This is a genomic window from Pseudoblastomonas marina (assembly GCF_034374265.1).
In the GTDB taxonomy this organism is placed as follows: domain Bacteria; phylum Pseudomonadota; class Alphaproteobacteria; order Sphingomonadales; family Sphingomonadaceae; genus Alteriqipengyuania_A; species Alteriqipengyuania_A marina.
The window spans coordinates 57672-167584 of the sequence record NZ_CP139718.1 but is presented as its reverse complement, the minus strand read 5'-3'; the positions used below and the strand labels follow the sequence as shown (position 1 = coordinate 167584).

The 109913-nt window shown below is 66.2% G+C and carries 111 protein-coding genes, 2 tRNA genes and 1 other RNA gene (2 of these 114 cut by a window edge); 46 read left to right on the top strand and 68 right to left on the bottom strand.

Going from position 1 to position 109913, the window contains the following annotated elements:
• From T8S45_RS00785 to T8S45_RS00770, 4 genes are all read right to left on the bottom strand, one after another.
• On the bottom strand, positions 1-454 hold the 5' portion of the coding sequence (locus T8S45_RS00785; protein WP_322294303.1) for a TIGR02186 family protein. It extends 299 nt beyond the left edge of the window; 454 of the gene's 753 nt are visible here — the first part of the coding sequence; it begins with the start codon at positions 452-454; its stop codon lies off the left edge, out of view.
• Positions 451-1365: a sulfite exporter TauE/SafE family protein gene (locus T8S45_RS00780; protein WP_188641216.1), complete on the bottom strand. Its 915-nt coding sequence runs from the start codon at positions 1363-1365 to the stop codon at positions 451-453. The genes T8S45_RS00785 and T8S45_RS00780 overlap by 4 nt, the downstream gene beginning before the upstream one ends.
• 81 nt (positions 1366-1446) lie before the next feature.
• Positions 1447-2553, bottom strand: coding sequence for a hypothetical protein (locus tag T8S45_RS00775; RefSeq protein WP_322294302.1), 1107 nt, complete (start codon positions 2551-2553; stop codon positions 1447-1449).
• Positions 2550-3950: a glycosyl transferase family protein gene (locus tag T8S45_RS00770; RefSeq protein ID WP_322294301.1), complete on the bottom strand. Its 1401-nt coding sequence runs from the start codon at positions 3948-3950 to the stop codon at positions 2550-2552. Before T8S45_RS00770 ends, T8S45_RS00775 begins: the two co-directional genes overlap by 4 nt.
• A gap of 128 nt (positions 3951-4078) precedes the next feature.
• On the opposite strand from T8S45_RS00770, the gene nhaA reads away from it, so the two are divergent.
• The gene (gene nhaA, locus T8S45_RS00765) at positions 4079-5308 is read left to right on the top strand and encodes a Na+/H+ antiporter NhaA (protein ID WP_322294300.1); all 1230 of its coding nucleotides are present in this window, start codon (positions 4079-4081) and stop codon (positions 5306-5308) included.
• 6 nt (positions 5309-5314) lie between these two features.
• On the opposite strand, the gene T8S45_RS00760 is transcribed toward nhaA, so the two are convergent.
• On the bottom strand, positions 5315-5752 hold the full coding sequence (locus T8S45_RS00760) for a VOC family protein (protein WP_322294299.1): 438 nt from the start codon (positions 5750-5752) through the stop codon (positions 5315-5317).
• Positions 5753-5840: 88 nt separating this feature from the next.
• On the opposite strand from T8S45_RS00760, the gene T8S45_RS00755 reads away from it, so the two are divergent.
• Positions 5841-6593, top strand: a complete 753-nt coding sequence (locus tag T8S45_RS00755) for an SIMPL domain-containing protein (RefSeq protein WP_407654919.1) — start codon at positions 5841-5843, stop codon at positions 6591-6593.
• A gap of 4 nt (positions 6594-6597) precedes the next feature.
• Here T8S45_RS00755 and T8S45_RS00750 read toward each other — a convergent pair whose 3' ends face one another.
• A complete protein-coding gene (locus T8S45_RS00750) occupies positions 6598-7335 on the bottom strand; it encodes a TorF family putative porin (protein ID WP_322294298.1) in 738 nt (245 codons plus the stop codon).
• Positions 7336-7466: 131 nt separating this feature from the next.
• Between T8S45_RS00750 and T8S45_RS00745 the strand changes: the two genes are divergently transcribed.
• Positions 7467-8270: a metallophosphoesterase family protein gene (locus tag T8S45_RS00745; RefSeq protein ID WP_188641210.1), complete on the top strand. Its 804-nt coding sequence runs from the start codon at positions 7467-7469 to the stop codon at positions 8268-8270.
• Complete coding sequence (locus T8S45_RS00740) at positions 8267-9577, top strand: UDP-glucose dehydrogenase family protein (RefSeq protein WP_322294297.1); 1311 nt, start codon at positions 8267-8269, stop codon at positions 9575-9577. Before T8S45_RS00745 ends, T8S45_RS00740 begins: the two co-directional genes overlap by 4 nt.
• Before the next feature lie 3 nt (positions 9578-9580).
• Here T8S45_RS00740 and T8S45_RS00735 read toward each other — a convergent pair whose 3' ends face one another.
• A complete protein-coding gene (locus T8S45_RS00735) occupies positions 9581-10222 on the bottom strand; it encodes a hypothetical protein (protein ID WP_322294296.1) in 642 nt (213 codons plus the stop codon).
• A gap of 61 nt (positions 10223-10283) precedes the next feature.
• A complete protein-coding gene (locus tag T8S45_RS00730; protein WP_322294295.1) occupies positions 10284-13550 on the bottom strand; it encodes a S41 family peptidase in 3267 nt (1088 codons plus the stop codon).
• A gap of 213 nt (positions 13551-13763) precedes the next feature.
• Here T8S45_RS00730 and T8S45_RS00725 point away from each other — a divergent pair, with 213 nt between their 5' ends.
• Positions 13764-14261 (top strand): YbjN domain-containing protein, encoded by a 498-nt coding sequence (locus T8S45_RS00725; protein WP_188641206.1) that lies wholly within the window; start codon positions 13764-13766, stop codon positions 14259-14261.
• Here T8S45_RS00725 and rnpB read toward each other — a convergent pair.
• The 3 genes from rnpB to T8S45_RS00710 all read right to left on the bottom strand — a co-directional run bounded on the left by rnpB (position 14260) and on the right by T8S45_RS00710 (position 16019).
• Positions 14260-14638: RNase P RNA component class A (rnpB, locus tag T8S45_RS00720), an RNA gene on the bottom strand. The genes T8S45_RS00725 and rnpB overlap by 2 nt on opposite strands.
• A gap of 6 nt (positions 14639-14644) precedes the next feature.
• On the bottom strand, positions 14645-15367 hold the full coding sequence (locus T8S45_RS00715; RefSeq protein WP_188641205.1) for an N-acetylmuramoyl-L-alanine amidase: 723 nt from the start codon (positions 15365-15367) through the stop codon (positions 14645-14647).
• 7 nt (positions 15368-15374) lie between these two features.
• Positions 15375-16019 (bottom strand): histidine phosphotransferase family protein, encoded by a 645-nt coding sequence (locus T8S45_RS00710; RefSeq protein ID WP_188641204.1) that lies wholly within the window; start codon positions 16017-16019, stop codon positions 15375-15377.
• A gap of 102 nt (positions 16020-16121) precedes the next feature.
• Between T8S45_RS00710 and T8S45_RS00705 the strand changes: the two genes are divergently transcribed.
• Both T8S45_RS00705 and rpoH read left to right on the top strand, forming a co-directional pair.
• Entirely contained in the window at positions 16122-17078 is a 957-nt protein-coding gene (locus tag T8S45_RS00705; protein WP_188641203.1) for an RluA family pseudouridine synthase, read from the top strand.
• Positions 17079-17218: 140 nt separating this feature from the next.
• Positions 17219-18109 (top strand): RNA polymerase sigma factor RpoH, encoded by an 891-nt coding sequence (gene rpoH / locus T8S45_RS00700; protein WP_188641202.1) that lies wholly within the window; start codon positions 17219-17221, stop codon positions 18107-18109.
• 166 nt (positions 18110-18275) lie between these two features.
• On the opposite strand, the gene T8S45_RS00695 is transcribed toward rpoH, so the two are convergent.
• Positions 18276-20945 carry a TonB-dependent receptor gene (locus T8S45_RS00695; protein ID WP_322294294.1) on the bottom strand — a complete coding sequence of 890 codons (2670 nt, stop codon included), beginning with the start codon at positions 20943-20945 and terminating at the stop codon, positions 18276-18278.
• A 361-nt stretch (positions 20946-21306) separates the two neighbouring features.
• Here T8S45_RS00695 and mtgA point away from each other — a divergent pair, with 361 nt between their 5' ends.
• Complete coding sequence (gene mtgA, locus T8S45_RS00690; protein ID WP_322294293.1) at positions 21307-21975, top strand: monofunctional biosynthetic peptidoglycan transglycosylase; 669 nt, start codon at positions 21307-21309, stop codon at positions 21973-21975.
• Here mtgA and T8S45_RS00685 read toward each other — a convergent pair.
• Both T8S45_RS00685 and T8S45_RS00680 read right to left on the bottom strand, forming a co-directional pair.
• Positions 21972-23078: an alkaline phosphatase D family protein gene (locus T8S45_RS00685; RefSeq protein WP_322294292.1), complete on the bottom strand. Its 1107-nt coding sequence runs from the start codon at positions 23076-23078 to the stop codon at positions 21972-21974. The genes mtgA and T8S45_RS00685 overlap by 4 nt on opposite strands.
• Before the next feature lie 2 nt (positions 23079-23080).
• Positions 23081-26527, bottom strand: coding sequence for a TonB-dependent receptor (locus tag T8S45_RS00680; protein WP_322294291.1), 3447 nt, complete (start codon positions 26525-26527; stop codon positions 23081-23083).
• 411 nt (positions 26528-26938) lie between these two features.
• Between T8S45_RS00680 and T8S45_RS00675 the strand changes: the two genes are divergently transcribed.
• The 3 genes from T8S45_RS00675 to T8S45_RS00665 all read left to right on the top strand — a co-directional run bounded on the left by T8S45_RS00675 (position 26939) and on the right by T8S45_RS00665 (position 28907).
• Positions 26939-27508 carry a sigma-70 family RNA polymerase sigma factor gene (locus T8S45_RS00675; protein WP_188641197.1) on the top strand — a complete coding sequence of 190 codons (570 nt, stop codon included), beginning with the start codon at positions 26939-26941 and terminating at the stop codon, positions 27506-27508.
• Positions 27505-28245, top strand: coding sequence for an anti-sigma factor (locus T8S45_RS00670; protein ID WP_188641196.1), 741 nt, complete (start codon positions 27505-27507; stop codon positions 28243-28245). The genes T8S45_RS00675 and T8S45_RS00670 overlap by 4 nt, the downstream gene beginning before the upstream one ends.
• 89 nt (positions 28246-28334) lie before the next feature.
• Complete coding sequence (locus T8S45_RS00665; protein ID WP_322294290.1) at positions 28335-28907, top strand: fasciclin domain-containing protein; 573 nt, start codon at positions 28335-28337, stop codon at positions 28905-28907.
• 113 nt (positions 28908-29020) lie between these two features.
• Here the strand turns inward: T8S45_RS00665 and clpX are convergent, their stop codons facing one another.
• The gene (gene clpX / locus T8S45_RS00660) at positions 29021-30277 is read right to left on the bottom strand and encodes an ATP-dependent Clp protease ATP-binding subunit ClpX (protein ID WP_322294289.1); all 1257 of its coding nucleotides are present in this window, start codon (positions 30275-30277) and stop codon (positions 29021-29023) included.
• A gap of 176 nt (positions 30278-30453) precedes the next feature.
• Positions 30454-31146, bottom strand: coding sequence for an ATP-dependent Clp protease proteolytic subunit (locus T8S45_RS00655; protein WP_188641193.1), 693 nt, complete (start codon positions 31144-31146; stop codon positions 30454-30456).
• A gap of 109 nt (positions 31147-31255) precedes the next feature.
• On the opposite strand from T8S45_RS00655, the gene T8S45_RS00650 reads away from it, so the two are divergent.
• Entirely contained in the window at positions 31256-32827 is a 1572-nt protein-coding gene (locus T8S45_RS00650; protein WP_322294288.1) for an amidase, read from the top strand.
• 131 nt (positions 32828-32958) lie between these two features.
• A complete protein-coding gene (locus T8S45_RS00645; RefSeq protein WP_322294287.1) occupies positions 32959-33591 on the top strand; it encodes a hypothetical protein in 633 nt (210 codons plus the stop codon).
• A 68-nt stretch (positions 33592-33659) separates the two neighbouring features.
• Here the strand turns inward: T8S45_RS00645 and tig are convergent, their stop codons facing one another.
• Both tig and T8S45_RS00635 read right to left on the bottom strand, forming a co-directional pair.
• Positions 33660-35258, bottom strand: coding sequence for a trigger factor (gene tig / locus T8S45_RS00640; protein ID WP_322294286.1), 1599 nt, complete (start codon positions 35256-35258; stop codon positions 33660-33662).
• 84 nt (positions 35259-35342) lie between these two features.
• A tRNA-Leu gene (locus T8S45_RS00635) sits at positions 35343-35427 on the bottom strand.
• A gap of 135 nt (positions 35428-35562) precedes the next feature.
• Between T8S45_RS00635 and T8S45_RS00630 the strand changes: the two genes are divergently transcribed.
• Entirely contained in the window at positions 35563-35754 is a 192-nt protein-coding gene (locus tag T8S45_RS00630) for a hypothetical protein (RefSeq protein ID WP_188641189.1), read from the top strand.
• A 15-nt stretch (positions 35755-35769) separates the two neighbouring features.
• Here T8S45_RS00630 and sppA read toward each other — a convergent pair whose 3' ends face one another.
• Complete coding sequence (gene sppA, locus T8S45_RS00625) at positions 35770-37653, bottom strand: signal peptide peptidase SppA (RefSeq protein WP_322294285.1); 1884 nt, start codon at positions 37651-37653, stop codon at positions 35770-35772.
• 85 nt (positions 37654-37738) lie between these two features.
• Between sppA and T8S45_RS00620 the strand changes: the two genes are divergently transcribed.
• Entirely contained in the window at positions 37739-38743 is a 1005-nt protein-coding gene (locus tag T8S45_RS00620; protein WP_322294284.1) for an aspartate carbamoyltransferase catalytic subunit, read from the top strand.
• Positions 38740-39954: a dihydroorotase gene (locus T8S45_RS00615; protein ID WP_322294283.1), complete on the top strand. Its 1215-nt coding sequence runs from the start codon at positions 38740-38742 to the stop codon at positions 39952-39954. The genes T8S45_RS00620 and T8S45_RS00615 overlap by 4 nt, the downstream gene beginning before the upstream one ends.
• An 83-nt stretch (positions 39955-40037) precedes the next feature.
• Here T8S45_RS00615 and T8S45_RS00610 read toward each other — a convergent pair whose 3' ends face one another.
• From T8S45_RS00610 to T8S45_RS00600, 3 genes are read right to left on the bottom strand one after another with little or no spacing between them, the layout of a single operon-like run.
• Positions 40038-41309: an SPOR domain-containing protein gene (locus T8S45_RS00610; protein WP_322294282.1), complete on the bottom strand. Its 1272-nt coding sequence runs from the start codon at positions 41307-41309 to the stop codon at positions 40038-40040.
• A 13-nt stretch (positions 41310-41322) separates the two neighbouring features.
• Entirely contained in the window at positions 41323-41874 is a 552-nt protein-coding gene (locus tag T8S45_RS00605; protein WP_188641184.1) for a hypothetical protein, read from the bottom strand.
• A 16-nt stretch (positions 41875-41890) separates the two neighbouring features.
• Entirely contained in the window at positions 41891-42604 is a 714-nt protein-coding gene (locus tag T8S45_RS00600; protein ID WP_229658048.1) for a nucleotide-binding protein, read from the bottom strand.
• 236 nt (positions 42605-42840) lie between these two features.
• On the opposite strand from T8S45_RS00600, the gene T8S45_RS00595 reads away from it, so the two are divergent.
• The 4 genes from T8S45_RS00595 to bfr all read left to right on the top strand — a co-directional run bounded on the left by T8S45_RS00595 (position 42841) and on the right by bfr (position 46184).
• Positions 42841-43935 carry an SPOR domain-containing protein gene (locus T8S45_RS00595; RefSeq protein WP_322294281.1) on the top strand — a complete coding sequence of 365 codons (1095 nt, stop codon included), beginning with the start codon at positions 42841-42843 and terminating at the stop codon, positions 43933-43935.
• Between the two features lie 84 nt (positions 43936-44019).
• Positions 44020-45306 carry a DUF418 domain-containing protein gene (locus T8S45_RS00590; RefSeq protein ID WP_322294280.1) on the top strand — a complete coding sequence of 429 codons (1287 nt, stop codon included), beginning with the start codon at positions 44020-44022 and terminating at the stop codon, positions 45304-45306.
• Positions 45307-45373: 67 nt separating this feature from the next.
• Positions 45374-45565 carry a (2Fe-2S)-binding protein gene (locus T8S45_RS00585; RefSeq protein ID WP_322294279.1) on the top strand — a complete coding sequence of 64 codons (192 nt, stop codon included), beginning with the start codon at positions 45374-45376 and terminating at the stop codon, positions 45563-45565.
• A gap of 127 nt (positions 45566-45692) precedes the next feature.
• Positions 45693-46184 (top strand): bacterioferritin, encoded by a 492-nt coding sequence (bfr, locus tag T8S45_RS00580; protein ID WP_188641179.1) that lies wholly within the window; start codon positions 45693-45695, stop codon positions 46182-46184.
• On the opposite strand, the gene T8S45_RS00575 is transcribed toward bfr, so the two are convergent.
• The 3 genes from T8S45_RS00575 to der all read right to left on the bottom strand — a co-directional run bounded on the left by T8S45_RS00575 (position 46181) and on the right by der (position 48643).
• A complete protein-coding gene (locus T8S45_RS00575) occupies positions 46181-46666 on the bottom strand; it encodes an MgtC/SapB family protein (protein ID WP_188641178.1) in 486 nt (161 codons plus the stop codon). The two genes, bfr and T8S45_RS00575, sit on opposite strands and share 4 nt — an antisense overlap.
• Before the next feature lie 64 nt (positions 46667-46730).
• On the bottom strand, positions 46731-47255 hold the full coding sequence (locus T8S45_RS00570) for a DUF2721 domain-containing protein (protein WP_188641177.1): 525 nt from the start codon (positions 47253-47255) through the stop codon (positions 46731-46733).
• Positions 47255-48643, bottom strand: a complete 1389-nt coding sequence (der, locus tag T8S45_RS00565) for a ribosome biogenesis GTPase Der (protein ID WP_322294278.1) — start codon at positions 48641-48643, stop codon at positions 47255-47257. The genes T8S45_RS00570 and der overlap by 1 nt, the downstream gene beginning before the upstream one ends.
• A 79-nt stretch (positions 48644-48722) precedes the next feature.
• Here der and rarD point away from each other — a divergent pair, with 79 nt between their 5' ends.
• On the top strand, positions 48723-49634 hold the full coding sequence (gene rarD, locus T8S45_RS00560; RefSeq protein ID WP_322294277.1) for an EamA family transporter RarD: 912 nt from the start codon (positions 48723-48725) through the stop codon (positions 49632-49634).
• Here rarD and pyrC read toward each other — a convergent pair.
• Positions 49631-50668 (bottom strand): dihydroorotase, encoded by a 1038-nt coding sequence (gene pyrC / locus T8S45_RS00555; RefSeq protein ID WP_322294276.1) that lies wholly within the window; start codon positions 50666-50668, stop codon positions 49631-49633. The genes rarD and pyrC overlap by 4 nt on opposite strands.
• 39 nt (positions 50669-50707) lie before the next feature.
• On the opposite strand from pyrC, the gene ygfZ reads away from it, so the two are divergent.
• The gene (gene ygfZ, locus T8S45_RS00550; RefSeq protein WP_322294275.1) at positions 50708-51439 is read left to right on the top strand and encodes a CAF17-like 4Fe-4S cluster assembly/insertion protein YgfZ; all 732 of its coding nucleotides are present in this window, start codon (positions 50708-50710) and stop codon (positions 51437-51439) included.
• 7 nt (positions 51440-51446) lie between these two features.
• Here ygfZ and T8S45_RS00545 read toward each other — a convergent pair whose 3' ends face one another.
• From T8S45_RS00545 to rplU, 4 genes are all read right to left on the bottom strand, one after another.
• On the bottom strand, positions 51447-52049 hold the full coding sequence (locus tag T8S45_RS00545; protein WP_188641172.1) for a TetR/AcrR family transcriptional regulator: 603 nt from the start codon (positions 52047-52049) through the stop codon (positions 51447-51449).
• Positions 52050-52058: 9 nt separating this feature from the next.
• Positions 52059-52592, bottom strand: coding sequence for a GNAT family N-acetyltransferase (locus tag T8S45_RS00540; protein ID WP_322294274.1), 534 nt, complete (start codon positions 52590-52592; stop codon positions 52059-52061).
• A gap of 150 nt (positions 52593-52742) precedes the next feature.
• Positions 52743-53012: a 50S ribosomal protein L27 gene (gene rpmA / locus T8S45_RS00535; RefSeq protein WP_188641170.1), complete on the bottom strand. Its 270-nt coding sequence runs from the start codon at positions 53010-53012 to the stop codon at positions 52743-52745.
• Between the two features lie 32 nt (positions 53013-53044).
• Complete coding sequence (rplU, locus tag T8S45_RS00530) at positions 53045-53557, bottom strand: 50S ribosomal protein L21 (protein ID WP_322294273.1); 513 nt, start codon at positions 53555-53557, stop codon at positions 53045-53047.
• 195 nt (positions 53558-53752) lie between these two features.
• Between rplU and T8S45_RS00525 the strand changes: the two genes are divergently transcribed.
• Both T8S45_RS00525 and T8S45_RS00520 read left to right on the top strand, forming a co-directional pair.
• Positions 53753-54256, top strand: a complete 504-nt coding sequence (locus T8S45_RS00525; RefSeq protein ID WP_322294272.1) for a hypothetical protein — start codon at positions 53753-53755, stop codon at positions 54254-54256.
• Complete coding sequence (locus T8S45_RS00520) at positions 54253-54939, top strand: Crp/Fnr family transcriptional regulator (RefSeq protein ID WP_322294271.1); 687 nt, start codon at positions 54253-54255, stop codon at positions 54937-54939. The genes T8S45_RS00525 and T8S45_RS00520 overlap by 4 nt, the downstream gene beginning before the upstream one ends.
• An 8-nt stretch (positions 54940-54947) precedes the next feature.
• Here the strand turns inward: T8S45_RS00520 and T8S45_RS00515 are convergent, their stop codons facing one another.
• The 3 genes from T8S45_RS00515 to T8S45_RS00505 all read right to left on the bottom strand — a co-directional run bounded on the left by T8S45_RS00515 (position 54948) and on the right by T8S45_RS00505 (position 56153).
• On the bottom strand, positions 54948-55403 hold the full coding sequence (locus T8S45_RS00515) for a hypothetical protein (RefSeq protein ID WP_322294270.1): 456 nt from the start codon (positions 55401-55403) through the stop codon (positions 54948-54950).
• Between the two features lie 76 nt (positions 55404-55479).
• Positions 55480-55782 carry a Rossmann fold domain-containing protein gene (locus T8S45_RS00510; RefSeq protein ID WP_322294269.1) on the bottom strand — a complete coding sequence of 101 codons (303 nt, stop codon included), beginning with the start codon at positions 55780-55782 and terminating at the stop codon, positions 55480-55482.
• On the bottom strand, positions 55779-56153 hold the full coding sequence (locus tag T8S45_RS00505; RefSeq protein WP_322294268.1) for a dihydroneopterin aldolase: 375 nt from the start codon (positions 56151-56153) through the stop codon (positions 55779-55781). The genes T8S45_RS00510 and T8S45_RS00505 overlap by 4 nt, the downstream gene beginning before the upstream one ends.
• Before the next feature lie 74 nt (positions 56154-56227).
• On the opposite strand from T8S45_RS00505, the gene T8S45_RS00500 reads away from it, so the two are divergent.
• Positions 56228-56971: a DUF1499 domain-containing protein gene (locus T8S45_RS00500; RefSeq protein WP_322294267.1), complete on the top strand. Its 744-nt coding sequence runs from the start codon at positions 56228-56230 to the stop codon at positions 56969-56971.
• Here the strand turns inward: T8S45_RS00500 and T8S45_RS00495 are convergent.
• The 7 genes from T8S45_RS00495 to T8S45_RS00465 form a co-directional block, all read right to left on the bottom strand.
• Complete coding sequence (locus T8S45_RS00495; RefSeq protein ID WP_322294266.1) at positions 56968-57861, bottom strand: class I SAM-dependent methyltransferase; 894 nt, start codon at positions 57859-57861, stop codon at positions 56968-56970. The genes T8S45_RS00500 and T8S45_RS00495 overlap by 4 nt on opposite strands.
• On the bottom strand, positions 57858-59258 hold the full coding sequence (gene thrC, locus T8S45_RS00490; protein WP_322294265.1) for a threonine synthase: 1401 nt from the start codon (positions 59256-59258) through the stop codon (positions 57858-57860). The genes T8S45_RS00495 and thrC overlap by 4 nt, the downstream gene beginning before the upstream one ends.
• Positions 59255-59881: an SURF1 family cytochrome oxidase biogenesis protein gene (locus T8S45_RS00485; protein WP_322294264.1), complete on the bottom strand. Its 627-nt coding sequence runs from the start codon at positions 59879-59881 to the stop codon at positions 59255-59257. The genes thrC and T8S45_RS00485 overlap by 4 nt, the downstream gene beginning before the upstream one ends.
• A gap of 15 nt (positions 59882-59896) precedes the next feature.
• Entirely contained in the window at positions 59897-60724 is an 828-nt protein-coding gene (locus T8S45_RS00480) for a cytochrome c oxidase subunit 3 (RefSeq protein ID WP_188641161.1), read from the bottom strand.
• Positions 60725-60835: 111 nt separating this feature from the next.
• Positions 60836-61408: a cytochrome c oxidase assembly protein gene (locus tag T8S45_RS00475; protein WP_322294263.1), complete on the bottom strand. Its 573-nt coding sequence runs from the start codon at positions 61406-61408 to the stop codon at positions 60836-60838.
• A gap of 4 nt (positions 61409-61412) precedes the next feature.
• Positions 61413-61559: a cytochrome c oxidase system small membrane protein gene (locus T8S45_RS00470; RefSeq protein WP_322294262.1), complete on the bottom strand. Its 147-nt coding sequence runs from the start codon at positions 61557-61559 to the stop codon at positions 61413-61415.
• A 9-nt stretch (positions 61560-61568) separates the two neighbouring features.
• Positions 61569-62450, bottom strand: a complete 882-nt coding sequence (locus tag T8S45_RS00465) for a heme o synthase (protein WP_322295251.1) — start codon at positions 62448-62450, stop codon at positions 61569-61571.
• 169 nt (positions 62451-62619) lie between these two features.
• On the opposite strand from T8S45_RS00465, the gene T8S45_RS00460 reads away from it, so the two are divergent.
• The gene (locus T8S45_RS00460) at positions 62620-64608 is read left to right on the top strand and encodes a hypothetical protein (RefSeq protein ID WP_322294261.1); all 1989 of its coding nucleotides are present in this window, start codon (positions 62620-62622) and stop codon (positions 64606-64608) included.
• 53 nt (positions 64609-64661) lie between these two features.
• On the opposite strand, the gene ctaD is transcribed toward T8S45_RS00460, so the two are convergent.
• Both ctaD and coxB read right to left on the bottom strand, forming a co-directional pair.
• On the bottom strand, positions 64662-66383 hold the full coding sequence (gene ctaD / locus T8S45_RS00455; RefSeq protein ID WP_322294260.1) for a cytochrome c oxidase subunit I: 1722 nt from the start codon (positions 66381-66383) through the stop codon (positions 64662-64664).
• Positions 66384-66408: 25 nt separating this feature from the next.
• Entirely contained in the window at positions 66409-67485 is a 1077-nt protein-coding gene (gene coxB / locus T8S45_RS00450; RefSeq protein WP_188641156.1) for a cytochrome c oxidase subunit II, read from the bottom strand.
• Positions 67486-67671: 186 nt separating this feature from the next.
• Between coxB and pyrE the strand changes: the two genes are divergently transcribed.
• The 7 genes from pyrE to ruvX are packed head-to-tail and all read left to right on the top strand — an operon-like array spanning position 67672 to position 72989.
• Positions 67672-68253 carry an orotate phosphoribosyltransferase gene (pyrE, locus tag T8S45_RS00445; protein ID WP_322294259.1) on the top strand — a complete coding sequence of 194 codons (582 nt, stop codon included), beginning with the start codon at positions 67672-67674 and terminating at the stop codon, positions 68251-68253.
• Positions 68250-68990, top strand: a complete 741-nt coding sequence (locus tag T8S45_RS00440; RefSeq protein ID WP_322294258.1) for a pyridoxine 5'-phosphate synthase — start codon at positions 68250-68252, stop codon at positions 68988-68990. The genes pyrE and T8S45_RS00440 overlap by 4 nt, the downstream gene beginning before the upstream one ends.
• Entirely contained in the window at positions 68987-69388 is a 402-nt protein-coding gene (gene acpS / locus T8S45_RS00435; RefSeq protein WP_188641153.1) for a holo-ACP synthase, read from the top strand. Before T8S45_RS00440 ends, acpS begins: the two co-directional genes overlap by 4 nt.
• Positions 69385-70284, top strand: coding sequence for a signal peptidase I (gene lepB / locus T8S45_RS00430; protein ID WP_322294257.1), 900 nt, complete (start codon positions 69385-69387; stop codon positions 70282-70284). The genes acpS and lepB overlap by 4 nt, the downstream gene beginning before the upstream one ends.
• The gene (locus T8S45_RS00425) at positions 70281-71399 is read left to right on the top strand and encodes an AI-2E family transporter (RefSeq protein WP_322294256.1); all 1119 of its coding nucleotides are present in this window, start codon (positions 70281-70283) and stop codon (positions 71397-71399) included. The genes lepB and T8S45_RS00425 overlap by 4 nt, the downstream gene beginning before the upstream one ends.
• Complete coding sequence (locus T8S45_RS00420; RefSeq protein ID WP_188641150.1) at positions 71399-72505, top strand: DUF3089 domain-containing protein; 1107 nt, start codon at positions 71399-71401, stop codon at positions 72503-72505. Before T8S45_RS00425 ends, T8S45_RS00420 begins: the two co-directional genes overlap by 1 nt.
• Positions 72506-72515: 10 nt before the next feature.
• Positions 72516-72989 (top strand): Holliday junction resolvase RuvX, encoded by a 474-nt coding sequence (ruvX, locus tag T8S45_RS00415; protein WP_188641149.1) that lies wholly within the window; start codon positions 72516-72518, stop codon positions 72987-72989.
• On the opposite strand, the gene T8S45_RS00410 is transcribed toward ruvX, so the two are convergent.
• Genes T8S45_RS00410 through T8S45_RS00400 form a run of 3 tightly spaced genes read right to left on the bottom strand, consistent with a single transcriptional unit; the run spans position 72986 to position 75010 of the window.
• Positions 72986-73882: a transposase gene (locus T8S45_RS00410; protein WP_188641148.1), complete on the bottom strand. Its 897-nt coding sequence runs from the start codon at positions 73880-73882 to the stop codon at positions 72986-72988. The two genes, ruvX and T8S45_RS00410, sit on opposite strands and share 4 nt — an antisense overlap.
• Complete coding sequence (locus T8S45_RS00405) at positions 73870-74826, bottom strand: hypothetical protein (RefSeq protein ID WP_322294255.1); 957 nt, start codon at positions 74824-74826, stop codon at positions 73870-73872. Before T8S45_RS00405 ends, T8S45_RS00410 begins: the two co-directional genes overlap by 13 nt.
• 22 nt (positions 74827-74848) lie before the next feature.
• Complete coding sequence (locus T8S45_RS00400) at positions 74849-75010, bottom strand: hypothetical protein (RefSeq protein ID WP_188641146.1); 162 nt, start codon at positions 75008-75010, stop codon at positions 74849-74851.
• A gap of 212 nt (positions 75011-75222) precedes the next feature.
• Between T8S45_RS00400 and T8S45_RS00395 the strand changes: the two genes are divergently transcribed.
• Both T8S45_RS00395 and T8S45_RS00390 read left to right on the top strand, forming a co-directional pair.
• A complete protein-coding gene (locus T8S45_RS00395) occupies positions 75223-75579 on the top strand; it encodes a PaaI family thioesterase (RefSeq protein WP_322295250.1) in 357 nt (118 codons plus the stop codon).
• Positions 75579-75989: a PaaI family thioesterase gene (locus tag T8S45_RS00390; RefSeq protein ID WP_188641144.1), complete on the top strand. Its 411-nt coding sequence runs from the start codon at positions 75579-75581 to the stop codon at positions 75987-75989. The genes T8S45_RS00395 and T8S45_RS00390 overlap by 1 nt, the downstream gene beginning before the upstream one ends.
• Here the strand turns inward: T8S45_RS00390 and lysA are convergent.
• From lysA to argH, 3 genes are read right to left on the bottom strand one after another with little or no spacing between them, the layout of a single operon-like run.
• Positions 75986-77245 carry a diaminopimelate decarboxylase gene (gene lysA / locus T8S45_RS00385; protein WP_322294254.1) on the bottom strand — a complete coding sequence of 420 codons (1260 nt, stop codon included), beginning with the start codon at positions 77243-77245 and terminating at the stop codon, positions 75986-75988. The genes T8S45_RS00390 and lysA overlap by 4 nt on opposite strands.
• A gap of 9 nt (positions 77246-77254) precedes the next feature.
• Complete coding sequence (locus tag T8S45_RS00380) at positions 77255-77491, bottom strand: hypothetical protein (RefSeq protein ID WP_188641142.1); 237 nt, start codon at positions 77489-77491, stop codon at positions 77255-77257.
• Positions 77488-78870: an argininosuccinate lyase gene (gene argH / locus T8S45_RS00375; RefSeq protein WP_322295249.1), complete on the bottom strand. Its 1383-nt coding sequence runs from the start codon at positions 78868-78870 to the stop codon at positions 77488-77490. The genes T8S45_RS00380 and argH overlap by 4 nt, the downstream gene beginning before the upstream one ends.
• Before the next feature lie 16 nt (positions 78871-78886).
• Here argH and T8S45_RS00370 point away from each other — a divergent pair, with 16 nt between their 5' ends.
• Entirely contained in the window at positions 78887-79441 is a 555-nt protein-coding gene (locus T8S45_RS00370; RefSeq protein WP_322294253.1) for a TlpA family protein disulfide reductase, read from the top strand.
• Here T8S45_RS00370 and T8S45_RS00365 read toward each other — a convergent pair.
• Positions 79438-80685, bottom strand: coding sequence for an FAD-dependent oxidoreductase (locus T8S45_RS00365; protein WP_322294252.1), 1248 nt, complete (start codon positions 80683-80685; stop codon positions 79438-79440). The two genes, T8S45_RS00370 and T8S45_RS00365, sit on opposite strands and share 4 nt — an antisense overlap.
• Positions 80686-80739: 54 nt before the next feature.
• A tRNA-Val gene (locus T8S45_RS00360) sits at positions 80740-80815 on the bottom strand.
• Between the two features lie 75 nt (positions 80816-80890).
• Here T8S45_RS00360 and T8S45_RS00355 point away from each other — a divergent pair.
• Positions 80891-81871 carry an asparaginase gene (locus tag T8S45_RS00355; RefSeq protein WP_322294251.1) on the top strand — a complete coding sequence of 327 codons (981 nt, stop codon included), beginning with the start codon at positions 80891-80893 and terminating at the stop codon, positions 81869-81871.
• Between the two features lie 2 nt (positions 81872-81873).
• Here the strand turns inward: T8S45_RS00355 and T8S45_RS00350 are convergent, their stop codons facing one another.
• On the bottom strand, positions 81874-82857 hold the full coding sequence (locus T8S45_RS00350; protein WP_322294250.1) for a winged helix DNA-binding protein: 984 nt from the start codon (positions 82855-82857) through the stop codon (positions 81874-81876).
• 118 nt (positions 82858-82975) lie between these two features.
• Here T8S45_RS00350 and T8S45_RS00345 point away from each other — a divergent pair, with 118 nt between their 5' ends.
• A complete protein-coding gene (locus T8S45_RS00345; protein ID WP_322294249.1) occupies positions 82976-83515 on the top strand; it encodes an RNA polymerase sigma factor in 540 nt (179 codons plus the stop codon).
• Positions 83512-83886 carry a DUF6768 family protein gene (locus T8S45_RS00340; RefSeq protein ID WP_322294248.1) on the top strand — a complete coding sequence of 125 codons (375 nt, stop codon included), beginning with the start codon at positions 83512-83514 and terminating at the stop codon, positions 83884-83886. Before T8S45_RS00345 ends, T8S45_RS00340 begins: the two co-directional genes overlap by 4 nt.
• Here the strand turns inward: T8S45_RS00340 and T8S45_RS00335 are convergent.
• Together T8S45_RS00335 and T8S45_RS00330 are read right to left on the bottom strand one after the other, a co-directional pair.
• Positions 83883-84425 carry a L,D-transpeptidase family protein gene (locus T8S45_RS00335; protein ID WP_322294247.1) on the bottom strand — a complete coding sequence of 181 codons (543 nt, stop codon included), beginning with the start codon at positions 84423-84425 and terminating at the stop codon, positions 83883-83885. The genes T8S45_RS00340 and T8S45_RS00335 overlap by 4 nt on opposite strands.
• A 60-nt stretch (positions 84426-84485) precedes the next feature.
• Positions 84486-85775, bottom strand: a complete 1290-nt coding sequence (locus T8S45_RS00330; protein ID WP_322294246.1) for an adenylosuccinate synthase — start codon at positions 85773-85775, stop codon at positions 84486-84488.
• A 345-nt stretch (positions 85776-86120) separates the two neighbouring features.
• On the opposite strand from T8S45_RS00330, the gene T8S45_RS00325 reads away from it, so the two are divergent.
• A complete protein-coding gene (locus tag T8S45_RS00325; protein WP_322294245.1) occupies positions 86121-86936 on the top strand; it encodes an aldo/keto reductase in 816 nt (271 codons plus the stop codon).
• A gap of 299 nt (positions 86937-87235) precedes the next feature.
• Here T8S45_RS00325 and serA read toward each other — a convergent pair whose 3' ends face one another.
• Together serA and T8S45_RS00315 are read right to left on the bottom strand one after the other, a co-directional pair.
• Positions 87236-88819: a phosphoglycerate dehydrogenase gene (serA, locus tag T8S45_RS00320; RefSeq protein WP_322294244.1), complete on the bottom strand. Its 1584-nt coding sequence runs from the start codon at positions 88817-88819 to the stop codon at positions 87236-87238.
• A 102-nt stretch (positions 88820-88921) separates the two neighbouring features.
• On the bottom strand, positions 88922-90043 hold the full coding sequence (locus T8S45_RS00315; protein WP_322294243.1) for a phosphoserine transaminase: 1122 nt from the start codon (positions 90041-90043) through the stop codon (positions 88922-88924).
• A gap of 202 nt (positions 90044-90245) precedes the next feature.
• On the opposite strand from T8S45_RS00315, the gene T8S45_RS00310 reads away from it, so the two are divergent.
• Positions 90246-90980, top strand: a complete 735-nt coding sequence (locus tag T8S45_RS00310; RefSeq protein WP_322294242.1) for an extensin family protein — start codon at positions 90246-90248, stop codon at positions 90978-90980.
• Positions 90981-90992: 12 nt separating this feature from the next.
• Here T8S45_RS00310 and T8S45_RS00305 read toward each other — a convergent pair whose 3' ends face one another.
• From T8S45_RS00305 to T8S45_RS00275, 7 genes are all read right to left on the bottom strand, one after another.
• Positions 90993-91691 carry a response regulator transcription factor gene (locus T8S45_RS00305; protein ID WP_322294241.1) on the bottom strand — a complete coding sequence of 233 codons (699 nt, stop codon included), beginning with the start codon at positions 91689-91691 and terminating at the stop codon, positions 90993-90995.
• A gap of 199 nt (positions 91692-91890) precedes the next feature.
• Positions 91891-92643: a proteasome-type protease gene (locus T8S45_RS00300; protein ID WP_188641130.1), complete on the bottom strand. Its 753-nt coding sequence runs from the start codon at positions 92641-92643 to the stop codon at positions 91891-91893.
• 364 nt (positions 92644-93007) lie between these two features.
• Positions 93008-93805 carry a transglutaminase family protein gene (locus T8S45_RS00295; protein ID WP_322295248.1) on the bottom strand — a complete coding sequence of 266 codons (798 nt, stop codon included), beginning with the start codon at positions 93803-93805 and terminating at the stop codon, positions 93008-93010.
• Positions 93806-93843: 38 nt separating this feature from the next.
• Positions 93844-94788, bottom strand: coding sequence for an alpha-E domain-containing protein (locus T8S45_RS00290; RefSeq protein ID WP_322295247.1), 945 nt, complete (start codon positions 94786-94788; stop codon positions 93844-93846).
• A gap of 15 nt (positions 94789-94803) precedes the next feature.
• Positions 94804-96222 (bottom strand): circularly permuted type 2 ATP-grasp protein, encoded by a 1419-nt coding sequence (locus T8S45_RS00285; protein ID WP_322294240.1) that lies wholly within the window; start codon positions 96220-96222, stop codon positions 94804-94806.
• Positions 96219-97019: an esterase/lipase family protein gene (locus T8S45_RS00280; protein ID WP_322294239.1), complete on the bottom strand. Its 801-nt coding sequence runs from the start codon at positions 97017-97019 to the stop codon at positions 96219-96221. Before T8S45_RS00280 ends, T8S45_RS00285 begins: the two co-directional genes overlap by 4 nt.
• Before the next feature lie 94 nt (positions 97020-97113).
• Entirely contained in the window at positions 97114-97665 is a 552-nt protein-coding gene (locus T8S45_RS00275; protein ID WP_322294238.1) for a DUF3617 domain-containing protein, read from the bottom strand.
• A gap of 98 nt (positions 97666-97763) precedes the next feature.
• Here T8S45_RS00275 and uvrB point away from each other — a divergent pair, with 98 nt between their 5' ends.
• The 4 genes from uvrB to T8S45_RS00255 all read left to right on the top strand — a co-directional run bounded on the left by uvrB (position 97764) and on the right by T8S45_RS00255 (position 102798).
• Positions 97764-99947, top strand: a complete 2184-nt coding sequence (gene uvrB / locus T8S45_RS00270; RefSeq protein WP_322294237.1) for an excinuclease ABC subunit UvrB — start codon at positions 97764-97766, stop codon at positions 99945-99947.
• 71 nt (positions 99948-100018) lie between these two features.
• Entirely contained in the window at positions 100019-101524 is a 1506-nt protein-coding gene (locus tag T8S45_RS00265) for a S10 family peptidase (protein WP_322294236.1), read from the top strand.
• A 73-nt stretch (positions 101525-101597) separates the two neighbouring features.
• Positions 101598-102146, top strand: coding sequence for a hypothetical protein (locus T8S45_RS00260; RefSeq protein ID WP_322294235.1), 549 nt, complete (start codon positions 101598-101600; stop codon positions 102144-102146).
• 73 nt (positions 102147-102219) lie between these two features.
• The gene (locus tag T8S45_RS00255) at positions 102220-102798 is read left to right on the top strand and encodes a hypothetical protein (protein WP_322294234.1); all 579 of its coding nucleotides are present in this window, start codon (positions 102220-102222) and stop codon (positions 102796-102798) included.
• A 25-nt stretch (positions 102799-102823) separates the two neighbouring features.
• On the opposite strand, the gene T8S45_RS00250 is transcribed toward T8S45_RS00255, so the two are convergent.
• From T8S45_RS00250 to tsaD, 6 genes are all read right to left on the bottom strand, one after another.
• Complete coding sequence (locus T8S45_RS00250; protein WP_322294233.1) at positions 102824-103441, bottom strand: helix-hairpin-helix domain-containing protein; 618 nt, start codon at positions 103439-103441, stop codon at positions 102824-102826.
• 95 nt (positions 103442-103536) lie between these two features.
• On the bottom strand, positions 103537-104262 hold the full coding sequence (locus T8S45_RS00245) for an OmpA family protein (protein ID WP_322294232.1): 726 nt from the start codon (positions 104260-104262) through the stop codon (positions 103537-103539).
• Between the two features lie 53 nt (positions 104263-104315).
• Positions 104316-105905 carry a vWA domain-containing protein gene (locus T8S45_RS00240; protein WP_322294231.1) on the bottom strand — a complete coding sequence of 530 codons (1590 nt, stop codon included), beginning with the start codon at positions 105903-105905 and terminating at the stop codon, positions 104316-104318.
• 135 nt (positions 105906-106040) lie between these two features.
• Positions 106041-107501, bottom strand: a complete 1461-nt coding sequence (locus T8S45_RS00235; protein WP_322295246.1) for a lipopolysaccharide biosynthesis protein — start codon at positions 107499-107501, stop codon at positions 106041-106043.
• A gap of 50 nt (positions 107502-107551) precedes the next feature.
• A complete protein-coding gene (locus T8S45_RS00230) occupies positions 107552-108538 on the bottom strand; it encodes an NAD(P)H-dependent glycerol-3-phosphate dehydrogenase (protein WP_322294230.1) in 987 nt (328 codons plus the stop codon).
• Positions 108535-109569, bottom strand: coding sequence for a tRNA (adenosine(37)-N6)-threonylcarbamoyltransferase complex transferase subunit TsaD (gene tsaD / locus T8S45_RS00225; RefSeq protein ID WP_322294229.1), 1035 nt, complete (start codon positions 109567-109569; stop codon positions 108535-108537). The genes T8S45_RS00230 and tsaD overlap by 4 nt, the downstream gene beginning before the upstream one ends.
• Positions 109570-109615: 46 nt before the next feature.
• Here tsaD and hemC point away from each other — a divergent pair, with 46 nt between their 5' ends.
• On the top strand, positions 109616-109913 hold the start of the coding sequence (hemC, locus tag T8S45_RS00220; protein WP_322294228.1) for a hydroxymethylbilane synthase. 668 nt of this gene lie beyond the right edge of the window; only the first 298 of its 966 coding nucleotides appear in the window; the start codon lies at positions 109616-109618; the stop codon falls past the right edge of the window.

Below are 109913 nucleotides of genomic sequence, written 5' to 3'. Positions count from 1 at the left end.
CGCGGCGCCGCTCGACCAGCCCGGCGGCAATGCGCGCCTGCTGTTCGGGATCGATCGCCCCGATCGGCGACAATTGCAGGTAGGGCAGGCCGAGTTCGTAGATCGCGGCCGTCCGCGCATCGACCACCGCGGCGATCTCGCGCGAGCTGGCGACGGCATAGAAACTCGGCACCGAACGGAATTCGGCGGCATCGACGTTCATCCAGATACCCGCGACCTGCTGCTTTTCGCGCACGACCACCGAGCTTGTCGGGCCCTTGAGCACGACGACCACATCGTAGGGCTCGGGCGGCGCGCCCTGTTCGGGTGGCAGGATCGCACCGAACAGCAGCAACTCCGTCCCGGTGAAGCCCTGGCGGACCGCGATCTCGTCCTGCGACACTGAGGGGACCAGCTGCGGGTCGCGCGCGCCGGTCAGCGCGAGCAGCGCCATCAGGGCGAGCAGCACCCTCACAGCGGGGCCACCGTGTAGACCTCGTCGGGCGAATAGAACAGCTGGAGCACCATCCGCACCGCGATCGCGAGCACCACCACCGCGAGCACGAGGCGCAGCACTTCGGGCTTCGATTTCTGCGCCAGCGAGGCGCCGATCTGCGCGCCCGAGACCGAGCCCACCAGCAGCAGCGCCGCGAGCACGATATCGACCGCCTGGGTGGTGATCGCGTGCATGAAGGTGGTGACCATCGTCACGAACAGGATCTGGAACAGCGAGGTGCCGACCACCACGCCTGCGCCCATCCCGAGGAGGTAGAGCATCGCGGGGACGAGGATGAAGCCGCCGCCGACCCCCATCAGCATGGTGATGATCCCGACCACGAGGCCGAGCAGCAACGGCGCGAGCGGCGAGATGTAGAGGCCCGATTTGTAGAATCGCATGCGCCACGGCAGGCTGGCGACCAGCGGGTGGTGGCGTCGTCGCGCGGCCTTGGGTTTCGTCCCGCCTCGCCCGGCGGTGACCGCGCGCCAGCCGTCCCTCGCCATTAGCGTGCCCATCGATCCGAGCAGCACGACGTAGAGGAAGGTGATGATCGTATCGATCTGGCCGAGCGCGCGCAGCCATTCGAACAACACCGCTCCGATCCCGGTCCCGATCGCGCCGCCGACCACCATGATCCCGCCCATCCGGTAATCGACCCCGCCGCGCCGGTGATGCGCGAACACGCCCGACACGCTCGCGCCGGTGACCTGCGAGGCCGCGCTGGCGGCGGAGACGGTCGGCGGCACGCCGTAGAAGATCAGCAGCGGCGTCGTCAGGAACCCGCCGCCCACGCCGAACAGGCCCGACAGCATCCCGGTGATCGTGCCGAGGGCGACGATCAGGAGGCCGTTGACCGAGAGGTTGGCGATGGGAAGATAGACGTCCATGGGCTCGGCCTGCCCCTACCCCAGCGGGGCCCGCGGCGAAAGCGCGCGAACGCAACATTCGGCGATCAAAATGGCGGTGCGTCAGAAACTGGCGGAGATCGTCAGCGCAGGTCCAGAGCCGGGGGCTGCATCGCCCGCCACGCGGATCCGGTAGTCGGCCTCGACGCGCGCGGTGAGTTGACCGGTGGCGAGCGTCATGGCGGCGGATGGACCGACGTCGACCCGGGCCGCGCCCTGCTGCGCCCCGCCCCACACGCCGCCCCCCGCCGCCAGCCGGAAACCGCCGCCCGAAGCCAACGCCTTGCGCAAGGTCAGCCTGCCATCGGCAAAGCCGGTCGCATCTTCGCCTCCGACGTAACCGGCCTGTCCATAGGCATCGGCTTCGAGCCCCAGCATGTCGGACCGTACGCCACCGACGAGCATCGCCGCGGGTCGCACCGCGACCCGTCCATCGCGTTCGGTCGCCCGCAACTCGGCCTGCGCGCGCACCGGCCATCCGGCGAAGGGACGGATCGACAGGCCCGCGGCCAGCTCGGGCCGCGAGGCGCCATAGGGAAAGCCGGTCGCGCGGGCATAGGCCCGGGGGGCGAAGCGGCTCCCCGGGGCCAGGCGATAGCTCAGCAGGACACCGGCCTGGCTGGCCCCGTAAGACGCCGGCGCGACCGCGGCGCTCCCGCGACCGTCTGGGCGCCACAGCAGCCACCCGTCGAGCGACCAACGGTCGGGCTGGCTCGCACGGCGATCCGATGCGAGCCCGCTCCTCTGCGAAAGGACCCGCGCCCGCCCGATGTCGCTGGCGATGCCCGGGGCCGGGAAAGCGTAGGCGCCGCGAGTCACTGCCGCGATCCACAACAGGTCGTGCGACGCAGCCTCGTCGAGCGCGCCGAAGGCCGCGCCCCCCGCTTCCGGCGCGATCCCGGGATGCGGGACGAAGGGCGAAGGAGGGAAGGCGGCGCCGTGGGCAGGTCGCGACCAGGCCGCGGGAGGCATCCCCGCTTTCGCAGCGGTGACGATCGACGGGCGTCGGGGTTCGCCCTCCGCGAGGATCGCGGCGGGCACCGCACGCTCGAGCGCCTGCAGGGTCTCCTGCGGCCAGAACGCGAAGCGCATCCCGATCCAGCCACTCATCACCAGCGCGAGCACGATCAGCGGGCGACCGCGCGCGGAGGGGGACAGGGTCGCCCTCATGTCGGGCTGCCGAGGCGGACACCGGCGGCCGGATGCGCCGCGTGGGTCGTCTTGTCCCAGCGCAGCGCGGCACCGCGCAGATTGCCGCAATAGGCGGCGAGCGCGCGCCAGCCGGCCATGATCCCGATCACGTTCGCGACCGGGATCCGCAGAACGGCAAACCCCGCCTCGCTCCAGCCATATTCGCGCGCGACGAAGGCGGCCCGCCATGCCGAGCGCCACAGCACCGACAGCATCAGGAAGGTCGCGAAGGACCACAGCCACGGTGCCATCGCGCTGTTATCGGCATGCGGTGTCCCTCTCAGCAGCAGCACCGCCTCGATCGCGAGCAGGAGGTAGGCGGTCCCCAGCACGAGCGCCGCCATCGGCCCGCGCCGGTCGCGCAGCATCATCCAGCGGTTCGCCCACGAGCCGGCCCAGCCGAGCCGGTCCCAACCCTGGAACGCGATGCCGTGGATCCAGCGCGCCTTCTGCCGCGCCGCGGGCCCGATCTCGTTGGGGAAATAGCTGGTCGTCGCGATCAATTCGCCATTTCTGTCGCGCAGGCGGAGGAAGCGGCTGCCGCCGCCCATCCGCCGGATGCGGAAGCCGAGCTCATAGTCCTCGGTGAGGCTGTCGGCAGCGAACGGGCCTTCGGAACCGGCCGCGACCAGCAGGCGAAGCATGCCGCGTTCGACCGCACAGCCCACCCCTGCGGCGGGCAGGTCGAGGCCGAGCGCATCGCGCACCACCAGTCCCTTGGTGTGGCTCTCGGCGAATTCGTCGGCGTAGTGGCCCGAGACGAAACGCGTTCCGCCGGCAAGCGCCGGGCGCACCGGCAACTGGACCATCGCGGTCGTGCCGATCGCGTGATCGATCACCCCGATCGCGGCCGGGTGCACCATGTCCTCTGCGTCCTGCAGGATGACCGTACGGAACACCAGGCCGTGCCTCGTCTCCTCCCGTTCGAGCGCGCGGTAGAGGCCGTTTAGACAATCGGCCTTGGTCGTGGGGCCGGGCCGGTCGTGGACGACGATGCGGATCCGCGGGTCGTGCGCGGCACCGCGGCAGGCGGCAGCGAAGGTTGCCGGATCGTTGCGATAGACCCCGACGAACAGGCGCAGCTCGGGCTGCGGCCATGCGAGCGAAACCTGCGTCAGCGTGGTCGCGAGGATTGCAGCCTCGTCCCACGCCGCGACGAACACCGCCGTGTGCCCGCTCAGCCGCGGGGGTGGCGGGTCCGCACGGCGGGTCGGGATCCGACCCGTGGCCCGGAGCCACAGCCAGGCAAGATCGACCGCCAGTTCGTCGAGCGCGCCGAGCACGAGCCAGAAGGCCGCGAACAGGAAAAGTTCGCGTTCCAGCAGGCTCAACCAGTGCAGCTGCGGCGCGAGCGGCAGCAGCGCTTCGGCATCCATCGGCAATGCCCCCCATTGCCCCCTCGCATCGTATCCCCCCGCGAGGAGTACGCGATAAGTATCGCTTATGCCCGCTCCATGCAACGATGCCCTTGAAACCCGCCGTCCCCACCGTAAAAGGGCGGCCCATGGCAGAGTCACAGAGCATCGGCGGCGCGCTAAAGAGCGCGTTATACAGGTTCACCTCGATGGAGGCGGCGGCGGGGATCGTCCTGATCGTGGTCGCGATCGCGGCGATGCTGATCGCCAATTCGCCGCTCTATGCCGAATACAAGACGCTGTTCTACGGCAAGCTTGCTTGGACGCCGATCCCCAAGCTCGACGATCTGCATTTGTGGATCAACGACGGGTTGATGGCGATCTTCTTCTTCGTCGTCGGGCTCGAGATCAAGCGCGAGCTGATCGATGGCGAGTTGAACGACGCGCAAAAGCGCCGCCTGCCCTTTCTCGCCGCCGCCGCCGGCATGGCGGTACCCGCGCTGATCTATCTCGGCGTGGTCGGCGACGACCGCTCGCTCCATTCGGGCTGGGCGATCCCGGCGGCGACCGACATCGCCTTCGCAGTCGGTGTGCTGGGTCTGCTCGGGCGGCGCGCGCCGTCCTCGCTGCGGTTGTTCTTGCTGACGGTCGCGATCGTCGACGATCTCGGCGCGGTGGCGATCATTGCGCTGGTCTATACCAGCGGGATCAAACTCGCCTGGCTTGCCGCCTCGGTGGTCGTGCTGGGGATGTTGATGGCGCTCAACCGGTTCGGCGTCTATCGCATGCTGCCCTATATCGTCTTGTCCCTCGTGCTGTGGTTCACGGTGCTCAATTCAGGGGTCCACGCGACCGTCGCGGGCGTGCTCGCGGCTTTCACGATCCCCTTGAAGCTCAAAGGGCACGATGATTCCATGCTGCTGCGGATGGAGCATTCGCTCGTGCCGTGGAACGGCTACCTGATCGTGCCGTTGTTCGGCTTCGCCAATGCCGGCGTCTCGCTCAAGGGCATGGGTCTCGCCGAGATCCTCGGCCCGCTCCCGCTCGCGATCGCGCTGGGCCTGTTCGCGGGCAAACAGATCGGGATCTTCGGGGCGATGTGGATCGCCGACAAGATCGGCTTCGCGAAACCACCGGCCGGTGCTTCCGCGCTCCAGTTATGGGGCGTAGCGACGCTGTGCGGGATCGGCTTCACGATGAGCCTGTTCATCGGCGCGCTCGCCTTCCCACGCGACCCGCTGCTGGTCGAGGAAGCCAAGCTCGGCGTGTTGTTCGGCTCGCTACTCTCGGCGGTGCTCGGCTATGCGATCCTGCGCTTCGCGAAATCGCCCGAGCCCGAAGCGGACGACGACTCCGGAAAGCAGCCCGCCTCCGCCTAAGGACGCTTACCAGCTGCCGGTGTTCTCCATGCTCGCCCAAGGCTCCTGCGGCTCGAGATAGCCATCCTGCAGCAATTCGACCGAGATTCCGTCGGGCGAGCGGACGAAGGCCATGTGCCCGTCGCGCGGAGGACGGTTGATCGTCACGCCCGCATCCATCAGTCGCTGGCAGGTCGCGTAGATATCGTCGACCCGGTAGGCGAGGTGGCCGAAATTGCGCCCGCCCGAATATTCTTCGGGCGCGCTGCCGTCTTCGGGCGGCCAGTTGTAGGTCAGCTCGAGTTCGGCAACGCCTTCCTCGCCCGGGGCGGCGAGAAAGATCAGCGTGAAGCGCCCCGCCTCGCTCTCCTTGCGGCGCACTTCTTCGAGCCCGATCAGCTTGAAGAAGTCGATCGCGGCATCGGGATCGGCGACGCGGATCATGGTGTGGAGGTAGCGGGCCATCGCGGCATCCTTTCATTCAAACTCGGTTCATCGCTGCTGAAGCACAGTTCATCGTATGGTCGCGTAACTCCAGCCGGAGAATGTCCCGATGAACGACACTGCCTCTTCCACGCAAGCGCATTCGCGCTTCGCCTTCGACCCCCGCACCTTGAGCCTGCTCGGCGGCGCCGCGATCCTCGCGATCGGCATGGCGCTCGGCGGCTACCTGCTCGGCGACGGCATCCCGCGCGCCAAGGAAGCCGAGCGCGCGGTGACCGTGCGCGGCCTCGCCGAACGCGAAGTGACCGCCGATCTCGCGACCTGGACGATCAGCTATTCGACCACCAGCACCGATCTCGGCGCGGCGCAGGCCAAGGTTTCGCAGGATCGCGCCGCGCTCGAGGCGTTTTTCGCCGAGCTCGGTTTCCCCGCCGACGCCTTGCAGCCCACTGGGGCCAACGTTTCGAGCTACACCGATGACGGGGTGACCCGCTACACGGTGCGCGAACGCCTCGCACTGAGGACCTCCGACATCGAGAAAGCCCAGCAGGCGGTCGCGCGGCAGTTCGACATCGTGCGGCGCGGGGTGCTGATCGAGGAAGGCTCGGGCATGTCCTACACCTTCACCAAACTGAACGACATCAAGCCCGAAATGGTGGCCGAGGCGACCCGCGACGCACGCGCCGCGGCCGAACAGTTCGCCGAAGACAGCGGCGCCGATGTCGGACCGATCAAGGAAGCCACGCAGGGCTATTTCTCGATCGACGCGCGCGATGGCGACAGCAGCGGCGGCTGGGGTGCGTCGGACACCCCCTACAAGAAGGTGCGGGTCGTCACGACGGTGAGCTTTACGCTCGGCTGATGAGCTAGAACCGGAAGGTCACGCTACCGACAACGGTATCGTCGGTCAGGCCGTCCATCCCGGGCGCGTCGTTGCCGACATATTCGAGCTTGGCCGAGAGCATGGGCAGGAACTGGTAGCGGACGCCGGCCGACCAGTCGGTTCCGCTGTCGCCTGCACCGACCAGCGATTGCGCCGACAGCGGACCGTCCGAATGACCGACATGCGCGTCGAAGCTCAGCGGGCTGAATGGCAGCCCGACTTCGGCATCGGCAGAAAGGTAGAGATTGTCGTCGCTGCCGAGCGAATCCTGGTCGGGCGCATAGGCCGCGCCCAAACGCAGCTTGGCCGGGCCGAGCACGCCGACCACTGCGGCATAGGGCTCCCAGTAATCGGTCGCGAGCGCGCCCGGCGCACCGACATAGATCCGCCGCGCGACCCCGATATCGAGATCGACCAGCGGCAGCACCGAGCCGCTCCACCCGGTATAGGTCTCGAATTCGAGATCGGCGAATTGCGGCGCACCGTCGACCGAATAGGCCGATACCCCGCCGTAGAAGCCGGTCGCGTGGCGCAGTTCGCCCCACGCCTTGCCCGCGACATCGCCGTCCGAGCGCGAAATGCCGCGGAAGCGATAGTCGCTCATCAGCTCGACCCCGCCCGAGACTTCGAGCAGCGGCGGCGGGTCGGTGTCGTAGCTGTCCTGCGCGATGGCGGGGCTGGCAAGGAGGCAAAGGGCCGTCAGGCCAAGGGCAAAGCGCATGTCGAGGTCTCGCTGGACAGGGGGCGGATCGCCCGCGGTTCTAGAGGATCGCGAATCGCAGGCAAGCGTTGCCCGCATGGCGATGTCTTCCTATATGCCGCGCGCACCTGAATACGGTGCGACCAAACACCATGCTGTCAGCCCTTCGCAAACTCAAACGCCCCAAGGCTCCCGAACCCGTCCACGCCATCCCGGCGGGGCAGCGGGTCTATGCCGTGGGCGATATCCACGGGCGGCTCGACCTGTTCGATGCCCTGCTCGAAGCGATCGACGCGGACGACGCGGCGCGCGCCGATGCCGAAGTCACGCTCATCCTGCTCGGCGACCTGATCGATCGCGGACCCGACAGCTCCGGGGTGATCGCGCGCGCACGCCAGCTTTGCCAGACCGGCCATGTCCGGATCCTGATGGGCAATCACGAGGAAATGTTCCTCGACAGTTTCGAAGACGTCGAGGTGCTGCGTCACTTCCTGCGCTATGGCGGCCAGGAAACGCTGCTCAGCTACCCGGTCGACCGGAAGGCCTATCGTGCCGCCACGCGCAGCGAAGTGCTCGAGATGATGAAGCGCGCCGTGCCTGAGGAAGACCGCGAATTCATCGCCGGGTTCGAGGACATGGTGCGGATCGGCGACTACGCCTTCGTCCATGCAGGTGTCCGACCCGCCATCCCGTTCGAGGAACAGCGCGCGCACGAATTGCGCTGGATCCGCGAGCCGTTCCTCTCGCACCGCGACGCGCATGACGCGATGGTCGTCCACGGCCATACGATCAGCGACGAGGTCGAACACCGTCCCAATCGCATCGGGATCGATACCGGCGCCTATACCACCGGTCGCTTGACCGCGCTCGGCCTCGAAGGCACCTCACGCTGGCTGATCGAGGCGCGCGAAAGCGAAGCCGGCGCACCGGAAATCTCCCACAGGAGTCTGCTATGAAAATCGCAATGGTCGGATCGGGCTATGTCGGCCTGGTTTCGGGCGCCTGCTTCGCCGATTTCGGCCATGACGTGGTCTGCATCGACAAGGACGAGAAAAAGATCGCCGCGCTCGAGAACGGCGTGATGCCGATCTACGAACCGGGTCTCGACGCGCTGGTCGAAACCAACGTCAAGGCGGGCCGCCTGTCCTTCACCACCGACCTCGCCGAGGGGATCGACGGCGCGGATGCAATCTTCATCGCCGTCGGCACGCCGAGCCGCCGGGGCGACGGCCATGCCGACCTCACCTTCGTCTACGCGGTGGCGAAGGAGATCGGCGCGACGCTCAGGAACGATGCAGTGGTGGTCACCAAGTCGACCGTGCCGGTGGGCACCGGCGACGAGGTCGAGCGGATCCTCGCCGATGCCAAGCTCGACGTGCGTACCGCGGTCGTCTCGAACCCCGAATTCCTGCGCGAAGGCGCCGCGATCGGCGATTTCAAGCGGCCCGACCGGATCGTGATCGGCACCGACAACGAGTTCGGTCGCGACGTGATGAGCGAGGTCTATCGCCCGCTCTACCTCAACCAGTCGCCGATCCTGTTCACCTCGCGCCGCTCGGCCGAGCTGATCAAGTATGCCGCCAACGCCTTCCTCGCGACCAAGATCACCTTCATCAACGAGATGGCGGACCTGTGCGAGAAGGTCGGCGCGAACGTGCAGGACGTCAGCCGCGGCATCGGGATGGACAACCGCATCGGGGCGAAGTTCCTCCATGCCGGTCCCGGCTATGGCGGTTCGTGCTTTCCCAAGGACACGCTCGCGCTGCTTAAGACGGCCGAGGATTACGAAAGTCCGACGCGGATCGTCGAGGCGGTGGTCAAGGTCAATGACAGCCGCAAGCGGGCGATGGGCCGCAAGGTGCTCGACGCGCTCGGCGGCGCGGACAAGGCGCGCGGCAAGAAGGTCGCGCTACTCGGCCTGACCTTCAAGCCGAACACCGACGACATGCGCGATTCGCCCGCGATCGCGGTCGCACAGACGCTCACCGATGCCGGGGTCGAGGTCGCGGCGTTCGATCCCGAGGGGATGGAGCAGGCGCGCCCGCTGATGCCCGAGGTGACGATGGTCGACGGTCCGTACGAGGCGATCGAGGGTGCCGATGCGGTGGCGATCGTGACCGAGTGGGACGCGTTCCGCGCGCTCGACCTCAAGCGGATCAAGGACCTCGCCAAGGCGCCGGTGCTGGTCGACCTGCGCAATATCTACGATCCGCAGGACGTCCGCGATGCCGGGTTCACCTACGCCAGCATCGGACGCGGCTGAGGGTCAGCGAATCTCGAACCCGGTGACGGTCATCCGCGCCGGACCGGTCGCATAGACGCCGTGGCCACGCAGCACGTCCGAGCCGAGCACGAAGCCGACCTTCGCCGTATCGCGCTTGGCCGCTTCGAACAGTTCGGGCGCGACCGCGGGATTGCGGTATCCGACCGAAATCCACTCGGGATCGTCGAGCGAGATGCGGATTTCGTGATTGCCGCGCGATAGCTGCTTCACCTTCGCCGTGGGCGCGTACCAGCGATAGAATTCATACCGTCCGCGTGCGCTCCAATTGTCGCCGCGGCGCTGGAAGAACAGCGAGATCGCGCCCGGCTTGTCGGGCTCCTGCTGCGGGACGAAGCGCGTCCCCGGTTCGGCATCGATGCGATAGCGCATGACGATCTCGGACTTGCCCTCGAGCGAGCCCGGATCGAAGGTCACGTAATGGACGTGGCTGCGCGGCGTGGTCGGGAAGTCGATCGCGATCCCCGCGTCGGTGCTTTCGGGCCGGGCCGGCATGCCGACCGAATAGTTCTTGCCCTTGATCCAAGGGCCGATGGTCCAGTCGCGATCGACCGTGACACCGGCGAAAGCCACCGTCGCGCCGCCGACGAGCGAAAGGGCGCCAAGGAGAGATGTTAATTTCTTCATGCAGTTTTATTAACAAAGGGGCGCTTGCTCGATCCTGAACAAGCGCCCCGTCGCAACCGGATCAGTCGCCCAGCTCGGTCGGGTAAGGCGGCGTCCAGTTGGGATCGCGCGCCGGATTGCGCTCCAACTCCGCGAGGATGTAGGCGATCGCCGCGTCGAGCTGGGTATCCTCGCCGCGGTCGAGCGCGAGCTGGTCGAGCTCGACCCGCATATCGGGCGAGACACCCTCGTTCTCGATGCTCCACGTCCCGTCGGGCTCGAAGAAGCGGAAGAACGGCACCACCAGGAAGCCGCCGTCGATCAGGTTCGGATTGGCGCTGATGCCGATCAACCCGCCCCAGGTGCGGGTGCCGATCAGCGGGCCGAGGCCGGAGGCGCGGAAGGCATAGGGCATCCAGTCGCCGCCCGAGCCCGCGTCCTGGTCGATCAGCATCGCCTTCGGGCCCCAGATCCCCGAGCCGGGGGTCGACCAGTTGAGGCCTTCGCGATCCTTCCACCCGGCGAGGTATTCGCGCCGCAGCACGTCGATCACGTAGTTCGCCGCCTGCCCGCCGCCGTTCGAGCGTTCGTCTAGGATCAGCGCCTGCTTGTCGGTCTGCGCGAAATACATGCGGTTGAAGAAGGTGTACCCCGCATCCGCGGTGTTCGGCATGTAGACATAGGCGACCTTGCCGCCGGTCTTCTCGTCGACATAGCGGCGATTGTCCTCGACCCAGCTCCACAGCCGCAAGGCGCCTTCGTTGCGCACCGGTTCGACCACCGAGGTACGGCGCTCGCCATTGGGCGTGCTCGCCACGGTGAGCGCGACCTGGGTGCCGGCCGAGCCCGACAGCGCCTCGAAGATATTGTCGCGCGCGGTCACCTCGCGGCCATTCACCGCGAGGATGTAGTCGCCTTCCTTCACGTCGACACCCGGGGCGTCGAGCGGCGCATCGATGAACGGATTCCACTGTTCGCCGTCGTAGATCTTCTTGATCCGGTAACGCCCGTTCTCGAGGCGGATATCCGCGCCCAGCAGCCCGGGGCTGGAGGATCCGCCCGACCAGACGTCGCCCCCGCCCACTCGGTTGTGCCCGACCTGCATCTCGCCGATCATCTCGACCAGCAGCTCGTTCAGGTCCTCGCGCCGCCCCACATGCGCGAGCAACGGTTCGTAGCGGCGCTTGATCGCCGCCCAGTCGAGGCCGTGCATGTTGGGATCGTAGAAGTAGGCCTGCTCCATCCGCCACACGTCGTTGAAGATCTGGCGCCATTCCTGCGCCGGGTCGACATAGAGCTTGAGGCCGGAGAGGTTGAGCGGCTTGGGATCGAGCTTTTCGCCCGCCTTCGACGTCATGAACTCGCCGCCGGGCTTGGCGAGCAGCAGCGTTTCGCCCTTGGCGTCGATCTGGATGCCGGTGATGCCGCTCGCCACGGTCTTGGCCTCGCGCTCCTCGAAATCGAAGCGATAGAGCTGCGATCCGGCCTGCGGCGTATCGCCCGGCGCATCGTTGCGATCGCCCGCCTGTTCGAGCGCGACGTAATAGAGGCTGCCGTCCTTCGCCGTGGCGAGGCTGGTATAGAACTGCTCGGCCACCGGCAGCGAGATCATCCGGCGGCGAAGGTTTTCGGGATCGACGACCGGGTCGGCTTCGTCCTTCTTCTCCTCCTTGTCCGCGTCCGGCTTCGCGTCGCCATCGGCCTCTTCGTCGGCGAGGATCGGGGCGAGCGGGCTCTTCCCGTCCTTCTCGAGTACCAGCGCATAGATCCCGGCGCGGTAGGGCTGCTCTTGCGAGGTCATGTCGAGCCCCAGCGCCTGCGGCCCGGCATTGGTCGATGCGGTGAAGAACAGCAGCTTGCCGTCCTTGGAGAAGGTCGGCGAACCGATATCGGCGAACTCGCCGGTCACCGGATAGGTCCGCCGCGTGGTCAAATCGTAGAGATTGAGCGCGGCGTTATAGGTCGCGCCGCGGGTGGTGTAGGCGAGCCAGCGACCGTTCGGATGGAGCGCGGCGTCGAAATCGCCGTTGCGCCGGTCGGTCCGGGCAACCGTCCAGCTCGTGCCCGCCGCGACATCGAGCGCGCGCAGCGAAAGCTTGTTGTCGGCATAGATCAGGTATTTCCCGTCGCCGCCCCAGTCGACCAGCTGGTAGAAATCGGGGCCGAGCGCGATGCGCCGCGCGGATTCGATCCCGCTCTGGTCCTCGATCACCAGCGCCTGCCCGTCGCCATCGTCGGTGATATAGGCAAGTTTGGTGCCGTCATGCGACCAGATGCCGCTGTAATTGCGCTCCGCCGCGCTGGCCGAGATATTGCGCGTGCTGCCCTTGTCGGTCGGTACGGTGAACACTTCGCCGCGCGCGGTGATCGCCACGCGCTGGGCCGAGGGCGAGATCGCCACGCTCTCGATGTTGTCCGACACGTCCTTCCACTGCTTCTGGCGCTGCGGCAGGTCGGGCGAGAGCGCGATCGGCAGCGTGCGGGTCGATCCGCTCGCGACCGTGAATTCCTTCAGCTCGCCGCCCGCCTCGTAGACGATCCTGCCGTTCCTGCCGTCAGCATTGCGGACGTCCCAGGTCGTTTCGCCGGTGACCTTCGCGACCGATCCATCGGCCGAGTTCCAGCGATAGACGTTGAACACCTTGTCGGCGGCGCGATCGGACAGGAAATATAGCTGGCCGTCCATCCAGAACGGGTCGAACTCGGTCGAGCCCTCGCCCGAAATCTCGCGCAGCGTGCGCGCGTCGGGATCCACCACCTCGATCGAGGGTTGGGTGCCGCCGCGATAGCCGCGCCAGCCCGACGAGCCGCCCCACAAGCCGTTATAGCCCGAGACCCCGGGCACGTTGGCGAACAGTTCGCCGTCCTCCGAATAGCTGCCACCGACGCTGCGCATCTCGGACATCTTCTCCGGGAAGCCGCCGGCGACCGGCACGGTGTAGATCGCCCCGGCGCGCCCGCTGCGGGTCTCGCGCGCGGAAGCGAACACGACCGAGCGGCCATCGGGGGTGAAGCCCTGGACGTTGTCGTTGCCCGGATGCCAGGTGAGCCGCTTGGGGGTCCCCCCGCTCGCCGCCACCACGAAGACGTCGTAATTACCGTCGTAATTGGCGGAGAAGGCGACCATCGATCCGTCGCTCGAGAAGACGGGATCCCGCTCGTCCGCCGCATGGCTGGTCAGCCGCCGCGCATTCGATCCGTCGGGGTTCGCGATCCAGATGTCGCCGGCATAGGCGAACACCATCTGATTGTCCGACAATGCCGGATCGCGCAACAGCTTGGTCTGCGCCAGCGCGGGCGTCACGGCCACGCTCGAGGCCAGCAGCCCCGCCATCATCCACTTCATCATCGAGTCTCTCCCCCTCTGTTTGGAGGGGAGATTGCCGCTTTCCGGCGAAATTGAAAAGACTCTTCGCCGTCGGGCGATCGCGGGGCGCGGCCGGGATGCGTCAAACGATGGGTCGCTTGTGAGAGATGTCCCGTCACAAAACGTCAGGAAGCCGCACCTTGCGACCCCGGTGCATGACCAATAGGCTCCAGCCGAACAGACCAGGGGAACACCATGAAGAAAATCGCTTTCGCTGCCGCCGTCGCACTGCTGGGTCTCGGGAGTCCTGCCGTCGCCCAGGACAGCGATTTCGATTCCCGCGAGATGATTCCGTATTTCACCAAGACCAACCTCGAGACGATCGCCGCGCAGCTCGAGCCGACTAAGACCGAATGGCGACAAATCGGCGACGGCGAGGAATCGCTCGTCATCACCTTACCTAGCGGCCTGATCGTCATCGCGAAGGCCGCCGGTTGCGGGTCGGGCCGCTGTGTCGGGCTGTCGCTGACCGCACTGTGGCAGAAAAAGGAAACTCAGAGCGACGCCGAGGTCCATGATGCCCTCGCTACCTTCAACGATACCGCCGTGCCGACGGCTTTCCTGCAACGCAACGGCGTGATCGCGATGACCCATTACGTAATCGCCGATTACGGCATCCCGCAGGGCAACATCGTCGTCATGCTCGAAGTGTTCGATGCCTACGGCCAGCGCCTCTCGGAAATCCTCAGATAATGCCAGGGGGCCTGTAAGCCGGGTTCTGTCCCGCCAGACGGCGGGGGCAGCCATTCATCTAGGCGACGGATCGCTCCGCCGCTCGAGCAGCCAACCCGGGCACCTCGGGTCGAAACGCCCCTGCCAGCGAACTGGCGCGGTGCCCCTATTCGGCCTTGCTCCGGGTGGGGTTTGCCATGCGGAGACCGTTACCGGCCCCCCGGTGCGCTCTTACCGCACCCTTTCACCCATGCCTGTGCGCTTTAGGCGCCATCGGCGGTATACTCTCTGTGGCACTGTCCCTGCGGTTGCCCGCGGCGGGCGTTACCCGCCACCCTCGTTTCACGGAGCCCGGACTTTCCTCGGTGCTTGCGCAACGCGGCTGCCCGGCCCCCTGGCAGGGCCTATCTAGCGTTCCCGCGGTCGCGATCCAAGAGCAGTTCGAACAGGATCGCGCGGACTTCGCCGTCGATCTCTCCGTCGATCTTGCGCGGGCGCCAGCGGCGCTGGAACGCCTCGACCGCCTTGTGACCGTTGCTGATGTCGTAGCCGAAGCGTTCGAGCGCGAGGTAGAAGGCGGCGTCATTGTCGAACGGATCGCCACGCTCGAGCTTTTCCGGGCGCGGCAGGCACAGGCCATATTCGGCGAGGCGGTCCCACGGGAACAGCTCGCCCGGATCGATCTTGCGTTCGGGCGCGACGTCCGAATGGCCGACCACGTTGGCACGCGGAATGTCGTAATCCTTCACGATCCGCGCCACCAGCGGGACGAGCGCTTCGAACTGCGCCTCGCTGAACTCGCGATAGCCGTATTTGTGACCCGGATGATCGAGCTCGATCCCGATCGAGGCCGAGTTCACGTCCTTGATCCCGCGCCAGTAGGATACGCCCGCGTGCCACGCGCGCTTGTCTTCGGGCACCAGGCGGATGACCTCGCCCTGCTCGCCGATCAGGTAGTGCGCCGAAACCTTGGTCTCGGGATCGCACATTCGTTCGAGCGCGAAACCCTTGTCCTCCATCTCGGTGTAGTGGATCACCAGCATCGAGATCGGCAGCGTCCGCTCGTCCTGGTTGGGTGACGTTACCTCGCGGTGGACCAGTTCGTCGTTCGGGCGCTCCTCGCTCATGCCGCGATCACGCCTCGCGGACGATCGCGCCGAGGATCAAGGCATTGTCCTGCAGCTGGTACTGGATTCCGCCGCCATGCTGGGCCGCGAGTCCGTGGATCATCGCGGCGGGCGCGGTGCGCGGGGTGATCGCATCGACCGGCAATTCGCCCTGCAGCGCGCGGCCGATCTCCTCGTCGAACGCGATGCGCGTTCCTTCGGCGCGGATCGCGATCTCGGTCGTCTCCCCGTTCTGCTCCGCCCCGATATCGAGCGAACCGCCGCGCACCAGCGCGTCGATCGCGATATGCGAGAGGTTGAGCAGGCATTTGACCGCGGGCTTGGGGAGCGAGGCGCTCTGCACCTGCCAGTTGAGTTCAACGCGGCCATTATCCTCGGCCAGCGCCTGAATCAGCGCGGCGGGCTCCTCGGACGGGATCTGGTAGTCGAACCCGCCGGCCGAGCCATAGGCGAGGCGGAAGAACTTGAGCTTGCCGGTGCTGATCCGCGCGCTCTGTTCGAGCAGTTCGACGCAGCGGTCACGCATTTCCGGATCGTCCTCGCTCGACAGCAATTCGAGGCCGTTGCTGAGCGCGCCGACCGGGCTGAGCAGGTCGTGACAGAGGCGGGAACAAAGCAGGCTGGCGAGATCGATACGGGTATAATCAGTCATGTAGGCGAAGCGTCCGATGTGAGATGGGTCGCGGGGTGCGCGGCAAGGTTTACGCGGCTTTAGCGTTGGCCTGCGCGATTGGAAAGCATAGGGCATCGAACCGTGGACAATGCACGCATCCTGACAGGAACGCTTCCCCCGGAGGTCGCGCGGCTCGACAAGGCGCTGGCCGAGGCGTCGGGGCTGTCGCGCGGGCGTATCCAGGCGCTGATCGCCGAGGGCCGGGTGCAGGTCGCGGGAGCACTGGTGACCAGCGCCTCAGCGAGGACCGGGGCCAATGCGAGCTACATAATCGACGTACCGCCCGCCGCACCGGCAGAAGCGCAGCCGCAGGACATCCCACTCGACGTGGTGTTCGAGGACGAACACCTGATCGTCGTCAACAAGCCCGCCGGGCTCGTCGTCCACCCGGCGGCGGGCAATCGCGACGGCACGCTCGTCAACGCGCTGCTGCATCATTGTGCGGGGCAGTTGTCGGGTATCGGCGGGGTCGCACGCCCGGGGATCGTCCACCGGATCGACAAGGACACCAGCGGCTTGCTGGTGGTCGCCAAGACCGATTCCGCGCATGAAGGCCTCGCCACGCAATTCGCCGACCATTCGATCGACCGCGCCTATATCGCTTTCGCCGGCGGCAAGCCGAAACCCGCTTCGGGAACGGTGGCCGGGCGGATCGGACGCTCGGACCGCAACCGCAAGAAGATGGCGGTGCTGCCCGACGGTACGACGCGCGGGAAGCACGCGGTAACGCATTATTCGACCACCGCGACCTACCCGCATTGCAGCGAGATCGAGTGCCGGCTCGAGACCGGGCGCACCCACCAGGTCCGCGTTCACTGCGCGTCAATCGGTCATGCGCTATTGGGGGATCCACTCTACGGAAGGGCTCCGGCCCCGCTTCGCCCGATTCTCAACCGGCTCGGCTTCCAGCGCCAGGCGCTCCACGCCGCCGAACTCGGTTTCGCCCACCCGGCAACAGGCGAACGCGTGGTTTTCCGCGCCGATCTGCCCCGCGACATGCGGGAACTTATCGACGAAATAGCCCGTTTTGATCGATGAAACCATTGGCGGTTTCGTAACGAATCCGTCTATAACGATAGGTCCTGCGACCGCAGACGATCGGATGCCCATCAGGGGTCCGGCGAAGTCGGTCGGCAAACGAAAGGTTTAGGGAAACAGTGACGACCAAGACGAAAGGTATGAGCGTTCCTGCGTTGAACGGGGAACAGAGCCTCAACCGCTATCTCACCGAAATCAAGAAATACCCGATCCTCACGCAAGAGCAGGAATACATGCTCGCCAAGCGTTACGAGGAGCACGAGGACACCGAGGCGGCGGCCCAGCTCGTCACCTCGCACCTGCGCCTCGTGGCGAAGATCGCGATGGGCTATCGCGGCTACGGCCTGCCCGTCAGCGACCTCATTTCCGAAGGCAATGTCGGCCTCATGCAGGGCGTCAAGAAGTTTGAGGCCGATCGCGGCTTCCGGCTCGCGACCTATGCGATGTGGTGGATCAAGGCCTCGATCCAGGAATTCATCCTGCGCAGCTGGAGCCTCGTGAAGATGGGCACCACCGCGGCGCAGAAGAAGCTGTTCTTCAACCTCCGCCGGATGAAGAAGAACCTCGACGCCTACGAGGACGGCGACCTTCACCCCGACGACGTCAAGCAGATCGCGACCGATCTCGGCGTTCCCGAGCAGGAAGTGGTCAACATGAACCGCCGCATGATGCGCGGCGGCGACGGTTCATTGAACGTGCCGATGCGCAATGGCGAGGAAGGCTCGGGCGAATGGCTCGACTGGCTGACCGACGATCGCCCGCTGCAGGACCAGACCGTCGAGGAAGCGCAGGAACTCGACGTGCGGCGCGAGATGATGGCCGAAGCGATGGGCGACCTCAATGAGCGCGAGCAGCACATCCTGACCGAGCGCCGACTGACCGAGAACCCGCAGACGCTGGAGGAACTCTCCAAGGTCTACGACGTCAGCCGTGAACGCATCCGCCAGATCGAGGTGCGCGCATTCGAGAAACTGCAGAAGGCGATGAAGAACCTCGCAGAAACGCGCTACACCGCGCTGCCCGCGGCCTGACCCGCCCCACCTGACAACGATACCGCCGCGAACCTCCCCGGTTCGCGGCGGTTTCTTAATGCCGCAATAAAAAAAGGCGAGCCGCGCGATGGCGGCTCGCCTGCCAGTCTGACGAATCGCCCCCTCCCCGCCGGGCATCTCCTATCGGCGGGAGGGGTTGTTGTTATCAGAACCCGAAGGTCACCGTGCCCGAGATCGTGCGCGGGGCGCCGATCTGGGCAAAGGGTGGCGCGCTCGGATTGCCGCCGAACTGGCCCGCACCGATCACGTTGCCCTGGTTCAGGCCGCTGGTGAAGTTGCCGACATACAGCTCGTCGAACAGGTTGTAGACGTTGAACTGGATGAAGGTCCGGTCGTTCAGGCCGATCGCCTCGAGCCTCAGCCGGGCATCGAGATTGACCAGCCAGTACGCCGGCGTCTGCGCATCGTAGATTTCGTAGGGTGCAGCCGCCGTGCCGCCGTAGACCGGCAGGTTGGTGTCGTAGATGAAACGACCGCCGGTGCGCTTCGCGGTGAGCCCGATCTCGAACGGGCCGAACAGGCCACGGGCCTGTGCGCCATAGGTATATTCGGGCGCACCACCTTCACGGTTGCCGGCGGTGGCGACGAAAATTCCCTGACCGATGCTGGCGCACCCGAACGTGCCTCCGGTGACCTGCGCGGCGGTACAGGCACCCGACTGTACGTCGTCCTTGATCTCCGACTTGAGGTAGGAACCGAAGGCATAGAGCGCGAGCTGCGAGACCGGCTGCCACGCGACCGAGCCGTCGATCCCGTATTTCTCGACCTTGCCAAGGTTGCGATAGACCGAACGTTCGAGGATCGGATCGTAGGCCGAGGCGAGGCGGTCCTCGTAATTGGTGAACCAGCCGGTCACCTGCGCCTGGATGTTGCGATCGCGGAAGCGGATACCGAGATCGAAATTGTCGGTGCGTTCGGGGTTCGGGCGCGCCTGCGGCGTGTCGGGGGCGAAGAAGAACGCGTTGTAGAGCGCGTCGGTACCCGGGACCTGCAGGCCCTTCGAATAGTTCGCGAAGACCGAGAACGGATTGTCGAAGGAGTAGACGAAACCGACATTGGGCAGGATCTCGTCATATTTCAGCATGCGTTGCTGCGGGCCCTGGACCGTCGGATTGAACCCGGCATAGGTCGCGTTGCGCGGATCGCCTTCGCCGAAGCAGTCGACGAAACCGCTATCGCTCGTGGTAAAGCAGTAATTGTTGAGATCGCGGGTGAAGAACGGCGCACGCACACCGGCGGTGACGTCCAGCCGCTCGTCGAAGAAGGATCCGCGATATTCGCCCGAGACCTGGTTGAGGATCGCATAGGACAGGCGGTCGCGCTTTTGCAGCACCGCGCCGGTGACGTCCGCCAGCGGATCGTTGATCGGGAAGACGTCGAGCGGCTCCCCGCTGACAGAGAGATCGCCGACTTCGCCGGTCTGACGATGCCGCGCGCGATCGTAGGTATAGGCGACACGGAAGGTGTGCGCGTCCGAGATGTCCCAGATCAGGTTGGCGATGACGCCGTAGCGATTGGTCTGGGTCTGGCTCGGCGCGAGCAACGTGACTTCGTCGAGCAGGTCGCCGTCGCCGTTGAGGTCACGGCCGAAATAGGGCCGGCCGCCGAGATAGCCCGGGGTGCAGGCGACGTTGGTGCCGGTTGTGACGGTCGTGCAATTCGCCGCGCCGCCCGCCGGGTTGATGTCGAGGCCGCGTTCACGCGCGCCGACCGTACCGCCACCATTGGCCTTCACGTACTGGTAGCTGGGGTCGACGGTCAGGCGGATCGAATCGGTGACCGTGAACAGCGAGGCCCCGCGGATATTGCCGGTGTTCGACGGGTTGTAGCGCCGGTCGAATTCGGTGCCGCAGCTGTTCGGCGTGTCGGCGACCCCGGTGCGCGCGACCTGGTTGGTCGTGCAAGGATAGTTGATGTCGTAACTCGCTTCGTCGCGAGTCAGCGGGAAACGATTGCCGCTGCCGGCACCGACCACGCGGGGCGCGGTGTTCGTGGCGCTCTGCGTCAGATCGGTGCGCAGCGGGACCGAGCCGAAGAAGTTGTTGCGGTTTTGGTTGTAGTGACCGGCGATCGAGATGAAGTCGTTGCCATTGCCCAGCGGCTGGTAAATCCGGGCATTGTACTGCTGCTTGTCGATTTTGCCGTAATTGTTGATCGGGTTGCGGTTCGAGGCGGTGCTCGCCGCAAAGAACGCGCGCGTGCCGAGCGGCGTGAATTCACCGGTATCGACCATGCCGAAAATGCGGAAGAAATCGAATTCGCCCGCCGAACCCGACAGGCGCACCCCGAACTCTTCTCCCGGCACGCGGGTGCGATAGTTGACGGTTGAACCCGTCGCGGCGGCGGTGGGACTATCGACGTCGGTCGTACCGAGGTTGACGTTGACCTGCTCGATCAGTTCTGGATCGAGCTGCTGGTTCGAATAGATCTGGTAATTGCCCGAATCGTTCAGCGGCACGCCGTCGAAGGTCAGACTGATACGGTCCTGCGAGAAGCCGCGGATATAGAGCTGCCCGCCGGCCGAGCCGTAGGCATCGTTATTGGTGAAGCTGACACCCGGGACAACGTTGATCGAATCGAGCACGGTCTGGCCGGGAGCGTTCTTCGAGAGCTGTTCCTGCGTGAGCACCTGCTTGGCCTTCGAGGTATCGGGCACGACGATGCCTTCGACGCCCCGATCTTCGCGCGAACCAGTGATGACGACGGTGGTTTCGGCCTTTTCCTCGACCTCGGTGGAGCCGGTGGACTGGGCGAAAGCGACGGAAGGAGTAGCGAGCGCGACGACGGCGCACCCGGCCAGGTAGGCGATTTTCATGGCAAGTGATCCCATGGGCACGCGATGGGGCGTGCGTTGAAATTGCACGAAAGGCGACTCGCAACATTCGCGAACCGCCCTTCGACCGCCCAAGTACTCACAATTCCTTCGCGAGGAAATACGGTTCTATTTGCACTCTATCTCCACGTTACACTTTCATTGCGAAGCCACATATCGACGATTATCCGAAATGACGGATTTCATGGAGCTATTTGCTTCACTATTACTTTAGTTAATTATCGAAGGTTAGCAGCATTTCGTTCGTCGCAATCGACTATTTCTTCCCATGTGCAGCCATTTTGCAACGTGCCCGCGCGGCTCCGTTGGCAAATTGACGAGCGCCCGTTAGAGCAGGTCCACCATGCTTCGGGTCGCCAAGTTCTTCGCCTCGCTCATCCTCGGCTTCGTCGCGCTCAGCATCGCGCTCGTGCTGCTGTTTGCAGTGGTGCCCCCGCCCGTCACCGCCACGATGGTGATGGATGAAAACGGCATCACCAAGGACTGGACCCCGTTGTCGCGGATCGATCGCGACATGGTCGACGCGGTGATCGCGGCCGAGGACGGCAAGTTCTGCTCGCATGACGGGTTCGATCGCGAGGCGATCGAGGAGGCCTATCGCCGCAACCAGCAGGGTGGGAGGATCCGCGGCGGTTCGACCATCAGCCAGCAAACCGCCAAGAACGTGTTCCTGTGGCAGGGGGGCGGTTACGCGCGCAAAGGGCTCGAGGCCTGGTTCACGCTGCTGATCGAGAATATCTGGGGCAAGCGGCGCATCATGGAAGTCTATCTCAACGTCGCCGAGACCGGGATCGGGACCTACGGCGTCGAGGCCGGGGCCTATCGCTATTTCGGCAAGCCTGCGGCGCAATTGAGCGAGAGCGAGGCCGCGCGCATGGCCGCTGCCCTGCCCCAGCCCAAGAAGCGTTCGGTCAAGAACCCGTCGGGATGGCTACGCCGCCACGGCAATAGCGTGGCGGCGCGCATCGGCGTGGTGCGCAGGGATGCGCTCGACGCCTGTATCTACGACTAGAAGCGAGCAGTCCGCTTTTCGAACGTCACGCCCTTGTCGCTGAGCAGGTCGAAAGTGACCTGGCGCTTCGCCCAGTCGATATCGACGACCCCGAAATTCTCCTCGCTCACCATCGGCGTGACGCGCCGGGGATCGGGCTCGCGCGTGCTCGCATCGGGGCTGACGAAGGCGAGGTTGAGCGAGGACGAGGTGAATTCCCACACCTCCTCGCCCAGTTCGGCCGGCGTGTCCTTGTAGATCGCGCCCTGGTGCCGGTCGCCCGACAGCAGCACGATCCCACCGCCATTGCGCGCGCCGAGCATGCGCAGCAGTTTGGCCCGCTCGAGCGGCAGGCGCGACCAGCTTTCCCAGCGATGCGCCTCGGTCAGCACTTGAACCGACGACACCACGACGCGCAGGTCGGCCGGTTCGGCCAGTTCGTCCTGCAGCCACTGCCACTGGGCGGCACCGAGCATCGAAGCCCCGGGATCGGTGTTCGGTTCGTACTTGCCGAGATTCTCGACGAACTCGCCCGCGACCAGATCGTCGCGGAAGTAGCGGGTGTCGAGCATGATGAACTGGACCCGCTTGCCGGCGGGGCCGACCGTGACCGAGTGGTAGATGCCCGGGCGCGAGCGCACGTCAGCCGGCGAACCCCAGAAGGTCTCGAACAGCTGTTCCGACAGGCGCTTGTATTCGAAGTCGCCGCCCGAGTCGTTGGGGCCGTAGTCGTGGTCGTCCCACGTCACGAGCCACGGCACCTGCCGCCGCAGCGCGTTGAAGCCGGGGTCGGCGGCCTGGGTGCGGTAGCTCTGGCGGAAGGTCGACAGCTGCGCGTCGCCCGGCCAGTCGCTGTCGCCATAGACATTGTCGCCGATCATCATGAACAGCTGCGGATCGGTACCCGCGATCGTCGACCAGATGTCCTGCGACGCGGTTTCCTTGTTGCAGCTGCCGAAGGCGAAGCGGGTGATGACGGTGTCTTCCCCCAGCTCCGCATCGTCGACCGCGACGGTGAGCGGTTCGTTCGCCCAGTCGATTTCCTGCAGGCCCGAAACGCAAGCGGCCGCCCCCGAGAGGGCGGCCGCCGCGATGATCGAACGTGCGATCATAAGGTTGCGCATGATCAGAACTCGTACCGCGCGCCGACCTGGATCTTCCAGGCCGAGGCCGAGGTGGCGATGTTGTAGTAATCGTCCTGGTTGGCGTAGTCCGCCGCCCGGACCGGGCCGATCACGTAGCGACCCTGCGAATCGTAACCCGCATTCGCCACGCCGACATCGCCGGTGAAGCGACGGATGTTCGCGCCACCGTCGATCAGGTTCAGGAAATTGTCGAAGTCGACGAACAGCTCGATCTCGTCTTCGACGACACCGAACAGGCTGCCCGGACCCGGGATTTCCTGGCTGAAGCGCAGGTCGAGGTCGTACGACCACGGATTGCGGCAGGTGTTGCGCTCGATCGACTGACCGGGCGTGAACTCGCAATCTTCCAGCGTGCTGACGTAGTCGAGGACCGCCTGCGCATTGGCCTGGCTGGCCGGCGCGACGTTCGGATCGTTGGGGCCCGACGGGACGTAGAGCAGCGCGTTGAAGCTGCCCGACGAGCTGTCGTTGAAGACACCGCCGTTCGAGAACACGAGGCTGTACGGGCGACCTTCGCTGGCGCGGAAGAACACGCCCAGACGGGTGTCGAACTCACCGAAGAACTGCTCGCGGAAGCTCGTCGCCACGACGAAGTTGTGACGGGTCTCGTAGTTCGAGGTCGACACTGCCGGGTTCTGGCGATCGAACGCCGCAGTCACGTCGTAGGACGAGGTCGCGGTCGACGAGCCGACGTTGCGATTGTTCTTCGAGTCGATGAACGTGTAGCCCGCGCGGAACGCGATACCGCCGCCATCGGTGAAGATGCCGCGATCGAACCGCTTGGTCAGCAGGAACGAGGCGACATGGCTGTCGTAACCCGGGCCGTTGGTGAGCTGGATCTCGTCGTCGCGACCGGTCGCGAAGCACGGAGCGGTCACCCCGGTATAGACCGGGGGCGTGCCGCCGGTGCCCTGAAGTACGGCGTTACAGCCCGCATTGCTCGGGTCGATGGCGTCGTAGATCGGACGACCGTCGACCATGAAGCCGCCATTGCCCTGCGACGGGTTCGGCGTCTGCGACAGGTCGACGAAGTTCAGCGTGTTGTTGAACCGGCTGTAGATGTAGTCGAGGTTCACCTGCCAGTCGCTGAAGAAGCCGGTTTCGGTGAAGTTGAGGTCGGTCTGAATTCCGATATTCGCACGCGTCACGGTGGGCACGTCGAAATTCGGATCGGTCGACTGCGTGTCGGCGAGGCCGGCCGCGGCCGAGGCCGAGCCCGAGTCGGTCACGCACTGCGGGAAGCCCGTGAACGAGCCGTTCTGCACGACGTCGGTCGGCGTGGTGGCACAGAACACCGAGGTCCCGAGCGCGCTCGAGTAACCGTTGTTCGAGAACGCGTTCGAGTAATAGACCACCGGGTCACCGCCCGAGAACACTCCGACGCCGCCCGTGACGCGGGTATCCGCGAGCATGCCGTCGTTGAAGAACTCGTAGGTGAAACCGAGGCGCGGCAGGACCACCGGGTCGATCTGGCCGAAGCCGTTCGCATTGGTGAAGCCGTAGCGATTGAAGAAGTTCGGGTTCGCCCGCGGCGCATCGCCGGAGAAGAACTGGAGACGCACGCCGCCGATGAGGCTCAGCTGGTCGGTCGCCTGCCATTCGTCCTGCGCGTACACCGAATAGATGTTGCGGGTGAAGGTGGCCGCAGCTTCGTTGATGTCGCCGGTCGGCGTGGCGTTGATGTCTGCGCCGTAGGCGGTGCCTTCGAAGATTTCCTGATTGCTCGGGAAGAAGTCGAAGCCGTTGCTCAGGATGCCGTCCTCGAAATCGTCGAGGTTGGCGAAGTACAGCGTGCCCGTCGCGTTGATAGCGAACAGGTTGTAGACTTCGAGCGAGTTCATTTCGGCACCGATCTTGACCTGGTGGTCGTCGAGATCGAGCTTGCCGAGCAGCTTGGCCTGGAAAACTTCGTTGGTCAGCGCGTTGGCCGAACGGAAGATGCCGGGGCCGGTGGAAAGCGCGCCGTAATCGTAAACCGGGTTGTTGGCGCTATCGAACACGAGGTTGCCGTTCGAATCGACACGCTGCTGGCGGGTACCGACCTGCAGGCGGACGGTCGGATTTTCCGACTGGGCTTCGCCGAAGCCGAACGGGCCCTGGACGTCGTTCACGTCCGACAGCGACATGCGCAGTTCGGTGCTGAAGCGGTCGCTCCAGTCCGAATAGACGCGAGCCGAGTAGTAGTTCGAGACCGTGCCCTCTTCCTCGAAGGAGTTCAGGCCGCCGAGCTGGCCGCCGCCGAAATCGGGTTCGACATTGCTTTCCTCGAGACGCTGGTAGCTGAGTTCGAGACGGTGATCGTCCGACAGCAGCCAGTCGATGCGACCGAAGTAACGCTCGTTCGATTCGGGCAGGGTGCGCGGGTAGCCGCCGATATCCTGGCCGTAGACGTCGCGCGCGATCTGCGCGAAGCGATCGAAGTCGGACTGCGTGATCGCGTTAACTTCATTGGCGAAGCCGCCGCCGCGCGGACCTTCGTCATTGGCGTCGCCGAGGTCGGTCTGCTCGTAGCCGAACTGGAAGAAGAGGCGATCGGGAATGATCGGACCGCCGAGCGTCGCGCCCCAGCGCTTCTCGCTGCCCGAGCTGAGCGGACGGCCGTTGAGATCGTCGGCCAGCATGCTGTCGTCGTAATAGGTGTAGAAGGCCGAGCCGTGGAACTCGTTGGTGCCCGACTTGGTCACGACGTTGACGAGACAGCCGGTGAAGTCCGAATATTCGACGTCGAACGGCGCGAATTCGACCGAGGTCTCGCGCACCACGTCATAGGGAAGCGGCAGCGAGTTGCGCGCGGCGAAGGGCGTGCCGTTGAGGCCAAACACGTCGGCCTGGACGATGCCGTCGACGGTGAAGGTGTTGGTGCGATCGTTGCCACCGAGGCAGGAGATGCGATCGACTTCATTGTCGCGCTCGAGGCTGACACGCGGGTCGAGGCGGATGATGTCGCGGACGTCGCGGCTGATCGACGGGAAGGACTCGATCGTCGCTTCGCCGAAGGCGGAAGACGGACCGACCGCGAGCTGGGTCAGGTTCACGCGGCTCGCGCTCACGACGATGGTGTTCGCGGCGGTCGCGCCGACCTGTTCGGCCAGTTCGAAGCTAAGGGAGGTGTTGCCCTGGATAGTGATGAACACGCCCTCGACGGTCTGGCCTTCGAAGCCCGGTGCGGTCGCAGTGATCGTGTACGGACCGCCGGCGGTCAGCGATTCGGCGCGGAAGCGACCGTCATTGCCGGTGGTCGAGGTCTGCGTGCGGCCGGTGCGCGTGTCGCGGATGACCACGGTCGCGCCGGGGATCGCGACGCCGTCGGCGCCTTCGACCGTACCTTCGATACCCGAAGTGATCTGCTGCGCGGCGGCCGGCGCTGCGGCCAGCGTGGCGATGCCGATGCTGGCGACGCTCGCGGCGAGGAAATGTTTGAGATGCATGAGTTTTAACCCCGTCTTGATGCTCCGAAACCGGGACGGTTCGGAAAAATTGCGATCCTGAAAACGTGTCGATCCCGCACCGGCAATGATTCGTCCCAAGACCGGTACAATGTTCTCTTTAGTGAACACGACGGGTTCCGAAAACACCCCCGGGATGACGGTTTCATGACAAGTGTCCGACGAATGTGCACGGTTCGGAGCGCCGTGAAATTTTCTGCGCGCCACTCGCCTTCTGGCCTTCGGAAATTTCATCTCCACAATTGTTAGCGAACAGTTCGGAGACACGTCCTTTTAACACTGGTGTAAATTATGCTGCATTGCGGCATTTTTGCCACGCTACCCGCCCGGCGGCTGTTCGATCGTTCCATCGCGTCATTGACCTCGTGCCTGGTTCGCGACATCCCTCCAGTAATGGCACAGGCGAGCGAACATGCCCGGAAACGTCTCAAGTCGTTGATGAAGCGTCTTGGCGCGGGAGATCGCGCCGCCTTTCCCGAAGTCTACGAAGCCACCAAGGTGAAGCTATTCGGCATATGCCTCCGTATCTTGCGGGACCGAAGCGAAGCGGAAGATGCCTTGCAGGACGTATACGCCACACTTTTGAAGAGCGCGGATCGCTACGATCCCGAGCGGGCGAGCCCAATCAGCTGGCTCGCCACGCTCGCGCGCAACCGCGCGATCGATCGGGCGCGCAAGGGCGGCGTCCGTGCCAATGCCGCGCCGATCGGGGAAGCCGACATGCTCCCCGACGGCGTCCCGCTCGCCGACGAACAATTGATAGATGGCGAGCGCGATGCGCGCGTACATGGCTGCATCGAAACGCTGTCGGAAAACCAGCGCCGCCCGATCCGCGATGCTTTCTTCGGGGGGCGCACCTATGACGAGATCGCGCGAGCGGAAAACGTCCCCCCGGGGACGATGAGGAGCCGGATCCGCCGCGGGTTGATGCGCCTGCGCGATTGCATGGAGGATGGCGAATGAGCGAGATTCACCGCCTCGACGACGACAGCGACATGTTCGCCGCCGAATACGCGCTCGGCCTGCTGGGAGCGGAGGAAACGCTCGCCGCGCGGTCGCGGGTCGCCCGTGATGCGGTTTTCGCCGAACGGGTCGAGTGGTGGAACGCACGCCTCGCGCCGCTGCTCGACGAGCTCGGCGGCGTCGAGCCGGGCGAGGACCTGACCGCGCGCATCCTCGCCTTCGCTAGGGTGGAAGGCGGTACGCCCGCCTCGGCCGAGATCGTCCGGCTCCGCACCCGCGAACGGCGCTGGCGCTGGACCGCGGGGCTGACCTCGGCTGCCGCTGCGCTTGCGCTCGCCTTCCTCGCCACCACCCGCCTCGCCCCGCCCCCGGTCGATCCCGATCCGCCCGTGCAGGCCGGGGCGCCGCTGATGGCCTCGCTGCCGATCGGGGAGACCCAGCTGCGGCTTGGCGTGACCTACCTGCCCGGCAGCAGCGACCTGATCCTCGCGGCCGACGGGCTTACCGCGGACGGCGTGCACGATCACGAATTGTGGCTCGTTCCCCCCGAAGGCGAGTTGCAGTCGCTCGGCGTGGTCGCGCCGGGACAGCGGATGCGCGTGACCCTGTCTCCCGACATCGCGCGCAATATCGCCGACGGTTCGCAATTGCTGCTGACCCGCGAGCCGCTCGGCGGCAAGCCGGCCGAGGCCGACGCCGGACCGGTGGTCGCGAGCGGCGAATTCGCCGCCACCTGATTTTTTTCCGGACGCCGACGCATAAGTCGCGCGACCGGTCGCGTAGCTCCTCCCGCAGGACGGGAAACTTGCAATCCAAGGAGTTACCGATGCCCAAGTTGAACAAGCTGAAGGCCGTCTCGCTTTGCGCGATCGCCGCGACCACCGGCGTGGCCCTCGCCGGTGCGACCCCCGGCATGGCCTACGACCATCACAAGGAAGCCGCCGCCGCGAGCCAGCCGACCATCGTCGAAGCCGCGATGGGGACCGGCATGCACGAGACGCTGGTCGCCGCGGTCAAGGCCGCGGGCCTGGTCGAAACCCTCTCGAGCGAAGGGCCGTTCACGATCTTCGCCCCGACCGATGCCGCTTTCGCCAAGCTGCCCGACGGCACCGTCGCCACGCTGGTGAAGCCCGAAAACAAGGCCACGCTGACCAGCATCCTGACCTATCACGCGGTCGCCGGTGAAGTGACCAGTGCCGACCTGGTCGCGCTGATCGAACGCAATGGCGGTAGCGCGACGATCAACACGATTGCGGGCGGAAAGCTCACCGCGCGCCTTGCTGGCGACACCATCGCGATCACCGACGCGGCGGGTCGCACCAGCACGGTCACCAAGGCCGATGTCGACGTCTCGAACGGCGTGATCCACGTCACCGACGGCGTCTTTCTTCCGGGCTGATCCCCCTGGCCCGGCGCCTGCGCGGCGCCTAGCTCCTCCGGGAGTCGCGCAGCAAAAACCCCGCCCGACTCGGCGTCGGGCGGGGTCATTTGTTTCGGTTGCTGGGAAAGCGCCTAGGCCGCCTCTTCCTTGCCCTTGACCACCTTGACCGGGTCCTTGCGACCTTCGACCACGTCCTTGTCGATTACCACTTCGCCGACATTGTCGTCGCTCGGCAGGTCGAACATCGTGTCGAGCAGGATCGCCTCGACGATCGAGCGAAGGCCGCGCGCGCCGGTCTTCCGTTCGATCGCCTTCTGGGCGATCGCCTCGAGCGCGTCGTCGGTGAAGGTGAGCTCGGTATCCTCGAGCTCGAACAGCTTGCCGTACTGCTTGACCAGCGCGTTCTTCGGCTCCTTGAGGATCGTGACCAGTGCATCGACATCTAGGTCGTGCAGCGTCGCGATCACCGGCAGGCGGCCGACGAATTCGGGGATCAGGCCGAACTTCAGGAGGTCTTCCGGCTCGGTCTTGCCGAGCAGTTCGCCGATGCGGCGCTTGTCCGGATCGGCGACATGCGCGCCGAAACCGATCGAACGCTTCTGCAGGCGGTCCGAGATGATCTTGTCCAGCCCCGCGAACGCACCGCCGCAGATGAACAGGATGTTGGTCGTGTCGACCTGGAGGAATTCCTGCTGCGGGTGCTTGCGTCCGCCCTGCGGGGGAACGCTGGCAGTGGTGCCTTCCATCAGCTTGAGCAGCGCCTGCTGGACGCCCTCGCCCGAAACGTCGCGGGTGATCGAGGGGTTTTCCGCCTTGCGCGTGATCTTGTCGATCTCGTCGATATAGACGATCCCGTGCTGGGCCTTCTCGACATTGTAGTCGGAGGCCTGGAGCAGCTTCAAAATGATGTTCTCGACGTCCTCGCCCACGTAACCGGCTTCGGTCAGCGTGGTCGCGTCGGCCATGGTGAAGGGCACGTCGAAGGTGCGCGCCAGCGTCTGCGCCAGCAACGTCTTGCCGCAGCCGGTCGGGCCGACGAGCAGGATGTTCGACTTGGCGAGTTCGACGTCGCCAGCCTTGCCGCCGTGCTTCAGGCGCTTGTAGTGATTGTGCACCGCGACCGAGAGCACGCGTTTCGCGCGGTCCTGCCCGATCACGTAATCGTTCAGCGTCTCGAAGATCTCGATTGGGGCGGGAACGCCGCCTTCCTTCTTGCCGGTGAGCCCGGCCTTGGTTTCCTCGCGGATGATGTCGTTGCACAGCTCGACGCACTCGTCGCAGATGAACACCGTCGGACCAGCGATGAGCTTCTTCACCTCATGCTGGGACTTCCCGCAGAAACTGCAGTAGAGGGTCGATTTGCTATCGGTTCCGCTCAATTTGGTCATATCCTGTCACGTCCCTCGACCGCGCCGGGCAGCGGCGCGGAACGAAAGGAATTAGGGCGCAATGGCCCGATTATCAATGCTTCGCCCCCCTTATAGGGGCAAAAGCCTTGCCATTCGATGAAGCGGGGCAACACTCTTTTGCGCGAGGCGGCCCGGCAGCTGCGACGCGTCGAGCGTCAGTCCTTCTTGTCCTTGTCGTCGCCGTCTTCGCTTTCCGGACGGGTCTCGAAGACCTTGTCGACGATCCCGAACTTCATCGCTTCGTCGGCTTCGAGGAAGGTGTCGCGATCCATCGCCTTCTCGATGTCCTCGAGGCTCTGGCCGGTATACTTGACGTAGAGTTCGTTCATCCGGGTGCGGATCCGGAGGATTTCGCGCGCCTGGATCTCGATGTCCGAGGCCATCCCGCGCGCGCCGCCCGAGGGCTGGTGGACCATGATCCGCGCATTCGGGAGCGCGATGCGCATGCCCGGCTCGCCCGCCGCCAGCAGGAAACTGCCCATCGAGGCGGCCTGGCCGACGCAGACGGTCGAGACGCGCGGCTTGATGTATTGCATCGTGTCGTGGATCCCCATCCCGGCCGTCACCACCCCGCCGGGCGAGTTGATGTACATGCTGATCGGCTTGGAGGGGTTCTCGCTTTCGAGAAACAGCAGCTGCGCGATGATCAGCGAGGCCATGCCGTCTTCCACCTGGCCGGTGACGAACACGATGCGTTCGCGCAGCAGGCGGCTGAAGATGTCGAAGCTGCGCTCGCCGCGACTGGTCTGTTCGACCACCACCGGGACCAGCGCGCCGGTCAGCGGATCGCGGGTGAACTGGCCCTGCGTGCCGTGGGTTTCGCCGAGTGCGCCGGAAAGATCGATCATGGGTGGTCCTTGTCAAAAAACGTTGCGGGCTATGTCGTCGCTCGACGCCGAGAGTTCAAGGGCGTTTACCTGCGTTGACACAGGCGCGGCAAAGCGGGACGGTGCGGACATGAGCAAAACCGCCCTAGGCCTGGCACTCGCCGCCCTCGCCCTCCCCGCCGCCGGCAATGCGCAGGACCGCGCCCTACCCGACACGCAGATCGACCGGGTGCCGGCGGAACAGGCCGAGACCCCGCCTTCCCCGCGCCAGCCCGGCGTGCCGGCTTGGGCGGATTTCGCCGCGCGCAACATCGCCGCTATCGAGCGCTACGACGATTCCGGACCACAACTCAATGCGGTGATCGTCTACGATCCCGATGCCGCGACGAAGGCCGCGCCGCTGTCGGACGACGGCTCGCTGCTCGGTGGGCGCACCGTGCTGATCAAGGACAATATCGAGACCCGCGAATGGCCCACCACCGCCGGAAGCCTCGCGCTGGCGCGCAACGCGACCGGACGCGACGCGCCGCTGGTGGCCAGTCTCCGCGCCCATGGCGGGGTCGTGCTGGGCAAGACCAACCTGTCCGAATGGGCCAATATCCGCGACCGCGATTCGACCAGCGGGTGGAGCGCGGTGGGCGGGCTCGTGCGCAATCCCTTCGCGGTGGATCGCAATGCCTGTGGCTCGTCCTCGGGCAGCGGCGCTGCAGTGGCGGCGGGCTTCGCCTGGGGCGCGATCGGGACAGAAACCAACGGATCGATCACCTGCCCCGCCAGCATCAACGGCGTGGTCGGCTTCAAGCCCAGTGTCGGCCTCGTCAGCCGCACCCACGTGGTGCCGATCTCTTCCACGCAGGACACCGCGGGGCCGATGACGCGCCGCGTTTGGGATGCCGCGTTGCTGCTGGGCGCAATTGTGGGCGCGGACCCGGCTGACCCGGCGACGCTCGATGTGCCCAATCGCCGCGTCGACTACACCCAGGGCCTGTCGCGCGATTCGCTTCAGGGCGTCCGAATCGGCGTGATGCGCAACCAGATCGGCGATCGCGCCGACGTCGAGACGGTGTTCGGTACCGCGCTCGAGGATCTCGAGCGCGCGGGCGCGGTGCTGGTCGATATCGAGTTCCAACCCAACGGCGAGATGTATCGTGACAGCTTCACCGTGCTGATGTTCGAGCTGCGCGAGCAGATGGGCAAATATCTTGCATCCCTGCCGGGCGAGAACCTGCCGCGCAGCCTCGCCGACCTGATCGCCTTCAACGAACTCAATGCGGGGACCGAGCTCCGCTGGTTCGGGCAGGACCTGTTCGAACTCGCCGAGCGCACGACCGATCTCGAGGCCTACGAGAAGGCGCGCGAAAATGCCGTGCGGATCGCGGGGAAGGAAACCATCGACGCCCTGCTTGCCGAACATGACGTCCGGTTCCTGGTTGCGCCCACCCGTGGCCCGGCGTGGATGAGCGACCTCGTTCTGGGCGACAATTTCAACGGCAGCATCGGTTTCGGCGCCCCTGCGGCGATCGCCGGCTATCCCCACCTCACCGTGCCGATGGGGCATGTCGAGGGCTTGCCCGTCGGGCTTTCGATCATCGGCGCGCAATGGGCCGATCACGACGTGCTCAACGCCGGTTACGCTTACGAACAGGCGCGCACCGCCGAGCTTGCCGAACCCACCTTCGAGCGCTGGGCACCGGCCGAATAGGCCCGCCCCTGCCGGAAGAAACCTCCGATCCGGATCTGTCTCCGCGCCATTAGCATGTCGCCGCGGGTAGGCTCCCCTTCGCCCGATCGAACGGCGGTCGGGCCAGGCAAGGCCGCATAGGGGGAAGTAACATGCCGGACAAACCAACACCGACGCCGAGCGAGGGCGCGGACGACGGGCGCGAGCTGGACGCATTCATGAGCGCGGTGATCTCGTTTGCTTCGAATATCGGCAAGGCTGCGACCAAGGCGGGCGGCGACGGCGACGAAAGCGTCGTGATCGGCCACAATGCCATGCTCGTGGAGCGCAATTTCGCGAAGGTCCGAGGTTTCACGAAGGAAAATTTCAGCCGCCTCAACGCGCAGGACCGAGTCGTCCTGAACGAATTTCTCGCGATGACCGATGCGACAGAGATGGCGCGATCGGGCGAGAAGCTCGCGGTCCAGCAGCTTCGCTCGGGCCGCGTCGGCAAGGGCATCCTCACCTGGATTTCCAAGTACCTTACCGAGATCAAGAAGCTGATCGGATGGATCCTCGGCCTGTTCAACGGCGGGAAGCCTCCGAAATGGTGGACCAAGATCGAGCAGCTGATCGACGAGCTCTGGAACATGCTGGTCGAGCTGCTGGGGATGATCTTCGGCTTCGATGCCTCGGCGCTGGCGCGCGAGCTGTCGCAGGGCGAGGTCAACTACCTCAACGAACAGGTCGCGGTCGCGCGGCTGCAGAACGAATACGACCGGGCCGGCAAGTCCGACGAGGATTGATCGGGACATGAAAACGGCCGGGCCCGCCATCGCGAGCCCGGCCATCCGTTGTTCGTGGCAAAGCCGCCTTACTTCTTCTTGGCGGGAGCCTTCTTGGCCGCGGCTTTCTTGGCCGCGTCTTTCTTGGCCGGGGCCTTCTTGGCGGCCGGCTTCTTGTCGCCGTCCTTCTTGACGGCGGACTTCTTCGCCGGAGCTTTCTTCGCAGCAGCCTTCTTGGCCGGGGCCTTCTTTTCGTCCCCGTCCTTCTTGGTATCCTTCTTGGCAGCCGCCTTCTTCGCCGGAGCCTTCTTGGCGGCCTTCTTCTTGGGCGCCTTCTTGGCCTTTTCCGCCTCGGCTTCCTCGTCCGCCTCGATTGCGGCTTCGAGTTCCTCGCGGGTGACTTCCTTCTCGGTCACGTCGGCCTTGTCGAACAGGAAGTCGACGACCTTGTCCTCATAGAGCGGGGCGCGCAGCTGGGCGGCGGCCATCGGCTCCTGCTGGATGTATTCGACGAAACGCTGGCGATCTTCCTGGCGGTATTGCTGGGCCGCCTGCTGGATCAGCATCTGCATTTCCTGGTTGGTCACCTCGACGCCGTTGGCCTGCCCGATTTCGGACAGCAGCAGGCCGAGGCGAACGCGGCGTTCGGCGATGTGACGGTAATCGTCCTTCTCGGCCTCGATTTCCTTCATCGCGGCGGCCGGGTCTTCTTCCTTCTGCGCTTCCTGCTGGAGCTGGGCCCAGATCTGGTCGAACTCGGCGTCGACCATGCCCTGCGGCACGTCGAAATCGTGGTCGCCGGCAAGCTTGTCGAGCAGGCCGCGCTTCATCGCGGTACGCGTGAGGCCGGCGTGCCGCTGCTCGAGCTGGCCCTTGATCAGGTCCTTGAGCTGCTGGAGGCTTTCGAGACCCATCGACTTGGCGAAATCATCGTCGAGCTCGCCTTCGTCCTCGACCTTGACCGCCTGCACGGTGACGTCGAATTCGGCGTCCTTACCGGCAAGGTGATCGGCCTGGTAATCCTTCGGGAAGGTGACCTTGACGGTCTTTTCGTCGCCGGCCTTCACGCCGGTCAGCTGGTCTTCGAAGCCGGGGATGAACGTGCCCGAACCGATCACCAGCGGCGCGCCCTCGGCGGCCCCGCCTTCGAACGCTTCGCCGTCGATCTTGCCGACGAAGTCAATCACGACCTGGTCGCCTTCCTTGGCCTTCCGGCTCTTGGCGGCATCCTTGTAACGCTTCTGGCCCGAGGCGATGCGGTTCAGTTCTTCCATCACCTCTTCGTCGCTCACCGGCACGATCAGCCTGTCGAGCTTGAGGCCCTCGACCTTGGGCGTGTCGATTTCGGGCAGGACCTCGACTTCGACGGTGAGCTGGGCGTCCTTGCCCTGCTCGTAACTCTCGTCGAAATCGACCTTGGGCTGCATCGCCGGGCGCAGCTGCTTGCCGCTGATGACCGAATCGACCGCTTCGCGCACCGCCTTGTTTAGCGCGTCGCCATGGAGCGCATCGCCGTGCATCTTGCGGACGAGGTTGGCCGGCACCTTGCCGGGGCGGAAGCCGGGCATCTTCACCTGCGGCGCAATCGCCTTGACTTCGGCATCGATGCGGCTCTCGATCGCATCGGCGGGAATGGTGATCGCGTAAGCGCGCTTGAGGCCTTCATTGGTCGTTTCGACGATTTGCATCAGGTAACTGCCTTCAATCTTCAAAGTTCGCATGGATGCGGGTGATCTGCCCGGGTCCTGCGCAGCGGAAATCCATGGCGGCACTGGTGCGGGCGAAGGGACTCGAACCCCCACATCTTTCGATACTGGTACCTAAAACCAGCGCGTCTACCAGTTCCGCCACGCCCGCAAAAACAGACCGAGCCGGATATAAGCCGCGCCCCCTAACGGAAGGGGCGGTAAAGGGCAAGCGGGGAGCGCGGGCACGCGCCGGGAACACGGCGGATGATCGAGCCGTTTGAGCGATTGAAAAGGAGACGCCGCCATGGCCAGTATCCCACCCGATCCAACACCCGAAGAAACACCGGCGCGCCCGGACCAGGCTCCGAACGAAACCCCGCCGCCGGAAACCCCGCACGAAGCACCGCCGGATCGCATCCCGCACGAGATCGAGCCGCTCCAGCCCGATACCGACAATCCCGATTACACCGGCCCCGAAATCCTGCCGCCCGACTGAACCGGCTTCCGCGCGCTAGCGCAGATAGCTTGCCAGCCGGGTCCAGAACCCGCCTTCGTCGGCGATCGGGCGTGCGGCCACGCCGGCCTCGCATTCGAGGCACAGCGCCTGCATCCCTGCCGCCCCGCCTACCAGCCGCTCCATCCGCACAGAGGCGAGCTGGAGGGCCAGCTTGCGACGCTGCGCAGCGTAGGAGATCACGTCGCGCGCGACGGCATCGGTCCCCCGCTCGTCACGGGTCAGCTGTTCGATCAGCGTCCCGAATTGCTGGCGCTCGGTGCCGAGATAGCGGGCATGCCATTCGCCCTCGCCGAGCTCGGCGGCTTCGGCGGCATAGGCCAGCGCGGTGTTGAGCCCGCCCATCGCATCGACCAACCCGTTCTGTCGCGCAGCGACGCCGGACCAGACCCTGCCTTGGCCGACCGTGTCGACCCGCGCCGGGTCCCAGCCGCGGTTCTCCGCCACGATACCGACGAAGCGGGCATAGCCGGCCTCGATATTGGCCTGGATGATGCGATCGATTTCGGGCGTGAACCCTGCGATCGGATCGGGCTGGCCCGAGAGCGGCGTAGTGCGCACGCCATCGGTGTAGACGTCGTAATCGGCGAGGAAATCCTCGAAGGTGGGAATGATGCCGAAGATCCCGATTGAGCCGGTGATGGTCCCCGGCTCGGCGAAGATGCGATCGGCCGGGGTCGATACCCAGTAACCGCCCGAGGCGGCGACGTTGGCCATCGATACCACGATCGGGATGTCCTTCGCCTTCACCCGCAACAGCGCGCGCCGGATCGCATCCGACGCGGTCACCGACCCGCCGGGCGAATCGACCCGCAGCACCAGCGCGGCGAGATCGTCGTCGGTCGCTGCCTCGTCGATCAGGTCGGCAATCCGGTCGCCCCCGGCGGTGCCGGGTCCGGCATCGCCGTCGACGATTTCCCCGGCGACCGTGACCACCGCGATCGGTCTACCGGGCTCGTCTACCGAGCGATTGGCATCGTAGGTATCGAAATCGGTATGGGCAAAGGCCCCCGCGCTCTCGTCCCAGCGCGATTCGCCGACCTTATCGGCTATATATTCGCCGAATTCCTCCCAGCTGCCGAGCTTGTCGACGAGGCCGGCGTCGAGCGCGGCCTGCGCGGTGTCGCCATTGGCACCCTCGATCCACTCGGCCGGGGCGGAAGTGATGCGTTCGATCTGCATGTCGGGCCGCGCGCGGACGACCTCCTGGCGGTAGAGCTCCCAGAGATCGTCGTAGAGCGCTTGGCGCGCGGCGAGGCTTTCGGGCGAGGCGCGCTGCTGCGAAAAGGGTTCGACCGCGTCCTTGAACGTCCCGACCTTGTAGACGCGCACATTGATGTTCAAGCGGTCTAGCAACCCACCGAAATAGAGCCCCTCGCCCCCCGGCCCGGCGATCAGCGCCGCCCCCAGCGGATCGAGCCAGACCTCGTCGGCATGGGCGGCGAGCAGCATCGAATCGTCGGTATAGAACAGCGAATGGACGTAGACCGGCTTGCCGGCTTCACTCGCCGCTTCGAGCGCCGCGCCGATTTCCTGCATGTGGACGAAGCCGCCGCCGAGGAAGCGCGACAGGTCGAGCACCACGGCCTTGATCCGGTCGTCCTCGGCCGCATCCTCGATCGAGGCCACGAGATCGCGCGCGCGATATTCGGTGACCAGTTCGCCGGGCGCGAAAATCGCCTCGAACGGGTCGATCGGCGAAGGTTCTTCGACCACCACGCCGTCGAGCTGCAGGAACAGCGCGCCGTCCCTGACCGCCTCCGCACTCGGCCGCATCGTCAGCACCGCGTAAAGCAGCGCGAAGAACAGCAGCATGAAGATGAGCACCAGCCCGTCCTTGATCCCGACGAGCAGCTTCCAGACCTTGCGTGCGAATACCATGCGCCCTGCCTAACGCGCACCTGCCCCCGCGCAAGGGCGAAACCGCTTGAGCGTACGATACGGCTCGACTAGGGGCTTGGCTTTAATGACAGCTTCGGAAGAAATGCGCCGCTCCCGTTACCCTGCGGGATCGCTGGCCTTCCCGCACGGGTCGTTGCTCGGCATCGCCGGGCTCGAGCGGCACGAGATCCTGTTCCTGCTCGACGAGTCGGAGCGATACGTCGCGCTCAATCGCGAGGCGAAGAAGCATTCGGACGCGCTGTCCGGGCTCACGATCATCAACGCCTTCTTCGAGAATTCGACCCGCACGCTGCTCAGTTTCGAGATCGCGGGCAAGCGATTGGGCGCCGACGTGGTCAACATGCATGCCGCGCAAAGCTCGGTGAAGAAGGGCGAGACGCTGATCGACACGGCGGTTACGCTCAACGCGATGCGCGCCGATGCGATCGTGATCCGCCACGGCAGTTCTGGCGCGGTCCAGCTGATCGACGAAAAGGTCGATTGCCCGGTATTGAATGCCGGTGACGGCAGCCACGAACATCCGACCCAGGCACTGCTCGACGCGCTGACGCTGCGCCACGCGATGGGGATCGCCAGCGGCGAGGCGCTCGACGGCGTGAAGGTCGCGATCTGCGGCGACATCCTCCATAGCCGCGTCGCGCGCTCGAACATGATGTGCCTCACCGCGCTCGGTGCGCGGGTCCGCGCCTGCGCCCCGCCCGCATTGATGCCCGCCAATGTCGAGGCGCTGGGCGGCGAACCCTTCCACGATTTCGACGCCGCGCTCGACGGGGTCGACGCGGTGATGATGCTGCGCGTCCAGAACGAACGGATGGAGGGACAGTATCTCGCCTCGACCGCCGAGTACCGCCATCTCTACGGGCTCACCGCGAAGCGGCTCGACACCTGTGCGCCCGAAGCCTGGATCATGCATCCCGGACCCATGAACCGCGGGGTCGAGATCGACAGCGACGTCGCCGAACGCGAGAAATCGCTGATCACCAAGCAGGTCGAGATGGGGGTCGCGATCCGCATGGCCTGCCTCGACGTGCTGACCCGCAAGGCGCGCGGGCTGGAGGGCTGGGCATGACCGACCTGTCGATCACCAATGCACGGCTCGTGCTCCCATCCGGGGAGATTGCCACCGGCTCGGTGCGCTGTGCGGGCGACCGGATCGAATCCGTCGGCGATTGCGATCCGACCGACGAAGCGATCGACGCCAAGGGCGCGTTGCTCGCCCCCGCGCTCGTCGATCTCGGCGTGTTCGCGGTCGACAAGCCGGCTTGCCATTTCGGCGGGATCGCGCGCGTCGGCCTGATGCCCGACGGCGAGATGCTCGATGCGCCCGCGCCGGTGCGGTTCGCCGCGCGCAGCGGCAAGCCCGACCTGTGGGTCCATCCGATCGCCGCCGCCACCAGCGGGCTCGAAGGCAGCCGGCTGACCGAACTCGCGCTGATGCGCGAGGCTGGCGCGCGCGCGGTCGCGACCGGTCGCAAGTGGATCGCCGACAGCGGGACCATGCTGCGCGTGATGCAAGCCTGCGCGATGCTCGACCTGACCTGTATCGTCGCCACGGAGGATGGTGGCCTCGCAGGCGACGCGGTCGCCACCAGCGGCGCGATCGCGACGCGATTCGGGCTCGCGAGCGCCCCCGCCGAGGCCGAAGCGCTGGCGATCGCGCGCGACCTGATGCTGGCCGAGATGAGCGGCGCGCGGGTGCATTTCCGCCAGGTCACGACCGCCCGCGGGCTCGACATGGTGCGGCGCGCCAAGGCCGACGGGCTGACCGTCACTGCCGGGGTCAGCCCGGCCTATTTCATGCTCTCCGACCTCGCGGTGGCCGATTTCCGGACCTTTGCACGGCTCTCTCCTCCGCTGCGGAGCGAGGACGACCGTCAGGCCGTGCGCGCGGCGATCGGCGATGGGACGGTGGACGTGATCTGCTCGAGCCACGATCCGCACGGGAGCGAGGCCAAGCGGCTTCCCTTCGCCGATGCAGCGCCGGGCATGGCGGGCGCCGAGACACTGCTGCCGCTCACGCTCTCGCTGGTGCGGGACGGGGTGATCGATCTCGGCCGCGCGTTCGAGCTGGTTTCGACCAACCCGGCGCGATTGCTCGGCGTCGCGGCGGGCACGCTTGCCGAGGGACAGGCCGCCGACCTAGTGCTGGTCGATCCCGACAGGCCGTGGATCGTCGACAGCGGCAAGATGCGCGCCGCGGCGGGCAACACACCGTTCGATCGACAGGGCGTCGAGGGACGTGCCGAAGCCCTGTTCAAGGGTGGCAAGCGGATCGTCTGAGACGCGCCCTGACGCGAACAGGGCGCCCGGTTTCCCGCGCGCCCTGCTGCACCCAATAACGTTTACCTGGTTTCGCGCGGCCCTCAGCGGCGGGCGCGCACCGGCCCGCCCGCACCGCCACCGCCGCGCGGATCGGCATAGGCGAGGCAGCCTTCGCCGTTCTGCTTGACGGCGCTGCACATCGACTGCGCGCCCGAACGGTCGAAACCGGCGGCCTGGACACGGTAATAGAGCTTGCCACGCACCTTGGCGGGCGTAATCACGCGCTCGAACGCTTCGAGCTCGGGATTGCGCGCGAGATAGATGTTCCACGCCTTTTCGGCGCGCGCGCGGCTGGTGAAGCTGCCGAGCTGGATCACGTGCGAACCGCTCGCGACGGCCTTCGGAGCCGAACGAGCCGCCGGAGCGCGCGCGAGATCGGTCCGCGGCGCGGCGACCGACCGGGGGGCGATCGCCTGGACCACCGGGTTGGAAACGTAACTGCTGCGCGGTGCGCTCGGTGCTGCAGCCGCTACGACAGGTGCCGGACGCGGCGTCTCGGCTCGGGCTTCAACGCCCACCGGGGCGGCCTGAGCGACCTCGAGAGAAGCATCCGAAATGTCTTCGCGGGCGAATTGCACTGCGTCTTCGTAATTGCGCAAGGCGAGCTGCTGCGGCTGGCCTGGATCGGCCACCACCGGCACGTCGATCAGCGCGGCGACGCGGTGGCGGACGAGGTCGGGACGCGCGGTCTGCGCCCATTGCGCCATCCGCTTGCCGACCTGGTCGGCCGGTACGTCTTCCGCGGCCATGAGGCGCGCTTCGCGCCATTGGCCGGCGAGCGCATAGCTGTAAGCGAGGTTCTGGCGCAGCTTGGCGGTGCTGCCGCCGGTGCGCAGCGCGGATGTGAGGATCTGGATCCCGCCGCGCGGATCGCCCGCCAGCGAGACGGCGAGGCCGAGATCGCCCGCCGGGATCTTGTCGCGGTTGGCGGCGAGCACCTTGAGCGCTTCGTCGCCCTTGCCGCCGCCGATCTTGGCGAGTGCGAGGCTCAGCGCGGTGCGGGCGCTATCGTCACCGAGCGCGCGCGCGTCCTCGTAGGAGGTCGCGGCGGCTTCGAACCGACCGGCCTGGAGATAGGCATTGCCGAGCACCGCGCGGTAGCCGGCATCGCGCGGGCTCGCGAGCACCGCGGCTTCGGCCGAATCGATCGCGCCGTTGGTCTGGCCCTTGGCCATCATCTGCTTGGCGTCTGCGGCGCTGACCTGCGACGGAGCGGGCTTGTCACCCATCGTGCAACCGGCAAGCAGCACGAAGGAGAGCACGCCGGTTACGGCGTTGCGCATCGCGGCACGGCTGGTGGTCTGGGTTTTCATCCGACTTCCCCGGTCAGTTCGAACGTTGCCGCTCACCCACCTTGGCGGCGAGTTCGGCGATTTCGTCATGCGCATCGAGATAGGCATCGAGCGCGTGGGTGATCAGCGCCTGCGCGCTGCAATCCTCGAGCGTGCAGGCGAGCCGCAGCTTGAGATGGCGTTCCGGATCGATCCGCAGCGTGAAGGCCGCCTTGCGTCCCTGGGCGATCGCCTTGCGGCGTGGTTTGGTTTCCGCCGCGGGATTTTCGACCTTGGCGGCGACGTCCTCGCGCTGGCGCACCACCGCGGGCTTGCCCGGCACGAGCGGCGTTTCGACCGGCTCGCGCGCTTCGAAGGCGATCACTTCGGCCTTGGGCCGTTCGTCGTGCCGGTCATCCTGGCAGTCTTCCGGGCTATCGTCGCCCATGTCGTTCCAGCCGAGATCGTCCTGCGGATCGCGCAGCGGGGCCTGGCCGTGCAGTTCGTGAGCGTTGAGCGGCTGGACCTGCGGACGCATGGCCGGCTTGGCCGCACCCTTGCGGGCGAGCAATGTCGGCGAAAGCGAGGCGAAGCTGGCTTCGGGCATGGCTATGTCGTCTCCCTCAGGATCCGGCCACGCGGCGACCGAAGCCTCCGCCATGGGCGCCCGGGCGGGGCTGGCCGTGGACCTGCGAAATGCCGCTCGGGGCGGCGAAGACCGTGCGACGGAAATTCTTCTCAAGACGATCGGCGACATAACGCCACAGCGCCGTGATCTCGGCCGAGGAGCGCCCTTCGGGATCGACTTCCATCACCGTGCGGCCATCGATCATCGAGGCAGCGAAATCGGTGCGATGGTGGACCGTAATCGGCGCGACCGTGCCGTGCTGCGACAGCGCGACCGCGGCTTCGGACGTGATCTTGGCCTTCGGCGTCGCGCCGTTGACGACGAACACCAGCGGCTTGCCCGCGCGCTCGCACAGATCGACCGTGGCGCCGACGGCACGCAGATCGTGCGGGCTCGGGCGGGTCGGCACGACGATCAGTTCGGCGACCGAGATCACCGACTGGATCGCCATGGTGATGGCGGGCGGCGTGTCGATCACCGCGAGCTTGAAGCCCTGCTGGCGCAGGATCTGGAGATCGTTGGCGAGCCGCGCGACGGTGGTCTGCGCAAAGGCCGGAAGTTCGGCCTCGCGCTCGTTCCACCAATCGGCGAGCGAACCCTGCGGATCGATATCGATGAGCACGACCGGGCCGGCGCCCGCGCGCTGGGCCTGGACGGCGAGGTGTCCGGAAAGGGTCGTCTTGCCCGATCCGCCCTTCTGCGATGCCATGGCTAGAACACGCAAAGCCTATGTCCCCCTAAGAACGAAATTGGTTGTCACACCGGAGGGATCGCAGAACGGTCCTAATTTCGGGTTAACACCTGCCCGCCCGAACCGCAGAGTGGCGCGTCGACGGTCATGCGGGATTCACGTGGCAAAGCATACGTGTTATGGCTGAAACACCATTAACCGCCACGGCCCGCAGGATCGCAGGCCCGCGAGGCGGGATCGGGAGGGGCATTGCTATGAAACGATCGACGGCATGGATCGCGCTGGCGCTTGCGGGGGTATCGGCAAGCGCGCTGTCGGCACCGCTTTTCGCGCAGGATGCGGTGATCACCAGCGGCAATGGCGCTGGCGTCGAGGCCGCCGCCCGCGGTGATTTCGAAACCGCCGTCAAGGCCTGGCGTCCGCTTGCCGCTGCAGGCGATGCAGATGCCCAGTACAATCTCGCCCAAGCCTACAAGTTCGGTCGCGGGGTCGATACCGACCTTGCCGAGGCCGAACGGCTCTATGGCCTCGCCGCCCGCCAGGGCCATTGGCGCGCGGCCGACAATTACGGGCTGCTGCTGTTCCACCGCGGGGCCAAGGCCGAAGCGCTGCCGTTCCTCGAACAGGCGGCGCTGCGCGGCGATGCCCGCGCGCAATATCTTTACGGCCTGTCGCTGTTCAACGGCGAGCTGGTCGAGAAGGACTGGGTCCGCGGCTACGCGCTGATGACGCTGGCGCAGAATGCCGGGCTCGACCAAGCGACACGCGCACGGGCGCAGATGGACCAGTACATCCCGCTCGAGCAGCGTCGCCGCGGGGTTGCGCTGTCGACCGAGCTCGCCGCGGACGCCGAAGCGCGCCGCCAGCAACTCGCCGATGCTGCCGATTATGGCGTCGCACCGGGACAGGTTGCCGCGGTGACGCCAACGCCGGTTCCTGCTCCTGCTCCTGCTCCGACCCAGCTGCCGCGCGGCATTCCGCCACAGGCGGGCGCCGACTACACCCTGCCGAGCGCGACCCAGCAGGCCGAGGCTTCACCGCCCCCCGCAGTTCGGACCGATCCGGCACCGCGCACCGTGACCCCGCCGCCGCGCGAGCCCGCCCCGGCCCAGGCCGCGATGACGGGACCGTGGAAGATCCAGCTCGGTGCCTTCTCGATCGCCAGCGGGGCCGATCGCTTGTGGGACCGGCTCTCGGGCAATCCCGCGCTCGCAGGCGCGCAGAAAGTGGTCGAACGCGCAGGGGGGCTCACCCGTCTCAAAGCGGGTGGCTTTGCCAGCCGCTCGGCCGCGCAGGCGGCGTGCAACAGCCTCAAGGCCTCGGGCCAGGACTGCCTCGTCACCCGCTAGCGACGCGGCTCCTCCGCCGATCGACCAACCGCGCTAGGCGCGCGTCGCGTTTTGCGGCATGATCGCGTGCGGACAGGGGGACTCATGACCGATACCGACAACAGCGCCGCCGCCGCGCCCGACCAGCAAGAAGTCGCTCCGATCAACGAGGCCGGCGGCCGGATCGGCAGCCTCGATTTCATTCGCGGCCTCGCGGTGATGGGTATCCTCGTCGCCAATATCGTCGCCTTCGGGCAGCCGTTCTCGGCCTATATGTGGCCCGAGGGCTTCCTCGTGCCCGACGGCGATCCGGGCGGCTGGCAGTGGATCGTCCAGTTCGTGGCCATCGACAGCAAGATGCGCGGGCTCTTCAGCCTGTTGTTCGGCGCCGGCATGGTGTTGTTCATGGAAAAGGCGTGGGCGCGCGGGGCCACCCGCTGGCTCCAGTTCCGCCGCCTATGCTGGCTGCTGCTGTTCGGATTGCTGCACTTCTTCCTGCTGTGGCAGGGCGATATCCTCGCGCTCTACGCGATGTGCGGCACGCTGGTGCTGCTGACCCTGAAGTGGAAACCCAAGACGAAGATCGTCACCGCGCTGCTGGTCTACGTGATCGGTTCGCTGCTGTGGGCGTCGAGTTTCGCCTTCATGTACGCGGTAGCCGAAACGCCGTTCGGCGATCGCCCCGAAATGGCGGACAGCATCGATGGCGTCATCGCCGCCAAGTCCGATCCGCTGGCCGACGAAGCGATCGAGAACCCGCTCAAGCAGGACGGCACCTATGCCGAGCTGGTCGAGCACAGGCTGACCGAGCACACCTTCGATCCCTTCAGCTTTTTCCTCCTGGTCTCGGTCGAGACGATCCCGCTGATGCTGCTGGGCGCGGCGCTGTTCCAGCTGGGCATGTTCAGTGGCGGGATGGATCCCGGCCGGATGAGGGTCTGGGGCTGGACGGGGGTGATCGCGGGCAGCGCATTGACGCTGGCGATCGCGCTCTGGGTGAAGTCGGTCGGGTTCAGTTATTTCAGCACCATGTTCGCCTTCATCGGCGCCTCGATGCTGCCGCGCCTGCCGGTCATCCTTGGGCTCGCCGCGCTGCTCGCCCTGTGGGGAGCGGGCAAGAAGGGCTGGCTGGGCGAACGCGTGGTGGCCACCGGCCGCATGGCCTTCTCGAATTATCTCGGCACCTCTTTCGTCCTGCTGTTCGTCTTCTCCCCCTGGGCACTCGACCTGTTCGGCGTGCTCAACCGCCCGCAGCTCTATCTCGTCGTGCTCGCGGTATGGGTGCTTATGCTGCTGTGGTCGAAGCCGTGGCTTGAGCGGTTCCGCTACGGCCCGCTCGAATGGCTGTGGCGGTGCTTGACCTATGGTCGGATGTTCGCACTCAGACGCTAAGGTTGCTATTGATAATCGGTCGCACTAATACGGTTCATGCGAATCAATCGCAGGAGCTCGCGCCCACATGTATATCTGCATCTGCAACGCCATCCGCGAAGCCGACCTTCGCCGCGTCGCGCGCCGTTGCCCGGGCAATGCCGAGGCCTGCTATGGCGCGATGGGTAAGCAGCCCAGCTGCGGCACCTGTCTCGACCGCGCCGAAGATATCGTGCTCGAGGAGCGCGAAGCGGCGTTCGAGAAACTCTCCGCCGCCTGAGTTCCAACGCTACTGACAATCGCTCGCAAATGGCGGATTTCCGCCCTTTTTTGTGGTGCGCGCCCTTGCCCGACTCGGTCGCGAGGCGCATGGAGGGGGCCTTCCTCCTCCTAGTGGACGACACGACATGCAGGGCGATCCCAAGATCATCGAGTTCCTCAACAAGGCACTCACCAACGAGCTGACCGCGATCAACCAGTACTGGTTGCACTACCGCGTGCTGCACGATTGGGGCGTGACCACGCTCGCCGAATACGAGCGCCACGAGTCGATCGACGAAATGAAACATGCGGACATCCTGGCCGAGCGCGTATTGTTCCTAGGCGGTCTCCCTAATTTCCAGGCGCTCCACAGCCTCAAGGTCGGCGAGACGGTCGAGGAGATCCTCAAGGCCGACCTCGCGATGGAGAACGAGGCCATCCCGCTGCTGCGCGACGCGATCGAAGCGTGCGAAGAAGCGCGCGATTTCGTCAGCCGCGAAATCTTCGTGCGCATCCTCGAAAGCGAAGAGGAGCACGTCGACTTCCTCGAGACCCAGTTCGACATGATCGCGCGCATGGGCCTCGAAAACTACGTCCAGTTGCAGAGCAAGCCGGCCGGCGACGGCGGCGAGGGCTAGTCCCGCTTATCCTCGTCAAGCTTGCGATCGGGGCCGAAAAGCCGTCCCTCCACGATTCGCAGGAAGGTGAGCATCACCAGGCTGATGATCGTGCCTATGACGACCACCGGCCACAGTGCAGCACCGCAAGCGATGCCGATCACGCTCGCCAGCCAGAGATGGGCGGCCGTGGTGATGTTGTGGAGCTTGCCCTTGCTGAAGACGATCAGTCCCGCACCGACGATACCGATGAAGGCCCCGATGGCCTCGAACAAGCGCAAGGGATCGGCGCGGGCACCGTCGAGCTGGTAATAGAGGGCTAGCATCGCCACCGTGGTTCCGGCCGCCGAAAAGCACACCAGCCCGTGGGTCCGCATGCCCGCGGCGTGTCCGCGCAACTCCCGGTCCAGCCCGAGCAGCAGTCCGAGAACCGCGGCCACGCCGAGGCGGAGGACGACTTCCCAGTTGAAGTATTCGAGTTCGGATACCGGGTTGAGTTCCATCGCTCGATGAAATGCGCGGCGCGCGCGATAGTTTCGGCTTACTGACGGTCCGAGCGCCGTCCGTTCAGTCGCTGCGCTTTTCCGCCTTCTTTCGCAGGATCGCCCGACTCTGCCTGCGGCGTTCGTGCGCGCTGCCGGTGGCGAGCCGGGTCTCGAGCAGGAACAGCACCAGCCCGACCATCAGCAGCCCCATGGTGACGATCCAGGCCACCGCGGTCACCGTCCCGATCTGCGGGCGGATGAAGGCCGAAACGAACAGTAGCGCGACCACCACGCAGATTGTCAGCGCCGAGGCGGTCGAGAACATCACCGCACGCTGGGCATAGACGCGGCGCTGTTGCAGCACCGGGATTTCCTCGCCCAATCGCCCGCCCTCGCCCGAATCGAGCACGCGTTCGATGTCCTCGATGCGCGTCGCGATCCAGATCAGGCGGCTGGTCATGACGTTCATCACCGCACCGATCGCCGCGAGAAGGAACACCGGCGCCAAGCTCAACTGAACTATCTGCTGCACGCGCGAGGTGCTCGCGGTGCGTTCGAGCAGTTCGCCCGCAAGGCTAGGATCGGCGGCGAGGAGCAGATCGAGCATCAATCGTCCTGGTATGGGTTTTTGGGGCTACGCAGGTTGACGCGAACGGGCACGCCTTCGAGCCCGAAGGTCTTGCGGATGCCGTTGACGAGATAGCGCTCGTAGCTGGTCGGCAGCATGTCGAGGCGGGTGCCGAAGACCACGAAGCGCGGCGGGCGGGTGGCGGCCTGGGTGATGTAGCGCAGCTTGATCCGGCGGCCCTTGGGCGCAGGCGGCGGATTGTTCATCAGCGCATCGTCGAACCAGCGGTTGAGCGCCGCGGTCGGCACGCGCTTCGACCAGGTCTCGCGTAGTTCGAATGCCGCGCCGATCATCTGGTCGAGCCCCTTGCCGGTGATCGCCGAGACCGAGAACACCGGCAGGCCCTTCACCTGCGCCAGCCCTTCGCTCAGCGCCTCCTTGATCCCGTTGAACAGGCTGGAGGGTTCTTCGGCGATATCCCACTTGTTGATCGCGATCATCAGTGCGCGGCCTTCCTCGATCGCCATCGCCGCGATCTTGAGATCCTGGTGCTCGAGCCCCTGCGTCGCGTCGAGCAGCAGCACGACCACCTCGGCAAAATCGACCGCGCGGCGCGCATCGGCGACCGACAGCTTTTCGAGCTTTTCGACCACCTTGGCTTTCTTGCGCATGCCGGCGGTGTCGATCAGCTTGATCTCGCGCGCCTCGCCGGTCTTGGGATCGGTCCATTCCCAGTCCACCGCGATCGAATCGCGCGTAACCCCGGCTTCGGGCCCGGTCAGCAGGCGGTCTTCTTCAAGAAGACGGTTGATCAGCGTCGATTTGCCCGCATTGGGGCGTCCCACGATCGCGAGCTTGAGCGGGCCGAGCGGCGGGTCCTCGCCGTCTTCGCCTTCCCATTCGGGCGTGTCTTCGGGCTGCTTGAACTCGATATGCGGGCGCAGGGCGTCGAACAGGTCGGCCACGCCGGTACCGTGCTCGGCCGAAAGCGGCACCGGATCGCCGAGACCGAGCGCGAAGCTCTCATAGATTCCGCCCTCGGCTGCGCGCCCTTCGGCCTTGTTGGCGACCACGATCACGGGCACTTCCTGCTCGCGCAGCCAATTGCCGATCTCCTCGTCGAGCGGCGAGAGCCCGGCACGCGCATCGATCACGAACAGCGCGGCGTCGGCGCCTTCGAGCGCGGCCATGGTCTGCTGGCGCATCCGGCCCGACAGCGTCTTGATGTTCTCGTCTTCCCACCCGGCGGTATCGACGATTTGGAAATCGAGCCCGAGCAGGCTCGCATCGCCGAACCGGCGATCGCGGGTGACGCCCGGCTGGTCGTCGACCAGTGCGAGCTTCTTGCCCACCAGCCGGTTGAACAGCGTGGACTTTCCGACATTCGGGCGGCCGACGATCACGACGGTAGGGAGCGGATTGGGCATGGTGTCCGCGCAATTGGGCGTTCGAGCGGCGAATGGCAAGTTGCTTGCTGTAAGGAGGTCGCGCGACTACGGGCCGCGCATGACGACGCCTCCCACCCCCGAAGCCAAGCCGTCCGGCCTTGCCGCGGCCATCGGCGCCTATACGCTGTGGGGGCTGATGCCGCTCTACCTGCTGACGGTGAAGACGGTGCCTCCGGTAGAATTCGTCGGCTGGCGCATCCTCTGGACGATCCCGCTGTGTTTCGTGATCCTCGTCTTTCGCAAGCAGATGGGCGAATTCCTCGCGATCTTCCGCAACCGGCGCGCGCTGCTCGTCCTCGCCGCCGCGGCTACCCTCGTGGCGACCAACTGGGTGGTCTACGTGCTCGCGATCCAGCGCGGCAATCTCTACGCTGCGAGCCTCGGCTATTACATCAACCCGCTGGTCAACGTGTTCCTCGGCACGGTCGTGCTCGGCGAGAAGATGAGCCGCATGCTGTGGGTCGCGGTCGTGCTGGCCGGGATCGGTGTCGCGATCCTGCTCGGCGGGGCGCTGACGACGCTCTGGATCAGCCTGACGCTGGCATTGAGCTTCGGGACCTACGGGCTGCTCAAGAAGACCGTGCAGGCGGGCGCCGTGCCCGGATTGACGATGGAGACCGTGCTGCTCGCCGCGCCCGCTGCCGCGACCTGCTGGTGGTTCGCGCAATCACCGACGGGATCGAGTTTCACCCAGAGCGTCGAGCTGTCGGCGCTGATCATGCTCGGCGGGGCCTGGACCGCGATCCCGCTGCTGCTGTTCGCGATCGCGGCGCGACGGATGGATTATTCGGTGCTCGGCTTCATCCAGTTCCTCGCCCCGACCATGGTCTTCATCCTCGGCCTGACCGTGTTCGACGAGCCATTGAAGCCGGTTCAGCTCGCGAGCTTCGGCTTCATCTGGGCGGCGCTGGCGCTGTTCGTATGGGAATTGTGGCGCGGAAAGCGTCGCGCCAGGCCGACCGCGACCTAACCCTCGAAGGTCCAGCCGAGCGTTTCGCCCGCGTGGAACGGAACGACCGGCGTACCCGCCGCGTCGACGCAATCGGGCACGACATGCTCAGTGCGGCGAAGCGTCACCGTGTCGGTGTTTCGCGGCAGGCCGTAAAAGTCCGGCCCGTAATAGCTGGCGAAGCCCTCGAACCGGTCGAGCGCGCCTTCCTCGTCGAACACCGTGACATAGCTTTCCAGCGCGAAGGGTGCGTTGAATATCCCCGCACAGCCGCAGGCGCTCTCCTTCGCCGCCCGATCGTGCGGCGCGCTGTCGGTGCCGAGGAAGAACTTGGGCGAACCCGAAATAGCCGCGGCGCGCAGCGCCAGCCGGTGCAGTTCGCGCTTGGCGACCGGCAGGCAATAGGCATGCGGCCTGATCCCGCCGACCAGCATCGCATTACGGTTTATGTGAAGGTGCTGCGGCGTGATCGTCGCCGCGACGTCGGACCCGGCCTGCGTAACGAAATCGACCGCCTGCGCGGTGGTGATATGCTCGAAAACCACCTTGAGATCCGGGAGATCGGCGATCAGCGGGGTAAGGATGCGGTCGATGAACTCGGCCTCGCGGTCGAACACGTCTACTTCGCTCTCGGTGACCTCGCCATGGACGCACAATACCATGCCGATCTCGGCCATCCGCTCGAGCACGCCGCGGATATTGGCGACATCGGTCACGCCGTGGGCCGAATTGGTGGTAGCGTTGGCGGGATAGAGCTTGGCCGCGGTGAACACGCCGTCGGCGAACCCTTGCGCGATATCTTCGGCATCGGTGTCGTCGGTAAGATAGCATGTCATCAGCGGGGTGAAGTCAAAGCCCCGGGGCAGCGCGGCCATTATCCGTGCGCGATAGTCGCGCGCTGCCGCGGTGGTCGTGACCGGCGGCGCGAGGTTGGGCATCACGATCGCGCGGGCGAACTGGCGCGCGGTGTAGGGCAGCACGCCGCGTAGCATGTCGCCATCGCGCAAGTGCAAATGCCAATCGTCGGGACGGGAGATCGTAATACTGTCGCTCATCGGGGTTCGCTTAGCGGCGAGCGCCCCTATATTCCAGACATGACCCTGCTTTCAGACCGCGCCATCATCACGATCACTCCGACTTCGGAGGACGAGGATGCCGTCGGCTTCCTCCAGGGACTCGTCACCAACGATGTCTCTGGTGGCGACTCCCCCGGCCTGCCGACCTATGCGGGCCTGCTGACTCCGCAAGGCAAGACCATCGCGGGCTTCATCGCCTGGCGTGACGGAAATAAGCTGCTGCTCGACTGCGAACGCAACAGTGCGGCGAAGTTGGTGAAGCGGCTTTCGCTCTATCGCCTGCGGCGCAAGATCGCGATCGAGCTCGACGAAAACCTCGCAGTGCATTGGCGGCGCGACGGCAGTGACGGCGCTGCCGACCCGCGCCTCCGAGCGCTGGGCAGCCGCTGGATTGCGCCTCCCGGTAGCGCCGGCGACTCGACCGCAGGCTATCACGCCCATCGCCTGTCGCTCGGCGTCGCCGAGACGGCCGAGGAAATCGGCGATCTGCTGTGGCTCGAGACCAATGCCGCCGAACTGAACGGCGTCTCCTTCACGAAGGGCTGTTTCATCGGGCAGGAGAACACCGCGCGGATGAACTGGCGACAGAAGGTCAACCGGCGCCTGGTGGTAGTCCCGCTTGACCGATCGGAGGAAAAGCGCCGGCGGGTGGCATATCCCGAACACGGGCTCGCGGTCGACCATTTGCGCGTCGCCGATATCGACCCCGAACTGCTGCCCGATTGGCTGCGCGAAGCGGTCGCAAGCTAAATTCGGATCAATCCTTCGCCGTCTGATGAGCCGCGATCGAATCGGCGAGCATGCGTTCGGCACGGTCGCGTGCGGTGTCGCGCGGGAGGCGCAGCGACTTGGCGAGCGGCTGACCCATCAGCGCATCGCCCAGCGCCAGCAGCACCAGCGTCAACGTTTCTTCGTGGACCCGCATCTTCTCGCCGTGTGCCTCGCTTTCCTCGGGCGCGATCTCGTCGACGAGATCGTGGATCGTCTCGACGATGGGATCGAGCGCGTCCTCGTTGCCGGTGAGGATCATCCAGCTGGCGAGCTGTCCCGCGCCTTCGCGATCGAACGCATCAAAGGCGAGATCGACCACTTCGCGCGGCGACCCCAGCCCCGCCCGACTCGCGCGCACCGCTTCGATGATCGTCTCGCAGACCGTCTGCGCGAGGTACGCCGCAAGCGCCTTCTGCAGGCCCGAGGCCGAACCGAAATGATGCAGCAGATTGGCATGGGTGCGCCCGACCCGCGCGGCGACCGCCTTCAACGTCACGCTCTGCGGACCGGCTTCGATCAGCAGCGCGCGCGCCGCTTCGAGCGCGGTACGACGGCTTTCTTCGGGCGATAGGCGTTTGCGGGTGGCCATGCGCGATTCCTAAGCGGCTTTCGCGGCAAGGCAAGGGCGCACACCCAAGCTTAGCGCATAGTGCTTGCACGGAGCCACCGTGCCGCGCCCCGCGCTGTGGCGCTCCGAAACTTCTCCGGTCGGCAGGAATCCGACCTTCTCGAGCACGCGGCCCGACGCGGGATTGTCAACGAAATGCCCGGCGACAAGATCGCGGTGGCCGCACAACCGCGCGATTTCGAGCACCGCCAGCGCAGCCTCGGTCGCATAGCCCTGGCCCCAGAATTCGCTGGCGATCCAGTAACCGAGCTCGATCTTTCCTGCGCGCTCGTCGATCCCGATGCAGCCGACCAGCTTGGCGTCGCTCGCCCGGGTGACAAGGAAGCGGGGGCAGCGCGGATCGATCGGCAGCGCGACGAAGGCCCGCGCATCGTCTTCGCAATAGGGCCAGGGCGCGCGCGCGAGGTTGCGGACGATGGCTTCCTCGCCGATCGCGGCGAAGATCGCGTGCGCGTCTTCGGGCCAGGGTGGCCGCAACAGCAGCCTGTCCGATCTGTGAAACATTGCAACGTCCCCTCTTGCCGGACCTCCCTCAAGGTCCGGAGTCGCGAGGGAGACGAAAAAAGGGAGACGGGCCTGGCCCCTCTCCCTCTTCGGCCGGATATAGCTCCGGCGGGGCCGTCCCGGTGGACAGCCCGTGTCTAAGCTGCCCGATTATTCGGCGGCGACTGCCATCTCGTCGATCGAGACGTATTTGCGCGCCTGCTTGCCCGAGTGGAAACGCACTCGGCCGCCGGTAAGCGCGAAAAGGGTGTGGTCCTTGCCCATGCCGACATTGGTGCCCGGATAGAACTTGGTGCCGCGCTGACGCACGATGATGTTGCCCGGAACGACTTCCTGGCCACCGAACTTCTTCACACCGAGGCGACGGCCGGCTGAATCGCGACCGTTGTTGGACGAACCGCCTGCTTTTTTATGTGCCATGGCTCAATAACTCCTGACCGGACGCGTCCGGCTTACTTCTTTTCGGTCTTCTTCGCAGCCGTTTTCTTGGCGGCGGGTTTCTTGTCCGCGGCCTTCTTGGTCGCAGCCGCTTTCTTCGGCGCGGCCTTCTTGGCGGCGGGCTTCTTCTCGTCGGCCTTCTTCGCCGGAGCCTTCTTCGGAGCGGCCTTCTTGGCCTCTTCCTTCGGAGCGGCTTCCTTCTTCGGCGCAGCCTTCTTCTCGGCCTTGGCATCGCCGACCTGAATGATGCGCAGCAGCGTCATCTGCTGGCGGTGGCCGGCCTTGCGGCGATAGTTGTGACGACGACGCTTCTTGAAGACGATCGTCTTCTCGCTCTTCGCCTGCGCGATGATCTCGGCCGAAACCGCGACTTTCGAGGCGTCCTTGATATCGTCGCCCTCACCGGCAAGCAGGACGTCGCCCAGCTTGATGGTGTCGCCGGCTTCGCCAGCGAGCTTTTCGACCGCGATTTTGTCTCCGGCGGCAACCCGGTATTGTTTGCCGCCCGTGCGCACGACTGCGAACATGGTGCTAACTCTTTCTCGTTACTGCAATCAGCGGCTCCGAAAAGCCGCACTCCGACGCCGCGCGAGTTGCGCGGTTGCCGGGAAAGCGGTGCCGTTAGTCGAAGACCCAACAGCTGTCAACGCGAAGCGCCCCAGATTCTCGGTCCAACTGGAACATTCTGGCGAACTCGCTCGCACATGCTATGGGGCGAGCTGATGAAGCGCGTCGCAATCCTCTTCTCCATATCGGCATCGCTCGCCGCCTGCGCAAGTGGCGGCGACTATCCCAGCCTTGCGATTCGCGACGGCGAGCGGATGACGGGCAGCGCCACGACGCCCGAGCCCGCCCAGCCTGCAGAGCGCGTTGCGCTGTCGACCGACACCACCACCCGCGTTGCGCAACTCGAGGAACTGGGCCGAGCCAATCATGCCGAGTTCGCCAAGCTCGAATCGCGCGCCTCGCGACTGGTCGCGGTAGCCCGCGGCAGCGCGATCACGACCAAGGCCAATGCATCGGCGCAGATCGCGCTGGCAGAATTGCAGTCCGCGCACGAAGCAACCGTGTCGGTGCTGGCCGAACTCGACGTCCTGCTCGCCGAGGCGACGCTGGCAGACGCTCAACTGACGACGATCGAGGCGGCCCGCGGCGAAGCGGCGCGACTGGCCGAGGAAGAACGCACCACTATCGCCCGACTCGCGGCCGACCTGCCATCGCAGTGACCGACGAACTCGCCTGTGCCCAATGCCCGGTCCGCGATCGCGCGGCCTGCGCCTCGCTCGACGAACGCGAACGCGCCGAGCTCGCGCGCGGCGGCCGGAGGCGCGATCTCGCAGCGGGCGAAACGCTGTTTGCGGTGGGCGACGACAATGCGACCTGCGCAACTCTCGTCTCGGGGGCACTAAAGATCGTCTCAACCGATCCGGAGGGCGAGGAGCACATCCTTTCGCTGATCCATCCGGCCGGTTTCGCGGGCGAGCTGTTCGCCCCGCTAACCGACCACGAAGTGGTGGCACTCACCGACTGCCGCGTCTGCCTGTTCTCGCGCAAGCAGCTCGAAGCGACGATCGAACGGTTTCCGCAACTGGGTGCGGCGCTGCTACGCAGGGCGCAGGACGATCTCCACGAAACGCGCCGCTGGCTCGACCTCGCACAGACCGGCGATGCGCGGCGTAAGGTCGGCGGGGCCTTGATGGCCTTCGCAGAAGCGGCCAGCGATTCGCCGTGCCATCCGGCCCGCCGCTTCGATCTCCCGCTCAGCCGGGCAGAACTGGCTTCGCTACTCGGCCTGACGATCGAGACCGTGAGCCGACAGGTCACCCGCTTCGAACGCGACGGGGCGATCCGCCGACACGGAAAGCGCGGGATCGAACTGGTCGACCCCGCGCCCCTCACTGGCGGCTGACGTTCGGGTCAGGCCGTCAACCCCCAGATCGTCACGATCGCGACTCCCCACCCGAGCACGACCAGAGGCACGACGTACATCTGCGCGATCGCCGCATTCGCGCTGCAGCGGCCTGTCGCGGTCATCACGCCGCGCAGCTGGAATTCGGCCCAGCGCGGGGACTTGACCGGATTGTCGGGCTTCATCCCGACCCACAGTGCGGGCACCGCGAAGATCGCGACGGTAAACAACATGCAGATCGCGATCGGGATGAGCAGTGCTGGTGCGGCAAGGCCGAAACCCAGGATCGCGAGAAAGGCGAGGAACACGCCGCCGAGACCGATATGGAGCGCCGGCGGGAAACCGAAGCTGCGATCGACCGCGACCGGCTGCTGCGGCGCAGTCTCGATCGCGGGCAGGATTTTCGCAAGCGTATCGACCTTGGCGAGGGTGTCGAGTTTCGGGCGTTCGAGATGTTCGGTCATGGCTTTGCCTTCCTTTCGGCAAGCCTTGTGCCCCGTGCGGGCTGATGCCGCCTTGATCTCGATCAAGCCATGCGGATTACCTCGCGAGCCGCAAATATTGGCCGGTGACGCCTGGGGCCTCAGCAAAGTAATCCTCCGCCTCTCCGATCGCAGCATCATTGTTCGACGCCACGGCATTCACGCGGCGCCGTGGCGCCGCTTCGCGCGCCAGCTCCTGCACCGCGGCGAGGCGCCAATTGCGGTGCGAGTGGTCGGCGGGAGAGAACACCAGCAGCAGGTCGTCGTCGCAGCTGCGCGCCTGCGACAGCCAGCTTTCCTGAAAGCAGGCCGCGGCATCGAGCGGCTCGTCCGAAAGGGCAGGGATGCGGAGCGTCTTCACGCGCGCCGCTCCCGCAGCAGCGTGATCCCGATCTTCTCGCCCGCCTCTGCGATGGCGAGCTTGACGATCTTGACCTCGACCCGATCGATTCGGGTGTCCTGCAGGAACAGCGTCTCGCAGACATGGTCGGCAACCGCCTCAATGAGCTTGAAATGGACGCCTTCGGGCAGCGCGTCGGACGCGGCGAATTTGAGGTCCATGTAGTTCTTGCTGTCGGCCAGCGGCGTCTCCGCATCGTAGCGAGGCAACGGTCGCATCCACACCCGGATGGTAAAACGCAGCGGCTGCGCCTTGCCGGTTTCTTCAGAATAGATCCCGGTGAGCACGTCGTGCTCGAAATCCGCGACTTCGAGGATCAGGCTGTCGGCCAAGCGCAATGCTCCTTTGCAAAGAGCGCGCGACGTGACACATGCGGACACGACCTGTCCAGAGGGGGAACCGAGCCATGACGACTTCGCACAACAGACATTGGACCGCGTGGCTGGGCAAGCTCGCGCTCACGCTGTCGCTGGCCGCGATCGTGGTCGCGCTGGTCGGCACCACGCTCGCCCGGTTCGATGCGATCGAGAAAATGACCGGCTTCATGGGCTTCGTCTACGCGCTGCGTTCGGCGATGTGGCTCGCCGGCTTCGCCGCGCTGGCGCTGGTGCTGAGCTGGGTGCTGGGCAAGCGCACGAGCTGGTCGGCGCTGGTCGGCCTGCTGGCGGCGGGCGCGTTGATGGCGACCGGTGCATGGCTGCGCGGCGAGGCGGGCAAGTATCCCGCGATCCACGACGCCACAACCGATCTCGAAAGCCCGCCCGCATTCACCGCGCTCGAAATTCCCGAAGACAATCTGCGTGGAGTCGAGAGCGAGGCCGATTGGCGCGAATTGCACCGCGAAGGCTATCCCGATCTCGCGCCGGTCGAGGTACCCAGTTCGGTCGCCGACACGATCGCGCGGGCCGAGGAACTGGCCGAAGAGCGCGGCTGGACTGTGATCGCATCCGACGCCGAAGCCGGCAGGCTCGAAGCGGTCGCCTATGCCGGGTGGATCAAGTTCGAAGATATCGTGGTGCTCACCGCCGAGCCGAACGAGTCAGGCGGATCGATCGTCAACATGCGCTCGATCAGCCGGGTGGGTGTGAGCGACCTCGGCTACAACGCCAAGCGGATTCGCGAATTCCTCGCGGCCCTGGAAGCGGGCTAGGCGTTCGACCAGCGGGCGAACAGCGCGGTCGGCAGGGTCCGACCGCCCTCGCCTTCCTCTCGCACGGCGAGTTCCCCGAATTCGATCCTGCCGGGCAGGTGGGCGAGTTTTTCCGCCAATAGCTGTCCGAGCGACAGCGCGCTCATCCTCACCGCGTAAACGGTGAGGAACAGGAAGCGGCTGTCGCCATCGAGCAACTGCCCGCAGTCGCCGATTAATTCCGGCAGGCCGTCCTCGATCCGCCAGGTCTCGTTCTTCGGCCCGCGCCCGAATTTGGGCGGATCGAGGATGATCCCGTCATAGCGGTTCTCGCGCCGCACCTCGCGTGCGGCGAATTTCATCGCATCGTCGACCAGCCAGCGGATCGGTCGCCCCTCCATGCCCGACATCGCCGCGTTTTCGCGCGCCTGCGCGACCGATTTCTTCGACGCATCGACATGGGTGACGGGCCCGTGCTCGCTGAGCGCCAGGCTGCCCACCCCGGTATAACCGAACAGGTTCATCGTCGGGCGGATCGCGGCGCGTTCGCCAAGCTGAGCGCCCATCCACTCCCAGACCGGCGCCATGTCGGGGAAGAAACCAAGATGGCGGAACGGCGTGCATTGCGCGGTGAATTTGGCGGACCCCCAATTGAGCGTCCAGCCGTCCTCCGGCACCTCGGGCGAAAGGTTCCAGCGACCGCCGCCGTCCTCGTCGCTACCAGGCACGAACTCGCCGTCAGCGGGCCACTCGTCGAGCCGCGGCTGCCACAGTGCGAGCGGTTCGGGTCGGATGAAGCGATAAGGGCCATAGCGTTCGTATTTGCGACCATGGCCGCTGTCGAGCAGGCCGTAATCGTCCCAGGCTTCACCGACCAGCAGGCGCGGGGTCATGTCGAGTGCGAGGCTCATGCGAGCGTCCTTGCAATGTCCTCGAGGTGCGATGCAACCGCCTTGGGATCGGCGTCGACGGTGGCGTAGCGCTCCTCGCGCCCGAAAATCGCCCGCAGACGCTCGGGCGCGGCGGGCCCCTCGCCGAGCGCCTCGGCGACCGCATCGGGAAACTTCGCCGGGTGCGCGGTGGCCAGCGTCACGATCGGCACGTCGTGCGGCAGGTCGGAGGCAAGCGCGGCATGCAGCCCGGCGGCCGTGTGCGGATCGATCACCTGCCCCGCGCGGTCGCGCGCCCAGCGCATCGCATCGGCGATCGCACCTTCATGCGCCGAAGCCCCGGCGAACATCGCATCAAGCACCCGGCGCTGCGCCGCGGTGAGGTGGAAGCGACCCTCTTGCGACAGGAGCTCCATCTGGCCCGGCGTGGCGGCGGGATCTGCCTCGAACAGCAGGCGTTCGAAATTGCTCGCAACCTGGATGTCCATCGCCGGCGCACTGGTGGCGAGCGCTTCGCCGCGTTCGTATAGCCCGGTCGCGATCGTGCGCGGGAGGATCGCATTGGCATTGCTGGCCACGATCAGCCGCTCGACCGGCAGGCCCATGGCACGCGCGACATGGCCTGCGAAAGCATTGCCGAAATTGCCGGTGGGCACGGCAAAGGCGAGCGGACGGTCGACCGCGTTCAATTTGGCCGCAGCGGCGAAATAGTAAGGGACCTGTCCCGCGATCCGCAGCCAGTTGATCGAATTCACCGCGCCGAGGCGCAGGTCGCCGACCCCGCTCGCGAACAGCTGCTTCACGATGCGCTGGCAATCGTCGAAGCTGCCCTTGACCGCGAGATTGACGATGTTCGGAGCGTCGACCGTGGTCATCTGCCGCCGCTGTACCTCGCTCACGCGACCCTCCGGGTGGAGCATGACGAGGCCAATATTGGCGCGGTCCGCGATCGCCGCGATGGCCGCCGATCCGGTATCGCCGCTGGTTGCACCCACCAGCACCAGGGGCTTCCCGCCTTCCTCGGCGTCGATCAGCTCGGCCATGATGCGCCCGACCACCTGCAGCGCAAAGTCCTTGAATGCCAGTGTCGGGCCGTGGAACAGCTCGAGCAGCCAGTGGCGCCCGGCGAGGGGTACCAGCGGCGCGACTTCGGGATCGTCGAAGCTCACATAGGCTTCCTGGCAAATCTCGAACAATCGCTCGTCGGGGATCGCGTCCCCGACGAAGGCCGACAGGATCAAAGCGGCGAGATCGGGATAGGGCAGCTCGGCGAGGTCCGCGATCCGGGCCTTGGGCAGGCGCGGGATGTCCGCCGGCATCCACAACCCGCCATCGGGCGCGGTACCGGAGAGGGCGACGTCGCGAAACGATGCGCGCTCCGCGGAGCCGCGCGTCGAGACGTATCGGATCGCGCTCACGCCCGCTCGCGCCAGCGACGGCGCAGCGCGAAGGCGTAGATGACCAGGGCCGTGAAGGCGAAGAAGAACCACTGCCCGGCATAGGCCCAGGAAGTGTTCTCGTATTCGGCGGGGTCAGGCTGTCGTGAGGCCTTGAGGCCGGCCTTCGGTTCGCTCGCGACGATCATCGCCGCGCGGTTGGACGGGCGAAACGACAGCCGCTCGAGGAACCCGCGATCGTCGGGGCCCTGCGCGGCGAGTCCCTCGATCACGCCGCCATCCCACTCGACGACGGTGTCAGGCCGCTCGGCGACACCGATCTGCGTCTGGAAACTGGCACCGCTCGCGCGGTTTACGCAGGTCGCGATCTGGCGCCACCCGGTCCGGCCCGCAGCGTCCTTACCGCCGGCGACCTCGATCCTCGTCACCTCGTCGCAGGTCGCACGCAATCGGCGGAAGAGGTAGCGCTCGTCCCCCGCCTTGCCGAAGGGATAATCGAGCAGCGGCTGGGTCGGACGTTCGACCATCGCCTGCTTCAGCCGGTCGCGCTCCGCACCGCGGCCCAGTTGCCAGATGCCGAGTGCGATCATCGTCGCGACCGCGGCCGCGACGACGATGGTCGGAATGATGGGCAGGCGCCTCATGCGAGGGCCCCTCGCTTAGTGAGTCGGGTAGCCCCAGCCGCCCCAGACGTAGACGACGATGAACAGGAACAGCCACACGACGTCGACGAAGTGCCAGTACCACGCCGCAGCTTCGAAACCGAAGTGCTGGCGCGGGGTGAAGTGGCCCTTGTACGACCGCACCAGGCACACGATCAGGAAGATCGTGCCGATGATGACGTGGAAACCGTGGAAACCGGTCGCCATGTAGAATGCCGAACTGTAGGTGTTGCCCCCGAAACCGAACGGCGCCGCAGCGTATTCGTACGCCTGGATGCAGCTGAACAGCACGCCGAGGATGATCGTGGCCCACAGGCCCTTCTTGAGGCCTTCGCGATCACCATTGATCAGTGCGTGGTGCGCCCAGGTCACGGTGGTGCCCGAGCATAGCAGGATCAGCGTGTTGAGCAGCGGCAGATCGAACGCGTCGATCACTTCCTCGATTGCGGCGGGCGGCCATTGCCCGTCGACCACTTCGGTCAGCGTCGAGGGGAAAAGCGAAAAATCGAACCAGCTCCAGAACCAGCCCACGAAGAACATCACTTCGGACGCGATGAACAGGATCATGCCGTAGCGCAGGTGGAGCTGCACGACCGGGGTGTGGTCGCCCGCATGCGCTTCGCGGATGATGTTGCCGAACCAGCTGAAGAAGGTGAAGACGAGACCGATCAGGCCCGCGATCAGCACCGGGGTGCCGAAATTGAACACGTCCGGGTGGAAGCTCATCACCATGCCGGTCGTGAACGTCAGCGCGCTCAGCGAGCCGATCAGCGGCCACGGATCGGGATCGAGAATGTGATAGGTGTGCGACTTGTTACCGGCCATGATGTCCATCTTTCGGATGAAGGTGTGCCGGTGCCCTTAATCGCCCGCGCCGCCGGGGTCTAGGGGGTGAGGACGGGTTTTCGTGCTACTTTCGCAACGACGACCCGCGCATCAGGACTCGTCCTCGACCTTGCGATGGAAGGTGTAGCTCAGCGTGATCGAATCGAGGTCCTCGACCAGCGGGTCGTCGAGGATCGCGGGATCGACGTAATAGACCACCGGCATCCGCACTTCCTGCCCCGGCTCGAGCCGCTGTTCGGTGAAGCAGAAGCACTGCACCTTGCTGAAATACTTGCCCGCCTCATTGGGGAAGACGTTGAAGCTCGCCGACCCGACGATCGGCTCGGACCCGGTGTTGCGCGCGAGGTAGATCGCCTGGTCGCGGCTACCGATGGCGATCTTGTCGGTCGCCTGTTCGGGGCGGAAATCCCACGGCATGTTGCGCGCGACATTGGCATCGAACCGGATCACGATATCGCGCGTTGCCCCGCTCGCCGCCAGCCGTTCGGCGAGGCTCGCATCGCTGTCGCTGGCGCGCTGCGTGGTTCCGCCGAAGCCGGTCACGCGGCAGAACAGGTCGTAAAGCGGCACCGCGGCATAGCCCAAGCCCAGCATGCCGACCGCGAAGGCCAGCATGATAAGGCCGGTGCGCTTGTTGCGCTGCTGGAGAGGCTGCGTGGCCATCGGTCTACATCCGGGCGATGGTGATGCCGTAGAATAGCGCGACGAAGCCGGCCAGCACCAGCGCGAGCACGATGTTGCGCTGCCGCTGGATCGCCTTGCGACGAAGCTCTTCGTCCTGCGGGTCGCGCGGAGGGTCTTGGCGTGGTTCCATGATCTCTATCTAGGGTGTGAGCGCGAACCGGTCCACCACCAGCATCGCGAACAGCGCGAAGAGGTAGAGGATCGAGAATCCGAAAAGGCGCTTTTCCGGGCGCATCGCATCGCCTTCTTGCGTACGGCGCAAGCCCACTTGCGCAGATAGCAGCAGGAACAGGCCCGACAGCACCGCCGCGCTGGCGCCGTAGATCCAACCCGTCCCGCCGATCCACCACGGCGCGAGGCTGAGCGGAAGGAGGATCGCGGCATAGATCAGGATTTGCCGCCGCGTGGCCTGTTCGCCCGCGACCACCGGTAGCATCGGGATGCCGACGGCTTCGTAATCGGTCTTCACGAACAGCGCGAGCGCCCAGAAGTGCGGCGGGGTCCACATGAAGATGATCGCGAACAGCAGCACCGGCATCGCGGTGATCTCGCCGGTCGCCGCGACCCATCCGATCATCGGCGGGAACGCCCCGGCCCCGCCGCCGATGACGATGTTCTGCGGCGTTCGCGGCTTCAGCCAGATCGTGTAGAGCACCGCGTAATAGACGATCGACACGGCGAGGATCGCAGCCGCAAGCCAGCCAATCGCGAGGCCCATGATGCCCACCGAGGCGGCGGAGAGCATGATCCCGAAATCGCGCGCCTGCGTCCGGTCCATCCGGCCCGAGGGCAGCGGACGCTTCGAGGTGCGTTTCATCCCGGCGTCGATATCGGCTTCCCACCACTGGTTGAGCGCGGCCGCCCCGCCCGCCCCGATCGCGATGCACAGGATCGCGGCGAAACCGAGAAACGCGTTGATCCGCTCGGGCGCAGCCAGCAGGCCGCACAGCCCGGTAAAGATCACCAGCGTCATCACGCGCGGTTTGGTCAGCGCGAAGAAATCGCGCCACTCGGCAGGCATGGCGGGCTTCGGCGCCGCGTTGGGGGGATCGATGGATGTCACGACAAGCGCGCCTATAGGCCGTCAATCGCCGCGTGGAAAGCGACCGATGCACTGGTACGAAATCGACAATCGACGCGCCGGGGAAGGAAGTGGCATAAGCGCTCGTACCACGGAGGGAGAGCCAAGGGTGAACAAGCGATACGCGGCGCTGCTGGCCGCCACGGCCTTTTCGCTGGCCGCTCCCGCGACCCTCCACGCACAACCGGTCGCTGCGGACGAGGCGGAAACGGATATCACAGCGATGCAGACCGCGTTCGCCGCCGGGGTGGCGGGCATCTCCGACGATGATCCGCAAGCTGCCCGCGCCGGGTTCGAGGACGTGTTGTCGCTTCACCTCGCACGAACCGGCGGGGGAAACGTCGCGCAGTTTCTCGCCGCTGGGTCCGATGAGAGGCTTGCACACTACACTGCCTGGCTGACCGCGCGCAGCGCCGGCTTCGACGAGGGAGACTGGCGGGAGTACGAATATTTCTCGCTCGTCGCGGAGAGCTATTCGGCGATCCTCGGCCTGAGATCCGATCTGTTCGAACGCGAGGAGCTGATCGAGAACGTCGCGCGCGGGCTGGGTGTCATTGCCTTCGCGGCCGCCCTGCAGGGAAATTACGAGGCGCTCGCCAAGCTCTACGCGCCGGTCCTCTCCGGTCCCGACGCCGCGCTGGAGGCCGCGGCTGCACAGGAAATTTTCGAACGGGCACGAAGCGAGTGGTCGTGGGGCGGGCCCCGGCGCGACCGCGCGCCGAGACTGGTCCTCGAAGTGCTGGCACTGTTCGATCGGACCGGGGGACGCGCCGGACAGGTAGTCGGCCAACTCCATGAGCTGCAGGCGGCCATCGCTGAAAGCGAAGGGAGGATCGACGATGCGCAAACGGCGCTGTCCGGGACCGCCGGCGAGATCGATCCGCAGCGACGTGCGGGCCTGCTGATCCAGCAAGGACGAGTTCGGGCCGCGCTCGAACTGGTGCTCGGTCGCGCCGATCGGCTCGGTGCGGGCGAATTATCGCTCGAGGACGCGCGCAAATTGCTCGAAATCGAGGGCTGGACCGGTATCGGGCCCGAAGGCCAGCTCGCGCTCCATGAAGCGATCCTGCCGGCCTTCCGCCGCGAATTGACGATCGAGGACGAAGAGCTCCGCACACTCCTATCCAGCCATGCGCAGGCGCTCTACGAGGCCGGCCGGGCAAGCGAGGCCGAGCCACTCCTCGCGTCGCTTCTGCGGTTCTACGAAGCGCGGTTCTCGCTCGATTCGGGTTGGGGTTTCGAATTCGCCGACCGGCTGGCGAAAACGCTCGAAGCGCAGCAACGGCTGGCCGAAGCCGGCGTGCTCTACCGCCAGCTATGGGAGATCGCGCTCGGCTACGAACAGTATGCGGAGTCGGCGACGCTCGATTCGTTCGCTCCCTACATCGCAAACTTGCTGGCCCGTGGCGAAAACGCAGTGGCGGAGCGAGAAACCGGAGAGCTCCTCGCCCAGGCGCGAACGGCCGGTGCCCGTGATCACGTTCTCGCGGGTTACCTCTTGCTGAGCGCCCAGGCGCTACTCGCGAGCGGTAAGCAGGATGCGGCGCAACAGGCCGCGCGCGAGGCGGTCGCCCTCGGTCGCGGCGACGACGAGTGGACAGTGCCCGCAGGCTTCGATTCGATCGAACGCGACAGCCGCCGCCTCCTCGCCGAAATTCTCGAGGCGGACCGACGCTACGCGGCAGCCGAGTCGCTGCGCCGGAACGTCTTGGTCCGCACCCAGGAAAGTTCAATGGTGCCGCGCGAGGGAATCGAGATGCGGCAGGCGCGGCTCGAGCTGGCCCGCAACCTCGCCGCACAAGGCAAGGACGAGGCCACCGCACTTTTCGCGCGCGAATTGCGCGTGCTCGGAGACGTTTACGGTCGCAACAGCCCTGAAGTGCTGGCGGTCTCCGATCCGTTCGCTCGTTACCTGCTTGAAACCGATCGTCCCGTGGCGGCGCTCGTTCCGGCCCGGCGCGTGCTCTCGGCCCGGCTGGCCGCACGCGGTCGTACCGATGCGGCGGCAGGCAATGCCAACGAGGCGGCACTGGCCGCGGGCCGCCGCGATGCCGCGCTGCTGGTAGTCGCTGCCGCGTGGAGCGCCTCCCGGCCATAGAAAAAGGGCGCCCCCGCAGGAGCGCCCTTTTCGTTTCAACCTTCGCCTGGCGCTCAGTGCGCCGGCGCGGGCTTGATGTGGTGGTGGTGGTCGTGGTGGTCCTCGATCACCGGCAGCGTTTCGAACTGGTGGAACGGTGGCGGGCTCGACAGGCTCCATTCGAGCGTCGTGGCACCTTCGCCCCAGTAATTGTCTTCCGCCTTGCGGCCAGCAAGGATTGCGTAGGCGAGGTTGACGAAGAAGATCACCATCGACGCGGCCATGATCACGTAGCCCCAGCTCGCCACTTCGTTCCAGCCTGCATAGGCTTCGGCGAAGTCCGGATAGCGCCGCGGCATGCCCTGCACGCCGAGGAAGTGCATCGGGAAGAAGATCACGTTCACGCCGATGAAGAACACCCAGAAGTGCAGGTGGGCGAGGAATTCGCTGTGCCAGCGACCGCTCATCTTCGGGAACCAGTAGTAGAATCCCGCGAAGAGCGAGAACACCGCACCCATCGACAGCACGTAGTGGAAGTGCGCGACCACGTAGTAGGTGTCGTGGAGGTTGTCGTCGACGCCGCCATTCGACAGCACGATGCCCGTGACGCCGCCAACGGTGAAGAGGAAGATGAAGCCCAGCGCCCAGACCATGGGCGACTTGAACTCGAGACTGCCGCCCCACATCGTGGCGACCCAGCTGAAGATCTTCACGCCCGTCGGGACCGCGATGATCATCGTTGCGGCGGTGAAGTACATCTTCGTGTTCACGTCGAGGCCGACGGTGTACATGTGGTGCGCCCACACGACGAAGCCGATCACGCCGATCGCGACCATCGCGTAGGCCATGCCGAGATAGCCGAACACCGGCTTGCGGCTGAAGGTCGCGACGATCTGGCTGACCATGCCGAAGCCCGGCAGGATCATGATGTAGACTTCGGGATGGCCGAAGAACCAGAACAGGTGCTGGTAAAGGATCGGATCGCCGCCGCCCGCGGGATCGAAGAACGTCGTCCCGAAATTACGGTCGGTCAGCAGCATGGTGATCGCGGCGGCGAGGACCGGCAGCGCGAGCAGCAGCAGGAAGGCGGTCACCAGCACCGACCACACGAACAGCGGCATCTTGTGCAGGGTCATGCCCGGCGCGCGCATGTTGAAGATGGTGGTGATGAAGTTGATCGCCCCGAGGATCGACGCCGCACCCGCAAGGTGGAGCGAGAAGATCGCGAAGTCGACCGCGGGCCCGCGCGAGCCGAGCGTGGAGAGCGGAGCGTAGACCGTCCAGCCCGTACCCGCACCGTTACCCGTGCCGCCTGGCACGAACATCGAGAACAGCAGGCTGCAGAAGGCGACCGTGGTCAGCCAGTAAGAGATGTTGTTCATGCGCGGGAACGCCATGTCCGGCGCACCGATCATCAGCGGCACGAACCAGTTGCCGAAGCCGCCGATCATCGCCGGCATGACCATGAAGAACACCATGATCAGGCCGTGCGCGGTAATCAGCACGTTCCACATGTGGAGGTTCTGGTCGAAATTCGCCTCGCCCCCCATGAAGTTCACCCACCAGCCGAGGTACTGGATACCGGGTTCCATCAGTTCGGCGCGCATGATGCCCGAAATCGCGCCCCCGATGATCCCCGCGAAGATCGCGAAGATCAGGTAGAGCGTGCCGATGTCCTTGTGGTTGGTCGACAGGAACCAGCGCGTGAAGAAGCCCGGCTTGTGATCGTGATGCGCATCGTGCGCGTCATGATCGGAGTGAGCCGGAACGTGTTCGGGATTTGCGGTCGTGGCCATGGTCTTTGCTTACCTTAGCGAGAAATCAGTTGGCGGCTTCGGCGGCGGCGCCGGCCGAATCGGTGGGCGCTTCGCCCGCGGTCTCGGCACCTTCGGTGCTCGAGGCGGGGGCAGCCAGCGGCGCGGCTTCGCTGTCTTCGGCGGTGTCGCCGCCGACGGTGCCGCCCTGCGCGGCGACCCACTGTTCCCAGCGCGCCATCGGCACGGCTTCGATCGCGATCGGCATGTAGCCATGGCGCGCGCCGCACAGCTCGGAGCACTGGCCGTAATAGATGCCCGGCTCCTTGATGGTCAGCACTTTCTCGTTGATCCGGCCCGGCACGGCGTCGAGCTTGAACCACAGCGAAGGCACGGCGAACGAATGGATCACGTCGGCCGCCGTGGTCTGCAGGCGGATCGGCACGCCGACCGGCAGCACGAGGCGGTTGTCGACTTCGAGCTGGCCCGGGAAGCCTTTTTCCTTGGCCTCGGCCTCGTCCATCATGTTCGAGGTGATTTCGAAATCGCCGTTGTCGGGGAACGAATAAGTCCAGTACCACTGCCAGCCGGTCGCCTTGACGGTGATCGCATCGGCGGGCGCGGGCTTGTACTGCGCCCGGATCAGGTTGATCGACGGGATCGCGATCCCCAGCAGGATCAGCGCCGGAATGACCGTCCAAAAGACTTCGAGCACGGTGTTGTGGCTCGTCTTCGACGGCACCGGGTTCGCGCCGCGACGATACTTGGCGATCACCAGCAGCAGGAGCACCAGCACGAACAGCGAGATGATGACGATCACCGGCATCAGGATCGCATTGTGCAGGAACAGGGCGCTTTCGCCGGTCTCAGTATATTGCGGCTGGAAGGTCCAGCCCCAGTTTTCCGGCTGACCCTTGATCATGTCGGGGCCCATATATTCGTAGCTGCCTGCTTCTTCGCCGACTTCGGCATCAGCCAGCGCCTCGGTGGCGGCGGCAGGCGCGTCGTCGCCCGCGGCCTGCTCGACCTGGGCGGCCTGTTCGGTTTCGGTCGCGGTGTCCTGAGCGGCGGCAGCACCTCCCAGCGCGAGCGAGGCCGCAGCGGCCCCGGCAAATACGAAACGGCTCAAATTGCGAAGAATCATGGCAGTGATGTCGCTTTCCATCGTGGAATACCGGCTTGGGAACCCGCTGTCGCGCCGATGCGCGCCATGCTCCCGCAGCCGCAGGAATGAGCGGGCCTATACGCATGGTTGCGAGGGTTCTCAAGCGCCTCTAGGGAATTTTTCCAACGCGCCCGTCGGCGCGCACGACAGGAGATTCCAGACCCGATGTCCGATGAAGAGGTCCTTGCCGAATTCCGCGCCGCCGAAGCGCTGCTGGAGGGGCATTTCGTCCTCTCCTCGGGCCGTCACAGCGCCAATTACCTCCAGTGCGCGCGCGTACTGATGGACCCCGAACGCGCCGGCCGGCTGGCGATGGCACTCAGCCGCAAGATCCCGCGCGAGATTCGCGGCGAGATCCAGAAAGTCGTGAGCCCGGCGATGGGCGGATTGATCATCGGACATGAAATGGGCCGCGCGCTCGGCAAGGAAGCGATCTTCCTCGAACGCCCGACCGGCACCTTCGAGCTGCGCCGCGGATTCGGGATCGAACCGGGCGAGAAATGCCTGATGGTCGAGGACGTCGTGACCACCGGCCTGTCGAGCCGCGAGGCGATCGCGGCGGTCGCAGCGGCAGGCGGCGAGGTGATCGCGGAGGTCGCGCTGGTCGATCGCTCGGCGGGCGAAGTCGATCTCGGCGTGCCGTTCCTCCCGCTGATCGAACTGACGTTCCCGACCTATGCCGAGGATGAGGTCCCTGAGGAGCTCGCTGCGGTGCCGGTGACCAAGCCCGGGAGCCGCAAGGCTTGAACCGCCCGCTCCGCCTCGGTGTGAACATCGATCACGTCGCGACGATCCGCAACGCGCGCGGTGGCGACCACCCCGACCCGGTGCGCGCGGCCGAGATCGTCGCCAGCGTCGGCGGCGACGGGATCACCGCGCATCTGCGCGAGGATCGCCGCCATATCCGCGACGAGGACCTGCGGCGCATCCAGGATGCGACCGACCTGCCGCTGAACCTCGAAATGGCGGCGACCGACGAAATGCTCGCGATCGCGCTCGCGCACAGGCCGCACGCCGCCTGCATCGTCCCCGAGAAGCGTGAGGAACGCACCACCGAGGGCGGGCTCGATGCGGCAGGCCAGCACAACCATTTGCAGCGCTACGTCGATTCGCTGCGCGAGGCCGATATCCGCGTCAGCCTGTTCATCGAGGCGAGCGAGCGACAACTGGACGCCGCGCTCAGGCTCGGGGTGCCGGTGGTCGAATTCCACACCGGCGAGTACGCCCACGCGCAGAGCGATGGTGACAGCGAGCGGACCGCGCGCGAGTTGAAACGCATCGCCGACATGGCCGCGCTCGCCTCGAAGAACGGGATCGAACCGCATGCGGGGCACGGGCTGACCTACGAGAACGTGCAGCCGATCGCCGCCATTCCGCAGCTCGCCGAACTCAATATCGGGCATTACCTCGTCGGCGAGGCGGTGTTCGTCGGGCTCGAAGAAGCCGTCCGCCGCATGCGCGACCTGATGGACGAAGCGCGTTGATCATCGGGCTCGGCTCCGACCTCTGCAATATCGAGCGGATTCAGTCCGCGCTCGACCGCCACGGCGAGCGGTTCGAGCGGCGTTGCTTCACCGAAGTCGAGCGCGCCAAGGCGCAGCGCCGCGAACTGGCGCGGGCAGGCACCTACGCCAAGCGATTCGCCGCGAAGGAGGCCTTCTCCAAGGCAGTCGGGACCGGCTTCAAGCGCGGGGTGTTCATGAAGGATATCGGGGTGGTCAACGCCCCTTCGGGCAAGCCGACGCTGGCGCTGACCGGCGGCGCTGCGAAACGGCTTGCGGAGATCGTGCCCGATGGTCATGAGGCGCATATTCACCTGACCCTCACCGACGATCATCCATGGGCGCAGGCCCTGGTGGTGATCGAAGCATTCCCCGCATGACCGAACAACCCTCCGGCGAGACCGCCGCTTCCAAAGACGACAAGACCCCGATCGACTGGCTGGGGGAATTGCGCGGCCTCGCGCTGATGCTGCTCGCCGTGCTGGCGTTCCACAGCTTCGTCGCCAAGCCGTTCTACATTCCTTCCGGATCGATGATGCCGGGCCTGCTGGTCGGCGACCGCCTCGTCGTCAGCAAGTGGCCCTACGGCTACAGCTGGGTCTCGGCGAGCTTCCACGTCCTGCCGCGCGGCGACTGGCGCATGTTCGGCGGCACGCCCGAATATGGCGACGTGGTGATCGTCGTCCCTCCCGACCGCAAGGAAGACTATATCAAGCGCGTGGTCGCGCTGCCCGGCGACCGGATCGCGCTGCGCGGCGGGCGGATCGTGCTCAACGGCCGGATCGTTCCGCAGGAGGTCGAGCCCGCGATCGACGTGCCGGTCGATCTCAACATGCCCTGCGGCCACAGCTCGTCGGGCGATGTCGTGCGTAGCGCCGACGGCGGCGGCGATCTGTGCCGCATCCCGGTCCTGCGCGAAACCATGCCCAACGGCGCAAGCTACCTCGTCACCGACGACGAACCCAAATACAGCGACGAGATGGACGAGATCACCGTCCCCGAGGGCCATGTCTTCCTGATGGGCGACAATCGCGACTACTCGTCCGACAGCCGCGTACCCGCCGGTTTCGAACAGGGCCTGGGTGGCCCAGTCCCACTCGCCGATGTCGGCGGGCGCGCCGAATTCATCACCTTTTCGCTCGACGGCAGCGCAAGCTGGAACCCGCTCTCGTGGTGGGGAGCCTTGCGCGAAGGTCGCGCCTGGCGCAGTTTGCGCCCGGTGCGGCGACCGGTACCCGCCGACACCATCGAAGTGAGGGAAGCGAAAACCGAATGAGCAAGGCCGAACAACAAACCTCGCGGTCCGAACAGGCCAGCCCGACCCGGATCACCGACCCCAAGATGCGCGGGGAACTCCAGCGCGCTACGATCTGGGTCGCGGTGGTCGGTGCCGCCTATATCGCCTGGACCATCGCCCAGCCGATCCTGATCATCGTGGGCGCGCTTGTTTTTGCAGCGATGATCGACGGCGGCGCCCGCCTGCTCGGCCGCGGGCTGAAGATCGGGCGCGGTTGGCGGGTCACGATCATCCTGCTCGGCATGGTCGCCTTCCTCGCGTGGCTCGGCTATTTTGCGGGCACGCAGATCGCCCAGCAGGCGGCCGAGTTCTCGACCCTTATCGGGCAGCAGGTCGGCCGGCTGTTCGCCTGGGCCGCCGAGAACGGATTCGCGGTCGACCAAAGCAATATCCGCGACATCATCGGCCAGGTTTCGAGCGGGGTCGGCACGATCACGCGCGCGATCGGCGGCGTGGTCGGCGGACTGACGACGCTGCTCCTCATCGCGATCATCGGCATCTTCATCGCGATCGACCCGAACGTCTACGAACGCGGCGTCTCGTGGATGGTCACGAAGAAGAAGCGCGACGACTTCCACGTCCTCGTCACCCGGCTCGGCCACACACTGCGCCGACTGATGGCCGGCCGCCTGCTCGGTATGGTGATCGAGGGGATCTTCACCTACATCCTGCTCGCGCTCTACGGCGTGCCGATGGCGGCGCTGCTGGCGCTGCTGACCGGATTGCTCGCCTTCATCCCCAATATCGGTGCGCTGATCTCGGGCGTTCTGATGGTCCTGGTCGGCTTCTCGGGTGGGGTCGAGATGGGCCTCTACACGATCTTCGTCTATTTCGCGGTGCAGATGATCGACGGGTATATCCTGATCCCGATGATCGCGAAGAAGACCGTCGATCTCGCCCCCGCGCTGGTGCTCGCCGCGCAGCTGATCCTCGGCGCGCTGTTCGGAATCCTCGGGCTGGCCCTCGCCGATCCGATCGTAGCGATGATCAAGACGGCGCTCGAGCAGCGTTCCGAAAACAACGATCGCGACGATGCGCTGAAGGCCGACCGGGCCCGGCGCGCCCAGCGCAAGAAAGTCGGCGAAGCGACCTGATGGCCCGCAAGTTCCTGTATTTCATCGCCGGAATTGCGGTGCTCGTGATCGCGGGCGCGTTCCTGCTCAACATCTATGCCAATGAGTTAACGCGCTACGCCACGGTGCCCGACGTCGAATTCGTCGAACAGGAAGCGCTCGAGGAAAGCGTCTATGCGAACCCGGCGATGTGGTTCTCGCGCCCGGGCATGGTGGACGATCCGGCCGATTTCCTGCCCGAGGGATTCGATCGAGGCGAGGACGCGCCCGAAGCGGCGGTGTTCTTCATCCACCCGACCAGCTTCTTCAGCAAGCAGGCGTGGAACGCCCCGCTCGAGGACTCGAGCGCCAACGCCCGCGCGACGCTGTTCCTGCGCGGGCTTGCGAGCCCGTTCAACGGCGCCACCGAATTGTGGGCGCCGCGCTATCGCCAGGCGACGTTCGGCGCGTTCCTGACCGACAAGCCCGAAGGCGACGAAGCGCTGGAAGCCGCCTATCGCGACGTCGAAATGGCGTTCGACCAGTTCCTCGAAGAGATCGACGCGGACCGCCCAATCGTGATCGCCGGGCACAGCCAGGGAGCGTTTCACGCGATGACCCTGCTGGCGCGCCGGGTGAAAGGCACGCCGGTCGCCGAACGGATCGCCGCTGCTTATATCGTGGGGTGGCCACTGAGCCTCGATCACGACCTGCCCGAGCTCCCGCTCCCGGCCTGCGAAACGGCTGACAGCACCGGCTGCATCCTCAGCTGGTCGAGCTATGCCGAGCCGGCCGATACCTCGCTCACGCTCGAGGCCTATGCCAGCTCGCCCGGGCTCGACGGGACCCCCCGCGGGACGAGCCCGTTCCTGTGCACCAACCCGCTGACCGGCACGCCCAGCGAAGACGCGCCCGCGACCAGCAATCGTGGTACGCTGGTGCCCAATGCCGAGCTGACCGAGGCCGAGCTCGTGGCCGAGTCCGTCCCGGCGCGCTGCGGCGAGGAGGGCTTCCTCTATATCGGCGATCCGCCCGAAGTCGGCCAGGGCGTGCTGCCCGGCAACAATTATCACGTCTACGACATCCCGCTGTTCTGGCTGAACCTGCGCGAGGATTTCGCGCGCCGCGTCGCCGCGTTCGGCCAATGAGCGCGCCGCGATGAGCTTCGTCACCGACAACGCGAGCGAGTTCCGCGACGCGCTGCCCGATGGCGGCGTGCTGCTCGCACTCGACGTGGGCACAAAGACAGTGGGCACCGCGACTTGCGATGCCGGGTGGCGCTTCGCGACACCCGACAAGGTGTTGCCGCGTGGCAAGTTCACCGTCGACCGCGCGAAACTGACCGAACTGATCGCCGCGCGGCGGGTCGAGGGGATCGTCGTCGGCCTGCCGCTCAACATGGACGGGAGTGCCGGGCCGCGCTGCCAGGCGAGCCGCGCCTATGCCCGCAACCTCGCCGATATAGGCCTGCCGATCCTGCTTTGGGACGAGCGCCTGTCGACCGCAAGCGCCGATGCGGCGATGATCGACCAGCGCCTGTCGCGCGCCAAACGCGCGCAGAAGATCGACGCGCAGGCCGCCGCGGTGATCCTGCAATCGGCGCTCGACAGGCTCACCGGCAGCGCGTTCTAGCCAGCCAGCTCCCGGCGCCGCCGCGCTGCCTCTTTCGCGACCAGCAGGCTCCCCGCCCCCTCCGCCTCGCGCCATAGCGCATCGCGCGCGGTCTCGTTCTGGGCGACCGCCGCCCGGGCTTCCCAGCAGGCATAGCGCATCCGGTCCGAGGGGTGCGTCCGCCCGAAGCGCTCTGCGAGATCGCAGGCCGCCTCGCTCTGCAAGGAAACCGCGATGCGGATGAACGCTTCGCTCGACCCCGCGCCGAGCCGGTCCGAAATCGTCCCTCGCTCGACATCGAAAGCGTATTGATCGAGCCAGCCGCAGGCCCCGTCGACATGCATGACGTTTAACGACACCGACATCGATTCGGGTGGTAACTGCCGGTGGATATCAACATGCGCGCGATAGAGCATGAGCTTGCCGGGCGTCAGTTGCTGGCGCCCCTTCGGCACCAGCGGCACCCGCTGCTCCCGATAACCGATCGCCGCTTCGTAATCGTATTCCCAGTATTCCGAGCGATAGCCGGGGCCGAAATAGCCCAGCGTCAGGAAGTTGAAATTGTGGTCGTGCGGCAGGTCGTACTGGAACGCGGCACGCCCGCTCGCGACCAGCGGCTGGTCGGTTTCCGACGGCCAGATATTCGCCCGCAGGAAGGCGCCCGATTGCGCCGGGGACAGCACGATCGATTGCGGACCGTAGCTCTGCGCGTCCGGCACGCTTTCGCGATCGGCGAGTTCGCGCGCGATCAGGTCGCCGAGGAAGCGCCGGTCGTTGCCGAGCTGGCGCAGGTGCAGCGCCGCTAGCATCAGGCTCTCCTCCACGCGCGGATCGAAGCCGTCGCGGGCGAGCGCATCGACGCACTGGTCGAGCCCGATCACGCCCTCCTCTTCGCATGCGATCACACGGGGCATTGCGGGCGCTCCTCGAGCGCGGCGAGCTGCGGGTGCGCCTCGAGCAATTGGGCGCGCAATGCCGCGGCGTCGGGCTGGATCGGATCGCCGGTCCGCTGCGCGAGTTCGCCCAGAAGGTGGAAGCCGGTGGCGGTATCGAGACCGAGACATTCGCGCACCGCTTCCCACCGCAGTGCGACCTCATCCGCGTCGCGCGCGATCCCGGCCAGTACCGGCGCGTCCTCGCGGCGGTTCATCCGGCCGAGCAGCGCGACCATCAACGCCCGGCGGCTTTCGCGGACGTCGCCCGAAGCCTGCCCGATCAGCGCACCCGTCGCGAGATCGTAGGCACGGGCCGGCGTGGCCACCTCTGCGCGGCGTTGCAGCCGAAGGAGCGTGAGGCAGCTCGCAATATGCTCGATCGCGAGGACTTCGCGGCTCCCGCGACGACCATTCGTATCACCGCGTCGCAGGACGAGCGGGTCCTGTTCGAACGTCAGCGATCCGCTCTCTTCCCGCGCGCGGATCAGGTGGCCCGCCATCGCACCCGCGAGGACGACGTCCCAACTTTCGATATCGCTCAGCACGCAGGAGCTGGGGTCTTCCCCGGCCGCGAAAGCGGGCGTGCGACATTCCAGCGAGAGCGTGACCCGGCCGGCGCGCGACAGCATCAGCGAGGAGCGCCCCGCATGATGCGTGTGCCGAAAGGCGACATGCGCCAGCGGTAAAGCGTCGAGCCCGCAGACCAATTCCGCCACCAGCGCGTCGACAAATTCGCGCGCGCCCCGATACGTCGTCAGCGCGGCGAGCGCAGGCAGGTCGGCGAGCCTCTCCCCCGCAGCGAAGCATGCGAGCGCCTCGTCCACCGCCCGGACCCGGGCGCTGTCGCGCCACGCCCCGATCCGGCGATGCATTTCCGCCTGCGCGGTGCGCTGCGGGCCGTCATCGGCCCGCAGCGCACGCAATTCCGATCGGATCAGCACCGGATCAGATCAGCGCGTCGGGCGGCAGGATCTCGTAGAGATAGGTCATCAGGATAATGAGCGTATCGTCCGAACCGGGCGATCCGCTCGCCATGAGCGAACCGAAAATCCCGGTGAGCGTGTCGAGCGACGGCAGCGATGCCACGTCGATGGTGGGCAGTTGCATGTGTTTCCCCTCCTCATGTTCCCGCACACCAATTGCATGCGGGCCGCGCACAAGCTGCAAGCGGTGGCATCGAAAGCGGAATTAAAAGATTGTAATCGGATCGCCGCATCCGCAGGAGCTTCGGCATGAGCGATCGACCCGCGACGACGAACATCCAGCCCGACCTGCTGGCCAAGGCGCTGACGCGCGGCGGGCACGGGGGCTGGCTCGGCATGCAATATCACGCGCATGGCGATGGCTGGGTCGAGCTGGCGCTGCCGTGGAAGCAAGAGCTGGTCGGAATGGAAGAGAGCGGGATCCTCGCCTCGGGCCCGATCATCTCGCTGATGGACAATTGCACCTCGATGTCGGTCTGGACCAAGCGCGACGCCTTCGTGCCGCAGGTCACGCTCGACCTCAGGATTGACTACACGCGCGCCGCAACGCCCGGATCGACCGTGATCGGGCGCGGCGAATGCTACAAGCTGACGCGCTCGATGAGCTTCGTGCGGGGTATCGCCTACGAAGACGACCCCGACGACCCGCTGGCCCATGCCGCCGGGGTCTTCATGATGATCGGGAACAACTGATGGCGGAGGAACAGGTCAATATCGCCCGCCGCCTGCCGCCCTATGCGCGTGGACTGGGGATCGAGGTCGAACGGCTCGAAGGCCATGCGCCGGTGCTGGCGATGGATTTTTCGGAGCGCGTGCAGGGCCGCCCCGGCTATCTCCACGGCGGTGCACTCTCGGGCCTGCTCGAAATGGCGGCAATCGCCGCGCTACAGTGCGAACTCGAGGCCGATGGCGGTCTGCGCCGGATCAAGCCGGTCAACGTCACGATCGAATTCATGCGCGGCGGAACCGAGCAGCGCACCTTCGCGCTCGGCCGCGTGACCCGCGCCGGCCGCCGGATCGCCAACGTCCAGGTCGAAGCGTGGCAGGACGACCGCGACAAGCCGATCGCGACCGCGTTTCTCAATATCGCGCTGCGGGATTAATCCAGCCAGTCGGGGATCGGTTCGGCATCCATGATCGCCGCCGCACTCAGGCGTTCGGCCACCACCGCGAATTTTTCACCGTCGACCAGCACCTCGGGCACGAAACCGCGGCTGTTGTAGCTCGATGCCATCGTCGCGCCATAGGCCCCGGCGGTGCGAAGCACGGCAAGATCGCCCGCGGCGAGCCGGTCCATCTCGCGGTCCATTGCAAAGGTATCGCCGGTCTCGCAGATAGGCCCGACGACGTTCGCCGTCGTGCGCTCTCCCGAGGGTTCGACCGCGACGATATCGTGCCACGCGCCGTACATCGCCGGGCGGGCCAGGTCGTTCATCGCCGCGTCGAGCACGTAGAACGGGTGGTTCACTCCACGCTTCACGCGGATCACCCGGGTCAGAAGGACGCCGGCATTGCCCGCGATCACCCGTCCCGGTTCGAACACCAGCTGGACGTCCCAACCCTCGGTGACGCGCGCGACCATCGCACCGTATTCGGCTGGACTCGGATAGGTCTCGCCCGCCTTGTAAGGCACGCCGAGGCCGCCGCCGAGATCGACCGTGTCGATCGGGTGGCCCGCCTCGCGTAGTTCCCGCACCAGCGCACCGATCTTCTCGAACGCCGCCTCGAGCGGATCGAGCGAGGCCAGCTGGCTGCCGATATGGACCGCGACTCCGCGCAGGGCGAGCCCGTCGAGCCCGGCCAGCGCATCGAACAATTCGCGCGCGCGGGCGATCGGGACTCCGAACTTGTTGTCGGCCTTGCCGGTGGTGATCTTGTCGTGCGTCCCGGCATCGATGTCGGGATTGATTCGCAGCACGCAACGCGCATTCTCGCCGCGCGCGGCGGCAAGCTCGGCCAGTTCGCGACCTTCCTCCTCGCTTTCGATATTGAGCTGGCGGATGCCCGCATCGAGCGCGGCTTGCATCTCGGTGCGGGTCTTGCCCACGCCCGAGAATACGATCCGTTCGGGCGGCATACCCGCCGCCAGCGCGCGCGCCAGCTCGCCGCCCGAGACCACATCGGCGCCGAAGCCCTGCTGCGCCAGCACCTTGAGCACGGCAAGGTTGGGATTGGCCTTGACCGCGAAAGCGATCAGCGGAGCATCAAGCGCCGCCAGACCTTCGACGAAGACCTGCGCATGGCGCTCGAGCGTGGCGCGCGAATAGACGTAGACCGGCGTATCGACCGCGTCGGCGATCTGCGGCAGCGATACGTCCTCGGCGTGGAGCACGCCGTCACGAAGCGAGAAATGGTCCATCGGGCAAGGTCACTCGGGAGGAAGGTCGTAGGGATCGTCTTCGCGCTCTTCGGAGCGTTCGCGCAGCTCGACATTGCGTTCGGGCACTGCCTGTTCGCTCGGTTCGAGCAGTTCGTCGGCGGTGGGTTGGTAATCCTGGCCGTAGGGAGCGGGCGGCAATTCCTGGCCCGCCGCGGGCTCGAGAGGGGCCTTGGTCCCGCAGGCCGCGAGCGCGAACACCAGCGCCATAGTTCCGAAGCGTTTCATCGCGCGTCCTCCATGCCCAGCGCCTCGCGCGCCGCCGCCACCTGCTCCCTTACCCGCTCGGGCGCGGCCCCGCCATAGGATGTGCGCGCCGCGACCGAGGCGTCGAGCGTCAGCAAATCGCGCACGCTTTCGTCGATCCGGCCATCGATCGCCTGGAGTGCATCGAGTGGCAGATCGGCGAGGTCGCAGCCGTGTTCGTCGGCGGCCTTCACAGCAGCGCCGGCAACGTGGTGCGCCTCGCGGAACGGAACGCCATGCGTGCGCACCAGCCAGTCGGCGAGATCGGTCGCGGTCGGGTGCCCTGCCCCGGCGACTTCGCGCATCCGTGGCTCGTTGAAAGAGCAGTCTGCGATCATCGCTTCCATCGCGGCGAGGCACAGCTGGAGCAGGCCGTGCGCCTCGAACACCGGCGGCTTGTCGTCCTGCATGTCTTTCGAATAGGCCAGCGGCAGGCCCTTCATCGTCACCATCAAGGCCGTCGCCGAGCCGACGATCCGCCCGGCATGGCCGCGTACCAGTTCGGCCGCATCGGGGTTCTTCTTCTGCGGCATGATCGAACTGCCGGTCGAAAGCGTGTCGGGCAGGCGGACGAAACCGAAGGGTTGGCTCGCCCAGATAATGATCTCTTCCGCGAGCCGCGACAGGTGCAGTGCGCACTGGCTCGCCGCCATCAGGTAATCGAGCGCGAAATCGCGGTCCGACACGGCATCGAGGCTGTTGGCCGTCGGGCGCGCGAAGCCCAACGCCTTGGCCGTCGCGTCGCGATCGATCGCGAACCCCGTGCCCGCCAGCGCCGCGCTGCCGAGCGGGCATTCGTCGGCCCGCGCCCGCGCATCGGCGAAACGCGAGCGATCGCGCCGGAACATCTCGTAATAGGCGAGCAGGTGGTGGCCGAGCGTGACCGGCTGCGCGGCCTGCAAATGGGTGAAGCCCGGCATTACCGTATCGGCATGCTCGCCCGCGCGCGTCACCAGAGCGCGCTGGAGCGTAGCGAGACCCGCCTCGGCCGCCTGCATCGCGTCGAGCGTCCACAGCCGGAAATCGGTCGCGACCTGGTCGTTGCGGCTGCGTGCGGTGTGGAGCTTGCCCGCGACCGGCCCGATCAGCTCGGTCAGCCGCGCCTCGACCGTCATGTGAATGTCTTCGAGCGACCAGTCCTCGGGCACCCCGTCGCGCTCGTATTCGGCGGCGATCGCATCGAGCCCATGGTCGATCTGACGCGCGTCATCTTCGCCGACGATCCCCTGCGCGGCGAGCATCGCGACATGCGCCTTCGATCCGCGGATGTCCTCGCGCCACAGCGCCTTGTCGAACGGGATCGAGGCATTTATCTCGCGCATGATCGCCGAGGGTCCCTCGGCGAACCGTCCACCCCACATGGCATGGGAGGCCCCGTTGCGGTCGTCGTTCACGCTCATTTCCGCCGCCTTTCTCGCACTCGCAGCATCGGGCTGCGATAGGAGCGGGGAGGAAAGCACGCAAGAACCGCAAGCGCAGCAAGCCGCGCCCGGATTCGGCGTCTACCGCGATTATGCCGGCGAGATGCTGCCCGCGATCACCGTGCGCCAGGCCGACGGGAGCGAGCTCGCGCTTCCGGCGCTGGCCGGACGGCCCGTGCTGGTAAACCTCTGGGCGACTTGGTGCGCGCCCTGCGTGACCGAGATGCCGATGCTCGACGAGCTGGCGCAGGACGGCTTGCGCGTGGTCACGATCTCGCAGGACCTGACCGGCGAGGAAGCGGTCGGCCCGTTCTTCGCCGAGCGCGATTTCGAGCGGCTCGAGCCCTGGCTCGACCCCGACAATGCGCTCGCCACCCATTATGCCGGCGGCGTCCTGCCGATGAGCATCTATTACGACGCCAACGGGCAGGAAGTCTGGCGCCTGCTCGGCGATCTCGACTGGACCAGCGAGGAAGCCGCCGCGCTGCTGGCGGAAGCTGACGGGAGCTAGGCCGAAATCGCCTGCGCGAGTGCCCGGTAATCCGGTTGTTCCAGCCCAAGAGTTTGCAACGGCCATCCGAAGAGTCCGCTCATGATCCTGGCCTGTAAAGGCTTGCCCGGCCAGACCCGTGACAGGGGCATCAGCATCCTGTCGCGCAGGAGTGGCGGCATCGCGGCTGTCGACTGGTACAAGGGCGTAAAGAAGCGGGTGACCGCCTGATAGAGCCGGACGTGGTCGGATCGCCAGCGCGCGGCGAGGCGCAAGCCTTCATCGATCGTGCGGCCTTGGGCAAGCCCCCGGGCCAAACCCCATGCATCGAGCAGGGCCATGTTGGCACCCTGGCCCAGTTGGGGGCTGGCGCAATGCCAAGCGTCGCCGATGCGAATGAAGCGATGGCCGTTCGGACCGGGCGCCGTGCGGTGCGCATAGCGGGCGAAGGTCAGGTGCTCTTCGCTGTCGATCCGATCGAGCAGGCAGGCCGTCTCGGGCCACATGCGACGCACCTCGTGCTTCCACGCCTCCAGCCCGGCGGTGCGCCACGCTTCGTGGTCGACGCCCCGCAACGACCAGAAGAACGCCGCCTCGCGCGGGCCCTCGAGCGATCGTCGTCCTGTCGGGAGGACTCCGACCATCCGGGACGCGCGATCGTATCGCTGTTCAAGGAGATTGCCGGCGAAGGGATCCGCCGGATCGAGTTCGACCGTAGCCCAGAGCGCACCGAATTGGAGCAGCCCGCGTCCTCGCTCGCCGAGCGCCGAGCTCCAGCCGCTCGCATCGACGGCCAGGTCAAAGCCGTCGCTTCGGCTGCCATCGGAAAACACGAAGCGGCGCTCACGCGCATCGGCATGGGTGGATACGATATCCTGCGAAGTCCGGATGTCGATCCCGGCTTCGGCGACCGCCTCGTAGAGCACCGCGAACAGGCTGGCGCGGTGGATCCCCATGCCGAAAGCGTCGGTACCTAGGTTTCGATACGGCGAATCGAGCGCGCATCGGCCGTGCTCCTGCAGACCCAGCAAACCGTCGACCCGCGCACCGTGGCGAGCCACGCGCTCGAGCAGGCCCATCGCGTCGAGCACCGCCATGCCGGTCGGCTGCAACATCAATCCCGAGCCGATGGGTCGCGGGGCGTCGAACCGCTCGAACAAGGTTACACTGTGACCGGCACGGTACAGCAGCAGCGCGGCGGCGAGCCCGGCCGGGCCGCAGCCCGCAATGGCTATGGAATAGGAATGGCGCAGCGATCCGGTCACGAATTGATCGACGCCTCTTCGCTATCGCTCGGAAGTTCCAACCGTGGTTGAAACTGGTGGGCGGTGACGGGTTCGAACCGCCGACCCTCTCGGTGTAAACGAGATGCTCTACCAGCTGAGCTAACCGCCCTTTCGCGATCCCTTTAGCGCGCGAGGATGAAGTTTCAATTGCCGATCGCGCGCGGCGGACGCTAGGGGCCGTGGCATGACGGCGAAACGACTTCTGGTCCTCGCAACGGGGGGAACGATTGCGGGACGGGCGGGATCGGCCACCCGGCGCGACTATCGCCCGGGGCAGATCGGAATCGAGGAATTCCTCGCCAATGCCGATTATCTCGAACTCGACGTCGAATTCGACGGCCAGCAACTGGCGGCGATCGGGTCGGAGAACATGTCACCCGCGATCTGGCGCGAAATTCATGCGGCGATCCTCGCAGGCTTCGCGGACGATGATGTCGATGCGATCGTGCTGACCCACGGGACTGATACCGCCGAGGAAACCGCGATCCTGCTCGATCTGACCCTGCCCAACACCAAGCCGGTGGTGATCGTGGGTGCGATGCGGCCCGCCGATGCGGTCGGCAGCGACGGATTGCGCAACTTCGCCAATGCAGTGCGCGTCGCAGCAGACGACGATGCCGCCGGGCGGGGCGTGCTGGTGGTGATGAGCGACCGCGTGCTCGCCGCGCGCGACGTGCGCAAGTCGCGCACCAGCGGCACCGATGCCTTTGCCGGGTTCCCGCGCGACGCGATCGCGCATGTCACGCCGAGCTCGCTCGAATGGTTCGGCCCGCCTTGGCGCGGCGAGGAACAGGCGCGCTTCGCATTCCCGGACGAATTTCCGCAGGTCCCGGTGCTCTACGCCTATGCCGGCATGCCCGCCGATACCGTGACCCAGTGTCTCGCCGCGCATGCAAAGGGAATCGTGCTGGCAGGGTTTGGCGAGGGCAACATGCCCGACGACGTGCGCGCAGCGCTGGCCGAAGCTGCGAAAGGCGGTACCCCTGTGGTCCGCTCGACCCGGGTCGACATGGGGCTGGTCGACCGCGATCCCGACGACGATTGCAACCACTTCATCGCCGCGCGCGCGCTCGGCCCGGCCAAGGCCCGGATCCTGCTGCAATTGCTCCTCGCGAGCGGGATTACCGACCCGGCGCAGATCCAGGCGGCGTTCGACCGGCGCTGAGATCAGACCGCGAAGTCTCCATCGGATTCGCATGCGGCGAAATAGCGCGCCATGGCATCGGCCGCCTTGTCGGTCAGCATGACGAAGGCGCGGCGTCGATCGATATCGTCCGCCACCCGTTCGACGAGCCCGGCCTGCTCGAGCTGGCCGATCCACCGAAGTGCCGTGGTCGCAGGCACGCCGCTGGCGATGCAGAGCGAGGTGACCGAAACGCGCGTGTGCTCGGCCCGGGCCGCTGTCAGGTCGAGCAACATGTCCCAGGCCGGATCGGCGAAGCAGATGCCGGGCAGGTGTTTCGCGCGAGCATGGCGGCGGGCGATCAACTGCCGCACGAGGCGGGGATCGGGCAGCGGAGGCCGCTGGCTGCGGATCAGCGAGCGCTCGCCATCGTCCTTCTCGTGATAGAAATCCATCCCGGGGGATCGCAGCGCCAACCCGTTCCCTGTCGCGTTCCCGGAAATGAGGTCGAGCCGTTCGGCGATCGCCGCGACATGGCCCGTCAGCCGCTCCAGCGTTTCGCGATCCTCGTCGGACAGGTCGCGGACTCGCGCGCTCAGCCTGAGCCGTGCCTCGGCAAGCGCAACCAGCCGTTCGCCCTGTCCGGTATCGACCAGCCAGTGCACCTGCGACCGTTCGAAGCACAGGTAAAGCGCCTCGAGCGCATCGAGCGTAGTCGCGACCACCAGCCGCGCCCCGGCCCGCGCAACCCGCTCGTCGAGCCGAGCCAGCGCCGCCATCGCGCCCGCATCGGGCGCCCCGCAATCGACCACCACGACATCGCCCAGCACCGCCGGACCCGATTCTAGGATCGCCGCCAGCGGGCCGCTGCCGGCCAGCCGGAAGCCGGCTTCGCCGAGATCGTCCTCGATTGCACGCCTGGCCGCGCTCTCGTCGGCGAACACCGACAAGCTGGCCTGCCATGCGCCGTCCCCGCTCTGCGCAGGTTCGTAAGCAAAGTCGGATACGGGCGATTCGACGGTCAACATGCGAACAAGAATAGAACAAACCATGTTTGTGTCAAGAACACTCCGAAATGGAGTAATCCGATTGAACCTTTCGTCCCCCGCCCGCGACTATAGGATCGCAACAGGAGGGACTGCCGTTTTGACTGCTCACCGATCGACCGATGCGCTGCACGACGAATGGCTGGTGGTCCGCCTGCAGCAAGGTGACCGCGCGGCGGCGGGCGAACTCGCCGCGAATTGGCAGCCCCGCCTGATGCGGACCGCGCGGCGCTATCTCGGCGAGGAGACCGGGGTCGAGGCCAGCGTGCAGGAAAGCTGGCTGGCGATCCTGCGGGGGGTCGGTGGATTGCGCGATCCGTCGCGCTTCGCCCCGTGGGCGTTTAAGATCCTGCGTCGCAAATGCACCGACCGGGTGCGCCAGGCCGTGCGCGACCGCGGTCGCACTGCCGAGCTGGAAGACGCGCCGATCGCGCCGCCGCAGGAAGATGCCGCAGCGATCCGTGGTGCAATGGCCTCCTTGCCACCGGACCAGCGGTTCGCCGCGCAACTGTTCTACATCGAGGGGCTGACCCTCGCCGAGATCGCCGAAGCGCAGGACGTGCCGCACGGCACCGCCAAGTCACGCCTTTTCCATGCCCGCCGCAAACTCAAGGCGGCCCTTTCAGGAGACGACCAATGACCGATATCGACAACCGGATCCGCGAGGTACTCGACGCCGACGACCGTGCCTTCCTCGACAGCCTCGACGACGACCGCGGCATGTTCCGCCAGATCGGCGACAGCATGCACGGCCCGCTCGCCGGGTGGGCGAAGTTCAGCTTCGCGCTGGCCTTCGCGATCGGGATCGGGCTCGCCTACGCCTTCTACCGCGCCGTCACCGCCGGCACCACCGACGCCATGCTCGGCTGGGGCCTGACGACGATCGGGCTGCTGATCATGCAGGGCTTTCTCAAGGAATGGCTGTTCGCGCGGATGAACATGCTTTCGATCCTGAGCGAGGTGAAACGGCTGCAATGGCAGGTCGCGCAACTCGAGAAGGCGCGCGACTAGGGCCGGATTTCGATCGGCGTGCCGTCGGGCACGGTCTGCCACAGCTCCTCGATCTCGGCATTGGAGAGCGCGATGCAGCCGTCGGTCCAGTCGTAGGCTATCTTCTGCCCCTCGGGCGATCCGTTGGGCTGGCCGTGAATGAAGATGTCGCCGCCCGGCGAGCGACCGAAGCGCTTGGCATAGGCGCGGTCGGCGGCGTTGGGGTAGTCGATCTTGAGGCTCAGGTGGAACGCGGATTGCGGGTTGCCATAGGCTATCCGGTAGCGCCCTTCCGGCGTGCGCTCGTCGCCCTGGAACTGCTTGTGCCCCTGCGGCGCATCGCCGAACGCGAGGTCCCGATAGGTGCGTACCGCCCGTCCCTCGCGGAACAGCGTCAGCGTCCGGTCCGACTTGTCGACGAGGATGAAGTCGACATTCTTCGTGACGTCGAACGGCTTGTCGATCGACCGCGCGGCGGGGGCACGCTCGACCACCGGTACCTCCGGCGCGGCGCAGGATGCGAGCGCGAGGGCGGAGAGGATGGCGGCGGCGAGTCGCATTCGGTTACGCTATCTCCTGGCCGTTAACGCACCCTTGCCCACCCCGCTCCAGGACGAGCATCAATCCATGAACGGATCGCGCACCAGGATCGTGTCGTCGCGCTCGGGGCTGGTGGAGACCAGCGCCACCGGCGTCTCGATCAGTTCCTGCACGCGCTGGATATACTTGATCGCGTTGGCCGGCAGGTCGGCCCAGCTCCGCGCGCCGGCGGTGCTTTCGCTCCAGCCTTCCATTTCCTCGTAGATCGGCTCGACCGCGGCCTGGTCCGCCGCGTGGGAGGGGAAGTAGTCCATGATCTTGCCGTGGAGGCGATAGCCGGTGCAGATCTTCACCGTGTCGAGCCCGTCGAGCACGTCGATCTTGGTCAGCGCGATGCCGGTGACGCCGCTGATCGCGCAGGTCTGGCGAACCAGCACCGCGTCGAACCAGCCGACCCGCCGCTGGCGCCCGGTGACGGTCCCGAACTCGTGGCCGCGTTCGCCCAGAAGCTGGCCAACATCGTCGTCGAGCTCGGTCGGGAACGGGCCGGAGCCGACACGGGTGGTGTAGGCCTTGACGATGCCGAGCACGAAGCCGGTCGAATTCGGCCCCAGCCCGCTGCCGCTCGCCGCGGTGCCGCTGACCGTGTTCGAGCTGGTGACGAAGGGGTAGGTCCCGTGATCGATGTCGAGCAGTACGCCCTGCGCGCCCTCGAACAGGATCCGCGCGCCCGCCTTGCGCACCTTCTTCAGCCGCTTCCACACCGGCTGCGCGAACTGGAGCACGAAATCGGCGATCTCGCGCAGGTCGCCGAGCAGGCGTTCGCGATCGACCGGCGGCTCGTCGAACCCGGCGCGCAACGCGTCGTGATGCGCGCACAGGCGATCCAGTTGCGGGGTGAGGTCGTCGAGATGGGCGAGGTCGCACACGCGGATCGCGCGGCGACCGACCTTGTCCTCGTAGGCCGGGCCGATTCCGCGCCCGGTGGTGCCGATCTTGCCGGCGCCCGCAGCGGTTTCGCGCATCCCGTCGAGATCGCGGTGGATCGGCAGGATCAGCGGGCAATTGTCGGCGATGGCGAAGTTGTCGGCGGTGATCGTCACCCCCTGCCCCTCGAGCTTCTCGATCTCGGACTTGAGGTGCCACGGATCGAGCACCACGCCGTTGCCGATGATCGAGAGCGTCCCGGTGACGATGCCCGACGGCAGCAGCGAAAGCTTGTAGGTGGTGTCGCCGACGACGAGCGTGTGGCCGGCATTGTGCCCGCCCTGGAAGCGCACGACCGCATCGGCGCGGCTCGCGAGCCAGTCGACGATCTTGCCTTTGCCCTCGTCGCCCCATTGCGCGCCGATCACGGTGACGTTTGCCATCTATTCCAGTCCTGTCGGTAGTTGCGGACGCGCCCTAGCAGACGGGGCGCAGCGGGCAAGCTTGGAGGGGTGCATGGACCGCCGAAGTGGGGGTTTTGCAAAACTCATGCCCGCCGGAAAATGGGTCCATTCCAGTATCTTGCCCCACACCTCCGCTTCGCAAGTGTAACCTTCGGCCAATTCTCCGCTGCACCGCCTTTGTGATCCGACGAACATGCACGCGCGACGTGCCCTCCATTCTCCCGGCAATCGATCGCACCTGCTTCATGCCTGCGAACCTATGCTTCACCCGCGAAGTAGGAAACCCCGCCGCGCCCATGCGTTGCCCCACAAAAGGAGCAATACATGACCCAGACCCCCACCCTCTCGCTCAACGACGGCCGCAACATCCCGCAGCTGGGCTTCGGGACCTACCAGATCGACAACGACGATGCGGCCGAGGCCGTCTCGACCGCGCTCGACGTGGGATACAAGCTGGTCGATACCGCCGCGATCTACGGCAATGAGGAAGGCGTCGGCGAGGGGCTGGGGAGCCATCGCGACATCTGGCTGACGACCAAGATCTGGAACGAGAGCCAGGGCTACGAGCGCGCCAAGGCGGCCTTCGCCAAGTGCCTCGCGCGGCTCGATCGCCCGGTGCTCGACCTCGTGCTGATCCACTGGCCGTGCGCCGAGAACGACAAGTATGTCGAGACGTGGAAGGCGATGATCGAGATGCGCGAGGCCGGGACCGCGCGCAGCATCGGCGTGTCGAACTTCCAGCCCGATCATCTGAAGCGGCTGGCCGACGAGACGGGCGAAGTGCCCGCGCTCAACCAGATCGAGCTGCACCCCTCGTTCCAACAGCGCGACTTGCGCAAGCTGCACGACGAGATGGGGATCGTGACGCAAAGCTGGTCGCCGCTCGGCCAGGGCAACGGGCTCGACAACGAGACAATCAAGGCGATCGCCAAGGAGACCGGCCAGAACGCCGCCGCGGTGATCATCCGCTGGCATATCCAGCACGGCCTCGCGGTGATCCCCAAGGCCAGCAGCCGCGACCACATCGCCGCCAATTTCGAGGCGGTGCGCTTCGAACTCGACGACGACCAGATGGCGCGGATCGACGCGCTGGATGACAAGGACGGGCGGATCGGGCCGCATCCGGATGAGTTTTGTTGAGGGGAGTTTTTGTGGTTACGGACCCGCATCCGCGGGTCCATCCTCGGTGCTGTTCTCTCCGCTTCGCTCCGAGGCACCTGCGGGCGGGCGGTCGCCCTTGCCTCGGCCTGTTCGGCCTCGGACGACCGTCTCGGTCGGGTCCGCTTGGTTCTACGCCAGCGAAATCCGTCCTAGATTTGCGCGCGGTAGCGCGCACGCGGGCGACCGCACGGGCCAACGGCCAACCCAAGCAGCGCGGATGCGCTGCGCCCGGCGTCTGAAGGTCTAAACAAACAACTCCGGATGGGCGGGCGTAACCACTAAAACGACAACCCCTTCACCCGCTTCACGCTTTCGAGCTTGCACGCGGCGTCGATCACGTCCTGTCCGATCGGCTGGTCGACGCTCAGCAGCAGCACCGCTTCGCCCGTCGCCGCGCGGCGGCCCAAATTGAAGTTACCGATATTGATCCCGTGATCGCCCAGCAGCGAACCGATCCGGCCGATGAAGCCGGGCGTGTCCTCGTTGACGATATACATCATCTCGGCCTCGAGCGCGGCCTCGATATTGACCCCGGCGAGCTCGACCAGGCGCGGCGCGTCGTGGCCGAACAGCGTGCCCGCGACCGAGCGTTTGCCCTTCTCGGCGACATAGGTGACGCGCAGCAGCGTATGGTAGGTGCCCTCGCGCTGGTTGCGGATCTCGCTGACTTCGAGCCCGCGTTCCTTCGCGAGGTAGGGCGCGTTGACCATGTTCACCGACTGCGAATAGCGCCCCATGATGCCTGCCAGCACCGCGGCGGTGATCGGCTTCTGGTTCAACTCCGCCGCCGCGCCCTCGACCTCGATCGCGACGCTCGAGATGTTGCCGGTCGCGATCTGGCCGACCAGCGATCCGAGCTGTTCGGCGAGCGCCATGTAGGGCTTGAGCTTGGGCGCTTCCTCGGCGCTGAGGCTCGGCACGTTGAGAGCATTGGTGATCCCGCCGGTGGTCAGGTAATCGGCCATCTGTTCGGCCACCTGGATCGCGACGTTGACCTGCGCCTCGGTGGTCGAGGCGCCGAGATGCGGGGTGCAGATGAAATTGGGCGCGTTGAACAGCGGGCTGGCGGTGGCCGGCTCGGTCTCGAACACGTCGAGCGCCGCGCCGCCGACCTGGCCGCTGTCGAGCGCGTCCTTCAACGCCGCCTCGTCGATCAGCCCGCCGCGCGCGCAATTGACGATGCGGACGCCGGGCTTGGTCTTCGCCAGCGCCTCGGCGGAGAGGATGCCGCGCGTCTCGTCGGTCAGCGGGGTGTGCAGCGTGATGAAGTCGGCGCGCGCGAGCAGCGTGGCGAGATCGACCTTCTCGACGCCCATCTCGACCGCGCGCTCGGCGGTGAGGTAGGGATCGAAGGCGATCACCTTCATCCTGAGGCCGAGCGCGCGCGCGGCGACGATGCTGCCGATATTGCCTGCACCGATCAGGCCGAGCGTCTTTCCGGTCAGCTCCACGCCCATGTATTTCGACTTGGGCCATTCGCCCGCCTTGGTCTCGCGATCGGCCATCGGGATCTGCCGCGCGAGCGCGAACAGCATCGCGATCGCGTGTTCGGCGGTGGTGATCGAATTGCCGAAGGGCGTGTTCATCACCACCACGCCGCGCGCGCTGGCGGCGGGGATATCGACATTGTCGACCCCGATCCCGGCGCGACCGATGACCTTCAAATTGGTCGCCGCCTCCAGGATATCCTCGGTGACCTTGGTCGCGGAACGGATCGCGAGGCCGTCATATTCGCCGATCACGGCCTTCAATTCCTCGGGCGTCATGCCGGGTTTGACGTCGACTTCGCAGCCATTGGCGGCGAAGATCTCGGCAGCCTTGGGATCCATCTTGTCGGAGATGAGGACTTTGGGTTTGGTCATTCTTGTAACCTCTCTATCTCGTCACCCCCCCGAAAGCCGGGATCCAGAGCGGAATGGACGATGCTGGCCCTGGATTCCCTCCTCCGCGGGAATGACGATGAATTACTGTTTCGCGGTTTCGTAAGCCCAGTCGAGCCACGGGCCGAGCGCTTCGATATCGCTCGTGTCGACGGTCGCGCCGCACCAGATCCGCAGCCCCGGCGGGGCGTCGCGATAGCCGGCCACGTCGTAGGCCGCGTCCTGCTCTTCGAGCAGCGCCGCCATGCGCTTGATCATGTCGGTATCGGCACCCTCGACGGTCAGGCACACGCTCGTGTTCGAACGGCTCGCCGGGTCTGCCGCGAGATGGCCGAGCCAGTCGCGTTCCTCGACGATCTTGCCCAGCGCCGCCGCATTGGCATCGGCACGCGCCTTCATTGCGGCAAGGCCGCCTATCCCCTTGGCCCATTCAAGTGCCCAGATCGCATCCTCGACCGCGAGCATGGAGGGGGTGTTGATCGTCTCCCCCTTGAACACGCCCTCGATCAGCTTGCCGCCCTTGGTCAGGCGGAAGATCTTGGGCAAAGGGCGATCGGGGGTGAAGGCTTCGAGCCGTTCGACCGCGCGCGGGCCGAGCACCAGCACGCCATGCGCGCCTTCGCCGCCCAGCACCTTCTGCCAGCTGAAGGTCAGCACATCGACCTTGTCCCAGGCGATGTCCTGCGCGAACACCGCGCTGGTCGCATCGGCGATCGAGAGGCCGATGCGATCCTCCGCGATCCATTCGCCATCGGGCACGCGCACGCCGCTGGTGGTGCCGTTCCAGGTGAAGACGACGTCATGGCTCCAGTCGACCCGACCGAGGTCGGGCAATTCGCCGTAATCGGCGCGCAGCACGGTGGGATCGATCTTCAACTGCTTGACCGCATCGGTCACCCAGCCCTCGCCGAAACTTTCCCACGCGAGCGTGGTGACGGGGCGCGCGCCCAGCAGGCTCCACATCGCCATCTCGACCGCGCCGGTATCCGATGCGGGCACGATCCCGATGCGGTGCGTGTCGGGCACCTCGAGCACTTCGCGAATCAAATCGATGCAATATTGCAGGCGCGCCTTGCCGAGCTTCGAGCGATGCGAACGCCCGAGTACCTCGGTGGCGAGCTTGGCAGGATCCCAGCCCGGCGGCTTGGCGCAGGGTCCGGACGAGAAATATGGGCGCGCAGGCTTGCGCGCTGGTAGGTCGGTCATTTCAAAACTCTCCTTGCAGAGAGCACGCGCGGCGTTGGGACCGCGTGGCCCGACGACAGGCCTAATGGCTCCCGGCTTTTGTGCAAGTGCGAAACGCCTCCCATGCACAGGCGGTCCTCCCGCGCGGCCCGCAACACGGTAAAATGCCCGTTAACCGCGTTCGCTTGCTCATTCTTTCCCAAGTCCGGTCCAGAACGATGGCATGTTCAAACACATCGCATCGCTGTCGCTGGTAACCTTTTTGGGGGCCTGTTCGATCATTCCCGACGGCATGATGGGCGCGTCCGACTCCTCGGCGAACCCTTCCTACGCCGTGAAATCGAGCGACCCGACCTATCGGCGGCCCGCACCGCAGATCGACCGCAGCTTCGGCGGATCGACCCAGCTGCCGCCGGTCACCGCGGGGCGCTGCGTCGCCCAGCTCGGGGCGAGCAAGGCCGATTTCACGCCGCTGCCCGACAAGTATTACGGCGCCGGATGCGCCACGGTCGACAGCGTTCAGCTGGTCGGGCTGCAGGGCGATTCGCGCGGGTTCCAGGTCAGCAATCTCGGCCCTGTATCCTGTCCGTTGGCGGAGAAATTCGCCGGCTGGGCGCGCTACGGGGTCGATCGCGCCGCGCGCCAGATGCTCGGCGCATCGCTGGTCCGGATCGAGACGCTGGGCAGTTATTCGTGCCGCAACATCGCCGGGTCCTCGCGCCGCAGCGCGCACGCCACCGCCGAGGCGATCGACGTGTCGGGCTTCGTCCTCTCGGACGGGCGGCGGATCACGCTGGAAAGCGACTGGGACGGCGGCGATGCCGACGAGCGCGAATTCCTGCGCGTGGTGCAGGACAGCGCGTGCAAGCGGTTCGGCACGGTGCTCGGCCCGCGCTACAACGCGGCGCACCGCGATCACTTCCACCTCGAACTGGGGGGCGGCAGCTACTGCCGCTGACCTGGCGAGCGGTCAGGACGCGGTTAGCCCGTCCGCCTTTCGCTTGCCCTCCCGATCGCTCGGCAGGCCGAGGATCGAGGGCGAGGTTTGCTCGCCGGCATCCGAGGGTTCGAGCCCGGCCTCGACGCTCATCCGGACCGCGGCCGCCGAATGATCGCAATCGAGCTTCTGCATCATGTTGTGGCGGTGGATCTCGACCGTGCGCGGGCTGATCCCGAGCTCGCGCGCGATCAGCTTGTTCGACTGGCCCGAGGCGAGGAGGTCGAGCACCTCGCGTTCGCGGCGGCTCAGCTCTTCGATCCGGCGCCGCGCAGCGATCGCTCGCCGACGGCTGGCGGCGAGGGCGGCTGCCTCGGCCTCGATCGTCGCGAGCTTCGAAGCGAGCGCTTTGGTCGAAAAGGGCAGCGCGATGTAATCGAGCGCACCGGCCTTCACCGCAGCGACCGCGTGCTCGAGCGAGGGAGTCTCGCTCACCGCGACTACGGGCAGCCAGCATCCCTTGCTCGCCAGCGCATCGATCAGGCGCTCGCTGCGGCCACCATCCTCGCTCTCGGAGACGAGCACGAGCCCTTCGCCCGGCGCACGGACAGCGAGTTCGTCGGAGCTTTCGTAGAGTTCGGCGTGGCGCCCGAGATCGTAGGCGTGGCGTGCGAGCGTGGCGCGCTCGCGGCTGCTCGACGCGACGATGTGGATGGTGCCTGCATGGTCCATGGACTCTACCTGCCGTTGGCGGCTGGAGCAGCAGGAACCGTCAACCGTCCCCTCGGGACATGATATCGGCAAAAGACCCGCACAGCCGCAGAATGCGTTGCTACCAATGCAAATTATTCCCGACCCATTAACAAACTTATTAAGTGCCTGCACCCGAACAATTGCCTCTCGTAGCCCGATGATCGGGTTTCCGAGGCGGTCAATCCTCCATGTCGTAGAAACTGTAGTCGGGCAGGTTGTTGAAGGCTTGGCGCAGCGACTCGCTCCACTGTCCCGATAGCGAACGGACGTAGGTGTCGTTTCCGTCGAAGCGACGCTGGTGGAGCGGTTCGTCGAAAGAATCTTTTTCCAAGACCATGCAATCTAACGGCATTCCGACAGAAAGATTTGCAGCGATAGTGGAATCGAAACTTACGAGGAGCAATTTGACCGCGTCTTCGAAGCTCATGTCGCGATCGTAACCGCGGAGCAGGATCGGACGCCCATATTTCGTTTCACCGATCTGGAAGAAGGGTGTTTCACGCGAGGCCTCGATGAAATTTCCTTCCGGATAGACGAGGAACAGCCGCTGCTCCATCCCGGCGATCTGCCCGGCGAGGATGATCGAGGCGGAAAAGCTGCGCGTCCCTTCGCGGTCGTTCGCCTTCTGCCGTTCGGCGACGGTCTTGCGCAGCAGCTTGCCGACTTCGGTCGCGACCTGGAACATCGTCTCCGCACCGAACAGCGCGTTCTCGCGCTCGTCGGGGGCCTTGGTGCGCTCCTCGAGCTGGCTGATCACCGCCTGCGTGGTGGCGAGATTGCCCGCGGTCATCAGTGCGATCGAACGCTCGCCCGGCACACGGAAATGGAACATCTTGCGGAACACCGAAATGTTGTCGACGCCCGAATTGGTCCGCGTGTCGCTCATCAACACGAGCCCCTTTTCGAGCATCAGTCCGCAGCAATAGGTCATGAAGGTTTTCCTCCTTGTTTGAGGTAAGGACGGGAAGCGGGTGCGGTATGTTCCCGAGAGGAGTCTTTTGTGGTTACGCCCGCGCATCCGCACGAGCATCCTCGGTGCTGTTCCCTTCGCTACGCTACGGGGCACCTGCGGGCGGGCGGGCGGCCTTGCCTCGGCCTAGTCGGCCTCGGGCGACCGCCTCGGTCGTGTCCGCCAAGCGCTTGATCGCAATATCCGTCCTCAATTTGCGCGCGGCAGCGCGCACGCGTGCGAGCGCACGCACGGGCCGGTCAGGCCCGGAAGACTAAGGGGCCGTATGGCCCCGCCGGCGCTTGAGGCCAAACAAATGACTCAGGATGCGGGTCCGCATCCGATATCACTGCTGCTGCTGTTCCACACTGAGCCGCACTTCGAGCCCGCTATCGCGCGCGCCCTGCGTCCGGCCGGTGATCGGCGCGGCCTCGCGATAATCGCGCCCGGTAGCGACGCGGACATAGCGTTCGTCGGGGCTGATACCGTTGGAAATATCGAACCCGACCCAGCCGAGCCCCTCGACATGGGCCTCGGCCCAGGCGTGGCTGGCCTCCTGGTCGACGCGGTCGTTCATCATCAGGTAGCCGCTGACATAGCGCGCCGGCACGTCGAGTTCGCGCGCCAGCCCGAGGAAGATATGCGCATGGTCCTGGCACACGCCGCTGCCTGCCGCCATCGCCTCTTCCGCGCTGGTCGTGGCATGGGTCGCGCCCTTCACGTAGCCGACCTGGTCGCGAATCGCGGCCGACAATTCGTGCAGCAGGCCGACATCGCGCACCTTGCTGCTGTCGAACTCGCCGAGCAGCGCCTTCATCGCGCGGCCCGGACGGGTCTTGTCGCTGTTGGTGCAGAAGGCCCAAAGCGGCAGGTGCCCGGCATGCTTGCCGATCACTCCGGCATAATCTGCGGTGTCGACCTCGCCCTCGCACGAGACCACGACCTGCTCGACCCCCTCGTCGACCGAAACGAGCGTGATGTGGTTGTGGTTCTGGTCCTCGTATTCGAGTTGCCGCGTACCGCCCTCGACGCTCATCTGCCAGTCGAGGATCGTCTGGCCCTGAGTCGTCTTCGGCGTCAGCCGCAGGCGCTGCAGCCCGTAATGCGCGGGCGCGTCGAATTCGTAATGGGTCTCGTGGCGGATCTTGAGGCGGATGGGCGATGCTCCTTGGTGTGGTCGGCCTATTCGATAAAGCGGTAATCGCGCGCGATCGCATCGGCGAGGCGCTGGTTGTCGGACAGGAAGCCGAGGATGAACTGGTGGAGGCCCTCGTCGATGATCTCCCCGACCGACAGGTCCGAGAGCCGCGTATCGATATCGCGCAGCAGGATATGCGCATCGGTTTCCTCGCCGTAAGCCTCGGCGAGGTTCGCCATGTTGCTGCGGATCTTGCCGTAGGCGAAGGCGAGGCTGCGCGGGAAACGGCGGTCGAGGATGAGGAAGTCGGCGAGGCTCTTGGCCTCGACCCCGACATGGTTGAGCCAGCGATAGGCGCGGTCGCCGCCGACCGAGCGCAGCACGCTGTCCCACTGGATGTTGTCGAGGCTGCCGCCGACATGGCTGAGCGTGGGCAGCAGCAGGTAGTATTTGACGTCGAGGATGCGCGCGGTGTTGTCGGCGCGTTCGATGAATCCACCGATGCGCGCGAAATTGAACACGTCGGTGCGCAGCATCGAGCCTTCCATCGCCCCGCGCACCAGAGTCGCTTCGCGCCGGATCGCGTTGATCACGTCGCCGAGCTGGGTCTGCTGGACCGGCGATGACAGCAGGTCGCGCACCTCCATCCAGCTTTCGTTGATCGTCTCCCACAACTCGCGGCTGATCATGTTGCGCACCGCGCGCGCATTGGTGCGCACGTTCTCGACCATCGACAGCACGCTTTGCGGGTTCTTCCTGTCGCGCAGGACGAAATTCCACGCCTGGATGCCGGTATAGGTGCCGTGCTCGGCCTCGTAGGCCCGCCGCATTCCCGCGGTCTGGATGACCGAGCGCCATTCCTCCTGGCTGGTGAACTCGTCGCGCGTCATCGCCATGCGGAAACCGGCCTCGAGCAGGCGCGCCGTGTTCTCGGCCCGCTCGAGATAGCGGAACATCCAGAAGATGGAGTTGGCGTTCCGACCGAGCATCATGGGATCACCCGATCAGTCATCGAGCACCCAGGTGTCCTTGGTCCCGCCGCCCTGCGAGGAATTGACCACGAGGCTGCCCTGTTTGAGCGCGACCCGCGTGAGTCCGCCGGGCACGAGGTCGATCTTGTCGGGCGAGACCAGCACGTAGGGCCTGAGGTCGACATGGCGCGGGGCGAGGCCCTGGCGGCTGAGGATCGGGACGGTCGAGAGCGACAGCGTCGGTTGCGCGATATAACCCTGCGGATTGGCCTCGAGCTTGGCGCGGAATTCGCGCAGCTCCTTCTTCGACGCGGCGGGGCCGATCAGCATGCCGTAGCCGCCCGAACCGTGGACTTCCTTGACCACGAGCTCCGCGAGGTTGTCGAGCACGTATTTGAGGCTGTCCTCGTCCGAACAACGCCAGGTCTCGACGTTCTTCAGCTTGGGCCGTTCGCCGGTGTAGAATTCGACGATCTCGGGCATGTAGCTGTAGATCGCCTTGTCGTCGGCGATCCCGGTGCCGGGCGCATTCGCGATCGTGATCCCGCCCGAGCGGTAGACGTCCATGATGCCGGCCGCGCCCAGCATGCTGTCGGGATTGAAGGTGAGCGGATCGAGGAATTCGTCGTCGACCCGGCGATAGAGCACGTCGACCGCGCGCCAGCCGCGCGTGGTGCGCATGGCGATCTTGCCGTCGACCACGCGCAGATCGCTGCCCTCGACGAGCTCTGCACCCATCTGATCGGCGAGGAAGGCGTGTTCGTAGAACGCCGAATTGTAGATCCCCGGCGTCAGCACGCCGAGCTTGGGCCGGCCTTCGCAGCGCTCGGGCGCGCAGGCGGCGAGGCTGCGCGCGAGACGGCGCGGATAATCCTGCACCGGGCGCACCCCGACCCGCGTGAACAGCTCTGGGAACATCGCCATCATCGTCTCGCGGTTTTCAAGCATGTAGGAGACGCCGGAGGGCGTGCGGGCATTGTCTTCGAGCACGTAGAATTCGTCGGGTCCGGTGCGCACGAGGTCGGTGCCGACGATATGGGTGTAGATCCCGCCCGGCGGGTTGAAGCCCACCATTTCGGGCAGGAACGCGTCGTTGTCGCGGATCAGCCGCTCGGGCATGATCCCGGCGCGCAGGATTTCCTGCTTGTGGTAGATGTCGTGCATGAAGGCGTTCAATGCCCGCACGCGCTGTTCGATGCCCTTTTCGAGGCTGCGCCATTCGCGCGCGGCGATGATCCGCGGCACCATGTCGAACGGGATCAGCCGTTCCTCTGCCGCGTCCTCGCCATAGACGTTGAAGGTGATCCCGGTCTTGCGGAAGACGCCTTCGGCCTCCTTGGCCTTCTTGCGCAGCCAGCTCGCGTCCTGCTGCCAAAACCATTTGTCGTAATCGGCATAGGCCTCGCGCACTTCGCCCTCGGGCATGCGCATTTCGTCGAAGAATTCGCTCATGCTTCGTCGCGCCCGCGCGGCTCGTCGTCGAGTTCTGCAGCGATCGCCTCGATCGAATCCTTCTCGTAGCAGAACCCCATATGCGAGCAGCGCAGCGCCACCTCGCGGTCGCGCTCGTCGGGTCGGCCGCGCGCGCAGCTGGCATGGACGATCCCGTCGGCCGGGCTCCACAGCGCGACCGTTTCGACCGGTGGCTTGGCATGGACATCGGCCTCGATCGGCGGGCTGTGCACGGCGTGGCCGGTCACCAGCGGGTAGATCCGCCAGAGATTGTTGTTGCGCGGGTCGCCGGAAAAGGGCGAGCCGAGCGTCACGACCTTGGCGACCTTTTCGGGATGGCGCTTGGCCAGTTCGCGGGCATAGATCCCGCCGAGGCTCCAGCCAACGAGATGAAGCTGTTCGCCCTTCCTCTCGAATACCTTTTCGAGCCGGCGTTCGAGCTTGTCGAACACTTCGGGCGAGGGCCCGAAATTGTAGCCCATGCCCCAGCGCTTGACCCGGTGTCCCGCGCGTTCGAGCTGCTGCGCCATGTAGCGCATGCGCCACGGATGCGCGCCGAAACCGGGGATCAGCATCACCCGCTTTGGCCTCGCCGCCGGGCGGATATCGGGCTTGGCCCGCGCGCGCTTGATCGGTTCGAGCATGTAGTTGAACTCGGACAGGAAGCGGCGCAGCGGCGGCTTGCGGAGCTTCGCATCGTCATAGGGCTCGCGCGCGAGATCGATCCGGCGCGACGCTTCCTCGGCGAAAGCGCGCAGCCCGGTCTGATTGGTCTTGTCGGTTTCAGCCGCGGCCATTGCGCCGTCCATCGCCCCGTTTGTTGGTTGCTTGGGATTCGAACGCCGCAGGGCGGCTATGTTTCCGAGAGCATCGACGCAACGCGACCCGTGCCTAGCCTTCGCAGTCGCCGATGCGCTCCTGCTGCGACCTTGTCTTGATGGTCATCGACTGTCCTTGGGGCCCGCGCGCATCCATCGTCATCGTCATGTCGGACGAGGTGCGGGTACCGGTCCCCTGCATCGCAATGCGGACCTCGCCGCGTTCGGACCCGCGGCAGGTCATCACCGCGTCGATCGATCCGCCGTCGGCGTCGAATTTCTCGAACGCGCAATCGGCGCCCTCCTGCGTCTGGCGGGCCATTTCCTCGAAGCCCTTCTCGGCCTGCTCCCGAGTCAGGCAGAAGGTGCTGGTCTCCTCACCGCCGCCCATCATGCCCTTCATCATGTCGCGCACCGCGGGCGGTGCGCCCGGCATCTGCATGTCGATCATCTCGGTGGTGGCGCGATACAGGCCCGGCTCGGGCCGGACCATCTCGTCAGATTTCGCGGCGGCTTCCTCGAGGCTGATCTCGCCGTCGCCATCGGCGTCGGCATCGGGACTGCCGCAGGCCGCGAGGCCGAAAGCAGCAGCGGTGAAGGTGGCGAACAATACGGGACGGCGCATGCGAACTCTCCCCTGATGTCTAGGACGCAAGGCTAGCACGCCTTGCCATATCCTCAAGCGCGTTGCAGCCTGCGCCTGTGTTCCCCATATGTGCGCGCATGGCAGAACTGATCATCCGGCGCGGCCTCGAAGAACCCGATACCACCGGAGAGTTCGTCCCGCACAAACCCGCGCGTCCCGAGAAATCGATGCCGGGAAAGAAATTCGAGCTGGTTTCGGATTACGAGCCCGCGGGCGACCAGCCGACCGCGATAAGGGAGCTGGTCGAGGGAATCAGGAGCGACGAGAAGAGTCAGGTGCTGCTCGGCGTGACCGGCTCGGGCAAGACCTTCACCATGGCCAAGGTGATCGAGGAAACCCAGCGTCCCGCGCTGATCCTCGCGCCCAACAAGATCCTCGCCGCGCAGCTCTACGGCGAGTTCAAGAGCTTCTTCCCCAACAACGCGGTCGAGTATTTCGTCTCCTACTACGACTACTATCAGCCCGAAGCCTACGTGCCCCGGTCGGACACCTATATCGAGAAGGAAAGCTCGGTGAACGAGGCGATCGACCGAATGCGCCACTCGGCCACCCGCGCGCTATTGGAACGCGACGACGTGATCATCGTCGCCTCGGTCTCGTGCCTCTACGGTATCGGCTCGGTCGAGACCTATTCGGCGATGATCTTCGACATCAAGAAGGACACGCAGGTCGACCAGCGCGAGCTGATCCGCAAGCTCGTCGCGCTGCAATACAAGCGCAACGACGCCGCCTTCGCGCGCGGCAATTTCCGCGTGCGGGGCGACAATCTCGAAATCTTCCCCTCGCACTACGAGGACATGGCGTGGCGCATCTCGTTCTTCGGCGACGAGATCGAGGAGATCAGCGAATTCGATCCGCTCACCGGCAAGAAGGGGGCGAGCCTCGACAAGGTGCGGATCTACGCCAACTCGCACTACGTCACGCCCGGCCCGACGATGAAGCAGGCCTCCGAGGCGATCAAGTTCGAGCTCGCCGAGCGGCTCAAGGAGCTCGAGGCCGAGGGCAAGCTGCTCGAGCACCAGCGCCTGGAGCAGCGCACCAATTTCGATCTCGAGATGATCGCCGCGACGGGTTCCTGCGCGGGGATCGAGAACTATTCGCGCTTCCTCACCGGGCGCCTCCCCGGCGAGCCGCCGCCCACCCTGTTCGAATACCTTCCCGACAATGCGCTGCTGTTCGTCGACGAGAGCCACCAGACGGTGCCGCAGGTCGGCGCGATGGCGCGCGGGGACCATCGTCGCAAGCTGACGCTGGCCGAATACGGCTTTCGCCTGCCATCCTGCATCGACAACCGCCCGCTGCGCTTCAACGAGTGGGACGCGATGCGCCCGCAGACCATCGCGGTCTCGGCCACGCCGGGGAGCTGGGAGCTGGAGGAAACCGGCGGCGTGTTCGCCGAGCAGGTGATCCGCCCCACCGGGCTGATCGATCCGCCGGTCGATATCCGCCCGGTCGAGGACCAGGTCCAGGATTGCATCGAGGAGTGCAAGAAGACCGCCGCCAACGGCTACCGCACGCTCGTCACCACGCTGACCAAGCGGATGGCGGAGGACCTCACCGAATTCATGCACGAGGCGGGCGTGCGGGTCCGCTACATGCATTCCGACGTCGAAACCTTGGAGCGCATCGAGCTGATCCGCGACTTGCGGCTCGGCGTCTACGACGTGCTGGTCGGCATCAACCTGTTGCGCGAGGGGCTCGACATTCCCGAATGCGGGCTGGTCTGCATCCTCGATGCCGACAAGGAAGGCTTCCTGCGCTCCGAAACTTCGCTGATCCAGACCATCGGCCGCGCCGCGCGCAACGTGGATGGCCGCGTGATCCTCTATGCCGATCGCGTCACCGGGAGCATGGAACGCGCGATGGCCGAGACCGAGCGCCGGCGCGAGAAGCAGCGCGCCTATAACGAGGAACACGGGATCACCCCGCAGACGATCAAGCGCGCGATCGCCGACATCACCGCCCATGCGAACAAGGAGGAGGACGGTGCTGCCGAGGAGACCCAGAGCCTCGTCGGACACAACCTCCGCGCCTATATCGAGGACCTCGAGAAAAAGATGCGGGCCGCCGCCGCCGACCTCGAATTCGAGGAAGCCGGCCGCCTGCGCGACGAGATCCGCAAGCTCGAGAACGACGAGCTCGGCCTCGGCGACGGCGAGAAGAAGGCCCCGCTGGTCGGGCGCAGCGACGCCGGGCGACCGGGCACCCGCAAGACGCGCTACGGCAAGACCCGCTACAAGAAGATGGGCGGCAAACCCTGATCGACGGGCGCATTTGACGCGGCCGTTGCGCGATGGGCATAGGTCGCTGCGAACAAGGGGGAAGAACCGACATGAAATACCGCCCGATCCTCGCCGGCCTGTGCGCCGCAAGCCTGCTCGCCCTTTCGGCCCAACCGGCCCTCGCACAGGACGCCGAAAAGGAAGCACCGGCCGAGACGATCGAGCCGCAGGTCAAGTCGCGCGACCTGTCCGGCACCTTCGGCGGACAGCGGATCAGCTACACCGCGACGATCGGCGAGACCGTGCTCAAGTCCGACAAGGGCGAGCCCGAGGCGGTGATCGTCACCACCAGCTACGTGAAGGACCCGAAGGACACGTCGCGCCCGGTGTTCTTCATCTACAATGGCGGGCCGGGTTCGGGCTCGGTGTGGCTGCAGCTGGGCGCGTTCGGGCCGAAGCGGGTCGCGATCCCTTCCGATGCGCGCGACGACGGCGCGCCGCCCTATCCATTGGTCGACAACCCCGACAGCCTGCTCGACGTCGCCGACCTCGTCTTCATCGACCCGCCGGGCACCGGGTTCAGCTACCTCACCGACGAGGCCGATCCGGAAGACTATTACGGGTTGCGACAGGATGCGCGCGCGGTCGCCGAGGTGATCCGGCGCTGGATCAACGACAACGGCCGCTGGGGCAGCCCCAAATATCTCGGCGGCGAAAGCTACGGCACCACCCGCACCGCAATGGTGGTCGATGAACTCGAAGGCGCGACCTACAACGATGTCGGCCTCAACGGGCTGATCCTGATCTCGACGATCCTCGATTTCGCCGCGCGCGAGCCGACGCCGGGCAACGAGATGGCCTACATCGTCACCCTGCCCAACATGGCGGCGGCGGCCTATTACCACGGCAAGGTCGAGGCGCCCTCGGTCGAGGCGATCGCCGAGGAGGCGCGGCAATTCGCGATCGGGCCGTTCGCCACCGCGCTGCTCAAGGGGCAGGACCTGCCCGATGCCGAGCGCGCCGCGGTGCGCGCCGAGCTTTCGCGCCTCACCGGCCTGTCCGAGCGATATCTCGACCAGGCCAACCTGCGAGTCACCAGCCAGCGCTTCTACAAGGAATTGCTGCGCGATCGCGGGCTCACCATCGGGCGGCTCGATGCGCGCTACACCGGCGAGGATTACGACGATGCCGGCGAGACCCCCGATTCCGACCCGAGCTTCTACGGGATCGACGCGGGCTATACCGCCGCGATCAACCAGTGGGCGCGCGAGACGCTCGGCTTCGAGACCGATCGCGGCTACAACTCGATCGGCAGCGAGCCGGGGCGCAACTGGGACTGGTCGCTGCCGGGCCAGGGCCGCAACGCCTATCTCAACGTCGCCCCTTTCATCGGCCGCGCGATGCGCCAGAACTCGCAGCTGCGGGTCTTCAACGCGCAGGGCTGGTACGATTTCGCGACCCCGTTCTTCGGGGCCGAATATTCGTTGAAGCGCATGGGCATCCCGCAGGATCGTGTCGCGTATGAATATTACGACGCGGGCCACATGATGTATATCCGCGACGAGGACCGGGCGAAGCTGTCGGCCGATATCCGCGCCTTCATCCGCAACCGCTGACGCGCGCGCCGCGCCGGAACAGGCGCGCCGACGATCAGTTTGTGGAGCGAAGGATCGAACGAGGGAGATTACGATGCGCAGCGCCCTTCTAGCAGCGACCATGCTGGCTCTCGCCGCCTGTTCTTCCGGAGAAGACACCGCGGACGACACCATCGTGCCCGACGAGGCGGAAACGAGCGCGCCCGCCTTCGATCCCACCGTCGACAGCGAGAGCGAGGAAGGCGAGGACGGGCGGCGCTGGTATTACAAGAGCGAGAGCCAGTCCGCGCTCTACGGCCCGCCCGACAGCGAGGGCATGCTGACGCTGCGCTGCGACTCACCCGATGAGGGCGACAAGCGCGTCCTGTTCAACTGGTTCGCCCCGGGCGCGACCGCCGGCGAAGCCCGGATCCTCGAAGTACGATCGGGCGGCGAGCTGTTCCGCGCCGATGTCGAGGGCGTCGAGACCGAGCTCGGCACCGGCGCCATGTGGCGCGCGACGCTCGACCCGGCGGGCGACGAAGCCGGCCTCCTGCTCGATACACCCGACCCGATCAGCATCCGGCTCGACGATGGGGCGGATTACGAGATCCGCGTGCCCACCGCCGAGCAGATGCGCCAGGTGATCCGCGACTGCCGCTAGGTGTGTCGAGGCCGGGGAAAGCCCCGTCGGCGCGCTTCACAGCCTGTCCGGCGCGGCCTAAACCGCGCCTTCCATGAAGCGCGCCCTACCGTTCATCCTGCCCCCCCTGCTTGCCGCCTGTTCGGGCGGCGACCGCGCGGCGGGCGAAGACCAGGCCGATTACGAGGTGCGGGTGCCGCTGGTCACCAACACGCCCTCGCCCGTACCGGCCCCGCCCGCTCCCGAGCAGCCCGACGACGCCGAATGGCGCGAGGGTAGCGACGGAAGAATCGAATTCGGGGTCGAGGGATCGCCGCCGCTGCTCTCGATGGCCTGCGAAGAAGGCGCCTTCGGGGTCACCCGGATCGCGATGACACGGCACTGGCATGCGCCGCAAGGCAAGGCCGCGCTGCTCGCGTTGGTGGGCAACCTCCGGTTGCGGATCCCGGTCGATGCCCAGCCGCCCGACCGCTGGACGGGAAGTCTCGAGTCCGAGGATCGCCGCTGGCGGATCCTCGAGGATCGCTTCAGCGCGACACTGCCGGGCGGCGGCCTGCTGCGCCTTCCCGCCAGTCCGCTGACGCGCGAATTGCTGCGCAGCTGCCGCGCCGAGAGCGAAGACCTCGAAGAGGCGGCCGAGCCGCCGGTCGCGGACGAGTCCGAAGCCGAGTGACGCCTGCGGGCTCGCCCGCCTTCCTTCAGACCTTGCCGAACTTGGCCTCGTAGGCGGCGCGGTCGCCCGCTTCGAGCAGCCTGGCCTGCTCGACCCAGTTGTCGCGCCGGATACGGCCCGAAAAGCGTCCGAGCTGGCCGTCGATCCGGTCGATATCCTCTTCGCTCCACGCCGCGATCTGGGCGATGCTGGTCACGCCCATTTCGGCGAGCTGGGTGCGCAGCTTGGGGCCGACCCCCTTGATCTTGGCAAGTTCGTCGGCGGAACCGGCATCGGCCGCCCCCGCAGTTTCGGCCTGGGATTGCGGCGTCGCGGGCGGGGTTTCGGATTCTGGTTGCTTGGCCCTGGCCGCCGCGGCGGCAGCCTTGTCCTCGGCAAGGTGCACTTCGGTCTCGTCCTCGCCCCCCGCGGCCGACACCACGGTCCCCGATCCGGCGAGCTGGTCCATCGCCGCGGCAGCGGGCGGCGCGTCGATCAGCGCCTGGTTGCGGTTGGCGGGGGCCGCGCCTTCGTCGAGCACGTCGGGCGAGACATGGCGCTCGCGCTCGGGCTTCTTGCGACCGAACAACCACCACGCGACGAACACACCCAGTGCCAGCACCAGCAGCAGCGCTACCCAGTGCGTTTCGATCAGTTCAGCCATCGCTCTTACCCCTGTTCCAGATGAGCAATCCCAGCCCGAAACCGATCGTATAGGCGATCAGGGCGAGGACCATGATTTCGGCGAGTAGCGGCATCTCAACCGGCTCCCGGTGTGTCTACGGCAGTCGGCACGAGTGGCGCTTTCTGCAGCAATTCGAATTCGATCCGCCGGTTGGCGGGGTCTGTCGGGTCGAGACCTTCGACGGGTTCTTCCGAGCCCTTCCCCTCGACCACGAATTCCACGGCGGGAATGCCGCGCCGCGCAAGCGCCAGGCGGACGCGGTCGGCGCGGCGTTCGGATAGGGCGAGGTTCACTGCCGCATCGCCGCTATCGTTGGTATGGCCGATGATTGCGATCCGGCTGCCGATACAAGGCTTGAGCGCGTCGGCCACCTCGTCAAGCAGCGCGGCGCTGGTCGGATCGAGCCGCGCGCTGGCCTCGGCGAAGCGGATCGTCCGTGTCTTGAGGATGGCATCGATGCGCCGCTCGCAGAACAGCGGATCCTCGGCCGCGGCCTGGGTGATCTGGCGACGCTCTTCGCGCCGCCAGTACGGCCCGCCTACGCCCGGTAGAGCGGACACAGCCAGCGCCAGCCGGCGGCGCTCGTCGGGATGGAGATCGCGCGCGCCCGACAGTTCGGGATGGCGCGAATAGGATCCGTTGCGGGTGCGGAAGTCGACCGTGACCGCACCTTCGGTCACCGCCGCAGCCTGCGCTTCGAGCCCGGCCATGAAGGCAGGCGAGAGCGCCGCGTGGCTGGCGGCGGCAATGCCCAGCGCGGCAAGCGCGCCGGCGGCGAGGATGAGGGGGCGGGAGGCCATCGCCCCTGCGATAGCGCCCCCGCGCCCGGTGCTCAACACGCTGTTGCGTCGGATCAATCCATACCGGCGCTGGCTTCGACCAGCTTGACGAATTCGGCGCGGTAGAAATCGCGCTGCGGCCCGACCAGCGAGACGATCTGGCGCGGGCCGAAGCCGTTCAGCAATTCGTCGCCGCGCAGATACTGGCCGAAGGCGGCGACCCCGGCGGCGAAGGCGAAATCGCCCTGCGCGCGCCCGGCCCGGTCGAGCATCGCGGCCGGGACCGCACGCTCGACCAGCGTCGATCGATCGCCGTCGGGGAGTTTGTACCGCAGCTTGATATAGGCCATTTCGGTCCCGCTGCCCGTGCTCTCGGCCTTGTTGCCGTCATAGCGCCGCTCTCCGATCCAGCCGGTTTTCGAGGCGGGCACCACCTCGTACAGCGCGGTGACCTGATGACTTGCACCGATCTCGCCCGCATCGACCCTGTCGTTGTCGAAATCCTGCTCGCGCAGCGCCCGGTTCTCGTAGCCGATCAGGCGATATTGCTTGACGAATTTGGGGTTGAATTCGACCTGGATCTTCACGTCCTTGGCGATCGTGAACAGGGTCGAGCTCATCTCCTCGCCGAGCACCTTGCGAGCCTCGAGCGCGCTGTCGATGTAGGAGTAGTTGCCGTTCCCCTTATTGGCGATCTGCTCCATCAGCGCCTCGTTGTAATTGCCGCTGCCGAAGCCGAGCACCGACAGCGTGACGCCGGTATCGCGTTCCTTCTCGATCCGTTCGACCAGAGCGTCGGGGTCCGAGATACCGACGTTGAAATCGCCGTCGGTACCGATGATCACCCGGTTGACCCCGCCCTCGATGAAATTGGCGCGCGCGGTCTGGTAGGCGAGCTGGAGCCCGGCCCCGCCTGCAGTCGAACCGCCCGCGGAAAGCTGGTCCAATGCGGCCTTGATCTCGCGCGGATCGTTGGTCGGATCGAGCACCAGTCCGGCGGCACCGGCATAGACCACGATCGAGACGCGGTCCTCTTCGCGAAGGTTGTCGACCAGTCCTTTGAGCGCGGTCTTGAGCAGCGGCAGCTTGTCGGGACTGTTCATCGAACCCGACACGTCGAGCAGGAAAACGAGGTTGGCCGCCGGGCGCTGGTCGCGGGGCAGGTCGTAACCCTGGAGCCCGATCCGCAGCAGGCGGGTATCCTCGTTCCACGGCGTCCGCGCGACCGCAGTCGCGACCGAGAACGGTGTCGAGCGATCCTGCGGCTTGGCGTAATCGTAGCGGAAGTAGTTGACGAATTCCTCGGTCCGCACCGCCGCCTTGGGCGGGCGCCGCCCGTCGCGCAGGTAGCGCCGCGTATTGGCGTAGGCGCCGGTGTCGACATCGACCGCGAAGGTGGAGACCGGCTCGTCCGCCACGCGCTTGACCGGGGAAACCTCCTCTCCGTCGTACCGTTCGCGATCGGCTTCCATCGGCACGATCACCGGGGAAACCGCCATCGCGGCGCGTTCGGCCATCATCGCCGGAGGCGGTGGCGGCGGCGAATAGACGCCGGCGCTGTCGGTCTGGACGGCACCCTCCTCGATCGCCTCGTCTCCCGAAGCGCAGCCCGCCACCAATGCGATCGTTGCCACCGCAATCGCGAATTTCGTCGCCTTTTTCATCTCTCCCACTCCTTCTTCCTCATCGTTCTCCCGCGATGAAAGGAAGGCTGGGCCCGGTGAAGTGAACCGGCTGTGAATGTGGCCAAAATGTGGCAAGTGTCAGAGCGCGTCCGAAATGCGCCCTGTTCTCCGATCCTAATCCTCGGCCTGCGGCACCATGTTCTTGCGGAACAGCATCCGGTCGTCCTCGGTGAAACCGCGCTTCCACACCACCCAGGCATAGACCGCGAGCACCGCCGGGATACCGATCAGCAACCGGCCCCATTCGGGCGCCTCCGTGAACGCCCAGCCGACCAGCACCGCGGGCGCGGCGGCATAGACCAGCGCCCAGCGGAAATTGTTCACCGAGGCCCCGAGGATCCGCGACAGCACGATCCCCTTGGCGATCGAGGCGAAGCCGAGCGCGAGCACCAGTGCGAAGGCGGCGCCTGCGGCCAGCACTCCGTCCGCCATTCCGTAACTGCGCCCGATCACCATGAAGGCGATCGTCAGCACCGCCTGGAGCACGATCGTGGTGACCGAAAGCCACAAATTGCGCACACGCGCGACATAGACCAGCGCTGCTTCGGAGGTGACCGCCAGCGCCGCGACCACTTCGGCCGCGAGCAGGAAGGCGAGCGCGGCGGTGGCGAAGGGATAGGTCGGGCCAAGCAGGCGCATCAGCGAATCGCCCGCGATCCCGAGCGTCAGCGCGATTCCCGCCTGCGCGGCGACGATCCAGAAAGCGACCTGGCGCACCTGGCTCGCGATCCGCTTCCAGTCCTTCTCCTTCACCGCCCTGGTGATCACCGGGCCGAGGACGGGATCGAAGCTCTGCTTCAGCTTCTGCGGCAGCGAGGCGATCTGCTGCGCGACGTAGTAGATGCCGACCGCCACCGGCGAGGCGAACAGGCCGAGCAGGAAGATGTCGAGCCGCCGCGTGCCCCATTCGATCGCGTCCGCGCCCGCAAGCGGCAGGCCGCGCACCACGATCCGCCCCATCGTGACCGGATGCGGAAGCCAGCCCTTCGGGAGGCCATAGGTCCGCAGGAACGGCCACAGCGCGGTCAGCAGCGCGGCATAGACGCTGGCGAGGAAGGCCAGCATCAGCCCCTCGTCGGGGATCTGGTAGTAGAACAAGAGCGCGAGGATCGAGATCGCCCACGGTTCGACGATCGCGCGAGAGCGGACGGTGGTCGCGATGTCGAATTTGTAGGCCTGCGCCGCGAGCAGGATCTCGGTCAGCGCGATGGCGGGGATCGCGAGCACCACCAACCGGTCGATCCGGCTGTATTCGCCCGAAGGGAACATCGGTTGCGGCACCAGCCACAGCACGCCGGCGAACACCGCGCTGACGATCAGGGACAGCAACAACCCGTCATACACGATGTTGGATTCGGGCCCTTCGCCGTCGGTCAGCCGCTGGGCGAGACCGCGCTTCTCGCCCATCGTCGCGAGCATGGCGGCGAATTCGGCGAGCACCAGCGCCGAGGCGAACCGCCCCAGCTCGGCCGGGCCGTACCAGTTGGCCGCGATGTAGAGGAACGGGATGCGCGCGATCAGGCGCAGCACGAAGCCGAAGAAGTTGGTTCGCCCGCCCTTGGCGAGCGCGGTCATTTCCGCGCGCCCCTCGGCCTCGAGGGGAGGTTGCTCCGGCGGAAACTGGTTCACGCTCCGACTTCCGCCTTGAGCGGGCGGGCGAGGATATCGGCAACGACCTCGCGTGCCGGGGCCTCGCCCGAGAGGATTCGCACCACTGCGGCGACGATCGGCATGTCGATGCGATCGCGCTGCGCCAGTTCGTGCAGTACCGGCGCGGTGTGGCTGCCTTCGGCGACCGAATTCTTGCCCGACAGCGCCTCTTCCGCGCTCATCCCTTCGCCCAGCGCCTTGCCGAGCGAATAATTGCGGCTCGAGGTCGAAGAGCAGGTCAGGACGAGATCGCCGAGACCGCACAGGCCCGCCAGCGTGTCGCGATCCCCGCCAAGCGCCTCGCCGAAGCGCAGCATCTCGGCATATCCGCGCGCGATCAACGCCGCGCGCGCGTTCTGGCCGAGCTTCAATCCGTCGACCACGCCGCAAGCGATCGCGAGCACGTTCTTGACCGCGCCGCCGATCTCGGCGCCGACCACGTCGTCGGTGTAATAGGGCCGGAAATGCGGTCGCGCGATCTGCGCCTTGAGCCGATCCCACTGCGCCCGTCCGCCCGCGCAGGCGAGCGTCACCGCGGTCGGCAGGCCTGCGGCGACCTCGTGCGCGAAGGTCGGGCCCGAGAGCACAGCAAGCTCGCTGTCGGGCGCGGCCTCGGCGGCGACGTCCGCCATCAGGCGCCCGGTGTCGCGCTCGATCCCCTTCGAACACAGCAAGAGGTCGCGGGGGCAGCGGCCCAGGTCGGAAAGGACCGTGCCGAGATGCTGCGCGGGCGTGACGACGAGCACCGTGTCGAGCGCGGCGACATCGGCAATCTCGCCGGTCGCGCGGATCGTGTCGTGGAGGCTGGCCGTGGGCAGGTAGAGCGAATTGGTGCGCTCGGTGTTGATCTCGTCGACCAGTTCGGGCTCGCGCGCCCACAGCACCACGTCGCTGCCGTCGCTCGCCATCGCCTGCGCCAGTGCGGTGCCCCAGGCTCCTGCGCCAATCACGCCGATCGTCATGCTTTCACCCCTGCGCCGCGCACCGCCTCTGCCTCCGGATCGAGCGGCCAGCGCGGACGCGCCGCCACGTCGAGCGGGTCGAACTGCCCGAGCGGCAAGCGTTCGATCCCCGCCCAGGCGATCATCGCGGCATTGTCTGTGCACAAAGGCAAGGGCGGCGCGACGAAGCGCATATCATGTTCTGCAGCCAGCCCTTGGAGCGCGCCGCGCACGGTTCGGTTGGCGGCGACCCCGCCCGCCACCACCAGCGCCGGTGGCGTGTCGATCCGGTCGAGCGCGCGGCGGGTGCGGTCGAGCAGGCAGTCGACTGCCGCCTGCTGGAAGCCAGCAGCGATATCCGCGTCGGCGTGTTCGCCGCTTTCTACCGCTCGCAGCACCGCGCTCTTGAGGCCCGCGAAACTGAAATGCGGCTCCTTGCTCCCGACCAGCGGGCGCGGCAGCGGAACGGCCTTTGGGTCGCCCTCACGCGCCAGCTTCTCGACCGCCGGACCGCCCGGATAGCCGAGCCCGAGCAGCTTGGCGGTCTTGTCGAAAGCCTCGCCCAGCGCATCGTCGATCGTGGTCGCGAGGCGGCGATATTCGCCCACCCCCTCGACCAGCAGCAGCTGGCAATGCCCGCCCGAGACGAGCAACAGCAGATAGGGGAATTCGAGCGCCGGATCGGCCAGCCGCGGGCTCAGCGCGTGGCCTTCGAGGTGGTTGATCGCGAGCAGCGGCTTCCCGCTCGCCATCGCCAGCGCCTTGGCGCTCACCAAGCCGACCATCACCCCGCCGATCAGGCCGGGCCCCGCGGTCGCGGCGATCGCATCGCACTGGTCGAGCGTGACATCAGCCTCTTCGAGCACCGCCGCGATGAGGGGCGCGAGCCGGTCGGCATGCGCGCGCGCGGCGATTTCGGGCACCACGCCGCCATAGGGCGCATGTTCCTCGTCCTGCGAGGCGATCCGCTGCGCGACGATCCGCCGATCGCCATCGACAAGCGCCGCGGCGGTCTCGTCGCAACTGCTTTCTATCCCTAGGACCAGCGCCATCGCCACTTTCCCTGAAGGCTTTTCGCATTTAGCACAAGCGCGAGACATGACCGCTTCCCCCGAACTTCCGACCCCCGACCGTCCGACCGGCGCCCGACCCTTCCGCCTCGGCACCCGCCGCTCGCCGCTGGCGCTCGTCCAGGCCAATGCCGTGGGCAACGCGCTGCTCGCCGCGCATGGCTGGGATGCGGGCGCGGTCGAACTGGTCGAGGTGATCGCCAGCGGCGACCGGATCCAGGATCGTCCACTCGCCGAGATCGGCGGCAAGGCGCTGTGGACCAAGGAACTCGACGCGCAGTTGCTCGGCGGCGAGATCGACGCCGCGGTGCATTCGGCCAAGGATG

Bases quoted from the DNA above. Each gene is read 5' to 3' on its own strand.
- T8S45_RS00780 (WP_188641216.1), bottom strand. From the start codon at position 1,365: ATGGACGTCTATCTTCCCATCGCCAACCTCTCGGTCAACGGCCTCCTG.
- T8S45_RS00775 (WP_322294302.1), bottom strand. From the start codon at position 2,553: ATGAGGGCGACCCTGTCCCCCTCCGCGCGCGGTCGCCCGCTGATCGTG.
- T8S45_RS00770 (WP_322294301.1), bottom strand. From the start codon at position 3,950: ATGGATGCCGAAGCGCTGCTGCCGCTCGCGCCGCAGCTGCACTGGTTG.
- nhaA (WP_322294300.1), top strand. From the start codon at position 4,079: ATGGCAGAGTCACAGAGCATCGGCGGCGCGCTAAAGAGCGCGTTATAC.
- T8S45_RS00760 (WP_322294299.1), bottom strand. From the start codon at position 5,752: ATGGCCCGCTACCTCCACACCATGATCCGCGTCGCCGATCCCGATGCC.
- T8S45_RS00755 (WP_407654919.1), top strand. From the start codon at position 5,841: ATGAACGACACTGCCTCTTCCACGCAAGCGCATTCGCGCTTCGCCTTC.
- T8S45_RS00750 (WP_322294298.1), bottom strand. From the start codon at position 7,335: ATGCGCTTTGCCCTTGGCCTGACGGCCCTTTGCCTCCTTGCCAGCCCC.
- T8S45_RS00745 (WP_188641210.1), top strand. From the start codon at position 7,467: ATGCTGTCAGCCCTTCGCAAACTCAAACGCCCCAAGGCTCCCGAACCC.
- T8S45_RS00740 (WP_322294297.1), top strand. From the start codon at position 8,267: ATGAAAATCGCAATGGTCGGATCGGGCTATGTCGGCCTGGTTTCGGGC.
- T8S45_RS00735 (WP_322294296.1), bottom strand. From the start codon at position 10,222: ATGAAGAAATTAACATCTCTCCTTGGCGCCCTTTCGCTCGTCGGCGGC.
- T8S45_RS00730 (WP_322294295.1), bottom strand. From the start codon at position 13,550: ATGATGAAGTGGATGATGGCGGGGCTGCTGGCCTCGAGCGTGGCCGTG.
- T8S45_RS00725 (WP_188641206.1), top strand. From the start codon at position 13,764: ATGAAGAAAATCGCTTTCGCTGCCGCCGTCGCACTGCTGGGTCTCGGG.
- T8S45_RS00715 (WP_188641205.1), bottom strand. From the start codon at position 15,367: ATGAGCGAGGAGCGCCCGAACGACGAACTGGTCCACCGCGAGGTAACG.
- T8S45_RS00710 (WP_188641204.1), bottom strand. From the start codon at position 16,019: ATGACTGATTATACCCGTATCGATCTCGCCAGCCTGCTTTGTTCCCGC.
- rpoH (WP_188641202.1), top strand. From the start codon at position 17,219: ATGAGCGTTCCTGCGTTGAACGGGGAACAGAGCCTCAACCGCTATCTC.
- T8S45_RS00695 (WP_322294294.1), bottom strand. From the start codon at position 20,945: ATGAAAATCGCCTACCTGGCCGGGTGCGCCGTCGTCGCGCTCGCTACT.
- mtgA (WP_322294293.1), top strand. From the start codon at position 21,307: ATGCTTCGGGTCGCCAAGTTCTTCGCCTCGCTCATCCTCGGCTTCGTC.
- T8S45_RS00685 (WP_322294292.1), bottom strand. From the start codon at position 23,078: ATGCGCAACCTTATGATCGCACGTTCGATCATCGCGGCGGCCGCCCTC.
- T8S45_RS00680 (WP_322294291.1), bottom strand. From the start codon at position 26,527: ATGCATCTCAAACATTTCCTCGCCGCGAGCGTCGCCAGCATCGGCATC.
- T8S45_RS00675 (WP_188641197.1), top strand. From the start codon at position 26,939: ATGGCACAGGCGAGCGAACATGCCCGGAAACGTCTCAAGTCGTTGATG.
- T8S45_RS00670 (WP_188641196.1), top strand. From the start codon at position 27,505: ATGAGCGAGATTCACCGCCTCGACGACGACAGCGACATGTTCGCCGCC.
- T8S45_RS00665 (WP_322294290.1), top strand. From the start codon at position 28,335: ATGCCCAAGTTGAACAAGCTGAAGGCCGTCTCGCTTTGCGCGATCGCC.
- clpX (WP_322294289.1), bottom strand. From the start codon at position 30,277: ATGACCAAATTGAGCGGAACCGATAGCAAATCGACCCTCTACTGCAGT.
- T8S45_RS00655 (WP_188641193.1), bottom strand. From the start codon at position 31,146: ATGATCGATCTTTCCGGCGCACTCGGCGAAACCCACGGCACGCAGGGC.
- T8S45_RS00650 (WP_322294288.1), top strand. From the start codon at position 31,256: ATGAGCAAAACCGCCCTAGGCCTGGCACTCGCCGCCCTCGCCCTCCCC.
- T8S45_RS00645 (WP_322294287.1), top strand. From the start codon at position 32,959: ATGCCGGACAAACCAACACCGACGCCGAGCGAGGGCGCGGACGACGGG.
- tig (WP_322294286.1), bottom strand. From the start codon at position 35,258: ATGCAAATCGTCGAAACGACCAATGAAGGCCTCAAGCGCGCTTACGCG.
- T8S45_RS00630 (WP_188641189.1), top strand. From the start codon at position 35,563: ATGGCCAGTATCCCACCCGATCCAACACCCGAAGAAACACCGGCGCGC.
- sppA (WP_322294285.1), bottom strand. From the start codon at position 37,653: ATGGTATTCGCACGCAAGGTCTGGAAGCTGCTCGTCGGGATCAAGGAC.
- T8S45_RS00620 (WP_322294284.1), top strand. From the start codon at position 37,739: ATGACAGCTTCGGAAGAAATGCGCCGCTCCCGTTACCCTGCGGGATCG.
- T8S45_RS00615 (WP_322294283.1), top strand. From the start codon at position 38,740: ATGACCGACCTGTCGATCACCAATGCACGGCTCGTGCTCCCATCCGGG.
- T8S45_RS00610 (WP_322294282.1), bottom strand. From the start codon at position 41,309: ATGAAAACCCAGACCACCAGCCGTGCCGCGATGCGCAACGCCGTAACC.
- T8S45_RS00605 (WP_188641184.1), bottom strand. From the start codon at position 41,874: ATGCCCGAAGCCAGCTTCGCCTCGCTTTCGCCGACATTGCTCGCCCGC.
- T8S45_RS00600 (WP_229658048.1), bottom strand. From the start codon at position 42,604: ATGGCATCGCAGAAGGGCGGATCGGGCAAGACGACCCTTTCCGGACAC.
- T8S45_RS00595 (WP_322294281.1), top strand. From the start codon at position 42,841: ATGAAACGATCGACGGCATGGATCGCGCTGGCGCTTGCGGGGGTATCG.
- T8S45_RS00590 (WP_322294280.1), top strand. From the start codon at position 44,020: ATGACCGATACCGACAACAGCGCCGCCGCCGCGCCCGACCAGCAAGAA.
- T8S45_RS00585 (WP_322294279.1), top strand. From the start codon at position 45,374: ATGTATATCTGCATCTGCAACGCCATCCGCGAAGCCGACCTTCGCCGC.
- bfr (WP_188641179.1), top strand. From the start codon at position 45,693: ATGCAGGGCGATCCCAAGATCATCGAGTTCCTCAACAAGGCACTCACC.
- T8S45_RS00575 (WP_188641178.1), bottom strand. From the start codon at position 46,666: ATGGAACTCAACCCGGTATCCGAACTCGAATACTTCAACTGGGAAGTC.
- T8S45_RS00570 (WP_188641177.1), bottom strand. From the start codon at position 47,255: ATGCTCGATCTGCTCCTCGCCGCCGATCCTAGCCTTGCGGGCGAACTG.
- der (WP_322294278.1), bottom strand. From the start codon at position 48,643: ATGCCCAATCCGCTCCCTACCGTCGTGATCGTCGGCCGCCCGAATGTC.
- rarD (WP_322294277.1), top strand. From the start codon at position 48,723: ATGACGACGCCTCCCACCCCCGAAGCCAAGCCGTCCGGCCTTGCCGCG.
- pyrC (WP_322294276.1), bottom strand. From the start codon at position 50,668: ATGAGCGACAGTATTACGATCTCCCGTCCCGACGATTGGCATTTGCAC.
- ygfZ (WP_322294275.1), top strand. From the start codon at position 50,708: ATGACCCTGCTTTCAGACCGCGCCATCATCACGATCACTCCGACTTCG.
- T8S45_RS00545 (WP_188641172.1), bottom strand. From the start codon at position 52,049: ATGGCCACCCGCAAACGCCTATCGCCCGAAGAAAGCCGTCGTACCGCG.
- T8S45_RS00540 (WP_322294274.1), bottom strand. From the start codon at position 52,592: ATGTTTCACAGATCGGACAGGCTGCTGTTGCGGCCACCCTGGCCCGAA.
- rpmA (WP_188641170.1), bottom strand. From the start codon at position 53,012: ATGGCACATAAAAAAGCAGGCGGTTCGTCCAACAACGGTCGCGATTCA.
- rplU (WP_322294273.1), bottom strand. From the start codon at position 53,557: ATGTTCGCAGTCGTGCGCACGGGCGGCAAACAATACCGGGTTGCCGCC.
- T8S45_RS00525 (WP_322294272.1), top strand. From the start codon at position 53,753: ATGAAGCGCGTCGCAATCCTCTTCTCCATATCGGCATCGCTCGCCGCC.
- T8S45_RS00515 (WP_322294270.1), bottom strand. From the start codon at position 55,403: ATGACCGAACATCTCGAACGCCCGAAACTCGACACCCTCGCCAAGGTC.
- T8S45_RS00500 (WP_322294267.1), top strand. From the start codon at position 56,228: ATGACGACTTCGCACAACAGACATTGGACCGCGTGGCTGGGCAAGCTC.
- T8S45_RS00495 (WP_322294266.1), bottom strand. From the start codon at position 57,861: ATGAGCCTCGCACTCGACATGACCCCGCGCCTGCTGGTCGGTGAAGCC.
- T8S45_RS00485 (WP_322294264.1), bottom strand. From the start codon at position 59,881: ATGAGGCGCCTGCCCATCATTCCGACCATCGTCGTCGCGGCCGCGGTC.
- T8S45_RS00480 (WP_188641161.1), bottom strand. From the start codon at position 60,724: ATGGCCGGTAACAAGTCGCACACCTATCACATTCTCGATCCCGATCCG.
- T8S45_RS00475 (WP_322294263.1), bottom strand. From the start codon at position 61,408: ATGGCCACGCAGCCTCTCCAGCAGCGCAACAAGCGCACCGGCCTTATC.
- T8S45_RS00470 (WP_322294262.1), bottom strand. From the start codon at position 61,559: ATGGAACCACGCCAAGACCCTCCGCGCGACCCGCAGGACGAAGAGCTT.
- T8S45_RS00465 (WP_322295251.1), bottom strand. From the start codon at position 62,450: ATGCCTGCCGAGTGGCGCGATTTCTTCGCGCTGACCAAACCGCGCGTG.
- ctaD (WP_322294260.1), bottom strand. From the start codon at position 66,383: ATGGCCACGACCGCAAATCCCGAACACGTTCCGGCTCACTCCGATCAT.
- coxB (WP_188641156.1), bottom strand. From the start codon at position 67,485: ATGATTCTTCGCAATTTGAGCCGTTTCGTATTTGCCGGGGCCGCTGCG.
- pyrE (WP_322294259.1), top strand. From the start codon at position 67,672: ATGTCCGATGAAGAGGTCCTTGCCGAATTCCGCGCCGCCGAAGCGCTG.
- lepB (WP_322294257.1), top strand. From the start codon at position 69,385: ATGACCGAACAACCCTCCGGCGAGACCGCCGCTTCCAAAGACGACAAG.
- T8S45_RS00425 (WP_322294256.1), top strand. From the start codon at position 70,281: ATGAGCAAGGCCGAACAACAAACCTCGCGGTCCGAACAGGCCAGCCCG.
- T8S45_RS00420 (WP_188641150.1), top strand. From the start codon at position 71,399: ATGGCCCGCAAGTTCCTGTATTTCATCGCCGGAATTGCGGTGCTCGTG.
- ruvX (WP_188641149.1), top strand. From the start codon at position 72,516: ATGAGCTTCGTCACCGACAACGCGAGCGAGTTCCGCGACGCGCTGCCC.
- T8S45_RS00410 (WP_188641148.1), bottom strand. From the start codon at position 73,882: ATGCCCCGTGTGATCGCATGCGAAGAGGAGGGCGTGATCGGGCTCGAC.
- T8S45_RS00400 (WP_188641146.1), bottom strand. From the start codon at position 75,010: ATGCAACTGCCCACCATCGACGTGGCATCGCTGCCGTCGCTCGACACG.
- T8S45_RS00395 (WP_322295250.1), top strand. From the start codon at position 75,223: ATGCAATATCACGCGCATGGCGATGGCTGGGTCGAGCTGGCGCTGCCG.
- T8S45_RS00390 (WP_188641144.1), top strand. From the start codon at position 75,579: ATGGCGGAGGAACAGGTCAATATCGCCCGCCGCCTGCCGCCCTATGCG.
- lysA (WP_322294254.1), bottom strand. From the start codon at position 77,245: ATGGACCATTTCTCGCTTCGTGACGGCGTGCTCCACGCCGAGGACGTA.
- T8S45_RS00380 (WP_188641142.1), bottom strand. From the start codon at position 77,491: ATGAAACGCTTCGGAACTATGGCGCTGGTGTTCGCGCTCGCGGCCTGC.
- argH (WP_322295249.1), bottom strand. From the start codon at position 78,870: ATGTGGGGTGGACGGTTCGCCGAGGGACCCTCGGCGATCATGCGCGAG.
- T8S45_RS00355 (WP_322294251.1), top strand. From the start codon at position 80,891: ATGACGGCGAAACGACTTCTGGTCCTCGCAACGGGGGGAACGATTGCG.
- T8S45_RS00350 (WP_322294250.1), bottom strand. From the start codon at position 82,857: ATGTTGACCGTCGAATCGCCCGTATCCGACTTTGCTTACGAACCTGCG.
- T8S45_RS00340 (WP_322294248.1), top strand. From the start codon at position 83,512: ATGACCGATATCGACAACCGGATCCGCGAGGTACTCGACGCCGACGAC.
- T8S45_RS00335 (WP_322294247.1), bottom strand. From the start codon at position 84,425: ATGCGACTCGCCGCCGCCATCCTCTCCGCCCTCGCGCTCGCATCCTGC.
- T8S45_RS00330 (WP_322294246.1), bottom strand. From the start codon at position 85,775: ATGGCAAACGTCACCGTGATCGGCGCGCAATGGGGCGACGAGGGCAAA.
- T8S45_RS00325 (WP_322294245.1), top strand. From the start codon at position 86,121: ATGACCCAGACCCCCACCCTCTCGCTCAACGACGGCCGCAACATCCCG.
- serA (WP_322294244.1), bottom strand. From the start codon at position 88,819: ATGACCAAACCCAAAGTCCTCATCTCCGACAAGATGGATCCCAAGGCT.
- T8S45_RS00315 (WP_322294243.1), bottom strand. From the start codon at position 90,043: ATGACCGACCTACCAGCGCGCAAGCCTGCGCGCCCATATTTCTCGTCC.
- T8S45_RS00310 (WP_322294242.1), top strand. From the start codon at position 90,246: ATGTTCAAACACATCGCATCGCTGTCGCTGGTAACCTTTTTGGGGGCC.
- T8S45_RS00305 (WP_322294241.1), bottom strand. From the start codon at position 91,691: ATGGACCATGCAGGCACCATCCACATCGTCGCGTCGAGCAGCCGCGAG.
- T8S45_RS00300 (WP_188641130.1), bottom strand. From the start codon at position 92,643: ATGACCTATTGCTGCGGACTGATGCTCGAAAAGGGGCTCGTGTTGATG.
- T8S45_RS00290 (WP_322295247.1), bottom strand. From the start codon at position 94,788: ATGCTCGGTCGGAACGCCAACTCCATCTTCTGGATGTTCCGCTATCTC.
- T8S45_RS00285 (WP_322294240.1), bottom strand. From the start codon at position 96,222: ATGAGCGAATTCTTCGACGAAATGCGCATGCCCGAGGGCGAAGTGCGC.
- T8S45_RS00280 (WP_322294239.1), bottom strand. From the start codon at position 97,019: ATGGCCGCGGCTGAAACCGACAAGACCAATCAGACCGGGCTGCGCGCT.
- T8S45_RS00275 (WP_322294238.1), bottom strand. From the start codon at position 97,665: ATGCGCCGTCCCGTATTGTTCGCCACCTTCACCGCTGCTGCTTTCGGC.
- uvrB (WP_322294237.1), top strand. From the start codon at position 97,764: ATGGCAGAACTGATCATCCGGCGCGGCCTCGAAGAACCCGATACCACC.
- T8S45_RS00265 (WP_322294236.1), top strand. From the start codon at position 100,019: ATGAAATACCGCCCGATCCTCGCCGGCCTGTGCGCCGCAAGCCTGCTC.
- T8S45_RS00260 (WP_322294235.1), top strand. From the start codon at position 101,598: ATGCGCAGCGCCCTTCTAGCAGCGACCATGCTGGCTCTCGCCGCCTGT.
- T8S45_RS00255 (WP_322294234.1), top strand. From the start codon at position 102,220: ATGAAGCGCGCCCTACCGTTCATCCTGCCCCCCCTGCTTGCCGCCTGT.
- T8S45_RS00250 (WP_322294233.1), bottom strand. From the start codon at position 103,441: ATGGCTGAACTGATCGAAACGCACTGGGTAGCGCTGCTGCTGGTGCTG.
- T8S45_RS00245 (WP_322294232.1), bottom strand. From the start codon at position 104,262: ATGGCCTCCCGCCCCCTCATCCTCGCCGCCGGCGCGCTTGCCGCGCTG.
- T8S45_RS00240 (WP_322294231.1), bottom strand. From the start codon at position 105,905: ATGAAAAAGGCGACGAAATTCGCGATTGCGGTGGCAACGATCGCATTG.
- T8S45_RS00235 (WP_322295246.1), bottom strand. From the start codon at position 107,501: ATGACCGCGCTCGCCAAGGGCGGGCGAACCAACTTCTTCGGCTTCGTG.
- T8S45_RS00230 (WP_322294230.1), bottom strand. From the start codon at position 108,538: ATGACGATCGGCGTGATTGGCGCAGGAGCCTGGGGCACCGCACTGGCG.
- tsaD (WP_322294229.1), bottom strand. From the start codon at position 109,569: ATGGCGCTGGTCCTAGGGATAGAAAGCAGTTGCGACGAGACCGCCGCG.